This is a genomic window from Bacillus inaquosorum (assembly GCF_023238325.1).
Taxonomy (GTDB): domain Bacteria; phylum Bacillota; class Bacilli; order Bacillales; family Bacillaceae; genus Bacillus; species Bacillus inaquosorum.
In genome coordinates, this window is sequence record NZ_CP096592.1 from 1329566 (window position 1) to 1442685 (window position 113120).

Annotated in this window: 130 protein-coding genes, 1 tRNA gene, 3 pseudogenes, 2 riboswitches and 1 other annotated feature (2 of these 137 running past the window's edge); of the genes and pseudogenes, 90 read left to right on the forward strand and 44 right to left on the reverse strand. The window is 44.2% G+C overall.

Annotated features, from left to right (window positions below; all coding sequences use genetic code 11):
* The 3 genes from M1M80_RS06400 to M1M80_RS06410 all read left to right on the forward strand — a co-directional run.
* On the forward strand, window positions 1–489 hold the 3' portion of the coding sequence (locus tag M1M80_RS06400) for an ABC transporter permease (protein ID WP_014113363.1). The gene continues 462 nt to the left of window position 1, outside the view; 489 of the gene's 951 nt are visible here — the last part of the coding sequence; its start codon lies beyond the left edge, outside the window; it ends in the stop codon at window positions 487–489.
* A gap of 15 nt (window positions 490–504) precedes the next feature.
* A complete protein-coding gene (gene opp4C / locus M1M80_RS06405; protein ID WP_019258053.1) occupies window positions 505–1419 on the forward strand; it encodes an oligopeptide ABC transporter permease in 915 nt (304 codons plus the stop codon).
* A gap of 203 nt (window positions 1420–1622) precedes the next feature.
* Window positions 1623–2375 carry a YjbA family protein gene (locus M1M80_RS06410; RefSeq protein WP_003239298.1) on the forward strand — a complete coding sequence of 251 codons (753 nt, stop codon included), beginning with the start codon at window positions 1623–1625 and terminating at the stop codon, window positions 2373–2375.
* Window positions 2376–2411: 36 nt separating this feature from the next.
* Here the strand turns inward: M1M80_RS06410 and trpS are convergent, their stop codons facing one another.
* Window positions 2412–3404 (reverse strand): tryptophan--tRNA ligase, encoded by a 993-nt coding sequence (gene trpS / locus M1M80_RS06415; protein ID WP_060398374.1) that lies wholly within the window; start codon window positions 3402–3404, stop codon window positions 2412–2414.
* Window positions 3405–3461: 57 nt separating this feature from the next.
* Window positions 3462–3674, reverse strand: a binding site (T-box leader).
* A 471-nt stretch (window positions 3675–4145) separates the two neighbouring features.
* Here trpS and oppA point away from each other — a divergent pair.
* From oppA to spx, 8 genes are all read left to right on the forward strand, one after another.
* Window positions 4146–5783: an oligopeptide ABC transporter substrate-binding protein OppA gene (gene oppA / locus M1M80_RS06420; protein ID WP_060398375.1), complete on the forward strand. Its 1638-nt coding sequence runs from the start codon at window positions 4146–4148 to the stop codon at window positions 5781–5783.
* A 107-nt stretch (window positions 5784–5890) separates the two neighbouring features.
* The gene (gene oppB / locus M1M80_RS06425) at window positions 5891–6826 is read left to right on the forward strand and encodes an oligopeptide ABC transporter permease OppB (protein WP_003239289.1); all 936 of its coding nucleotides are present in this window, start codon (window positions 5891–5893) and stop codon (window positions 6824–6826) included.
* A gap of 3 nt (window positions 6827–6829) precedes the next feature.
* Complete coding sequence (oppC, locus tag M1M80_RS06430) at window positions 6830–7747, forward strand: oligopeptide ABC transporter permease OppC (RefSeq protein ID WP_003232954.1); 918 nt, start codon at window positions 6830–6832, stop codon at window positions 7745–7747.
* Window positions 7748–7751: 4 nt separating this feature from the next.
* A complete protein-coding gene (oppD, locus tag M1M80_RS06435; protein WP_080428988.1) occupies window positions 7752–8828 on the forward strand; it encodes an oligopeptide ABC transporter ATP-binding protein OppD in 1077 nt (358 codons plus the stop codon).
* 1 nt (window position 8829) lies between these two features.
* Entirely contained in the window at window positions 8830–9747 is a 918-nt protein-coding gene (oppF, locus tag M1M80_RS06440) for an oligopeptide ABC transporter ATP-binding protein OppF (protein ID WP_003239287.1), read from the forward strand.
* Between the two features lie 106 nt (window positions 9748–9853).
* On the forward strand, window positions 9854–11071 hold the full coding sequence (locus tag M1M80_RS06445; protein ID WP_080428989.1) for an MFS transporter: 1218 nt from the start codon (window positions 9854–9856) through the stop codon (window positions 11069–11071).
* A gap of 174 nt (window positions 11072–11245) precedes the next feature.
* Window positions 11246–11824: a GNAT family N-acetyltransferase gene (locus tag M1M80_RS06450; RefSeq protein WP_003239283.1), complete on the forward strand. Its 579-nt coding sequence runs from the start codon at window positions 11246–11248 to the stop codon at window positions 11822–11824.
* A 180-nt stretch (window positions 11825–12004) separates the two neighbouring features.
* A complete protein-coding gene (gene spx / locus M1M80_RS06455) occupies window positions 12005–12400 on the forward strand; it encodes a transcriptional regulator Spx (RefSeq protein ID WP_003239281.1) in 396 nt (131 codons plus the stop codon).
* Between the two features lie 42 nt (window positions 12401–12442).
* On the opposite strand, the gene M1M80_RS06460 is transcribed toward spx, so the two are convergent.
* Window positions 12443–13099: a TerC family protein gene (locus tag M1M80_RS06460; RefSeq protein ID WP_019258060.1), complete on the reverse strand. Its 657-nt coding sequence runs from the start codon at window positions 13097–13099 to the stop codon at window positions 12443–12445.
* A 184-nt stretch (window positions 13100–13283) separates the two neighbouring features.
* Here M1M80_RS06460 and M1M80_RS06465 point away from each other — a divergent pair, with 184 nt between their 5' ends.
* On the forward strand, window positions 13284–13409 hold the full coding sequence (locus M1M80_RS06465; protein WP_119913679.1) for a hypothetical protein: 126 nt from the start codon (window positions 13284–13286) through the stop codon (window positions 13407–13409).
* Window positions 13376–14032, forward strand: coding sequence for an adaptor protein MecA (gene mecA / locus M1M80_RS06470; protein ID WP_060398378.1), 657 nt, complete (start codon window positions 13376–13378; stop codon window positions 14030–14032). Before M1M80_RS06465 ends, mecA begins: the two co-directional genes overlap by 34 nt.
* 4 nt (window positions 14033–14036) lie before the next feature.
* Here the strand turns inward: mecA and M1M80_RS21670 are convergent.
* Window positions 14037–14100 (reverse strand): annotated as a pseudogene (locus tag M1M80_RS21670) (hypothetical protein); the annotation flags it as partial.
* A 122-nt stretch (window positions 14101–14222) separates the two neighbouring features.
* Between M1M80_RS21670 and M1M80_RS06475 the strand changes: the two are divergent.
* Both M1M80_RS06475 and pepF read left to right on the forward strand, forming a co-directional pair.
* Window positions 14223–15344 (forward strand): competence protein CoiA family protein, encoded by a 1122-nt coding sequence (locus M1M80_RS06475; RefSeq protein ID WP_248596975.1) that lies wholly within the window; start codon window positions 14223–14225, stop codon window positions 15342–15344.
* A gap of 229 nt (window positions 15345–15573) precedes the next feature.
* The gene (gene pepF, locus M1M80_RS06480; protein WP_166638382.1) at window positions 15574–17403 is read left to right on the forward strand and encodes an oligoendopeptidase F; all 1830 of its coding nucleotides are present in this window, start codon (window positions 15574–15576) and stop codon (window positions 17401–17403) included.
* Between the two features lie 38 nt (window positions 17404–17441).
* On the opposite strand, the gene M1M80_RS06485 is transcribed toward pepF, so the two are convergent.
* The 5 genes from M1M80_RS06485 to M1M80_RS06505 all read right to left on the reverse strand — a co-directional run bounded on the left by M1M80_RS06485 (window position 17442) and on the right by M1M80_RS06505 (window position 20797).
* Window positions 17442–17609, reverse strand: a complete 168-nt coding sequence (locus M1M80_RS06485; RefSeq protein WP_032732134.1) for a hypothetical protein — start codon at window positions 17607–17609, stop codon at window positions 17442–17444.
* 313 nt (window positions 17610–17922) lie between these two features.
* Window positions 17923–18822 carry a protease adaptor protein SpxH gene (gene spxH, locus M1M80_RS06490; RefSeq protein ID WP_060398380.1) on the reverse strand — a complete coding sequence of 300 codons (900 nt, stop codon included), beginning with the start codon at window positions 18820–18822 and terminating at the stop codon, window positions 17923–17925.
* Window positions 18819–19217 carry a globin domain-containing protein gene (locus M1M80_RS06495; RefSeq protein WP_003239269.1) on the reverse strand — a complete coding sequence of 133 codons (399 nt, stop codon included), beginning with the start codon at window positions 19215–19217 and terminating at the stop codon, window positions 18819–18821. The genes spxH and M1M80_RS06495 overlap by 4 nt, the downstream gene beginning before the upstream one ends.
* A 255-nt stretch (window positions 19218–19472) precedes the next feature.
* Window positions 19473–20210 (reverse strand): lytic transglycosylase domain-containing protein, encoded by a 738-nt coding sequence (locus M1M80_RS06500; RefSeq protein ID WP_060398381.1) that lies wholly within the window; start codon window positions 20208–20210, stop codon window positions 19473–19475.
* Between the two features lie 14 nt (window positions 20211–20224).
* The gene (locus M1M80_RS06505; RefSeq protein ID WP_060398382.1) at window positions 20225–20797 is read right to left on the reverse strand and encodes a CYTH domain-containing protein; all 573 of its coding nucleotides are present in this window, start codon (window positions 20795–20797) and stop codon (window positions 20225–20227) included.
* Window positions 20798–20920: 123 nt separating this feature from the next.
* Here M1M80_RS06505 and M1M80_RS06510 point away from each other — a divergent pair, with 123 nt between their 5' ends.
* The 4 genes from M1M80_RS06510 to M1M80_RS06525 are packed head-to-tail and all read left to right on the forward strand — an operon-like array spanning window position 20921 to window position 23674.
* A complete protein-coding gene (locus tag M1M80_RS06510) occupies window positions 20921–21289 on the forward strand; it encodes a UPF0738 family protein (RefSeq protein WP_060398383.1) in 369 nt (122 codons plus the stop codon).
* 28 nt (window positions 21290–21317) lie between these two features.
* Entirely contained in the window at window positions 21318–21953 is a 636-nt protein-coding gene (gene yjbM / locus M1M80_RS06515) for a GTP diphosphokinase (protein WP_019258066.1), read from the forward strand.
* An 18-nt stretch (window positions 21954–21971) separates the two neighbouring features.
* Window positions 21972–22772, forward strand: a complete 801-nt coding sequence (locus M1M80_RS06520) for an NAD kinase (RefSeq protein WP_003224622.1) — start codon at window positions 21972–21974, stop codon at window positions 22770–22772.
* Between the two features lie 14 nt (window positions 22773–22786).
* Window positions 22787–23674: an RluA family pseudouridine synthase gene (locus M1M80_RS06525; protein WP_060398384.1), complete on the forward strand. Its 888-nt coding sequence runs from the start codon at window positions 22787–22789 to the stop codon at window positions 23672–23674.
* Between the two features lie 237 nt (window positions 23675–23911).
* On the opposite strand, the gene prpE is transcribed toward M1M80_RS06525, so the two are convergent.
* Window positions 23912–24646, reverse strand: coding sequence for a bis(5'-nucleosyl)-tetraphosphatase PrpE (gene prpE, locus M1M80_RS06530; RefSeq protein ID WP_060398385.1), 735 nt, complete (start codon window positions 24644–24646; stop codon window positions 23912–23914).
* 231 nt (window positions 24647–24877) lie between these two features.
* Between prpE and M1M80_RS06535 the strand changes: the two genes are divergently transcribed.
* From M1M80_RS06535 to cotO, 10 genes are all read left to right on the forward strand, one after another.
* Complete coding sequence (locus M1M80_RS06535) at window positions 24878–26722, forward strand: monovalent cation:proton antiporter family protein (protein ID WP_060398386.1); 1845 nt, start codon at window positions 24878–24880, stop codon at window positions 26720–26722.
* 61 nt (window positions 26723–26783) lie between these two features.
* Window positions 26784–26892, forward strand: a riboswitch (TPP riboswitch).
* 81 nt (window positions 26893–26973) lie between these two features.
* A complete protein-coding gene (gene tenA, locus M1M80_RS06540) occupies window positions 26974–27681 on the forward strand; it encodes a thiaminase II (RefSeq protein WP_003239257.1) in 708 nt (235 codons plus the stop codon).
* A complete protein-coding gene (tenI, locus tag M1M80_RS06545; protein ID WP_060400014.1) occupies window positions 27659–28276 on the forward strand; it encodes a thiazole tautomerase TenI in 618 nt (205 codons plus the stop codon). The genes tenA and tenI overlap by 23 nt, the downstream gene beginning before the upstream one ends.
* On the forward strand, window positions 28260–29369 hold the full coding sequence (thiO, locus tag M1M80_RS06550) for a glycine oxidase ThiO (protein ID WP_060398387.1): 1110 nt from the start codon (window positions 28260–28262) through the stop codon (window positions 29367–29369). Before tenI ends, thiO begins: the two co-directional genes overlap by 17 nt.
* A complete protein-coding gene (thiS, locus tag M1M80_RS06555) occupies window positions 29369–29569 on the forward strand; it encodes a sulfur carrier protein ThiS (protein WP_080429094.1) in 201 nt (66 codons plus the stop codon). Before thiO ends, thiS begins: the two co-directional genes overlap by 1 nt.
* Window positions 29566–30336, forward strand: coding sequence for a thiazole synthase (gene thiG, locus M1M80_RS06560; protein WP_072566102.1), 771 nt, complete (start codon window positions 29566–29568; stop codon window positions 30334–30336). The genes thiS and thiG overlap by 4 nt, the downstream gene beginning before the upstream one ends.
* Window positions 30333–31343 (forward strand): thiazole biosynthesis adenylyltransferase ThiF, encoded by a 1011-nt coding sequence (gene thiF / locus M1M80_RS06565; protein ID WP_060398389.1) that lies wholly within the window; start codon window positions 30333–30335, stop codon window positions 31341–31343. Before thiG ends, thiF begins: the two co-directional genes overlap by 4 nt.
* Before the next feature lie 18 nt (window positions 31344–31361).
* Window positions 31362–32177 carry a bifunctional hydroxymethylpyrimidine kinase/phosphomethylpyrimidine kinase gene (gene thiD, locus M1M80_RS06570; RefSeq protein ID WP_060398390.1) on the forward strand — a complete coding sequence of 272 codons (816 nt, stop codon included), beginning with the start codon at window positions 31362–31364 and terminating at the stop codon, window positions 32175–32177.
* 135 nt (window positions 32178–32312) lie between these two features.
* On the forward strand, window positions 32313–33089 hold the full coding sequence (fabI, locus tag M1M80_RS06575; protein WP_060398391.1) for an enoyl-ACP reductase FabI: 777 nt from the start codon (window positions 32313–32315) through the stop codon (window positions 33087–33089).
* 101 nt (window positions 33090–33190) lie between these two features.
* Window positions 33191–33874, forward strand: a complete 684-nt coding sequence (gene cotO / locus M1M80_RS06580) for a spore coat protein CotO (protein WP_080428990.1) — start codon at window positions 33191–33193, stop codon at window positions 33872–33874.
* Between the two features lie 91 nt (window positions 33875–33965).
* On the opposite strand, the gene cotZ is transcribed toward cotO, so the two are convergent.
* From cotZ to cotV, 5 genes are all read right to left on the reverse strand, one after another.
* Entirely contained in the window at window positions 33966–34415 is a 450-nt protein-coding gene (gene cotZ / locus M1M80_RS06585) for a spore coat protein CotZ (protein ID WP_003239244.1), read from the reverse strand.
* A gap of 127 nt (window positions 34416–34542) precedes the next feature.
* Window positions 34543–35031 (reverse strand): spore coat protein CotY, encoded by a 489-nt coding sequence (cotY, locus tag M1M80_RS06590; protein WP_003239243.1) that lies wholly within the window; start codon window positions 35029–35031, stop codon window positions 34543–34545.
* Between the two features lie 150 nt (window positions 35032–35181).
* A complete protein-coding gene (gene cotX, locus M1M80_RS06595; RefSeq protein ID WP_003239242.1) occupies window positions 35182–35697 on the reverse strand; it encodes a spore coat protein CotX in 516 nt (171 codons plus the stop codon).
* Window positions 35698–35790: 93 nt separating this feature from the next.
* Window positions 35791–36114 carry a spore coat protein CotW gene (gene cotW / locus M1M80_RS06600; RefSeq protein ID WP_003239241.1) on the reverse strand — a complete coding sequence of 108 codons (324 nt, stop codon included), beginning with the start codon at window positions 36112–36114 and terminating at the stop codon, window positions 35791–35793.
* A gap of 40 nt (window positions 36115–36154) precedes the next feature.
* Window positions 36155–36541 carry a spore coat protein CotV gene (gene cotV / locus M1M80_RS06605; RefSeq protein WP_003239240.1) on the reverse strand — a complete coding sequence of 129 codons (387 nt, stop codon included), beginning with the start codon at window positions 36539–36541 and terminating at the stop codon, window positions 36155–36157.
* 159 nt (window positions 36542–36700) lie between these two features.
* On the opposite strand from cotV, the gene yjcA reads away from it, so the two are divergent.
* From yjcA to spoVIF, 4 genes are all read left to right on the forward strand, one after another.
* Entirely contained in the window at window positions 36701–37057 is a 357-nt protein-coding gene (gene yjcA, locus M1M80_RS06610) for a sporulation protein YjcA (RefSeq protein ID WP_003239239.1), read from the forward strand.
* A 283-nt stretch (window positions 37058–37340) separates the two neighbouring features.
* A complete protein-coding gene (locus M1M80_RS06615; RefSeq protein WP_060398393.1) occupies window positions 37341–37547 on the forward strand; it encodes a hypothetical protein in 207 nt (68 codons plus the stop codon).
* 81 nt (window positions 37548–37628) lie between these two features.
* Window positions 37629–37784: a sporulation protein YjcZ gene (gene yjcZ, locus M1M80_RS06620; protein WP_003239234.1), complete on the forward strand. Its 156-nt coding sequence runs from the start codon at window positions 37629–37631 to the stop codon at window positions 37782–37784.
* Between the two features lie 132 nt (window positions 37785–37916).
* Entirely contained in the window at window positions 37917–38171 is a 255-nt protein-coding gene (spoVIF, locus tag M1M80_RS06625; protein WP_003239233.1) for a sporulation-specific transcription regulator SpoVIF, read from the forward strand.
* Window positions 38172–38249: 78 nt separating this feature from the next.
* Here spoVIF and M1M80_RS06630 read toward each other — a convergent pair whose 3' ends face one another.
* Window positions 38250–40526: an ATP-dependent helicase gene (locus tag M1M80_RS06630; protein ID WP_003239232.1), complete on the reverse strand. Its 2277-nt coding sequence runs from the start codon at window positions 40524–40526 to the stop codon at window positions 38250–38252.
* Between the two features lie 118 nt (window positions 40527–40644).
* On the opposite strand from M1M80_RS06630, the gene M1M80_RS06635 reads away from it, so the two are divergent.
* The gene (locus M1M80_RS06635) at window positions 40645–40899 is read left to right on the forward strand and encodes a hypothetical protein (RefSeq protein WP_060398394.1); all 255 of its coding nucleotides are present in this window, start codon (window positions 40645–40647) and stop codon (window positions 40897–40899) included.
* Between the two features lie 73 nt (window positions 40900–40972).
* Here M1M80_RS06635 and M1M80_RS06640 read toward each other — a convergent pair whose 3' ends face one another.
* The 3 genes from M1M80_RS06640 to M1M80_RS06650 are packed head-to-tail and all read right to left on the reverse strand — an operon-like array spanning window position 40973 to window position 42675.
* Complete coding sequence (locus M1M80_RS06640; protein ID WP_003239229.1) at window positions 40973–41395, reverse strand: GNAT family N-acetyltransferase; 423 nt, start codon at window positions 41393–41395, stop codon at window positions 40973–40975.
* Window positions 41396–41400: 5 nt separating this feature from the next.
* On the reverse strand, window positions 41401–41916 hold the full coding sequence (locus tag M1M80_RS06645; protein WP_003239227.1) for a YjcG family protein: 516 nt from the start codon (window positions 41914–41916) through the stop codon (window positions 41401–41403).
* A 36-nt stretch (window positions 41917–41952) separates the two neighbouring features.
* Window positions 41953–42675 (reverse strand): esterase family protein, encoded by a 723-nt coding sequence (locus M1M80_RS06650; RefSeq protein ID WP_060398395.1) that lies wholly within the window; start codon window positions 42673–42675, stop codon window positions 41953–41955.
* A 167-nt stretch (window positions 42676–42842) separates the two neighbouring features.
* Window positions 42843–42963, forward strand: a riboswitch (SAM riboswitch).
* A gap of 68 nt (window positions 42964–43031) precedes the next feature.
* Here M1M80_RS06650 and metI point away from each other — a divergent pair.
* Both metI and metC read left to right on the forward strand, forming a co-directional pair.
* Window positions 43032–44153 (forward strand): cystathionine gamma-synthase/O-acetylhomoserine thiolyase, encoded by a 1122-nt coding sequence (gene metI, locus M1M80_RS06655; RefSeq protein ID WP_060400015.1) that lies wholly within the window; start codon window positions 43032–43034, stop codon window positions 44151–44153.
* Complete coding sequence (gene metC / locus M1M80_RS06660) at window positions 44146–45318, forward strand: cystathionine beta-lyase (protein WP_060398396.1); 1173 nt, start codon at window positions 44146–44148, stop codon at window positions 45316–45318. Before metI ends, metC begins: the two co-directional genes overlap by 8 nt.
* A gap of 32 nt (window positions 45319–45350) precedes the next feature.
* On the opposite strand, the gene M1M80_RS06665 is transcribed toward metC, so the two are convergent.
* Window positions 45351–45893: a GNAT family N-acetyltransferase gene (locus M1M80_RS06665; RefSeq protein ID WP_003239217.1), complete on the reverse strand. Its 543-nt coding sequence runs from the start codon at window positions 45891–45893 to the stop codon at window positions 45351–45353.
* 69 nt (window positions 45894–45962) lie between these two features.
* Window positions 45963–47153, reverse strand: coding sequence for a DUF819 family protein (locus M1M80_RS06670; protein WP_060398397.1), 1191 nt, complete (start codon window positions 47151–47153; stop codon window positions 45963–45965).
* A 173-nt stretch (window positions 47154–47326) separates the two neighbouring features.
* Here M1M80_RS06670 and M1M80_RS06675 point away from each other — a divergent pair.
* Together M1M80_RS06675 and M1M80_RS06680 are read left to right on the forward strand one after the other, a co-directional pair.
* Window positions 47327–47399, forward strand: a tRNA-Val gene (locus M1M80_RS06675).
* A 291-nt stretch (window positions 47400–47690) separates the two neighbouring features.
* On the forward strand, window positions 47691–48011 hold the full coding sequence (locus tag M1M80_RS06680) for a putative quinol monooxygenase (RefSeq protein WP_080428991.1): 321 nt from the start codon (window positions 47691–47693) through the stop codon (window positions 48009–48011).
* A gap of 555 nt (window positions 48012–48566) precedes the next feature.
* On the opposite strand, the pseudogene M1M80_RS06690 reads toward M1M80_RS06680, so the two are convergent.
* Window positions 48567–48899, reverse strand: a pseudogene (locus M1M80_RS06690) (tRNA-Val4).
* 225 nt (window positions 48900–49124) lie between these two features.
* Here M1M80_RS06690 and M1M80_RS06695 point away from each other — a divergent pair.
* Window positions 49125–49880 (forward strand): SDR family oxidoreductase, encoded by a 756-nt coding sequence (locus tag M1M80_RS06695; RefSeq protein WP_060398399.1) that lies wholly within the window; start codon window positions 49125–49127, stop codon window positions 49878–49880.
* Window positions 49881–50024: 144 nt separating this feature from the next.
* On the opposite strand, the gene M1M80_RS06700 is transcribed toward M1M80_RS06695, so the two are convergent.
* Complete coding sequence (locus M1M80_RS06700; protein ID WP_060398400.1) at window positions 50025–50294, reverse strand: hypothetical protein; 270 nt, start codon at window positions 50292–50294, stop codon at window positions 50025–50027.
* 572 nt (window positions 50295–50866) lie between these two features.
* On the opposite strand from M1M80_RS06700, the gene manR reads away from it, so the two are divergent.
* The 3 genes from manR (at window position 50867) to manA (ending at window position 55882) form a co-directional block, all read left to right on the forward strand.
* Window positions 50867–52819, forward strand: coding sequence for a mannose transport/utilization transcriptional regulator ManR (gene manR / locus M1M80_RS06705; RefSeq protein WP_060398401.1), 1953 nt, complete (start codon window positions 50867–50869; stop codon window positions 52817–52819).
* A gap of 150 nt (window positions 52820–52969) precedes the next feature.
* Complete coding sequence (locus tag M1M80_RS06710; RefSeq protein WP_060398402.1) at window positions 52970–54919, forward strand: fructose-specific PTS transporter subunit EIIC; 1950 nt, start codon at window positions 52970–52972, stop codon at window positions 54917–54919.
* Window positions 54920–54934: 15 nt separating this feature from the next.
* Window positions 54935–55882, forward strand: a complete 948-nt coding sequence (gene manA / locus M1M80_RS06715; protein ID WP_060398403.1) for a mannose-6-phosphate isomerase, class I — start codon at window positions 54935–54937, stop codon at window positions 55880–55882.
* A 218-nt stretch (window positions 55883–56100) separates the two neighbouring features.
* On the opposite strand, the gene M1M80_RS06720 is transcribed toward manA, so the two are convergent.
* Complete coding sequence (locus M1M80_RS06720) at window positions 56101–56319, reverse strand: hypothetical protein (protein WP_060398404.1); 219 nt, start codon at window positions 56317–56319, stop codon at window positions 56101–56103.
* 177 nt (window positions 56320–56496) lie between these two features.
* On the opposite strand from M1M80_RS06720, the gene M1M80_RS06725 reads away from it, so the two are divergent.
* Window positions 56497–56781 (forward strand): hypothetical protein, encoded by a 285-nt coding sequence (locus M1M80_RS06725; protein ID WP_032732176.1) that lies wholly within the window; start codon window positions 56497–56499, stop codon window positions 56779–56781.
* A 113-nt stretch (window positions 56782–56894) separates the two neighbouring features.
* Here the strand turns inward: M1M80_RS06725 and M1M80_RS06730 are convergent, their stop codons facing one another.
* Entirely contained in the window at window positions 56895–57401 is a 507-nt protein-coding gene (locus M1M80_RS06730) for a GNAT family N-acetyltransferase (protein WP_060398405.1), read from the reverse strand.
* A gap of 294 nt (window positions 57402–57695) precedes the next feature.
* The gene (locus tag M1M80_RS06735; protein ID WP_060398406.1) at window positions 57696–58091 is read right to left on the reverse strand and encodes a hypothetical protein; all 396 of its coding nucleotides are present in this window, start codon (window positions 58089–58091) and stop codon (window positions 57696–57698) included.
* Window positions 58092–58353: 262 nt separating this feature from the next.
* Here M1M80_RS06735 and ybaK point away from each other — a divergent pair, with 262 nt between their 5' ends.
* Window positions 58354–58836 (forward strand): Cys-tRNA(Pro) deacylase, encoded by a 483-nt coding sequence (gene ybaK / locus M1M80_RS06740; protein ID WP_060398407.1) that lies wholly within the window; start codon window positions 58354–58356, stop codon window positions 58834–58836.
* A 30-nt stretch (window positions 58837–58866) separates the two neighbouring features.
* On the opposite strand, the gene M1M80_RS06745 is transcribed toward ybaK, so the two are convergent.
* Together M1M80_RS06745 and M1M80_RS06750 are read right to left on the reverse strand one after the other, a co-directional pair.
* Window positions 58867–59061: a DUF4177 domain-containing protein gene (locus M1M80_RS06745; protein WP_003239199.1), complete on the reverse strand. Its 195-nt coding sequence runs from the start codon at window positions 59059–59061 to the stop codon at window positions 58867–58869.
* 307 nt (window positions 59062–59368) lie between these two features.
* Window positions 59369–59698, reverse strand: coding sequence for a YjdJ family protein (locus M1M80_RS06750; RefSeq protein WP_060398408.1), 330 nt, complete (start codon window positions 59696–59698; stop codon window positions 59369–59371).
* Between the two features lie 442 nt (window positions 59699–60140).
* Here M1M80_RS06750 and M1M80_RS21530 point away from each other — a divergent pair, with 442 nt between their 5' ends.
* Window positions 60141–60263 (forward strand): hypothetical protein, encoded by a 123-nt coding sequence (locus M1M80_RS21530; RefSeq protein ID WP_003239197.1) that lies wholly within the window; start codon window positions 60141–60143, stop codon window positions 60261–60263.
* A gap of 23 nt (window positions 60264–60286) precedes the next feature.
* On the opposite strand, the gene cyoE is transcribed toward M1M80_RS21530, so the two are convergent.
* Together cyoE and cotT are read right to left on the reverse strand one after the other, a co-directional pair.
* On the reverse strand, window positions 60287–61276 hold the full coding sequence (gene cyoE, locus M1M80_RS06755) for a heme o synthase (protein WP_080428993.1): 990 nt from the start codon (window positions 61274–61276) through the stop codon (window positions 60287–60289).
* A 122-nt stretch (window positions 61277–61398) separates the two neighbouring features.
* A complete protein-coding gene (gene cotT, locus M1M80_RS06760) occupies window positions 61399–61647 on the reverse strand; it encodes a spore coat protein CotT (RefSeq protein WP_060398410.1) in 249 nt (82 codons plus the stop codon).
* Window positions 61648–61901: 254 nt separating this feature from the next.
* Here cotT and pdaC point away from each other — a divergent pair, with 254 nt between their 5' ends.
* Entirely contained in the window at window positions 61902–63302 is a 1401-nt protein-coding gene (gene pdaC, locus M1M80_RS06765; protein WP_060398411.1) for a peptidoglycan-N-acetylmuramic acid deacetylase PdaC, read from the forward strand.
* A gap of 49 nt (window positions 63303–63351) precedes the next feature.
* On the opposite strand, the gene M1M80_RS06770 is transcribed toward pdaC, so the two are convergent.
* Entirely contained in the window at window positions 63352–63825 is a 474-nt protein-coding gene (locus tag M1M80_RS06770) for a YjfA family protein (protein WP_060398412.1), read from the reverse strand.
* 128 nt (window positions 63826–63953) lie between these two features.
* Window positions 63954–64120: pseudogene (locus M1M80_RS06775) on the reverse strand (YjfB family protein).
* 126 nt (window positions 64121–64246) lie between these two features.
* Here M1M80_RS06775 and M1M80_RS06780 point away from each other — a divergent pair.
* Complete coding sequence (locus M1M80_RS06780; RefSeq protein ID WP_060398413.1) at window positions 64247–65146, forward strand: DUF2268 domain-containing putative Zn-dependent protease; 900 nt, start codon at window positions 64247–64249, stop codon at window positions 65144–65146.
* An 8-nt stretch (window positions 65147–65154) separates the two neighbouring features.
* Here M1M80_RS06780 and M1M80_RS06785 read toward each other — a convergent pair whose 3' ends face one another.
* Window positions 65155–65553 carry a ribosomal maturation YjgA family protein gene (locus M1M80_RS06785; protein ID WP_032732175.1) on the reverse strand — a complete coding sequence of 133 codons (399 nt, stop codon included), beginning with the start codon at window positions 65551–65553 and terminating at the stop codon, window positions 65155–65157.
* A gap of 101 nt (window positions 65554–65654) precedes the next feature.
* On the reverse strand, window positions 65655–66230 hold the full coding sequence (locus M1M80_RS06790) for a YjgB family protein (RefSeq protein ID WP_060398414.1): 576 nt from the start codon (window positions 66228–66230) through the stop codon (window positions 65655–65657).
* 146 nt (window positions 66231–66376) lie between these two features.
* Here M1M80_RS06790 and fdhF point away from each other — a divergent pair, with 146 nt between their 5' ends.
* From fdhF to M1M80_RS06810, 4 genes are all read left to right on the forward strand, one after another.
* Window positions 66377–69334: a formate dehydrogenase subunit alpha gene (gene fdhF / locus M1M80_RS06795; RefSeq protein WP_060398415.1), complete on the forward strand. Its 2958-nt coding sequence runs from the start codon at window positions 66377–66379 to the stop codon at window positions 69332–69334.
* Window positions 69327–69887: a helical membrane plugin domain-containing protein gene (locus tag M1M80_RS06800; RefSeq protein WP_060398416.1), complete on the forward strand. Its 561-nt coding sequence runs from the start codon at window positions 69327–69329 to the stop codon at window positions 69885–69887. Before fdhF ends, M1M80_RS06800 begins: the two co-directional genes overlap by 8 nt.
* 291 nt (window positions 69888–70178) lie before the next feature.
* The gene (locus M1M80_RS06805; protein WP_060398417.1) at window positions 70179–70766 is read left to right on the forward strand and encodes a DUF4352 domain-containing protein; all 588 of its coding nucleotides are present in this window, start codon (window positions 70179–70181) and stop codon (window positions 70764–70766) included.
* Between the two features lie 93 nt (window positions 70767–70859).
* Window positions 70860–71477 carry an NUDIX hydrolase gene (locus M1M80_RS06810; protein WP_060398418.1) on the forward strand — a complete coding sequence of 206 codons (618 nt, stop codon included), beginning with the start codon at window positions 70860–70862 and terminating at the stop codon, window positions 71475–71477.
* 31 nt (window positions 71478–71508) lie between these two features.
* Here the strand turns inward: M1M80_RS06810 and M1M80_RS06815 are convergent, their stop codons facing one another.
* Complete coding sequence (locus M1M80_RS06815) at window positions 71509–71787, reverse strand: hypothetical protein (protein ID WP_019258109.1); 279 nt, start codon at window positions 71785–71787, stop codon at window positions 71509–71511.
* A gap of 392 nt (window positions 71788–72179) precedes the next feature.
* On the opposite strand from M1M80_RS06815, the gene yjiB reads away from it, so the two are divergent.
* Window positions 72180–73370: a monooxygenase YjiB gene (gene yjiB / locus M1M80_RS06820; RefSeq protein WP_060398419.1), complete on the forward strand. Its 1191-nt coding sequence runs from the start codon at window positions 72180–72182 to the stop codon at window positions 73368–73370.
* Window positions 73371–73390: 20 nt separating this feature from the next.
* Entirely contained in the window at window positions 73391–74569 is a 1179-nt protein-coding gene (locus M1M80_RS06825) for a macrolide family glycosyltransferase (protein ID WP_060398420.1), read from the forward strand.
* A 41-nt stretch (window positions 74570–74610) separates the two neighbouring features.
* On the opposite strand, the gene M1M80_RS06830 is transcribed toward M1M80_RS06825, so the two are convergent.
* Window positions 74611–74799 (reverse strand): DUF8096 family protein, encoded by a 189-nt coding sequence (locus M1M80_RS06830; RefSeq protein ID WP_019258112.1) that lies wholly within the window; start codon window positions 74797–74799, stop codon window positions 74611–74613.
* Between the two features lie 174 nt (window positions 74800–74973).
* Between M1M80_RS06830 and M1M80_RS06835 the strand changes: the two genes are divergently transcribed.
* Window positions 74974–75786 carry a uroporphyrinogen-III synthase gene (locus tag M1M80_RS06835; RefSeq protein WP_060398421.1) on the forward strand — a complete coding sequence of 271 codons (813 nt, stop codon included), beginning with the start codon at window positions 74974–74976 and terminating at the stop codon, window positions 75784–75786.
* 44 nt (window positions 75787–75830) lie between these two features.
* Here the strand turns inward: M1M80_RS06835 and M1M80_RS06840 are convergent, their stop codons facing one another.
* From M1M80_RS06840 to M1M80_RS06850, 3 genes are all read right to left on the reverse strand, one after another.
* Window positions 75831–76583 carry an ABC transporter permease gene (locus tag M1M80_RS06840; RefSeq protein WP_019258114.1) on the reverse strand — a complete coding sequence of 251 codons (753 nt, stop codon included), beginning with the start codon at window positions 76581–76583 and terminating at the stop codon, window positions 75831–75833.
* The gene (locus tag M1M80_RS06845) at window positions 76583–77335 is read right to left on the reverse strand and encodes an ABC transporter ATP-binding protein (protein ID WP_003239169.1); all 753 of its coding nucleotides are present in this window, start codon (window positions 77333–77335) and stop codon (window positions 76583–76585) included. The genes M1M80_RS06840 and M1M80_RS06845 overlap by 1 nt, the downstream gene beginning before the upstream one ends.
* 119 nt (window positions 77336–77454) lie before the next feature.
* A complete protein-coding gene (locus M1M80_RS06850; RefSeq protein ID WP_060398422.1) occupies window positions 77455–78429 on the reverse strand; it encodes a DMT family transporter in 975 nt (324 codons plus the stop codon).
* A gap of 131 nt (window positions 78430–78560) precedes the next feature.
* Here M1M80_RS06850 and M1M80_RS06855 point away from each other — a divergent pair, with 131 nt between their 5' ends.
* The 13 genes from M1M80_RS06855 (at window position 78561) to M1M80_RS06915 (ending at window position 93666) form a co-directional block, all read left to right on the forward strand.
* Window positions 78561–79058 carry a cupin domain-containing protein gene (locus tag M1M80_RS06855; protein WP_060398423.1) on the forward strand — a complete coding sequence of 166 codons (498 nt, stop codon included), beginning with the start codon at window positions 78561–78563 and terminating at the stop codon, window positions 79056–79058.
* Window positions 79059–79448: 390 nt separating this feature from the next.
* The gene (locus tag M1M80_RS06860; RefSeq protein ID WP_003239166.1) at window positions 79449–79871 is read left to right on the forward strand and encodes a DUF1641 domain-containing protein; all 423 of its coding nucleotides are present in this window, start codon (window positions 79449–79451) and stop codon (window positions 79869–79871) included.
* Window positions 79872–79910: 39 nt separating this feature from the next.
* Window positions 79911–81089, forward strand: coding sequence for an NAD(P)/FAD-dependent oxidoreductase (locus tag M1M80_RS06865; RefSeq protein ID WP_003239165.1), 1179 nt, complete (start codon window positions 79911–79913; stop codon window positions 81087–81089).
* A 198-nt stretch (window positions 81090–81287) separates the two neighbouring features.
* Window positions 81288–82709, forward strand: coding sequence for a glucuronate isomerase (gene uxaC / locus M1M80_RS06870; protein ID WP_060398424.1), 1422 nt, complete (start codon window positions 81288–81290; stop codon window positions 82707–82709).
* Window positions 82710–82791: 82 nt separating this feature from the next.
* On the forward strand, window positions 82792–84171 hold the full coding sequence (locus M1M80_RS06875; RefSeq protein ID WP_060398425.1) for an MFS transporter: 1380 nt from the start codon (window positions 82792–82794) through the stop codon (window positions 84169–84171).
* 104 nt (window positions 84172–84275) lie between these two features.
* Window positions 84276–85289 carry an ureidoglycolate dehydrogenase gene (gene allD, locus M1M80_RS06880; RefSeq protein ID WP_060398426.1) on the forward strand — a complete coding sequence of 338 codons (1014 nt, stop codon included), beginning with the start codon at window positions 84276–84278 and terminating at the stop codon, window positions 85287–85289.
* Between the two features lie 5 nt (window positions 85290–85294).
* On the forward strand, window positions 85295–86314 hold the full coding sequence (locus tag M1M80_RS06885) for a zinc-binding alcohol dehydrogenase family protein (protein WP_003239157.1): 1020 nt from the start codon (window positions 85295–85297) through the stop codon (window positions 86312–86314).
* Between the two features lie 24 nt (window positions 86315–86338).
* Window positions 86339–87418 (forward strand): mannonate dehydratase, encoded by a 1080-nt coding sequence (uxuA, locus tag M1M80_RS06890; RefSeq protein ID WP_060398427.1) that lies wholly within the window; start codon window positions 86339–86341, stop codon window positions 87416–87418.
* Window positions 87415–88251 carry an SDR family oxidoreductase gene (locus M1M80_RS06895; RefSeq protein ID WP_060398428.1) on the forward strand — a complete coding sequence of 279 codons (837 nt, stop codon included), beginning with the start codon at window positions 87415–87417 and terminating at the stop codon, window positions 88249–88251. Before uxuA ends, M1M80_RS06895 begins: the two co-directional genes overlap by 4 nt.
* 47 nt (window positions 88252–88298) lie before the next feature.
* Window positions 88299–89567, forward strand: coding sequence for an MFS transporter (locus M1M80_RS06900; RefSeq protein ID WP_060398429.1), 1269 nt, complete (start codon window positions 88299–88301; stop codon window positions 89565–89567).
* 87 nt (window positions 89568–89654) lie between these two features.
* A complete protein-coding gene (locus M1M80_RS06905; RefSeq protein WP_060398430.1) occupies window positions 89655–90656 on the forward strand; it encodes a LacI family DNA-binding transcriptional regulator in 1002 nt (333 codons plus the stop codon).
* 77 nt (window positions 90657–90733) lie between these two features.
* Window positions 90734–92176 carry a tagaturonate reductase gene (locus tag M1M80_RS06910; RefSeq protein WP_060400016.1) on the forward strand — a complete coding sequence of 481 codons (1443 nt, stop codon included), beginning with the start codon at window positions 90734–90736 and terminating at the stop codon, window positions 92174–92176.
* Window positions 92173–93666, forward strand: coding sequence for a UxaA family hydrolase (locus M1M80_RS06915; RefSeq protein WP_060398431.1), 1494 nt, complete (start codon window positions 92173–92175; stop codon window positions 93664–93666). Before M1M80_RS06910 ends, M1M80_RS06915 begins: the two co-directional genes overlap by 4 nt.
* 37 nt (window positions 93667–93703) lie before the next feature.
* On the opposite strand, the gene M1M80_RS06920 is transcribed toward M1M80_RS06915, so the two are convergent.
* Complete coding sequence (locus tag M1M80_RS06920; protein WP_003239147.1) at window positions 93704–94468, reverse strand: sulfite exporter TauE/SafE family protein; 765 nt, start codon at window positions 94466–94468, stop codon at window positions 93704–93706.
* Between the two features lie 224 nt (window positions 94469–94692).
* The gene (locus M1M80_RS06925; RefSeq protein WP_060398432.1) at window positions 94693–95157 is read right to left on the reverse strand and encodes a DinB family protein; all 465 of its coding nucleotides are present in this window, start codon (window positions 95155–95157) and stop codon (window positions 94693–94695) included.
* Window positions 95158–95381: 224 nt separating this feature from the next.
* Between M1M80_RS06925 and rapA the strand changes: the two genes are divergently transcribed.
* Both rapA and phrA read left to right on the forward strand, forming a co-directional pair.
* On the forward strand, window positions 95382–96518 hold the full coding sequence (rapA, locus tag M1M80_RS06930; protein ID WP_080010777.1) for a response regulator aspartate phosphatase RapA: 1137 nt from the start codon (window positions 95382–95384) through the stop codon (window positions 96516–96518).
* Entirely contained in the window at window positions 96508–96642 is a 135-nt protein-coding gene (gene phrA, locus M1M80_RS06935; protein ID WP_003239143.1) for a phosphatase RapA inhibitor PhrA, read from the forward strand. The genes rapA and phrA overlap by 11 nt, the downstream gene beginning before the upstream one ends.
* Before the next feature lie 28 nt (window positions 96643–96670).
* Here phrA and M1M80_RS06940 read toward each other — a convergent pair whose 3' ends face one another.
* Window positions 96671–96925: a YciI family protein gene (locus M1M80_RS06940; RefSeq protein WP_060398433.1), complete on the reverse strand. Its 255-nt coding sequence runs from the start codon at window positions 96923–96925 to the stop codon at window positions 96671–96673.
* Between the two features lie 122 nt (window positions 96926–97047).
* Here M1M80_RS06940 and M1M80_RS06945 point away from each other — a divergent pair, with 122 nt between their 5' ends.
* Window positions 97048–98001, forward strand: a complete 954-nt coding sequence (locus tag M1M80_RS06945; protein ID WP_060398434.1) for an N-acetylmuramoyl-L-alanine amidase — start codon at window positions 97048–97050, stop codon at window positions 97999–98001.
* A gap of 44 nt (window positions 98002–98045) precedes the next feature.
* Here M1M80_RS06945 and M1M80_RS06950 read toward each other — a convergent pair whose 3' ends face one another.
* Window positions 98046–98423, reverse strand: a complete 378-nt coding sequence (locus M1M80_RS06950) for a PH domain-containing protein (RefSeq protein ID WP_003239140.1) — start codon at window positions 98421–98423, stop codon at window positions 98046–98048.
* A 105-nt stretch (window positions 98424–98528) separates the two neighbouring features.
* On the opposite strand from M1M80_RS06950, the gene M1M80_RS06955 reads away from it, so the two are divergent.
* Complete coding sequence (locus M1M80_RS06955) at window positions 98529–99131, forward strand: poly-gamma-glutamate hydrolase family protein (RefSeq protein WP_003239139.1); 603 nt, start codon at window positions 98529–98531, stop codon at window positions 99129–99131.
* A gap of 73 nt (window positions 99132–99204) precedes the next feature.
* On the forward strand, window positions 99205–100041 hold the full coding sequence (locus M1M80_RS06960; RefSeq protein ID WP_019258134.1) for a manganese catalase: 837 nt from the start codon (window positions 99205–99207) through the stop codon (window positions 100039–100041).
* Window positions 100042–100085: 44 nt separating this feature from the next.
* Here M1M80_RS06960 and M1M80_RS06965 read toward each other — a convergent pair whose 3' ends face one another.
* Together M1M80_RS06965 and xre are read right to left on the reverse strand one after the other, a co-directional pair.
* A complete protein-coding gene (locus tag M1M80_RS06965; protein ID WP_003239137.1) occupies window positions 100086–100682 on the reverse strand; it encodes an ImmA/IrrE family metallo-endopeptidase in 597 nt (198 codons plus the stop codon).
* A gap of 164 nt (window positions 100683–100846) precedes the next feature.
* Window positions 100847–101185 carry an HTH-type transcriptional regulator Xre gene (gene xre, locus M1M80_RS06970; protein ID WP_003239136.1) on the reverse strand — a complete coding sequence of 113 codons (339 nt, stop codon included), beginning with the start codon at window positions 101183–101185 and terminating at the stop codon, window positions 100847–100849.
* Window positions 101186–101362: 177 nt separating this feature from the next.
* Here xre and M1M80_RS06975 point away from each other — a divergent pair, with 177 nt between their 5' ends.
* The 18 genes from M1M80_RS06975 to M1M80_RS07060 form a co-directional block, all read left to right on the forward strand.
* Complete coding sequence (locus M1M80_RS06975; RefSeq protein WP_003239135.1) at window positions 101363–101542, forward strand: hypothetical protein; 180 nt, start codon at window positions 101363–101365, stop codon at window positions 101540–101542.
* A complete protein-coding gene (locus M1M80_RS06980; protein ID WP_060398435.1) occupies window positions 101529–102365 on the forward strand; it encodes a hypothetical protein in 837 nt (278 codons plus the stop codon). Before M1M80_RS06975 ends, M1M80_RS06980 begins: the two co-directional genes overlap by 14 nt.
* Complete coding sequence (locus M1M80_RS06985) at window positions 102265–103065, forward strand: ATP-binding protein (protein WP_080428994.1); 801 nt, start codon at window positions 102265–102267, stop codon at window positions 103063–103065. The genes M1M80_RS06980 and M1M80_RS06985 overlap by 101 nt, the downstream gene beginning before the upstream one ends.
* Window positions 103065–103232, forward strand: coding sequence for a hypothetical protein (locus M1M80_RS06990; RefSeq protein ID WP_019258140.1), 168 nt, complete (start codon window positions 103065–103067; stop codon window positions 103230–103232). Before M1M80_RS06985 ends, M1M80_RS06990 begins: the two co-directional genes overlap by 1 nt.
* An 84-nt stretch (window positions 103233–103316) precedes the next feature.
* Window positions 103317–103673 carry a hypothetical protein gene (locus M1M80_RS06995; RefSeq protein ID WP_019258141.1) on the forward strand — a complete coding sequence of 119 codons (357 nt, stop codon included), beginning with the start codon at window positions 103317–103319 and terminating at the stop codon, window positions 103671–103673.
* The gene (gene xtrA, locus M1M80_RS07000) at window positions 103660–103866 is read left to right on the forward strand and encodes a phage-like element PBSX protein XtrA (RefSeq protein ID WP_003239129.1); all 207 of its coding nucleotides are present in this window, start codon (window positions 103660–103662) and stop codon (window positions 103864–103866) included. The genes M1M80_RS06995 and xtrA overlap by 14 nt, the downstream gene beginning before the upstream one ends.
* Window positions 103867–103980: 114 nt before the next feature.
* On the forward strand, window positions 103981–104490 hold the full coding sequence (locus M1M80_RS07005) for a sigma-70 family RNA polymerase sigma factor (protein ID WP_003239128.1): 510 nt from the start codon (window positions 103981–103983) through the stop codon (window positions 104488–104490).
* A 117-nt stretch (window positions 104491–104607) separates the two neighbouring features.
* Entirely contained in the window at window positions 104608–105405 is a 798-nt protein-coding gene (xtmA, locus tag M1M80_RS07010; protein WP_003239127.1) for a phage terminase small subunit, read from the forward strand.
* Window positions 105402–106703: a PBSX family phage terminase large subunit gene (locus M1M80_RS07015; protein ID WP_060398436.1), complete on the forward strand. Its 1302-nt coding sequence runs from the start codon at window positions 105402–105404 to the stop codon at window positions 106701–106703. Before xtmA ends, M1M80_RS07015 begins: the two co-directional genes overlap by 4 nt.
* 3 nt (window positions 106704–106706) lie before the next feature.
* Entirely contained in the window at window positions 106707–108194 is a 1488-nt protein-coding gene (locus M1M80_RS07020; RefSeq protein WP_080030851.1) for a phage portal protein, read from the forward strand.
* A gap of 19 nt (window positions 108195–108213) precedes the next feature.
* Window positions 108214–109041, forward strand: a complete 828-nt coding sequence (locus M1M80_RS07025; protein ID WP_003239124.1) for an XkdF-like putative serine protease domain-containing protein — start codon at window positions 108214–108216, stop codon at window positions 109039–109041.
* Between the two features lie 25 nt (window positions 109042–109066).
* Window positions 109067–110002 (forward strand): phage major capsid protein, encoded by a 936-nt coding sequence (locus tag M1M80_RS07030; RefSeq protein ID WP_060398437.1) that lies wholly within the window; start codon window positions 109067–109069, stop codon window positions 110000–110002.
* Window positions 110003–110023: 21 nt separating this feature from the next.
* Window positions 110024–110407, forward strand: a complete 384-nt coding sequence (yqbG, locus tag M1M80_RS07035) for a protein YqbG (RefSeq protein ID WP_003239123.1) — start codon at window positions 110024–110026, stop codon at window positions 110405–110407.
* Window positions 110404–110760 carry a YqbH/XkdH family protein gene (locus tag M1M80_RS07040; RefSeq protein WP_003239122.1) on the forward strand — a complete coding sequence of 119 codons (357 nt, stop codon included), beginning with the start codon at window positions 110404–110406 and terminating at the stop codon, window positions 110758–110760. Before yqbG ends, M1M80_RS07040 begins: the two co-directional genes overlap by 4 nt.
* Entirely contained in the window at window positions 110757–111242 is a 486-nt protein-coding gene (locus M1M80_RS07045; RefSeq protein ID WP_003239120.1) for an HK97 gp10 family phage protein, read from the forward strand. The genes M1M80_RS07040 and M1M80_RS07045 overlap by 4 nt, the downstream gene beginning before the upstream one ends.
* Window positions 111243–111255: 13 nt before the next feature.
* Window positions 111256–111696 carry a hypothetical protein gene (locus tag M1M80_RS07050; RefSeq protein WP_060398438.1) on the forward strand — a complete coding sequence of 147 codons (441 nt, stop codon included), beginning with the start codon at window positions 111256–111258 and terminating at the stop codon, window positions 111694–111696.
* A gap of 3 nt (window positions 111697–111699) precedes the next feature.
* The gene (locus M1M80_RS07055; RefSeq protein ID WP_003239117.1) at window positions 111700–111918 is read left to right on the forward strand and encodes a YqzN/YkzM domain-containing protein; all 219 of its coding nucleotides are present in this window, start codon (window positions 111700–111702) and stop codon (window positions 111916–111918) included.
* A protein-coding gene (locus tag M1M80_RS07060; protein WP_003239116.1) for a phage tail sheath family protein crosses the window boundary here: on the forward strand, window positions 111915–113120 show its 5' portion. It continues 195 nt past the right edge of the window; 1206 of the gene's 1401 nt are visible here — the first part of the coding sequence; its start codon is at window positions 111915–111917; its stop codon lies off the right edge, out of view. The genes M1M80_RS07055 and M1M80_RS07060 overlap by 4 nt, the downstream gene beginning before the upstream one ends.

Sequence of the window (113120 nt, forward strand, 5' to 3'; positions counted from 1 at the left end):
GTTCTTTCCGTAAATCTCGGCTGGTTTCCTACGGGGGGTGTCAGCACTTTAAACGCTGACTTTAGCATTTTTGACAGGCTCCATCATTTAATTCTGCCTGCATTTGTTTTAGCAACTGCTGATATGGCCGGTATTACTCGATATACACGTTCAAGTATGCTCGATGTATTGAAGCAGGATTATATAAGAACAGCCCGGGCAAAGGGATTTAAAGAAAATAAAGTTATTTTCAAACATGGTTTGAGAAATGGACTTCTGCCTGTTATTACAATTTTCGGATTAATGATTCCATCATTTATTGGTGGTGCTGTCGTAGTTGAACAGATTTTTACTTGGCCGGGATTAGGGAAATTATTTATTGATTCGGCATTCTCTAGAGATTATCCGGTTATTATGGCCATGACTGTTATTTCTGCTGTTTTGGTTGTACTGGGAAACTTGATTGCGGATATTTTGTATGCATTAGTTGATCCGCGAATTGAATATTAAAAGGGGGAGGCACATATGGCACATCCAAACACTGCGGCTCCCTCTAATGAGGTAAAGCTAAAAGAAAATATTAGAAAAAAACCAGAAACAATGACTAGGATCTTTTTTGAGAAGTTTTTCAAAAATAAGCTTGCTGTTATAGGTGGTATCATTTTAACAGTTATCATTTTAATGGCGGTCTTTGCCCCTTTTATTGCGCCTTACTCGCCTGAGAGTCAATCTCTTTTAAATAAATTGAAGCCGCCAAGCCCTAAAAATCTAATGGGGACAGATAAGTTTGGGCGCGATATATTTACAAGGGTGTTATATGGGGCTCGTGTGTCTTTATTGGTCGGCTTTGTCTCAGTAGTTGGTGCGATTACTATAGGCACCGTTGTTGGCGCCTTAGCAGGGTACTTTAAAGGAATAGTAGATGCTGTATTGATGAGGGCTGTCGATGTAGTCTTATCTATTCCGGATATTTTTCTGCTTATTACCTTAGTGACAATTTTTCAACCGGGAATGGATAAGTTAATTTTAATTTTTTCTCTGACGGGTTGGACTACAACAGCGAGGCTTGTCAGAGGTGAGTTTCTATCTCTTAGGTCAAGAGAATTTGTATTGGCTGCTAAAACAATAGGCACCAAAAATTACAAAATTATTTTTTCGCATATCTTACCGAATTGTATTGGGCCAATAATTGTCTCCGCTACTTTAAAAGTGGGCAGTGTCATTTTAGCTGAATCAACTTTAAGCTACTTGGGCTTCGGAATCCAGCCGCCAATCGCAAGCTGGGGAAATATGCTTCAGGATGCTCAAAACTTTACATTAATGATTCAAGCATGGTGGTACCCATTATTTCCCGGGCTATTTATTTTAATTACCGTTTTGTGCTTCAACTTTGTCGGTGATGGCCTTCGGGATGCACTGGACCCGAAAAATATTAAATAAAATGAAAACAATATTGGTTACAAAATATAACGAAACCGAAGAAAAGCAGATCTCTTTTTGTCAGAAAATATACAAAGAGATCTGCTTTTTGTGATTCTTACATAAACCCAGAGATTCCAGATTTCCTCAATCTCTTTGGAATAATTTCTCTGTCCCTTGCCTATACTGTGGACAACAGTTTTTATAAAAGTGAGGGGTTAGAGATGTTATTTCTTCATGATGTGTGGGTCAATTGGTTTGAAGGGGAAGAAAATGGCTACAATGTATGCCACTTTCACGAATGGCGCAAGGAAGATACGGTTGAGCTTTTGGATCAGGTGCCGCTGTTAAGGGTGCCGTCGGTACTGTTTCATTACATAGAAAACGATCTGTCTGAGCTTCCGAAAGGTTTGCTTGAAGACGTACATCAGAAATCGTACATTCGGAAAAATCACGAGCGGACAAAGCTGGAGTATTGTTTTGTCGTAACAGACGGAATTGGCATTTTGGCTGTCGACACGATCGGCTACACGATCCCTGTCAGAAAAAGCCGTCTGATCCCAAGACAGGAGCAGCTCGTTTATGAAATGGTAAAAGATGTGGAGCCTGAAACATATGAATTTGAGCCAAAGAAGCTGGAATCCTCCAAAGAATATCACATTTTATCATTAGCGCCAGAGCACGTCAGAGGACTAACAAGAAAAGAGCGGCAAATCAAGCAGCTGATGTTTATGGCGCTTGACCAATTAAAAGGGCTGAAAAACCGCGCTGAAATCGGCTACTGGTACACAGAGTGGAACCCGCATATGTATGAACAAATCAAACGGATGAGCTTTGAAGAGATTTGGGACATGCTGTATAACGAAACAATTGAAGGCTGGTCGGACAAGCATCTGGCTTTTTGCGAAAATCTGATAAAAGGACAGCCTTTTTTCGAAAAGCTATGGGAAATGGAAAACGAATCGAAGGTAAACTGAAAAAAACCGCTCTTTGCATAGAGCGGTTTTTTTTGATCAGCGTCTTTTTCGGCCAAGACCCATGGCGTTCTCCATTTTTTTCAGCATTTTGTTCGCTGTCCGGTTCGCCCGTTCCGCGCCTTCATCAAGAATCCGGTCTAATTCATCAGATTCAATCAGTTCATGATAGCGGTCCTGGATCGGTTTTAATGCGTTAACCACGACTTCTGCCAAATCACCTTTAAACTCGCCGTAGCCTTTCCCTTCGTACTTTGCTTCAAGCTCCTCAATTGTCGTATTGCCGAGGATTGAATAAATCGTAAGAAGGTTGGAAACGCCCGGTTTGTTTTCTTTATCAAATTTTACAATGCCTTCAGAATCTGTTACAGCACTTTTGATTTTCTTTTCAAGGAGCTTCGGTTCATCCAGCAATGTAATATAAGCTTTCTGGTTCGGATCGGATTTGCTCATTTTCTTCAGCGGATCATTCAGAGACATGATGCGTGCGCCGACTTTTGGAATTTTCACTTCCGGAATGGTAAAGATGTCGTTATATTTTTTGTTGAAGCGTTCCGCGAGATTCCGCGTCAGCTCAAGGTGCTGCTTTTGATCCTCGCCGACAGGCACAAGATCCGTTCCGTACAGCAGAATATCAGCGGCCATCAGCGGCGGATACGTTAACAGGCCGGAAACAACGGCTTCATTGCCTTTGGATTTATCCTTAAATTGGGTCATCCGTTCAAGCTCGCCGATATATGCGACACACTGCATCATCCATCCGGCCTGCGCATGCGCGGGAACCTCTGACTGAATAAACAATGTTGCTTTTTCTGGATCAAGTCCGACAGCTAAGTAAAGCGCCGCCAGATTGCGGATATTCTTTCTTAGCCGAAGCCGGTCTTGAGGCACGGTAATCGCATGCTGATCCACGATGCAAAAATAGCTGTTATAATCATGCTGCAGTTCGACAAACTGCTTCATTGCACCGATATAGTTGCCGAGCGTAACGGAGCCGCTTGGCTGAATGCCTGAAAAAATCGTTTGTTTCATAAAAAATCAACCTCATTTCTTAAAACGTAATAAAAAAGGCTCATTCTTCCCCTGTAAAAAAGGGACGAATGAACCGTGGTACCACCCTGATTATTCCATTAAAATGGAATCACTCTGACGTTTGTAACGGAGTCTGCTCCGGCTGAGCCTACTTTTCGGGTTCGGTCAGCTGCTCCAAAGTCCATTCCACATTGCCCGTTATCTGCTCCCAGCACCGCAGACTCTCTTCAAACGGGTGAAATGTGTACTACTCTTTTTCATAGCACGCTTTTCTTTTGATTGCTTCATTATAAATCAATTATAACCAATTGTCATCATGAAAAAACATTCTTTTTTCCAGTAACATTGTAATGATATAAATACCAGGGGAGCTGTAAAACCCCTAAATGATAACTGCTATCAGCGTGAAAATAACAAGATATTATATGTAAAAAGCAATATGAGCAAAAAACCCATAAAATAGTTTTTAATCAATTTATGCTTTAAATGGTAGAAGGATATTATGTTCGTGGAAGAAAAACTAACGAAGTTTAAATATTTTAAATTGATAAAATAATATTGCAATAAATTATTTGTTTCATTATAATGAACTTGTTCACTCTATTGTTACAGCTTTTTTACAAAAATAATCAGAAAAGACGGAACAGAATAAAAGTTATGGAAACTCAGGTTCATTTGTCTGATATTTCTGAGGATTTAGCCGTAAGGAGCTGAAAAAATTATTATTAGGGGGTTTGCGAATTGAAAAAACGTTGGTCGATTGTCACGTTGATGCTCATTTTCACACTCGTGCTGAGCGCTTGCGGCTTTGGCGGCAGCGGGTCAAACGGTGAAGGGAAAAAGGACAGCAAAGGAAAGACGACACTTAACATTAATATTAAAACTGAGCCGTTCTCATTACATCCGGGATTGGCAAATGATTCAGTATCAGGCGGTGTCATCCGTCAGACTTTTGAAGGATTGACACGTATCAATGCAGATGGTGAGCCTGAAGAAGGCGCGGCTTCTAAAATTGAAACGAGCAAAGATGGAAAGACATATACATTTACAATTCGTGATGGTGCAAAATGGTCAAACGGCGACCCTGTAACAGCACAAGACTTTGAATATGCTTGGAAATGGGCGCTTGATCCTAATAACGAATCACAATACGCTTACCAGCTCTACTACATAAAAGGTGCTGAAGCGGCGAATACCGGCAAAGGCAGCCTTGATGATGTGGCAGTAAAAGCTGAAAATGACAAAACGCTGAAGGTTGAATTAAATAACCCGACTCCATATTTCACTGAATTAACTGCGTTCTACACGTATATGCCGATCAACAAGAAAATTGCAGAGAAAAATAAAAAGTGGAACACAAATGCCGGAGATGATTACGTATCAAACGGACCGTTCAAAATGACGGCATGGAAACACAGCGGATCTATCAAACTTGAAAAAAATGACCAGTATTGGGATAAAGACAAAGTCAAACTGAAGAACATTAATATGGTTATGATCAACAATAACAATACTGAACTGAAAAAATTCCAAGCTGGAGAACTTGATTGGGCCGGTATGCCGCTCGGACAGCTTCCGACAGAATCTCTGCCTACCTTGAAAAAAGACGGTTCTTTACATGTTGAGCCGATTGCAGGTGTCTATTGGTACAAATTCAACACTGAGGCTAAGCCGTTAGACAACGTAAATATCCGTAAAGCTTTAACATATTCGCTTGACCGTCAATCGATTGTTAAAAACGTTACACAGGGAGAGCAAATCCCGGCAATGGCTGCGGTGCCGCCGACAATGAAGGGATTTGAAGATAACAAAGAAGGCTACTTCAAAGACAACGATATCAAAACGGCAAAAGAATACCTTGAAAAAGGCCTGAAAGAAATGGGCTTGAGCAAGGCATCTGACCTGCCGAAAATCAAATTGTCTTATAACACTGATGAAGCACATGCGAAAATCGCTCAAGCTGTACAAGAAATGTGGAAGAAAAATTTAGGCGTGAATGTTGAGCTTGATAACTCAGAATGGAATGTATATATTGATAAACTCCACAGCCAAGATTATCAAATCGGCCGTATGGGCTGGCTCGGCGACTTCAATGACCCTATCAACTTCCTAGAATTGTTCCGTGACAAGGACGGAGGAAATAACGATACTGGCTGGGAAAATCCAGAGTTCAAAAAGCTTCTGAACCAGTCACAAACTGAAACAGATAAAACAAAACGTGCAGCGCTGCTGAAAAAAGCAGAAGGTATTTTCATTGATGAAATGCCAGTTGCCCCAATCTATTTCTATACAGATACTTGGGTACAGGATGAAAACTTAAATGGTGTTATCATGCCAGGTACTGGTGAGGTTTATTTCAGAAACGCATATTTTAAATAAGGCTTCGTCTGAAAATAAAAGACCTCAAGGTATATGGGGAGAAAAACCCCATATACCTTTCTTACTGATGGAGTATAAAAATGTAAAAACCATGGAGGTGTTCCCCCTTGCTAAAATATATCGGAAGACGCTTAGTCTATATGATTATCACACTATTTGTGATTGTAACTGTGACATTCTTCTTAATGCAAGCAGCACCGGGCGGGCCATTTTCAGGTGAGAAAAAGCTTCCGCCTGAAATTGAAGCAAACTTAAATGCGCATTATGGCTTGGACAAGCCGCTGTTTGTACAATATGTCAGTTATTTGAAATCAGTTGCAATGTGGGATTTCGGACCGTCATTTAAATATAAAGGTCAGAGTGTTAACGACCTGATCAGTTCAGGTTTCCCCGTTTCATTCACTCTTGGAGCAGAAGCTATTCTCCTCGCTTTAGCGTTAGGTGTATTGTTTGGGGTCATTGCAGCCCTTTACCATAATAAGTGGCAGGATTATACCGTCGCGATTTTAACGATATTTGGTATTTCAGTTCCGAGCTTTATCATGGCGGCTGTTCTGCAATATGTGTTCTCCATGAAGCTTGGGCTGTTTCCGGTCGCGGGGTGGGAGTCCTGGGCATACACCTTTTTGCCTTCAATCGCACTTGCTTCCATGCCGATGGCGTTCATTGCCAGACTTTCCCGTTCAAGCATGATCGAAGTGTTAAACAGTGATTATATTCGCACAGCGAAAGCAAAGGGGCTGTCCCGTCCAGCAGTTACAGTGCGGCATGCCATTCGAAACGCGCTTTTGCCAGTTGTTACATACATGGGCCCGATGGCCGCGCAGGTCTTAACGGGAAGCTTCATTATTGAAACCATTTTTGGTATTCCGGGGCTTGGTGCACATTTCGTAAACAGTATTACAAACCGTGATTATACAGTCATTATGGGTGTAACCGTGTTCTTTAGTGTCATCCTGCTATTGTGTGTATTAATTGTAGACGTGTTATACGGCATTATTGATCCAAGAATCAAGCTTTCCAAAGCAAAGAAAGGAGCCTAGGCCATGCAGAACATTCCAAAAAACATGTTTGAACCAGCCGCAGCGAATGCCGGCGATGCAGAAAAAATAAGTAAAAAGAGCCTTTCCCTCTGGAAAGATGCGATGCTTCGCTTCCGCAGCAATAAGCTTGCAATGGTCGGGCTTATCATTATCGTGCTCATTATCCTTATGGCGATTTTTGCGCCGATGTTCTCAAGGTATGATTATTCAACTACTAATCTCTTAAATGCGGATAAGCCGCCTTCAAAAGATCATTGGTTTGGCACAGATGATCTTGGACGGGACATTTTCGTCCGTACATGGGTAGGAGCTCGAATCTCAATCTTTATCGGTGTTGCAGCCGCTGTTCTTGATTTGCTGATCGGCGTCATTTGGGGAAGCATTTCAGGATTCCGCGGAGGCAGAACCGATGAAATTATGATGCGTATCGCTGATATCCTTTGGGCAGTTCCTTCATTATTAATGGTTATCTTACTGATGGTTGTTCTTCCGAAAGGGCTATTTACAATTATTATTGCCATGACGATTACGGGCTGGATTAATATGGCCAGAATTGTACGCGGACAAGTGCTGCAGCTGAAGAATCAGGAGTATGTGCTTGCTTCACAGACACTTGGTGCAAAAACATCCCGTCTTCTGTTTAAACATATCGTGCCAAACGCAATGGGTTCTATTTTGGTCACGATGACATTGACAGTTCCTACTGCGATTTTCACAGAAGCCTTTTTAAGCTATTTGGGACTTGGTGTTCCGGCTCCGCTGGCAAGCTGGGGAACGATGGCTTCTGACGGATTGCCTGCATTGACCTATTATCCGTGGCGTTTATTCTTCCCTGCCGGATTTATCTGCATTACAATGTTTGGTTTTAACGTTGTCGGCGACGGATTAAGAGACGCATTGGATCCTAAGTTACGTAAATAAGGGAGTGATACGGGTGACACGCCTATTAGAAGTAAAAGATTTAGCAATATCATTTAAAACATATGGCGGAGAGGTTCAGGCGATCCGCGGAGTGAATTTCCATCTGAATAAAGGAGAGACGCTGGCCATCGTCGGAGAATCAGGTTCCGGAAAAAGTGTGACCTCTCAAGCGATCATGAAGCTGATTCCAATGCCTCCGGGTTATTTTAAGCGCGGTGAGATCTTGTTTGACGGCAAGGATCTGGTGCCGCTGTCCGAAAAAGAGATGCAAAATGTCCGGGGGAAAGAGATCGGGATGATATTCCAGGATCCGATGACCTCTTTAAACCCGACGATGAAAGTCGGCAAACAAATTACGGAAGTGCTTTTTAAACATGAGAAGGTTTCAAAGGAAGCGGCGAAAAAACGCGCCGTTGAGCTGCTGGATTTAGTCGGTATCCCGATGCCGGAAAAACGGGTCAACCAATTTCCGCACGAATTTTCAGGCGGGATGAGACAGCGGGTTGTCATTGCCATGGCGCTTGCGGCGAATCCGAAGCTTCTGATCGCCGATGAGCCGACAACTGCTCTTGATGTAACGATCCAAGCGCAAATTCTGGAATTGATGAAGGATTTGCAAAAGAAAATTGACACGTCCATTATCTTTATCACACACGATCTTGGTGTTGTGGCTAACGTTGCTGACCGGGTCGCTGTCATGTACGCGGGACAAATTGTAGAAACCGGTACGGTAGACGAAATCTTCTACGATCCGAGACATCCGTATACTTGGGGGCTGCTTGCATCCATGCCGACACTGGAAAGTTCGGGAGAGGAAGAGCTGACTGCAATTCCGGGCACGCCGCCTGATTTGACAAACCCGCCAAAAGGAGATGCTTTTGCCCTGCGGAGCTCTTACGCGATGAAAATCGATTTTGAACAGGAGCCGCCAATGTTTAAGGTGTCTGATACTCATTATGTCAAATCGTGGCTGCTTCATCCTGACGCGCCAAAGGTAGAGCCGCCTGAAGCAGTAAAAGCGAAAATGCGGAAACTGGCAAACACGTATGAAAAACCTGTCTTAGTGAGAGAAGGTGAATAAATTGACTGAGAAACTATTAGAAATCAAACATTTAAAACAGCACTTTGTCACGCCGAGAGGAACGGTTAAGGCTGTAGACGATTTATCATTTGATATCTATAAAGGTGAAACATTAGGGCTGGTTGGTGAATCTGGCTGCGGTAAATCAACAACAGGCCGAAGCATTATTCGGCTTTACGAAGCGACCGATGGAGAGGTGCTGTTCAACGGCGAAAATGTGCACGGGAAAAAATCGCGGAAAAAGCTGCTGGAATTCAACCGCAAAATGCAGATGATTTTCCAAGACCCATACGCATCACTGAATCCGAGAATGACAGTTGCAGATATTATTGCTGAGGGTCTCGATATTCATAAGCTGGCGAAAACGAAAAAAGAGCGGATGCAGCGGGTCCACGAGCTCTTGGAAACAGTCGGTTTAAACAAGGAACACGCGAACCGCTATCCGCATGAATTTTCCGGCGGCCAGCGTCAAAGAATCGGGATTGCCAGAGCTCTCGCCGTTGATCCGGAATTCATTATTGCGGATGAACCGATTTCGGCTTTGGATGTATCCATTCAGGCGCAGGTCGTGAATTTAATGAAAGAACTGCAAAAAGAAAAAGGGCTCACTTACCTGTTTATTGCCCACGATTTATCGATGGTCAAATACATCAGCGACCGCATCGGAGTCATGTATTTCGGGAAACTGGTTGAGCTTGCGCCGGCAGATGAGCTTTATGAAAACCCGCTTCACCCATATACAAAGTCACTGCTTTCAGCGATTCCGCTTCCTGATCCGGACTATGAGAGAAATCGTGTCCGCCAGAAATACGATCCGTCCGTCCATCAATTAAAGGATGGGGAAACGATGGAATTCCGTGAAGTCAAACCGGGACATTTTGTGATGTGTACGGAAGCAGAATTTAAAGCTTTTTCATGATTCATCAATCCTTCAAGATAAATGTCTTGAAGGATTTTTTTGCGCCTACATAGAAAGTGAGAATGATAACATTTACAAGTAGAGGAAAAAGCGGAGGCGAAATACGATTCAATTTCTGCATAACAAAAATGTTTTTGCACTGCTACTGTCTCAATCTCTTCAATCTTTAGCAGGAGTCCTTGTCACAATCGTTTTAATGGTCCGGGTCTATCAAATGACAGACTCTGTCTTTTTGGCTGGTCTTGTTTTATCGTTCATGTCGTTTGCGAGTATAGCGGCAAGCTTTTGCATCTCTCCGGTGCTTCGCAATCTTGGTTTTAAAAAGGTGCTTGTATTCGCAAATCTGCTGAGGGCGGTCTTTACAATACTAATGGCATACAGCGTCAGTCATCACGGACAGGTTTTCTTTTGGATAACGTTGCTGTTTGTCTTCTGTTTTTCCTTTGCGGGCGCCTTTTTTCAGCCGGTAAGATTCGCGCTGCTGCCGATTATTGTTCCAAAAGAGCAATATGTGAAAGCGAACGGTGTGATCTCCCTCTCGAATCAATTGTTTTTAACAGCAGGCTGGGGCCTAGGCGGCCTTCTGACGTATGCCGTACCGTTTGAACTCGTTGTCGGTGCAGCCATTTGCCTGTTTGTTCTTTCGGGGGGTTCCATCAGTTTGCTCCATATAAATGAAGAAGAGACTGGTGGAAAAGCTGAAACAGCATCTGCCAGGAGTATATGGAAGGATTTAATGATCATCCCGGTTGTAAGAGATATTACTGTAATGGACATGATAGAAGCTTTGGCGGGTTCAGTTTGGTCGTCTGCTATTCTTCTCGCATTCACTGCGGCTGTTTTGCATGAAACAGAGGTGTGGTGGGGAATGTTTAACGCTTCTTATTTTATAGGTGCAATTGTCGGCAGTATAATTGCCATTCGTTTTTCTGTTTTTTTTGAGCAGAACATGGGCTATGCGATTATGTTCAGCTCGCTTGTGATGTCGGTGCTGACCCTTTTGTTTTCATTTTCTCCAATTCCGCTTTTATGCGCTCTGGCTTGTGCTGCAATGGGGCCTTTTTATCAGGTGCGTGATATTTGCCAGGAAACCGTGCTGCAGGAGGCCATTCCGGAACAGAAGCGTATCGGGATCATGGCTGCCAAAAATGCGATTTTGACTCCTTGGTCTGGCATCACCTACTCCATCATGGGGCTCGTGGCTGATGCGGCTGGTGCGAAAATGGCTTTTATCACGGCTGGAGTATTGTATGGCATGACGTTTCTTATTGCACTGGCACAGCCCCGCTTGCTTCATTACAAGCGGGAAAGCCGCGCTCAATGAGAGCTTTTTGCATACGCTTCAAAATGAACGAAGCATCCGGCTCCGGTTTTTGCTGAAAAAAAATGAAACCATGGCGGAAGTTCGTACGTCTTTATAGATGTAAAGCTGTTTAAACAAGAAGAAATGGGGTATATCTAAAAGTATGAAGACAATGAACTCATAAGGAGCAAATCAATGAACTGGTACGAAAAGCTTAGCGAGTACTTTCCAATTGAAGAAATGAAATCAAAAGCGCATATGGAAGCTCTTCTGAAAGAGCGGAGCGATATTTATCATAAAGACGAAGGCAAACATCATATACTAATGTTTGCGGAATTCGATTCTTTTATCTTTGTTGATTATCTGTATGTGTCTAAGGATGCAAGAGGGCAGGGGCTTGGCGGCAAATTGATCGCAAAGCTCAAAAAGAAAAATAAGCCGATCTTGCTCGAGGTGGAGCCTGTGGATGAAGATGATGCTGATACAGAAAAACGCCTGAGGTTTTATCAAAGAGAGCATTTCAAGCATGCTCAGTCAATTGGGTACCGGCGCCGGTCATTGGCTACGAATGAAGTAAACAAGATGGAGATTCTGTACTGGTCACCGAAAACAGAATCAGAAGAAGAAATTCTTGAAGCCATGAAACAGACATATGAAAACATTCATACTTATAAAGATGAGAAATGGTACGGGGAATCGTACGAAAAAACAGATGAGGTCTTGAAACTCATTGATGAAGAAAAACAAAAAAACATTTTCGATCAGTTAAGCTAATTGAGAATCAGAACATATCATTAAAATTAAAAATTTGCTGGATTGACACATTTTTTTCTTAGGATACTGTTCACACTTACTTTTTTATAGTATAATACCTATAAAGATTCCTTTTTTAGAGTAATTTCAATTTAAGAATAAAATAGATGTTCATCCTACTAATTAGAGGAGTGAAGATGAATGGTTACATTATACACATCACCAAGCTGTACTTCATGCAGAAAAGCGAGAGCGTGGCTCGAGGAGCACGATATTCCATTTGAAGAAAGAAACATTTTCTCTGAACCTTTATCTATTGATGAAATAAAACAAATTCTTCGAATGACTGAGGACGGAACAGATGAAATCATCTCAACCCGTTCAAAAGTATTCCAAAAACTGAATGTGAACGTTGAATCTATGCCGCTGCAAGATTTGTACCGCTTGATCAACGAGCACCCAGGTTTGCTTCGCCGTCCGATCATCATCGACGAAAAACGTTTGCAAGTTGGATACAACGAAGACGAAATTAGACGTTTCCTGCCAAGAAAAGTCCGCTCTTTCCAATTAAGAGAAGCACAGCGTTTGGCAAACTAATAGATCGTATCATCAAAAGAAGGCTGAGTCATCAGCCTTCTTTTATTTTTCAACCTGCTGATAATAAATACTCGCAAGGATGACAAACGCGACCGTTAAAATGGGGAGGAGCGTTTCGACTACGCCGTGCTGCGCCATAAAAAAAGACAGCTTTTTGTCCCTGACAATCATTTCTCCGCCGGTATAAGCAAGCAGCCCGCTTCCCGCGTAAATCAGGAGGGGTATTTTCTCAAGTGCAATGTGGATGAGTTTGCTGCCCCAAATAATAACCGGCACCGATACACATAAACCTATAATAACGAGAGAAAACTCACCGTGTGACGCACCCGCAACCGCTATGACGTTATCCAGCGACATAAAGAGATCTGCAAGCACAATCGTTCGTATTGCTCTCCAAAGGGAGGTGCTGCTTTTGATGTGCTGCGTGTCTTTTTTTTCAATCAGCAGCTGATAGCCTAAATACAGCAGGAAAATTCCGCCGGCGCATTGCAAGAAAGGAATGTTCAAAAGATATACGGCTGCGCTTGTTAATCCGATTCTCATGGCAACGGCGATAAATGTTCCGATAATAATGGCTTGCTGTCTTTGCTTGTCCGGCAAATTTCTGCTGGCCATGGCAATGACGACCGCATTATCTCCGCCAAGGATCAGATCGATTCCAACAATGACAAGCAGAGAAATCAGATAGTCATGCTCCATGAATCGGCACCTCTCTTTCGTTCCATCGCTTGTACTACTACTATATGAGACAGGTCGTATTTTATGATATCAGCCGCAGATCTGCCGTTTTTTAGGCAAAGGTGCATTTTTATTTCTTTTGTGACTGTTTTATCATAAAATAGAAATACAAAGGAATTCACACTGGCCTTGCTTCAAGGTTAAGATGTGGACGGAATGGGTAAAGTGTAGTAAAGTACAATTAATCGGGAGCTTAGATGTCCCTTCAACATCTTATATAGAAGGGAAGGTTGGCAAATGGAAATTGAAAGAATTAACGAGCATACAGTAAAATTTTATATGTCTTACGGAGATATTGAAGATCGCGGTTTTGACAGAGAAGAAATTTGGTATAACCGTGAGCGCAGTGAAGAACTGTTCTGGGAAGTCATGGATGAAGTTCATGAGGAAGAGGAATTCGCTGTGGAAGGCCCTCTTTGGATCCAAGTTCAGGCTCTGGACAAAGGATTAGAAATCATCGTCACAAAAGCCCAGCTTTCCAAAGACGGACAAAAGCTCGAACTGCCGATTCCTGAGGATAAAAAGCAAGAACCAGCATCTGAGGATCTTGACGCCTTGCTGGATGATTTCCAGAAAGAAGAGCAAGCCGTCAATCAGGAAGAGAAGGAGCAAAAGCTTCAATTTGTCTTGCGGTTTGGCGATTTTGAGGATGTTATTTCTCTATCTAAATTGAACGTTAACGGAAGCAAAACGACTTTATATTCGTTTGAGAACCGATATTATTTATATGTAGATTTTTGCAATATAACTGATGAAGAGGTTGAAAATCAGCTAAGCATCCTGTTGGAGTACGCAAATGAATCCTCAATCAGCATACACCGTCTTGAAGAGTACGGCAAGCTGATTATTTCAGAGCATGCTCTAGAAACGATAAAAAAACACTTTGCATCATAGCAAAACCGATTTCTTTCCGGAAATCGGTTTTTTTTTATGCGCTGAAATGCCATTTTTGAGAACTGAAATCAACATCATACATCCAGGCGAAAAATACAGCTAACAGGAGTTGATCATCTTTTCCAGAAAGTATACCTCATCTGGAAAGGAGAGATGACAAGTGTTTAGTGCTGTGACTAAAGACGGCCAAATGGTTCACCTTCTAGGCGCTCAGCGAAGCCAGAAATTAAAGCAGAGACGATTCTTCTGTCCGGCGTGCGGGGGAGAGCTTGATGTGAAGCTCGGACTTCAAAAAGCGCCGCATTTCGCCCATAAACAGAACAAGTGCTGCTCGATAGACATAGAACCGGAAAGCGCCTATCACTTAGAAGGAAAAAGACAGCTGTATGTATGGCTGAAAACGCAACAGGCTTCTCCACTATTAGAACCGTATATCAAGAAAATCAATCAAAGACCCGACATCATGGCGAAGATCAAGAGACACATGCTTGCTGTTGAGTATCAATGTGCCAATCTTGCTCCCGATGTCTTTCAAAAGCGGACAGAGGGCTTCAAACAAGAAGGAATCATCCCACAGTGGATTGTGGGAAACAGCCGCTTAAAACGAACTGCTCCATCCTTTTATCAGCTTTCTGCTTTCCATTGGCAGTTTATCAATGCGAGCCCATACAGGGAACTGATCTGTTATTGCCCGGAAACGCGTTCTTTCCGCCGGCTAAGCCATATCATCCCGTTTTACACAAACCATTCTTATTCCTTCGTTCAAACGATCCCTATCCATCGGGCAGGTGTAAAAGATCTTTTTTTCACTGAACCGATGCCCTCATTTCAATACTCCGGCTGGACAAAAGCGATTCACCGTTTTCGCCATAAACCCCACCGGTTCATCTCCAAGGAAACAAATCGCCTCAGGCTGCTGTTTTATGAAAAGCGGCAGACGCCCCTTTCTTTTCTTCCGACTGAAGTGTTTGTTCCTGTTATAAAAGGGGCTGTTTTTCATAGTCCGGTTTTTGTGTGGCAGGGGTTTCTATATCTGTTTATTACGGATCTTGGATATAAAGGCGCGCCAATTCGCTTTTCCGCCGTTTTACAGCAGTGCAAACTGCACATTTATAAAAAGAACATTTCGCTCAGATACGAATGCAGCGAAGATTGTCTTTCAGAAGCGGTGAAACAGTACATTGATTTTTTGTGCAAGAAGGGATTTTTAAGGGAGACTCAGAAAGAAATATATGTGCTGAATCAGCCTAAAGAGGGTATACACTCAATACAGGATCTCATGGAAAGAGACCGCAGCTGTTTTATAGAATGAGTTTGACTCATTTGGCTCACCCTAAGACAAAGGTGGTGGGCTGGCTGTGAGAGGCACAAAAGGAAAGGTTTTTCGTGTTTTTACTGCCTTTTTGGCATTCGTTCTCTTCATTACTGCATATGATTTGACAAAAGGCAGTGAAAAACCGGAAGATATTCACAACACAAGTTTATTGAGAAACAGCGGTTTTTTCAATTGGCTTGAATCAAAGAAAACGAGGGGGATCACCATGGCTGAGGAAAAAAAAGCAAATCAACTGCCTGACAGAAGTGAGGTAAAGGCAGAAGACACATGGAGACTTGAGGATATTTTTCCTAATGATGAGGCCTGGAATAAAGAATTTCAAGCTGTAAAAGAATTAATTCCTAATTTATCTAAGTATAAAGGAAAGCTGGCAGATTCAGCCGATTATTTGTACGAGGCTCTTACGTATCAAGATAAAGTGATGGAGCGGCTGGGCAGGCTTTACACATATGCGCATATGCGCTCTGACCAAGATACCGGGAACTCTTTTTATCAGGGGCTGAATGACAAGGCGGGAAACCTGTATACACAGGCCGCAAGCGCGACAGCTTATTTGGTTCCTGAAATTTTATCCATAGAAGAAGACAAACTGCAGCAGTTTATTCTTGAAAAAGAAGAACTGAAACTGTACTCCCATGCGATTGAGGAGATTACAAAAGAACGCCCGCACGTGCTGAGTGAGAAGGAAGAGGCACTGCTTGCTGAAGCTTCTGAAGTGCTGGGTTCATCTTCCAATACGTTTAGCGTGTTAAATAATGCCGAAATTACATTCCCTTCCATAAAAGATGAAGAGGGAAATGAAAAACAGATCACTCACGGGAACTTTATTAATTTCTTAGAAAGTGAAAACCGTGAAGTCCGCAAAAATGCCTTTGATGCAGTATATAAAACATACGGTCAATATAAAAACACAATGGCCACTACTCTAAGCGGCACAGTGAAAAAGGACAACTTCTATGCGAGAGTGAAAAAATACAAGTCAGCGCGTGAAGCTGCGCTTTCTAACAACAGTATTCCTGAGGAAGTATACGACAATCTCGTCAAAACGATTAATAAGCATTTGCCGCTCCTGCACCGCTACATCGCGCTGAGAAAGAAAGTGCTTGAACTTGATGAAGTGCATATCTATGATCTGTATACACCGCTTGTAAAGGATGCGGGGATGAAGGTCACGTACGATGAAGCCAAAGATTACATGCTGAAAGGCCTTGCACCTTTAGGGGAAGAGTACGCCTCCATCTTAAAAGAAGGGCTGGAAAACCGATGGGTCGACGTTTACGAAAATAAAGGCAAACGCAATGGCGCTTATTCATCAGGATCTTACGGCACGAATCCGTATATTTTGATGAACTGGCATGATAACGTCAATAATCTCTTTACGCTCGTGCATGAGTTTGGACATTCCGTACACAGCTACTATACGAGAAAGCACCAGCCATATCCATACGGAAATTACAGCATCTTTGTCGCGGAAGTTGCGTCAACGACTAACGAAGCGCTCCTTGGCGAATACCTGCTGAACAATTTAGAGGATGAAAAACAGCGTTTATATATTCTCAACCATATGCTTGAAGGCTTCAGAGGAACAGTTTTCAGACAAACGATGTTTGCTGAATTTGAACATCTGATCCATACAAAGGCGCAAGAAGGGGAGCCGCTTACACCTGAGCTTCTGACAAATGTCTATTACGATCTGAATAAAAAGTATTTCGGAGACGGCATGGTCATTGATAAGGAAATCGGCCTTGAATGGTCGCGGATTCCTCACTTCTATTACAATTACTATGTGTATCAGTATGCGACAGGGTACAGCGCTGCCCAAGCATTAAGTAGCCAGATTTTGAAAGAAGGAAAGCCTGCGGTTGACCGTTATATTGACTTCCTGAAAGCGGGAAGCTCTCAATACCCGATTGATGTCCTGAAAAAAGCGGGCGTTGATATGACGTCTCCAGAGCCGATCGAAGCTGCGTGCAAAATGTTTGAAGAAAAACTGGATGAAATGGAAGAGCTGCTGATAAAAGTCAAGCAGTCTTAAAAAAAGAAAGCCTGTGCAGAAATGATGCACAGGCTTTTTTAAAACCCTTTAAAGGTTTTCCGGTGGTTCAGGCGGTAGAGGGTAAACAAAATAGACAGAAACAGCAGAGGAGAGGTAATATAAAGCGGCAGCATATGCATCATGCCTAATACATTCAAAAAGAAAAAAACGGCAATGCACACAATTGAAATCACAGTATACATCATGGCGGTCCCCCTCGTCCTTTTTCCTTATTAGGATATGAATGAATGTACTTCGTTATGTTTTGTGACAAAAATATGAACATTAAGCATATAGGTTGTCAAAAGTCGACACCTTTTGTTATCATAAGGATGTGAAATTGATCACAAACAAACATTACCCCTTTGTTTGACCGTGAAAAATTTCTCCCATCCCCTTTGTTGTCGTTAAGACATATGAAACCGCGCTTATCCCGGCGCGGTTTCTTTAGTGTTACGAACAGAACATATGTTTGATATCGGCGCAAAAAAACAGCCTCAAGCATATACACGCCTGCGGCTATTTTTCACATGATTGATATTCATCAGAATAAGTGCTGAGAGACTTCCAAAACATTCCATGTTTGGCTTCCACTTTGGCAACCTTTTTAGCAAACGCCAATTTTTTCATTTCTTTTTCTACCTCTTCTAGGCTCAGGTCGTATACAAGAGCAATTTCCTTCGAGGCAACGAAGCGGAAATATTCAATAAAACATTCCAGAGGCGGTGTTTCCGACGGCTTCGGCTCGTCGCCCAGCATCTCAAATAAGATTTCTTCATATACATCATATGAATAGCTGCCGGGTACTTTAAGTCCTTCGTCCTCATGCTGTGTATTGAAAAACGTCAGCGTCGGATTGACGGAAACATCCATTTCAGCGGCAATTTTCATGTCGCATTGAAGCGCCTTGACTGCGCTTTGAGAATGCAGATCTTTTTTGAATTCTTCAAGATCAAGACTCGTTTTTTCCGCAATTTCCAAAAGCACGTTTTCATCCGTAATATTTTTCTTTGAAACAAACAGGCTCTCCTGCATATTCCTGAGAAATTGCATGCCTGCTTTTCTTCCTTGCAGTTCGGCTGCTTTAAAAGCGAGAGCAGCCATATAAGGCGATGAAAGCGGCTGATCTTGCTCGAGCCAGACATTGCCGTCACACGACATGCCGGAGCGGCTCGCGATCTTTTCCCATGCCTCTGCAAGAAGATGCTTTTTCCGTTTCTTATTTAACGCGGTAAGGCTTGCGGAAGCTATGAGGCGCAAGGTGAAAAAGCGTCCGTATCTGATTTTCAGCTTTTTGATGACGGGCTCTAAGGACCAGCATTCAGGGCATAAAGGGTCTACAAACATGTAAATTTCAAGCGGTTTTTTTGGATGACCGTGGCAATGGGCGAAGTATTGCTCATGCTGATAGTTTGTCAAGATGATCGATCCTCCGCTTCCGTTTGATTCACCATATGCCTTGCTGTCAATTCCAGCCGGCCAAACAAAAACTCACGAATATCGCCCTCCAGCCCTACATGGTCCATTGCGTCGTTCATACAGCTGAGCCACGCATCAGCTCTCTCGTTTGTAATTGGAAAGGGAAGATGCCTTGCTCTGAGCATGGGGTGGCCGTGTTCCTCCGTATAAAGCGGAGGACCGCCTAAATACTGAGTCAGAAATTGCTTCTGTTTCCTGGCGGTTTCTGTTAAATCGCTCGGAAAAATTGGCTTCAGCAAAGGATGAGACGCGACACGCTCATAAAAAGTATCAACAAGTTGCGATAGAAGTTCCTCTCCAATCGCTTCATAAGGTGCGTTAAACGATTGTCCCATGTTGACTACTCCTTTAAATATGGCTAATAGGAATCATAAATCCTATTGCAAAAAGTAATTTTCTGTATTTCATCATTTCATCTATGATTTATTTTAGCAACAAGGCATCATTTCTACAAACAAACTGCCTTTTATGCGTTTGATCACAAGTTTCGGCTGACAGCCGGGGTTTGTATTTCATATCATATCACATAAAAATCAGGAATGCGTAAGATTTCACTTCGCAAAAAAACCAGAGGGCAAGAGCCGCTCTGGTTACGCGTAATAAGCTGAGGTTATTTTTTTTACATAGTTTTGTGTTTCTTGGAAAGGAGGAATGCCTCCATATCGGTCAACATTTCCCGGTCCGGCGTTGTAAGCCGCTAATGCCATAGACACATTGCCGTCGTATTTATCCAGCATTTGTTTTAAATATTTCGTTCCGCCCTCCACATTTTGCTGCGGATCCAGCGGATTAGAAACCCCAAGTGAGCTTGCGGTTGACGGCATCAGCTGCATTAAGCCCATCGCACCTGCTCCGCTTACGGCTTTTGCATTAAAGCCTGATTCCTGCTTGATGACGGCACGGATTAGTTTTTCATCGACGCCATATTTATCAGCGGCTTTTTTAATCGCGCTGTCAATGGAGAAGTCTCCTGAACTGATCTGTTTTGCTTCTTGTTTGTGAGAAGATGAATCTATAGCAGCTGTTTCGGTGCTGTCTGCCGCTTTTGTGAGATAACCTGAATTGCTATTTGTATATGAGTTAAGCCCGTATGCTGAAAGCAGTGACGGCGCTGTAGAATAAGCGCTGTTCAGCAGGCTGAGCGGGCTTGACGATGCAGAAGATGCTGTTGGTTGCTGCTGAGATGTCAGGCCGTTTGTATATTGGCTGAGCAAAGAGCTGAAGCTTGAGAGCGGGCTTTCCGCATTCTGAGTGCCCGTGCTGTTTGCGTTAGATATGGACTGTAAAGCCTGAAGCTGAAGTAAAGCTGCCCAATTCGTTACATTCACGATGTCATTCCACCTTATATAGACTTTCGTTTTTCTTCATAAAAACGCAGAATTTTATTTTTGGTTTCGCGCTGAGGAATGCTGAATTTCTGAAGCAGCTTCTCGAATGCTTGTTTGCCCTCATGCCAGTCTGCCGCTTCAAATTCGATTTCATAGTCCTCTTTATTTAAATATCGGCTGTGGTCTAAAACTATTAAGCCTTTTTCTGTTTCTTTTTCAGCGCGGTTTGTAGCTAAAGATCCAAAATATTGAATGGCGTCTGAATCGATCTGAAGCTTGTGCAGCTGGTCCTTCACAGGGCCTTCGGGAACTGTAAAGCCGGCAAGATCTGATACCTCTGAAAGCCGCTGGTGCGTTTCCAGCAGCCCCACTTCTGCCGGTTCTTTTAACGTCAGGATATACTCACCGTTCTTTCTTCGAATTCGAAGCGCAGCGTGTTTTTGTTTCAGCGCAAAGCTGTCTGTGTCAAAGTAGTGATTCTTTTGATCTGTAAAATCTTTTTCTGTCAGCTGAAGTGCCATTGTTAATTTTTCAAATTCATGTTTGGTCAGCATGTTTTTAAATTCTATTTCAATTTCTTGGCTCATGTTGCTCTTCCTTTCCGCCCTGAAAATCTTATTTTTACTATTATCTCTTGAGATGTTAGGTTTATCAATATCGAGCTTGATATGGTAAAATGAATCTGTACTTTGTTTAAAAAGGAGAGCATTATGCAAAACAGAATCGAAATTTTGAACGCAACATTATCGGATGATCAGCTTCGTCTTGCCTGTGAGACAGAAGGAAACGAAGCGGAACGCAAGCCGTCAGGTCAAATGCTTGTTGATTCTGACCACTTTGCTTTTGTATACATACTTGAATTAGCTGATTCTTTTGAATATGTCATTATAAAGGAACATGTATGGCCGGAACTGAAGCAGGCCCATGCACAAAGAATTCCGGTCGTTTTAGAGGCAGGCGACGAAACCATTGAGCTGGCAGGCCTGCATGAGGAGCTGGAGTATCTCTTAGAAAATATTAGAGATAATGCGAACTACGGAGAAGAAATGGAAGAAAAAGTGAAACGCGTGTTTTTATAGAAACTGGTTCGGAATTGGGGGATGTATGATGGATGACAAACAATGGGAGCGTTTTTTAGTGCCGTACCGCCAGGCTGTCGAAGAATTGAAAGTGAAGCTCAAGGGAGTCCGCACGCTTTATGAATACGAGGATGACCATTCACCGGTTGAGTTTGTGACAGGACGCGTCAAGCCTGTGGCGAGCATACTCGAAAAAGCCAGGCGGAAAGGCATACCGATGCATGAAATTGAAACCATGCAGGATATCGCAGGCCTTAGAATCATGTGCCAATTTGTCGATGACATCCAAATCGTAAAAGAGATGCTGTTTGCCAGAAAAGATTTCACCGTTGTGGATCAGAGGGATTATATTGCGGAACATAAAGAGAGCGGATACCGATCATATCATCTTGTCGTGCTGTATCCTTTACAGACAGTGTCCGGAGAAAAGCATGTTCTCGTAGAAATACAGATCCGTACGCTGGCGATGAATTTTTGGGCGACCATTGAGCATTCATTAAATTATAAATACAGCGGAAACATTCCTGAAAAAGTAAAACTAAGGCTTCAGCGTGCTTCTGAAGCGGCTTCCCGGCTTGATGAAGAGATGTCGGAGATCAGGGGTGAAATACAGGAGGCTCAAGCTGCCTTTTCAAGAAAGAAAAAAGGAAGCGAGCAACAATAGGTAAAGGGGAAGAAAAGCATGAAATTTGCCGTATCATCAAAAGGAGATCAAGTTTCTGATACGCTGAAAAGCAAAATACAGGCGTATTTATTGGATTTTGATATGGAACTGGATGAAAATGAACCGGAAATCGTCATTTCAGTCGGAGGCGACGGAACGCTTTTGTATGCTTTTCACAGATACAGCGACCGCTTGGACAAAACAGCATTTGTCGGCGTTCATACGGGTCATCTGGGGTTTTATGCCGACTGGGTTCCTCATGAAATTGAAAAACTTGTTCTTGCGATTGCGAAAACGCCGTACCATACAGTCGAATATCCGCTTCTCGAAGTGATTGTGACTTATCACGAAAACGAGCGGGAAGAAAGATATTTAGCCTTGAATGAATGTACGATTAAAAGCATAGAAGGAAGTCTTGTGGCTGATGTGGAAATCAAGGGACAGCTCTTTGAAACCTTCCGAGGCGACGGCCTCTGCCTGTCAACGCCATCCGGCAGCACAGCCTACAATAAGGCGCTGGGCGGAGCGATTATTCATCCATCTATCAGAGCGATCCAGCTTGCGGAAATGGCTTCTATTAATAACCGCGTATTCCGGACGGTCGGATCGCCGCTGCTTCTCCCTTCCCATCATGATTGCATGATTAAACCGAGAAACGAAGTTGACTTTCAAGTGACGATTGACCATTTAACCCTTCTTCATAAGGATGTAAAGTCGATCCGCTGCCAGGTTGCATCCGAAAATGTGAGGTTTGCGAGATTCCGTCCGTTTCCATTTTGGAAAAGAGTCCAGGATTCGTTTATCGGGAAAGGTGAATAGAAAGAGGACGTATCGTGGAGCATTTTTTTATCAGAAAGAACATCACTTCCGCTGAAGAGGGGATGACTGTAAAAGAATATGTCGGAGAACTGGGAATTTCGAAACGGCTGCTGACTGATATCAAGTTTGGCGAGGGAGACCTGCTTATCAACGGTGAGCATGTGACGGTCAAATACGTTTTGAGAGAAGGGGACCTTTTTGTCGTGAAGTTTCCTGAGGAACAGGTGAGCGAGACGTTATTGGCAGAGCCTGTTCCGCTCGATATTCTGTATGAGGATGAACATGTGCTTGTGATAAACAAACAGCCGTATGTGTCATCAATTCCTTCGAGAGAGCACCCATCCGGCAGCATTGCCAATGGAATTATCCATCATTATCAAAAAAACGGAGTGCGGGCGACAGTTCATCTTGTCACCCGGCTGGACCGGGATACATCAGGTGTGATGCTTGTTGCTAAGCATCGCTTTGCCCACTCCATTTTATCGTCAGCGCAAAAAAACGGACTTGTGAAACGCCGGTATGTGGCAGTGGTCCACGGGCGGATGACAGGGGAGGGAACAGTCGATGCCCCGATTGGCAGACATCCTGACAGTATTATTGAACGGAGGGTCACACCGGACGGCCAGAAGGCTGTTACTCATTTTTATGTCACACGCGCAACTGACGATATCACCTCGGTGACATTGCAGCTTGAGACTGGACGGACCCACCAAATTCGTGTTCATATGAGCTACCTCGGACACCCGCTGTGCGGCGATACACTGTATGGCGGAACGAGACAGAAAATTGGCCGGCAGGCCCTGCACAGCGAGCATCTTTCGTTTATCCATCCGCTGACGCAGGAGAACATGACGTTCCATGCTGCACTGCCTCAAGATATGAAAGAACTGACAAAATCCTAAAACGGTTTACGTTTTAGGATTTTGTCATCTTTTCAGCATGATTGAAAACCCTTGAAGTCTAGGAAGGACGAGCATTGGAGCAGACTTTCACAGGATGTGATGACGGCGGTGTTTAGGCAGGACGCCTGAGAATTTAGCCGCCGTTCCACTCCGTATTGAGCGCCAACGCGCAGGACTGACAACGGATGCGAGGGTTTGTCGACACGCTAAAAGGAGAGGATCAATGATTCTCTCCTTTTATATGGTGCGAAATCTTGATTCGTCATAAGGCAGGGAGCTTGGAACAGAGACGGTCTCTATTTCTGGAAAGCGAAAGCCTGTCAGTTTATTTCCGAACACGCAGCCTGTATCGATGTTGATAGTGCGATTGATTTTCCGAGGCTCCTTCACAGGTGTATGGCCGTAAACCACCCAAGCCTTTCCGTTATAGGATGCCGCCCAATCACGTCTGACGGGTCTGCCGTCTGGATACGTTTCACCCGTCACATCGCCGTAAAGCACGAAGTCTTTCACTCTGCGGGTATTTTTGCCGATATCGTCAGCCTTTATTCCAGCATGAGCGACAACTAATTCTCCGTTATGTAAGATGTCGTAAAGCGGCGCTTTTTCGTACAGCTTCATAAACTGTTCGCTGACTGCTTTTCTTTCTTCTTTAGAAAGTTCTTCAAGCTCCGCCGCTGTTGTTTCGAGACCATGCATTACTTTCACCGGATTTCCTTTTAAGTAGCGGTACAGTTTATTGCAATGATTTCCCGGGACATAACGCACAGCGCCTTTTTCGTAAGCGCCGGCTACAAAGCGGATCACCTCTATCGATTTGGGCCCTCTGTCAGTCAAATCTCCGGCAAAAACAAGCACCCTGCCTTCCTCGTGGACAGGTACTCCATTTTTAATTGTATAGCCAAGCTTTTGGATTAATTCAGTCATTTCGTCATAGCAGCCATGAATATCGCTGATTATATCGTAAGCCATGCGGTATCCTCCTTGCCGATTGTTTTATTTATTATGAAGCAAAGTGCTGTGAGTCATCACAAGCTTTTATGTGCAAATTATAGAAGAATCATTTTCTAAACAGGATTAAGACCTTATTACTTTATTTTTTGTCTTGACCCTTGTTAAAATCGCGTTATGTTTTTTAAAAATGAGGTTCTGTTCTTTGATTGAGAACTGGCATAACCCTGATCTAAAAAGGAGGTTTTGATTATGGCGCATACATCTGTCGCATCTTTAGTTGTTGTACTTATCGTTGCATTTTTGACACCCATCCTTTTGCATCGATTTAAACTCAGCATCCCGGTTGTTGTTGCTGAAATCATTATGGGGCTGATTATTGGAAAAAGCGGTCTTAATTTAGTTGTGGAGGGTGATACATGGCTCCAGACGCTCTCTATGCTCGGATTTATCTTTTTAATGTTTTTAAGCGGGCTTGAAATTGATTTTTCATCGTTTGAGAAAGGAAAGAAAAAGCAGCTCCTGCCGAACGGAAAGGAAGCGCCTAATACGTTTGCTGCGGCATCTATAATTTTTGCCGGTATTTTTATTTTATCATTGCTGCTGTCCTATGGGTTCGTCTTGGCAGGATTTATCCAAAATGCTTTTTTAATGACGCTTATTATTTCAACGATTTCTTTGGGCGTTGTCGTTCCAACGTTGAAAGAAGAACGGATCATGAATTCAAATATCGGGCAGATTATTTTGCTCGTTGCTGTTATTGCGGATTTGGCCACGATGATTCTTCTTGCTGTTTTTTCTTCTTTATACGGAGAGGACAGCGGAAACATGTGGCTCCTGATGATCCTATTCGCAGCCGGAGTGGTGCTTTACTTTTTCGGCCGGGTCTTTAAACATCGCTCTTTTGTTCAGACCATGTCAAAAGGGACGATCCAGATCGGAACGCGTGCCATTTTTACGTTAATTATCGTACTCGTTGCCCTGTCTGAATCACTAGGGGCAGAAAATATTCTCGGCGCTTTCTTAGCGGGGGTTCTTGTTTCCCTTCTTTCACCAAACAAAGAACTTGTTCAGCAACTGGATTCATTCGGTTACGGGTTCTTAATACCGATTTTCTTTGTGATGGTCGGCGTGAAGCTGGATATTTGGACTCTTTTCCAAGATCGAACCATTTTAATCATGATTCCGCTCCTGCTGTTGGCGCTGTTAATAAGCAAAATCATTCCTGTCATGTACTTGAAGAAGTGGTATGATAATCGAACAGTTTTGGCGTCTGGTTTCCTGCTGACATCAACCCTTTCGCTCGTGATTGCCGCTGCGACAATCGGCCAGCAGCTTCACGTGATCAGCGCAAATATGTCAGGAGCACTGATTTTAGTAGCAGTTATTGCCAGTATTTTTACGCCGATCTGTTTTAAAAAATTGTACAAACGGGAGGAGCAGCCGGAGGAGAAAAAGACGATTGCGTTTATCGGCGCCAACCAAATGACTCTGCCTGTTACACTTGAATTGCCAGAGAACGAGTATGACGTGCGTGTTGTGCACGTCTACCAAGAGAATGCAGAGGAAAAGCTGTCAGAATCAGTGTTTACGGTTGAAACGATTTCTGATTATGAGCCTGAAACCCTAGACTCACTCGGTATTTTTGATGCGGATATTCTTGTTGTTGCGACAGGGAATGAAGACATGAATGCCGACATTGCATTACTTGCAAAAGAAAAAGGCACAGAAAGAGTCATTGCCAGCGTCGGATCACCCGAGAATGAAGCAGCTTTGAAGGAGCAGGAGATCAGCATCTTTTCTATTCTGTTGTCGACAAAAACGCTGCTTCGCGCGCTGATAGAAGCGCCTGGCGTCATGAAGCTGCTCACGAACCAGGAGTCTTCGCTGTATCAAATTAATATGGAAAACAGCAAATACGACGGTGTCATTTTGCGGGAATTCCCTTTAACAGGCGACGTCATCTTTGTCAGGATTTTCAGAGGTGTGGACAGCATCGTTCCTCATGGGGATACAAGGCTGAAACTGGGAGACCGCTTAATTGTCACCGGATCTCGGGCGTACGTAACGGATCTTAAGAAAACATTGGAAGGTTAAACCTTGACCAAATAGGGATTCGTGTTAATATAGAGGTGCAGAACAATTCAATATGTATTCGTATAACCACTAGGGGTGTCCTTCATAAGGGCTGAGATAAAAGTGTGACTTTTAGACCCTCATAACTTGAACAGGTTCAGACCTGCGTAGGGAAGTGGAGCGGTATTTGTGTTATTTTACTATGCCAATTCCAAACCACTTTTCCTTGCGGGAAAGTGGTTTTTTTATTTTTCAGACAGGGGGAATGACGTGTGAAGTTTTCAGAAGAATGCCGCAGTGCAGCCGCAGAATGGTGGGAGGGGAGCTTTGTCCATCCGTTCGTTCAGGGAATCGGTGACGGAACGCTTCCGATTGACCGTTTTAAATACTACGTGCTTCAGGATTCATATTATTTAACGCATTTTGCGAAGGTGCAATCGTTCGGCGCCGCTTATGCGAAGGACCTTTATACAACGGGACGGATGGCAAGCCACGCCCAAGGTACATATGAGGCGGAAATGGCGCTTCATCGCGAATTTGCGGAGCTGTTGGAAATCAGTGAAGAAGAGCGTAAGGCGTTTAAGCCGTCTCCTACGGCGTACTCTTATACATCCCATATGTACCGTTCGGTTTTGAGCGGGAATTTTGCTGAGATATTAGCGGCCCTGCTGCCATGCTACTGGCTGTATTACGAGGTTGGCGAGAAATTGCTGACATGTGATCCGGGGCATCCGATTTATCAGAAGTGGATCAGCACATACGGCGGTGACTGGTTCAAACAGCAGGTTGAAGAGCAAATCAATCGCTTTGATGAGCTGGCGGAAAACAGCACGGAGGAAGTGCGTGCCAAAATGAAAGAGAATTTTGTTATTTCCAGCTTCTATGAATATCAATTTTGGGGAATGGCCTATCGAAAAGAAGGCTGGTCCGACCGCGGCATAAAAGAGGTGGAGGAATTTGGAGCTTCACGCCATAACTGATGACTGCAAGCCGGTTGAAGAGTTAGCAAGAGCAATTATAGCTATTCAGAATGAAGTTGATTATATTCACATTCGGGAACGGTCAAAATCGGCCGCCGACATTTTGAAACTGCTCGGGCTTATGTCCGAAGGCGGTGTTGATAAGAGAAAACTGGTCATGAACGGGCGGGTGGATATTGCGCTTTTTTCTACGATTCATCGCGTGCAGCTGCCAAGCAGCAGCTTTTCACCAAAGCAGGTCAGAGCCAGATTTCCTCACCTTCATATCGGACGGTCCGTGCATTCACTGGAGGAAGCGGTTCAAGCAGAAAAGGAAGACGCAGACTACGTGTTGTTCGGCCATGTGTTTGAAACAGATTGCAAAAAGGGTCTTGAAGGCAGAGGTGTGTCTTTGCTGTCAGATATTAAACAGCGGATTTCCATCCCGGTTATTGCCATCGGCGGTATGACGCCAGACAGATTAAGAGACGTAAAACTAGCAGGAGCAGACGGCATCGCTGTCATGTCGGGAATTTTTTCTGATGCTGACCCTTTGGAAGCTGCTAGACGATATTCCCGCAAGCTAAAGGAGATGCGCTATGAAAAGGCATTATGATGCAGTTGTCATTGGAGGCGGAATTATCGGTTCCGCTATTGCTTATCATTTGGCAAAGGAAAACAAAAGCACCGCATTGTTTGAAAGCGGAACAATGGGCAGCAGAACGACAAGTGCCGCTGCCGGGATGCTGGGCGCCCATGCTGAGTGCGAGGAACGTGACGCGTTTTTTGACTTCGCCATGCACAGCCAGCGTCTGTATAAAGGCCTTGGTGAGGAGCTTTATACATTATCCGGTATTGATATCAGGCAGCATAACGGTGGTATGTTTAAGCTTGCGTTTTCTGAAGAAGACGTGCTGCGGCTGAGGAAGATGGATGACTTGGATTCAGTCAGCTGGCATACAAAAGAAGAGGTGTTAGAAAAAGAGCCGTATACGTCTGGTGACATTTTCGGGGCATCCTTGATTCAGGATGATGTGCATGTTGAGCCTTATTTTGTTTGCAAGGCATATGCGAAAGCAGCGAAAGCGCTTGGTACAGAGATTTTTGAACATACTCCTGTTCTGCATGTTGAACGTGACGGTGAAGCTCTGTCCATCGAGACGCCGGGTGGTAACGTATGGGCGGATCATGTCGCGGTTGCCAGCGGGGTGTGGAGCGGAATGTTTTTTAAACAGCTCGGGCTGAATCATTCATTTTTCCCTGTAAAAGGGGAATGCCTGTCTGTTTGGAATGATGATATACCGCTGACAAAAACACTTTACCATGACCATTGCTATATCGTACCGAGAAAAAGCGGCAGACTGGTTGTCGGCGCGACGATGAAGCCGGGTGACTGGAGTGAAACACCGGATCTTGGCGGCCTGGAATCTGTTATGAAAAAAGCAAAAACGATGATGCCGGCTATTCAGAATATGAAGGTGGATCGTTTTTGGGCGGGACTGCGGCCGGGAACAAAGGATGGGAAACCGTACATCGGCAGACACCCTGAGGACAGCCGTATTTTATTTGCGGCGGGCCATTTCAGAAATGGGATTCTGCTTGCTCCAGCAACGGGCGCTTTGATTGGTGATCTCATCATGAATAAAGAGGTCAATCAAGACTGGCTGCACGCATTCCGAATTGATCGCAAGGAGGCGGTTCAGATATGATGCTACAGCTGAACGGTAAAGACGTGAAGTGGGAAAAAGACACAGGTACAATTCAAGACCTGCTGGCGTCTTATCAGCTTGATAATAAAATCGTAATCGTTGAAAGAAATAAAGAAATTATAGGCAAAGAACATTATCACGAGGTAGAGCTTTGTGATCGCGATGTCATCGAAATTGTCCATTTTGTAGGAGGCGGATGAGCATGTTAACAATTGGCGGGAAATCATTTCAATCAAGGTTGCTGCTGGGCACGGGGAAATACCCATCGTTTGAAATCCAAAAGGAAGCGGTGGCTGTTTCCGAGTCTGATATTTTAACATTTGCTGTGCGGAGAATGAACATCTTTGAAGCGTCTCAGCCTAATTTTCTGGAACAGCTTGATTTATCCAAATATACGCTTCTGCCGAATACAGCAGGCGCCAGTACCGCTGAAGAAGCGGTCCGGATTGCAAGGCTGGCAAAAGCGTCAGGTCTTTGTGACATGATTAAAGTCGAAGTCATCGGATGCAGCCGTTCCTTGCTGCCTGATCCTGTAGAGACATTAAAAGCGTCTGAACAGCTTCTAGAAGAAGGCTTTATTGTGCTCCCGTACACATCAGATGATGTTGTGCTGGCAAGAAAACTCGAAGAGCTCGGTGTTCATGCTATCATGCCGGGTGCATCACCGATCGGATCGGGCCAAGGAATCTTAAATCCTTTGAATTTGTCATTTATTATTGAACAGGCAAAAGTGCCGGTCATCGTGGATGCCGGAATCGGATCGCCGAAAGATGCGGCATACGCAATGGAGCTTGGTGCGGACGGCGTACTCCTCAATACGGCTGTATCAGGCGCGAATGATCCTGTGAAAATGGCTCGTGCCATGAAGCTCGCGGTGGAAGCAGGACGCCTGTCTTATGAAGCGGGCCGCATTCCGTTGAAGCAATACGGAACGGCAAGCAGTCCGGGAGAAGGTCTTCCTGTATGACGGACAGGTACTCCAGGCAGGAGCTGTTTGCTCCGATCGGCCCAGCCGGCCAGAAGAAACTGAGAGAAGCGCGCGCCGTAATTATCGGCGCAGGCGCGCTTGGAACAGCCAGTGCAGAAATGCTGGTCAGAGCGGGAGTCGGTTCTGTGAAGATTGCCGACAGAGATTACGTTGAATGGAGCAACCTGCAGCGCCAGCAGCTGTATACAGAAGATGATGTCAAAAAAGAAATGCCGAAAGCGGCCGCTGCTGAGCAGCGTCTCCGTTCGATTAACAGCGATGTTGATGTGACGGGCCTTGTCATGGATGTGACAGCGGAAAATATCTTCGAGCTGATTAGGGGCGCTTCGATCATTGTGGATGCGGCCGATAATTTTGAAACCCGCCTGATCGTAAATGATGCTGCGGTAAAAGAAGGGATTCCTTTTCTTTACGGTGCCTGTGTAGGAAGCTACGGTCTGACCTTTACTGTAGTGCCGGGATCGACCCCCTGCCTGCATTGCTTGCTCGATACACTTCCGATTGGCGGCGCGACATGTGACACAGCCGGCATCATCAGTCCGGCTGTTTTGCAGGTAGCAGTCTTTCAGGTGACAGACGCGCTGAAGCTGCTGACGGGAGAAGAATGCGAGCCGGTGCTGCGCTCTTTTGACTTATGGAAAAATGAGCGGTCAGAGGTGAGAGCAGCGGGTCTCAAACATGACACATGCCCAAGCTGCGGCACAAATGATTTTCCGTTTTTGTCATATGAAAACCAAACAAAAGCGGCTGTATTGTGCGGCAGGAACACGGTGCAAATCAGATCATCCTTTACAAAAGAAGCTGATCTTGAAGTGCTTGCCGGTCAGCTGAGACAGGCCGGGCTTGAAGTAGCCGCGAATCCGTATTTAATTTCCTGTCGCTCGGATGATATGAAAATGGTGCTGTTCCAGGACGGCAGAGCGTTGATCCATGGAACGAATGATATTGCCCGGGCAAAATCCATTTATCATAAATGGATCGGGTAATAAAAGGAGTGTAGTGTAATGAGTATATGTAAAGCATTGACAATCGCCGGCTCTGATTCAGGCGGCGGCGCAGGGATACAGGCAGATATTAAAACCTTTCAGGAGCTTGATGTTTTCGGTATGTCTGCGATTACGGCGGTAACCGCTCAAAATACGCTTGGTGTGCATGGGGTGTATCCGCTGACTGTAGAGGCGCTGAGACAGCAAATTGATGCTGTTGCCGAGGATTTGAGACCTGACGCCGTAAAAACGGGAATGCTCTGGAATGCCGAAATGATTGAAGAAGTGGCAAGAAAAATTGACGAGTATGAGTTTAACCGAGTGATTGTTGATCCAGTTATGATCGCAAAGGGCGGTGCATCCCTGCTGCGCGATGAATCAGTTGCAACCTTAGAGGAGCTGCTCATTCCAAGAAGCTACGCGATTACGCCGAATGTTCCGGAAGCAGAAACGCTGACAGGAATGACTATCCGCTCGCTGGATGACCGAAAAAAAGCAGCGGAGCAGCTCGTAAAGATGGGTGCACAGAATGTGATTATCAAAGGCGGGCACCAGCCTGAGGACAATAACATTACTGATCTACTTTTTGATGGGAACATGTTTATGCAAATCAGCCATCCCTATATTGATACGAAGCATACGCATGGCACAGGCTGCACCTTTGCTGCGGCTTTAACAGCCCAAACCGCTAAAGGAGACAGCATCCATCAGGCATTCGAGGTAGCGGCCAACTTTGTCCGCGAAGCGGTGGAAAATACGCTTGGGATCGGATCAGGACACGGGCCGACAAACCATTTTGCCTTTAAACGAAACAGCTTAAATACAAGCCGATGAGATCACCAGCTGATGGTGATCTCTTTCGCGTTTGCTACGGTATGCGCTTTTCATCTGAACAAGGTTATGATATGATAGGAATTAAGATCAGGTACTAATACTATGTCTTTATTAAATATAGGAGGCTTTATACATATGAATTTTTCACTTGAAGGCCGCAACATTGTTGTGATGGGGGTAGCCAACAAACGCAGTATCGCATGGGGAATTGCGCGCTCTTTACATGAAGCGGGAGCACGTTTGATTTTTACATACGCAGGAGAACGCCTGGAGAAATCTGTTCGCGAGCTTGCCGGAACGTTAGAACGCAACGATTCCATCATCCTTCCTTGCGACGTAACAAACGACGCGGAAATTGAAACTTGCTTCGCAAGCATTAAGGAGCAGGTCGGTGTGATCCACGGTATCGCGCATTGTATCGCGTTTGCCAATAAAGAAGAGCTTGTCGGCGAATACTTAAACACAAATCGTGACGGCTTCCTTTTGGCTCATAACATCAGCTCATACTCTCTGACAGCTGTTGTGAAAGCTGCCCGTCCGATGATGACTGAAGGCGGAAGCATTGTCACTTTGACTTACCTTGGCGGAGAGCTTGTTATGCCGAACTACAACGTCATGGGTGTAGCGAAAGCTTCTCTTGATGCAAGTGTGAAATACTTAGCTGCTGACTTAGGAAAAGAAAATATCCGCGTCAACAGCATTTCTGCCGGCCCGATCAGAACATTATCTGCTAAAGGCATCAGCGATTTCAACTCCATCTTAAAAGACATTGAAGAGCGTGCGCCGCTTCGCCGCACGACAACACCTGAAGAAGTGGGCGATACAGCTGCGTTCTTATTCAGCGATATGTCCCGAGGCATTACAGGTGAAAATCTTCACGTTGATTCAGGTTTCCATATCACTGCCCGCTAAGCAGGATCTATGCCAAGCAATCCCGAAACAGGGATTGCTTTTTTATTTCTTCTGATTTTCAGCTTTCTGTCATATAGATAGAATATGACACAATCGGAGGGATGAAGATGTCTAATAAGAAAAGAAACGCGGATAAAAAACCGCTCATGTATATTGTTCAGCCGGATTATGCAGAAACAACAAGGTCATCCATGCAGGAGATTGTCATCAAAAAAAAGGCCAACAAACCCGCTCCGCCAAAAGCAGAGGAAAAGCCGGTTTACGATGAGAAACAGCAGGAGGAAGCTGCGGCAAAGGATGTCCAGAAAGCAGAACAAAAGCCTGCAGCTGAACCAGTGAGTCAGCAAACACAAGAGGTAAGAGAGCCAGAGCACATAAAGAATCAGCAGGAACAAAAAGCAGAGCCGCAGGCCGTTGAAGAAACCGTTGAACAAGAGCCCCCGAAAGCAGAAAAAAAGGAAGAGCCTGCACTTGAGGCTCGGAAGCCTGAAAAAGAACCGGAAGCTGTCCATAGTGCCGCTAAAGCGGAGGAAAAAGCACCGCCGGCAAGAAAAGTGAAAAAACCGATGAGCAAGATGTCTATTCATGAAAAAATTGATTTTTTAACAAAGCTGCCGCATAACATGCCGAGAGCGCTTTGTTTAATTGAAGCCAATGGAAGAACGTACAGGGGTGTGATTGTCGGAAGAAGAAATGATTCCGTTCTGCTTCGAACAACCGGCAACGGAGCCCCGACTGAGCTGGCAATCGACGATATTACCTCTCTGCACCCGCTCGGTTTTTAATGAAAATGAAAAAGCTGCCCGGCAGATGTACCCGGACAGCTTTTTTACATAGAGAAAAGCCTGCAGGCCTGCAAGCTTTTCAGCATTATCATTAATGATGATGGTGCGTGCGATTGATTAATCGAGGATTTAAGCAGTTGATTGCGCAGAAGCAGTCTAAGTCCACTTCAATACAGTAGTTCGTTTTTTCAAGTCGGAAGACTTCACACACCGTATCTTTATCGGTGAAGTCCAAAATGTGTTTGTGTTCGTCAAATGCGATTAATAATGACAGTGTTGCGCAGCTTCCATGCACTCTTTCGACCCTGAAAAATACAGTATTAAAGCAAGGGCCGTTATCGAGTTCGCCGACATTTCCGAAGGCGACTAATGGCGTTGATTTTGATGTAAATATTGCAAAAGGCACTGTGTCGCCTAACGAATGGCTTACAGATAAAAGCTTAGAGTGGCAGCCGGTCGGGCAGTCCTCTTCAACAGCGTTTTGCAGTTCTTCAATATTTTCTACAGCTTCACGCACGCAGCTTGATGTTTTCTGGCTCATATTATCCCTCCTGCCTTATAAATTTGAGACTGGCGAAATGATGGAGAGTCAGCTGCCTCACGCTGGAAGCAGCTGAATGATTTGCACCTGTAATAGAGTTTGGAAGGGGATTCCTCTTTACAAGTGTTTATCCATTGTGATGATGCTTTTTATCTTTATGAGGCGATGTTCTGTCAACTAACTCTGGTGATAGGCATTGAATCGCGCAGAAGCATCCGAGATCTACTTCAATGCAGAAATCTGTTTTTTCTAGCCCGAAGAAATCCGGGTCGCAAGGGTGGCAAACACTTAAGGTATCGCCTTTGACATCGACCGGGCGTAAAATAGAAAGTGTTGCACAGCAATCGCATAATTTTTCGACGCGGAAGAAAATGGATTCAAAGCATTGCATATCATCCACAAATCCCCCCACGTTTCCGAATGTGGAGAACAATCCGCCTTTTTTATCAAAAACGAGAAACGGAATTGTGTCTTTTCCAGCAATCGTAGGGTTTAAAAGGTTGGTATAGCAGCCAGTCGGACACTGTTCTTCAACTGCCTCCTGCTCTGCTAAAATCTTTTCCACTGCATCGCATACACAGTTCTCATGCCGGCCATGGGTTTTTCCGCAGCTCATTGATTTCAGCTCCTTCTTTATAGGGTATTTGACTTTAGTCCTTAACAACATATGTACCCGTGCCCCACTTGGTGTGGGTGAACGTCTATATATTCATCATATGCTTGGAAAATAAGAAAAAGCAGAGCGTTTTTAGCTCTGCTTTTAGATTTAGAGGACGAGTGTGATTGCTAAGAGTGCCACAAGTGTGTTAGTAGCTGTGGAAACCAATGTTGCTATATCAGCATCTACTGTTGTGATATTTACGCCGCGGGAGCATTCGATGAGAAGTTTTTGACGGTTTACTTGTTTGTTAGCTGACAGCTGCAATAAATCTTGTGCGACTAATTCGGCAATTACTCCATCTGCAATGGATGTGAGAGCTACTGTTAGGACAGCTGCATTAACCGCCGTTACAACTGATGTTACGGCTTGAACGTCTGTAGATGAAACGTTGATATCACAAGAGTCTCTAATAATAATCGTCTCATCGGAGACTTGTTTATTGAGGTTTGCCTGAGCTAGATTTTGGTCAATGAAGGCATTGTCGTTGCCAAAAAACCCATTGCCATTACAGCAAACATCGCAATGACATTTTCTATCTTCTTTTTTTTCTTTTTCTTTTTCGTCTAACGGATGGTCGCAGTCAGGATCAAGTGCAACCCAAGAATATGGTCTGCTTTCCATATCTATTCCTCCTTTTCTTTTACTGTTATTAAATGAGCGAGCCTCTTACTTTGACTGAGTCATATATCTTGATGAAGCGCCCTATTTTTATGATTAATTTGAATTGTTATTGTTTTGCCGTCTTTGTCTGAGCTGTTCGATTAATTGCTCTCTGCGGCTTAGCGGTTTTGCGTTCTTTTGCTCTTGCGCGGCTGTTTCTTCTTTTTTCTTCTTTTGGTTTTCTATTAACGCTTGTGATTTAGCTTGCAAGTCTTTTACCAGATTCAAGAGCATTTCTTTTTCTTCGTCTGATACTTTTTTCATTTTGTCTTTTGTGACGCCATGTTTAGAAAATATATTTTGTACCAGCATTTTCGTCATCGGATCAGCTTCCGGAAGCTTTGCAAGCTCTTCTTTGATTTTATCGTTATCTGACATTTGTTTTCACCTCGGCTTTTAAGTTTGTGAAAAGAAAGGGTTAAAGGACGTCAAGTTCATTGAGAATGCTGTTTAGCACCTGAAGCAAAATTTGTACAAAGGTTATTATTTCGTCGGCAGACAAAGTGATCTTGATATTTCGGCTGTTGATAATTTTAATGATTGTTCTTTTTTTGATTTGGGAGTTATCGAGAATGAGTATTTCGCTTGCTACTGTGTCAGCCAAGTCCTCGTCGGCGATGACGAGCTGTGTCACCAGGATAATCAATGTTGTGACCAAGGCTTGTATAGAAAGGGCAGATGTTATATGTGATGTATCTATTGTGATATTTTCGCAATCAATCACTTCGATCTGCTGTTCGAATTCGCTTGATAATTGCTCAAATATTGCAGGATGCAGGGATTCAACTTTTTCTTCAAATGACATAACCTTCACTCCTTTCTTATCCATACTCTATATAATGCAAATGGGGTGCAGAGCGGAATAATAAAAATAACCAATTTTGCAACGGACAAGATACAATTCATGAAGAATAGGGTTTTGGCATATATGTGAAGGGATCATGATTGGCAAAGGAGTGAACAAGTGGTTATTAATGGGATGACAATTGCTCTTCTTTCGCTTGCGGTCTTTCGGCTCGCCCGCCTGCTGGTGTTTGACACGATTATGGCACCGCTTCGCAGCCTGTTTCATGAAGAGAAGGAGGAAAAGGATGCGGACGGGAACATTGAAACGTATATCGTCATTAAGGGAACAGGTGTCAGGGCGTTTATTGGTGAATTGCTGAGCTGCTACTGGTGCACAGGTGTGTGGTGCGCCGGCTTTTTGATATTGTGTCAGGCTTTCATTCCAGAGGCAGCACAGTGGCTGATTTTACTGCTGGCGATCGCCGGTCTTGCCGGCATTATAGAAACGCTCGTATCAAAATGGCTGCAAGAATGAGGCATTCCCACCAGCAACTTTTCACTAGCATCAGCATAAAGTAGCATATATGACATAAGGAAAGGAAGGGATCAAAGTGAATCAATTCAATAAACCTTCCCAAAAAACTCCATATACAGATTCATCATATCAAACTAAAAAGATCAAAAAGAAAGGCTGCGGGTGCGGAAATAAAAAGAAAAAGCCTCAATAGCCTGGCAAAGAAACCGGAGACCTCCGGTTTTTTGTTTTTTTAACGGAGCGCCTTGCTCAGCATATATTATGAGTGGGGGGATGGATACCAGTGAATAAGTTTGAAAAATGGATAGAAGGAAGATATGAAACTCACGAACAAAAGCAAAAAGAGCATGAAGACATCTTGAGCAGTATCAGAAAAGACTTGGATGCATTTGATAAAGCCGGTATGGCGTTTGAAGAGGAGATTGAAGAGCTGGCTGAAAAAACCGAAGCCTTACTCAAAAAACGCCAGGCTCAGTACGAACAATCATAAATCCGCAATCGCCCTATGCGTTTATCCAAGCCGAATAAAACGGCTCACATAGTGTATAGAGAGTAAAGGAGGTGCTTATCTATGGGCTTTGGATACGGATTCGGAGGAGGCTACGGCGGCGGCTGTTATGGCGGTTATGCTGGCGGTTACGGCGGCGGCTATGGTTCAACATTTGTTCTTTTAGTCGTATTGTTCATTCTCCTTATCATCGTGGGTGCATCTTTTTATAACTTCTAAGGTTTATTGAGGGAAGTACGGGTGATGTCCCGTACTTCCTTGCCTTGTGTTCATTTTTTATTTTTGGAAAAAGCACATTGAACAATGGGTGTTCATACAATACCGTATCACTCCGCCAAAAGGAGGCGTATTATGGATAATCAATTTTTTAAGAACGTCGAAAAGAAAACAGGTGTCAATATGCAGGATGTCATGAATCTTGCCGGCTCCCTTCAAAACGCCAATTTTAAAGACGAAAACACAGTGCGCAGCGTCATTAAGCGCGTAGCGCAGCTGGCAAACAGACGCGTGCCGAAAGAATTAGAAGATAAGATTGTTCATTCCATTACAAGCGGAAAAGAAAAGCTTGATTTTGGTACGATTTCGAAAATGATGGACAATAAATAAGCAGAGGGCCTGGCTGACTCAATGCAGCAGGCCTTTTTTTACTTTATAGAAAAGACCCGGCAGATCACTGCCGGGCTGTTAGTTATGCAAGGGCTGTCTTTGCTGTAAGAGAGGATACAAAAATCTTGAACGGTGGGCCGTTTTGCCGCGCCTGTTTGCGGGACAAGACAAATATAAATGCTGTTTGGCCCGTGTCATGGCTACATATAACAGGCGTCTTTCTTCCTCCAAAGGAGCTTCATCACCTTTTCTCGCTGTTTCTAATGAGAAATCGTGTGGAATCGAGCCGTCTACCGTGCCTAACACGTAGACGGTTTTGAACTCAAGGCCTTTTGACCGGTGAATGGTCATCAGCTGAATGCCATTTTCATCCATTTTGTTTTTCTCAGCGGCCCTCATATGGTCCACGTGGGCGAGAAAGTCAGGTATCGTTTTGAACTTCTTGGCGACGACCTTGATGTCGCGCAGGTCATCGGAGCCTTTTTCCAGCTTGTTGCCCTCATTGCCCCGTTTTTTTAAATACTCGGAGAAGCCCATTTTTCCTTCTGCAAAGGTGATCGCTTCCACCGGCTTCATCGTGCGGAGGCTTGCGAAAAACGGCACGATCTTCTTGATTTTATTCAGCTGGAAAGGCTTCAGATCAGGAAGTTTGGCTAGCGCTTTAATCATGGAGCAGTCCTCGGTAATCGAGAGTGCCTTCAGCGTGTTCAATGCGGACTGTTTTAAGAATAAGGCGGGCAGCAAGTGCTTAATCGCCTCAGTATCATCCTCGTTTTGGCTGGCGTACAAGTAAGCGAGAATCTGGCGGACAATCCGTCTGCTGTAAAACGATTGGACGCCGCGGTCAGCTGTATAAGGAATTGACGAATGATGAAGCCTTTCGTAAATGGCGCGGCCTCCGCTGTTTGTGCGGTAGAGAACTGCAAAGTCTTCAGGGTTTGCCCCGTTTTGAATTTTTTCTTTGATATCGGAAACGACCATTGTGGCTTCTTCCTCTTCGTCATAAGGATAAAACAGCACAGGAGCCTGGATGTCATCACGGGCCGCTTCAAGCGTTTTGGCATACCTGTTTTTATTCTTTTTCACGACGATATCAGCACTTGAGACGATCGGGTGCGTGGATCTGTAGTTCGCGGTTAAATAGATCGTCTTCGCTCCGGGATAATCCTTTTGAAAATCAAGAATAAAAGACGGATTGCTTCCGCGAAACGCGTAGATGGACTGGTCATCGTCCCCGACACAGCACAGGTTTTGCTCCGGGCTGGCCAGCATTTGCATGATTTTATATTGCACCGGGTTAATGTCCTGAAACTCGTCAATTAAGATATACGTAAACCGAGATTGATATTGTTCCAGAAGGTCCGGCCGATCGATAAACAATTCATAGCAGGCGGAAGCCATATCATCAAAATCAAATTGATTGTGTTCTTTTTTCTGGCGCTCATAATGTTCATATAATCGGTAGACTTGTTTTTCCCACTCATCCTGTAAAGGAATGCGTTCATTCGGAACATAAGTGTTTTTCCAGAAACCGATCTGCTGCAGGGCCTGATCAACGGGGAACTCTTTCTCATCTATGCCTTCTTCATAGAGTGCTTTTTTGACATATTGTTCCCGCTGCCACTCCATTTTCAGCAGATGGTCGCCGTTCCATTTAGCAGAATCATAGTGATACAAAATCTTATAAAACAAGCTGTGGAATGTTCCGGTGACAAGTCTTCTGACTTTTGCAGGCTGTAATCCGTACTGCTTCGCCATACGATCTTTCATTTCGGAGACAGCTTTTGTCGTGAAGGTGACAAGCAGCATGTGTTCCGGCGGTATGCCTAAGTGTTCGATCATGTGGGCGGCGCGCGCTGTCAGCACGCGTGTTTTTCCGCTTCCCGCACCTGCAAGCACAAGCAGCGGGCCTTCGGTTTCCGTGACAGCTTTCAGCTGATCTGTGTTCAAGCCGACAGACGGAAAAAGGCTTGTATCAGGTTCTATTGTTTTTTGTATAAATGGTGTTCCGGGTTTAATGCTTCTCGGCCGCTTCCATTCCGTGACAGCCGGAGACGAGTCAGCAACGATCGCTTTTCCCTTGGGCAAACGAAAGACACCGGATTCCTGATAGTCTTCTTTTTTCTCCTCTTTAGCGGGTTTCGTTTCGCAGGCCTCCTCACATGCCGGAAAATGGCCTGGCTGGCGGTGAATAAACTCCGGCGGATCGGTGATGTTAAGCCTTAACAAAACGGGCTTTCCGCAATGAGAACAAAATAAATGTCCTTTTATTCCTTCTTCAAAAAGGAATTGATAATGTTCTCTAGAATATGTATGTAAATGTATGGTTCGATCATTCAGTCGGGCGCATTTCAAAAAGGGGTCCTCCCAATCAAAAAAGGTGTTCATTACAGACAAAGAATATCATATCAAAAGAAACGTGTTTCAAAAAGTAAGTTTAAGGGAATAGAGACAGCAGAAGGGTGGGTATCGCATGATATATGCAGGTCAAATTCAGAACCAGCAATACGCTCAATATGCAAATAGATCGATTGGACATAAGCAGGATTATGCCGGAACCGAAAAAATCAGCTATGTCCCGTTTCAGCGGGTATACAAAGAACTGGAAAAGCAGCAGGAGAATCAAACAGTTGCTGAAAGAAAGGTAAACGAGACAAAACGTAAGCGCTCTCTTTATAAGAGATTTCGAGAAAAAGGAATGGGCACGTACATTAACCGATATGTATAAAAAACCGTTCACATCCAGAGAACGGTTTTTTATATGCGGAAAAAATCCGGATCTCAATAGACCCGGATGCTGTTTAGTCCTTAATCATTTGTAAGTGGGGAATGCCGGCATCAAGGAATTCTTTTTCAGAAAGCACACGATACCCATGTTTCTTGTAAAACGGCACAGCCTGTGTTTGTGCGTTTAAAATGAAACCGGAAGCGCCGCCGTCTGCGGCCGCTTTTTCTAGCGCTTTCATAATGATGCCGCCGACACCGGCTGAACGGTGGCTTTTTAATACACAAATCCGCTCTAACTTGCCGTAGCCGTCCTTCATACGCCATCTTCCGGCGCCGACAGGCTTTTCACCGTCATACACGACGATATGCTCCGACTCATTTTCTAGTTCGTCAATTTCTTCTTCAGCAGGCACGTTTTGTTCTTTGACAAAGACTTCTTCTCTTACATAAAATGCATCTTTCATTTGTTCTTCATTTTTTGCAATAACTGCTTCCAAGTCGATTATTCTCCTCCGCCTAGCAAGAAGGTTTCATACACTGTCCATGATCCGTTTTCCAGCTGATAAAGCAAGTGGAAGCGATCAACGATTTCTTCATGTGACACTTCCTGCATTTTTAATTGTCCCAGCACATCCGAATGCTCATCGTCGGAAAGATTTTGCCCGACCGTCACATGCGGAACGAAATTGTATTCCTGTTCACCAGCCAACACGCCGGTGTATAACTTTTCATTGAGTGTTTTTAATTCTTCCGTCGGCTCTGCTTTGATGTAAATGACATTATTAACAGGCGCAAATGAGCTGTATTTTGTCATTTTGAGAACGACCGGATGGGACTCCTTCGCGATGTTTCTTAGATGTGATACAAGCTGATCCGCTTTCTCCTCCGCACATTCAAACGATGCTCTCAATGTCAAATGGGGCGGGATCAGGGAATAGCTCGGGTCATAGCGCTTTCTGTAAGAGTTCGCAAGGTCTTGGAGTTTTTTTGATGGAAATAAAACGATTCCGTATTTCATATTATGTCCCTCCTGGAAATAAAGTATGATAGAGTATCAAAGCATTTTTTTCAGCGCCGGCGTGATGAGCGGCTGCCAGTATGTCCATTTGTGATCTCCGTCAAATGGCTCAAAATAATAATCGGAAAGCTTCTTCTCCAGCAGCTGTTTCAGCTCCTGATTCGGTCCTGTAAAGTCCAGAATGTTTCCGTCTGTTGTGTGGACGTCAGTTTCTTTTGTGCCGATTTGGTGATAAATAGAAAGGTGTTTGATATCGTCTGACTGTTTTACAGCTTCCAATACATGTTTGTCAACATAAGGAGACTGCATGATGATGTTTCCGAACATATTCGGATAATCAAGCGCTGTCATAAGAGATATGGTAGCCCCGAGCGAATCGCCTATCAGCGTGCGTCCGTAGCCGACCTGATAGGTTGGATACTCGTCATCCGCAAACGGAACGAGCTCATGGGCGATAAACCGTTTATACCCCGGAAATTTTGAACCTTCCGGATGATAGGTTTTTCTGCGCTCTTTTACATCCTTATAAGGAACACCGATAATAATGCTCCGGTCTATTTCCCGTTTGGACAGCAATTCCTCGACCTGTCTGCCGATTCTCCCCAGCCTGAAATAATCGTGGCCGTCCTGCGCGATAATGACATGGTATTTATAAAGAGGGGAGTAGTTGGACGGCAGATAAACGAGCAATGTCATTTCTTCGTTAAGCTCTTTTGAAAAGAATTTCTTTTCTTGCACTGTGCCGTTTTTCGGTGCCATAATACATTCCTCCAGGACATCACTAGACTTTCTTGCTGTTTTCCATTATTGTACCATGAATTATTAGAAATTTCTCTCTTTAAACCGTTCGGAACTCGAAGAAAAAAGTGTTGAAATAAACTGCAAATTGCGCTAATATAAAACAATCAGAAAATTGAAATCGATATTTCTTATCGTGAGAGGTGGAGGGACTGGCCCTTAGAAACCTCAGCAACCGGCTTGTTTTGCATATGCAAAACGCCAAGGTGCTAAATCCAGCAAGCGTTTTTTATGCTTGGAAGATAAGAAGAAGCGTTAAACCCCTTCTTCTTATGAAGAAGGGGTTTTTTATTATGAAAAGGGAAGGTGTCAGCTATATGTCACAGCACGTTGAAACGAAATTAGCCCAAATCGGGAACCGAAGCGACGAAGTAACGGGAACAGTGAGTCCTCCTATTTATTTATCAACAGCATACCGCCACAGAGGGATCGGAGAATCAACCGGATTTGATTATGTCCGCACGAAAAATCCGACACGCCAGCTTGTTGAGGACGCGATCGCCAGCTTAGAAAACGGAGCGAGAGGGCTTGCCTTCAGTTCGGGAATGGCAGCCATCCAAACGATTATGGCGCTGTTTAAAAGCGGAGATGAACTGATTGTTTCATCGGACCTATATGGCGGCACGTACCGTCTGTTTGAAAATGAATGGAAAAAATACGGATTGACCTTTCATTATGATGATTTCAGCGATGAGGACTGTTTACGCTCTAAGATTACGTCAAATACAAAAGCAGTGTTTGTGGAAACACCGACAAATCCGCTCATGCAGGAGGCGGACATTGAAAGGATCGCCCGGATTACAAAAGAGCACGGTCTTCTGCTGATCGTTGATAATACATTTTATACACCGGTCTTGCAGCGTCCGCTTGAGCTGGGAGCTGACATTGTGATTCACAGCGCAACCAAGTATTTAGGCGGGCATAACGACTTGCTTGCGGGACTTGTCGTTGTAAAGGATGAGCAGCTTGGTGAGGAAATGTTTCAACACCAAAATGCGATCGGCGCCGTCCTGCCTCCGTTCGATTCGTGGCTTCTGATGAGAGGAATGAAGACGCTGAGCCTCAGAATGCGCCAGCATCAGGCAAACGCGCAGGAGCTTGCGGCCTTTTTAGAAGAGCAGGATGAAATTGCCGATGTACTGTATCCCGGAAAAGGCGGCATGCTGTCCTTCCGTCTTCAAAAAGAAGAGTGGGTCAACCCATTTTTAAAAGCGCTGAAGACCATTTGTTTTGCAGAAAGCCTCGGCGGGGTGGAGAGCTTTATTACATACCCTGCCACACAGACGCACATGGATATTCCTGAAGAGATCCGCATCGCAAACGGGGTCTGCAATCGTTTGCTGCGTTTTTCGGTCGGAATTGAACATGCGGAAGATTTAAAAGAGGACCTAAAACAGGCGTTATGTCAGGTCAAAGAGGGAGCTGTTTCATTTGAGTAATCACAATTGGACGCTGGAAACCCAGCTCGTGCACAATCCATTTAAAACAGACGGCGCAACAGGGGCGGTCAGTGTACCGATTCAGCACGCATCGACCTTTCACCAATCTTCATTTGAAGAGTTTGGCGCATATGATTACAGCCGCTCAGGCACGCCGACCAGAACGGCTCTTGAAGAAACAATTGCCGCACTGGAAGGGGGAACGAGAGGATTTGCTTTCAGTTCAGGCATGGCTGCCATCTCAACAGCATTTTTACTTCTGTCACAGGGCGATCACGTTCTTGTGACAGAAGATGTATACGGCGGAACCTTCCGCATGGTGACAGAGGTGCTGACCCGGTTTGGCATTGAGCATACATTTGTCGACATGACGGATACAAACGAAGTAGCACGGAATATCAAGCCGAACACAAAAGTTATTTATATGGAGACACCGTCAAATCCGACACTTGGGATCACTGATATTAAAGCGGTTGTTCAGCTTGCAAAAGAAAACGGCTGTCTGACCTTTCTGGACAATACATTCATGACACCGGCACTGCAGCGTCCGCTTGATCTCGGCGTGGATATTGTGCTTCACAGTGCAACAAAATTTCTGAGCGGACACAGCGATGTGCTGTCAGGCCTGGCTGCTGTCAAGGATGAAGAGCTTGGGAAGCAGCTGTATAAGCTGCAAAACTCGTTCGGCGCCGTCCTTGGCGTGCAAGATTGCTGGCTCGTGCTGCGCGGATTAAAAACATTGCAGGTCCGTTTAGAAAAAGCGAGCCAAACAGCGCAGCGGCTTGCGGAATTTTTCCAGAAGCATCCGGCGGTGAAACGCGTGTATTATCCGGGACTGTCTGATCATCCGGGTGCTGAAACCCATAAGAGCCAGTCAACGGGAGCGGGCGCCGTGCTATCTTTTGAGCTTGAAAGCAAAGAGGCCGTTAAGAAATTAGTAGAGAATGTATCACTTCCGGTCTTCGCTGTCAGCCTTGGTGCAGTGGAATCGATTTTGTCCTATCCGGCTACGATGTCTCACGCCGCAATGCCTAAGCAAGAACGTGAAAAACGAGGAATCACAGACGGCCTTCTCCGTCTTAGTGTGGGTGTCGAACATGCAGATGATTTAGAACGTGATTTCAAACAAGCGCTGAAAGAAATTGCGCCAGTGGCGGTCCGTTAAAAAAGAAGCCGGCGATAGCCCGGCTTCTTTTGTTATTCATCATCAGGATTCAGAATCGCGAGAACTTGATGATCCTCCCAAACGCCATTGATTTTTACATTTTTTCGGGCAATGCCCTCTTTATGAAATCCAGCTTTTTCCAATACGCGCATGGACCCGAGGTTACGGGGCATCACACCGGCTTCAATGCGATGCAGTTTCAATTCGTGGAACGCATAATCAACAATCAATCTGACCGCCTCTGTCATGAGTCCCTTTCCATTGTGGGATTTGTCTAAAAAATACCCGATGAACGCAGTTTGCAGCGCCCCGCGGATGATTTGAAAGAGCGAAACCGTCCCGATTAATGTATCGTCCGAGACTGTAAAAATGCCAAAATAATATTCTTCATCTTTCTCCAGTCTTTGCTGGTACTCGGTTATTCGTTTTCTTTGCCCCTCAATCGTATAATAATCGTCTGCGCGAATCATGGAAAACTGTTCGAAAAAATCTTGGTTTTCGCTTTGCAGCCGCAGATTTTCTTCCGCATCCTTTACTTCTAAAGGTCTTACATAAATGGTATTTCCTTTTAACATACATTGATCTCTCCGTTCTCATGTCGGCATTCCTCTTACATTATTCTCAGGAAACTGCAAATATCCTTTTTATAAAAAGGAAGAAAACCAATTTCCCATAAAGGTGCCGACATAGTTACCAATTAAGTAGCCAAGCGTACCGACAAGCATGATCGGGGCGACAAGCTCCCGCCATCCCTTGGCAATTGCCATCGCAGCCGCGGTCGTGGGCCCTCCGACAGTAGCGTTAACGGCGAGCAGAATTTCTTCAAGCCGCACGCGGAACAATTTTCCGACGGCTAAGGAAACCGCTAAATTGCTGATCGCAATGATAAAGACAAATAAGAGAATAAGAGGCGCATTGGTGACGATTAAGCGCAGATCTGCGGGAATGCCGATCACCACAAAAAATAAATAAATCAAAAAGGTTCCAAGCTCCTGAGATCCATTGAGCCTTTCAAAAAAACGCGGGAAAAGAAAAATGATAAGAACCGTTAAAGACGTAAGCATCAGGTACTGATCGCCAAGCGTTCCGATCAAAAGAGGATGAGAAAAAATGTTTTTAAAATAGCCGGAAATCTTCACACTAACTGCAACAAGCGCAAAAGCAGCGCCAGCATTAAAAGCGATATCCTTTAAGGAAATGTCCTTCCGTTTCCAATAGCTTTCTGCACTGTTTCTGCTGTTTCCATCGGCTTTCACTTTCTCTTCAAACGGCATGGCATAGTGCCGCTGAAACCATTTAAGTGCAGGAATGCTGATTAATATAAAAAACAAAAGCGCCATCATAAAATTATCAGCCACAACGGTAGCCGACACATATTCCCCCGGTGTCTCAAATTTTGCCGCCATCGCCGCAAAATTTATCCCGCCGCCGATATAAGAGGCGCTGATCATCCCGCCGATTTTATCTAAATAAGGAATATGCTGTTTGAGAAGAAAAAAAGCAAGGGTGCTGCCAAGCACAGTTCCAGCGGAGCTAATCAGAAAAATAAACAGCAAACGCCTGCTTTCCTTAAAAATCTGCCGCACATTGATCTGAAACAGCAAAAGGGGTATCGCCAGCGGCACCACATAAGACCATACGGTATCGTATACAGGCGATTCAACAGGAAGCACTCCTATATTTGTAAACACCATTGCACCTGCCAGCGCGATAATAGCGCCAGACACAGCGGACGCCCACTTAAAGCGCTGCTCCAGCCCGATGCTCACTGCCGTCCACACCGCAATAAACCCCCATAATACCCAAACATCATCAGAAGAAATCAAAGAATGCAAAACCCCATCACCCCTATTATTAGAAAATTAAGACATATTATAATGGCCGAGGAACAGAACAGCAAGTCCGAAAAAAAGTTTTTCTAAAAAAGCAGTTGACGAATAGGAGGGAAGGTTATATAATAGAACTTGTCAGAAAGACAACAACATACCCAGCAACACATACATATCATGATTCCGTAGCTCAGCTGGGAGAGCGCTACCTTGACAGGGTAGAGGTCGCTGGTTCGAGCCCAGTCGGAATCATAGCTTAAACCCTTGCGCAGCAAGGGTTTTTTACTTTGTTTTAATAAAGTCGGTTTATCAAATTGGCAAGTTGTTGGCAAACTGTTGGCGAACTTGATTTTTTGGGCGAAGTAAAAAGGTCACTTGAAAATTCAAGGGACCTAAAGTAATTAAAAGTTTCAATCACTCTTATTCCTTTGTGGGATTTTGTCCCTCCAAACCGTATCGTTAAGTCCATCATTAACTCCATCGATGAAATCAATTGCTGTCTTAATTTTCGTAGTTGTTTTTATTTTTTGAGAAAATGTTATAATGAAAAGCCATGAAATGATGGAAAGAGGGGGAATTTCGATGCATTACATAACTGCATGCTTAAAAATCATCAGTGATAAAGACCTTAATGAAATAATGAAGGAATTTAAAAAACTTGAGGAAGAAACGAATAAAGAAGAAGGGTGTATTAAATTCCATGCTTATCCGCTTGAACCATCGGAACGCAAAATAATGCTTTGGGAGATTTGGGAAAATGAAGAAGCTGTTAAAACCCATTTCACGAAAAAACACACAATAGACGTTCAAAAACAAGAATTAACGGAAGTAGAATGGTTAATGAAAAGCAATGTGAATGATTGAAAGGCTCTTTAAAAAGAGACATTCAATGACTAAGAATCTGCCATTTGTGATTAAGTGGTAAATTGTTGTCCAACTCTGCCAACAATCATTACTTTCATTCAGAAGTCATCAGATTCAAAAGGCACAACTACCTTGACAGAGAGGTCGCTGGTTTGAGCCCAATCGGAATCATAGCTTAAACCCTTGCGTAGCAAGGGTTTCTTACATTTCTATTTTTAATGGATTATAAAGTTTCAATATTCTTTTCTATATTTGGATAACTTGTTCCAGCCATAATAATGGAGATACTCCGTAACTAAGAATGTCTACTCCTTCAGCAGCTTCATCGATAAAATCATTCTTTTCTTCATCTGCATATTCGCTGTTAATAAATTCTTTTAATGCTACTAAATCAGATTTTTGCTCTTCTTTTGGGATATCTTTAAGTATTCGTCCAGTGCTGATTCTGAAGTTTCTATATCTTGATGAAAAATACCTCCTGGAAATTGAAATGCTGGTTCAGCAACTATAACTACTATCAAAACATTCACTACCGGGAAAGGTTTAAAATTATATTCAACCTATAAATATTTCTGGAATTTTATATCGCCATATTAATAGCAACTCTCTTAATGGATCGGTTTCTATTGAGTTTTCATAAGGTTCCTCATTCAAAAAAGGGTTTTGAACCTTTGTAAAATTTTTTTTATGAACACACTTATACCATTTAACTCAATTTCAAAATCTTGATGTGTTCCTTTTAAAACTTTCTCAATATATTCTATATACTCATTAGCTTGTTCTTCTGTTGCAATATTTCAATGAAATCGGAGAAAAGTGGATTTCTTCTGATAAAACTATGCTTAAATCACCAAATAGACTTTCTTCGAATTTGTATGAATTTTTCATGGGTTGAAATCACCTTCTTAATTTAAGTACATATCTATTTTTATACCCGATGAAGTTATACCCCTGTATTTATTGAAACCGATTTTTTATCGAATGATAATCATTTCAAGGATGCGGTTGTGGAGTTGTAAAATAACCATTGACTAGACAGACACGATTTCCTTTCATTTTTTATAAATTTACATCTCTATTATAATAATGTCCCTATAAATTGGAGGTAAAATAATGAGTCATTCTCAAGAAAAAATTTCACTAATCACAGGAGCAAGCAGTCAAGGGGATATTGGTACGGCTATATGTCGTAAGTTAGCCTCACAGGGTATACATATCTTCTTTACTCACTGGAATTCTGATGCGGCCTGGATAGAGGAATTTCAACAAGAAATTTTACATATGGGTGTCCGTTGTGAGGCAATGAAAATTGATTTATCAGATGCACATGCTGCATTCACAATACTTGAAAAAATTTCAGATAAATTAGGATATCCTTCCATCCTTATTAATAATGCCGCTCATTCCGCAAGTGATAATTATGTATCGTTAGATGCTAAATCACTTGATGATCATTATGCGGTTAATATGAGGTCAAATTTTCTTCTTTGTGTTGAATTTGCCCGTCGTTTTAAGAAATCTAATTTAAAATCAGGAAGAATCATCAATATGACATCAGGGCAGGATTTAGGTCCTTTGCCTGGGGAGTTAGCGTATGCAGCTACTAAAGGAGCAATTTCTGCCTTTACTAGGTCATTATCACAAGAACTTGCACCGTTGGGGATTACTGTTAACGCTGTAAACCCAGGTCCAACAGATTCTACATGGATGACAGATGAAATAAGAAATTTTCTTTCACCTAAATTTCCAATGGGGCGTATTGGCACACCAGATGATGCGGCACGAATGATTGTTTTTCTTGCAAGTGATGAGGCTGAATGGATAACTGGACAAATTATTCATTCAGAGGGTGGATTTATTAGGGGATAAGCTAATGAAACAAAATATCAAATTACAATATGTTGCCAAAACCCGCCAAAAATCATTATTTTATTCAGAAAAGATCAGATTTCATAGGGAGCGAGTTGGTCTCAAAAAAGAGATAAGAGAAAAAATCTCTTATCTCTCATATTTTTAATACCATCCTTGATATTTACCTGTCCATGTACCATCACTATTTTGCCAGGCATCTTTTAAATAGTATTTAACACCAGTAAATACTGTTACATTAGGAAGTTCACCACGTGTATTGGCTGTGAGATAGATCGTTTTGAGCTCAGCCTGAGGAGTTACAGTTTTCTGGCTCGGACCATCTACAGCAGGGCTTGCAGCAAAAGCGGGAGCTGCGGAAACAAGTAAAGCAAGGGACAATGCAGTACCAGTTAAAACTTTTTTCAATTTCATTTAAAACACTCCTTTAGTTTTTTTGTTACATTAAAAGGATTCGCCTTTTGTTAAAAATATCCTTGTAAATAATTGTTAATTATTTGTGAACGATTAGGGGACGGCTCTCAGGGTTTTGTTTCTGATGTGAATTGGATACACGGTTGCCAAGGCATAACACAATTGAATTAAAACATGGCCGGTAATATCAATATCAAAAGCAGCATATTTTTTTATGCTTCTTTTGATACCTCTCTTTAATTTTTTCATGTACTTTTCTATCTCTACACTTATTTTACAGGACATTGTTCTAGATCTCGCTAGTGAGAGCTATCTCTTAGTACTCATCAGAGACTCCACACCAGACATTCTCTATTTAATGCCCTTCACTATTCGAATAGATCTCCAAAATTCGTAAAATCGTTTAACATATAGGATTAATAACATAAAAATCCCTTTTTTCCGGAACCTTCGGTAAAAAACGAAACTTTTAACTCTATAATTTTACGTTATAGTGTAAACGGTTACACCCGTAGTATACTTATACTATGAATTTGCTCAAATGGATACTGACAGGAAGGATAGAAAAACAGATGGAATACATAAATACAAGACAAAAAGAGATTTTGTATCTGTTGTTATCTGAGCCTGATGACTATTTAGTTGTGCAAGATTTCGCAGACAGGGTACAGTGTTCTGAAAAAACGATCAGGAATGATTTGAAAGCGATCGAGGATTATCTTAATGAACATTCTCATGCTCAGCTCATTCGGAAACCGGGATTAGGCGTTTATTTACATATAGAAGATCAGGAAAGGGCCTGGCTAAGCCAACAATTACATACTGAACATTTTCATTCTAGGCAGCGGACCGATGAAGAAAGAATGCTGCAAATTGCTTATGACTTATTAATGAATGTAAAGCCTGTTTCCGCAAAAGAAATAGCTGCTCAGCATTTTGTGAATCGATCCGCCATTAAAAAGGATTTGTGTGCGGTAGAGGAGTGGCTGAAGCGATATGACCTCACGCTGGTTTCGAAGCAGCGGCTTGGTTTAAAGGTTGAAGGGAACGAAAAAAGTAAAAGAAAAGCATTGGCAAGAATATCTGATTTGATAGATAACACGGAGTTTACTAGCCAATTTATTAAAAGTAAGTTCTTAAGTCATGAAGTAGATTTTGTGACGAAAGAAATCAAATCATTACAAAAAAAGCATTCTATCTATTTCACAGATGAAACGTTTGAGAATTTGCTGCTGCATACGTTGTTAATGATCCGCCGAATCAAAATGAAGCAGCCGATCTCGATTTCTCCAAGAGAATTGGCGGCAGTAAAAAAGAAGAAAGAATATCAATGGACATTTGCTTGCTTACAACGGCTTGAACCGGTTTTTGCAATCCGCTTTCCTGAAGAAGAAGCTGTGTATTTAACATTACATATATTGGGCGGGAAAGTTCGTTATCCATTACAGAAAGAACTGACAAATGACCTTGAACATGCTGTACTTCCCAAGGTTGTAAGGCACTTAATCAATCGTGTTTCAGAGCTGAAAATGCTGGATTTTCATAACGATCAGGATTTGATCAACGGCTTGAACATTCATCTCAATACAGTGTTACAGCGGCTGAGCTACGATCTTTCTGTATCAAACCCTATGCTTAATGACATCAAAAAGATGTACCCTTATTTGTTTCATCTTGTCATTGACGTTCTGGAAGACATCAATCAAACGTTCGATCTTTATATACCTGAGGAAGAGGCAGCATATTTGACGCTGCATTTTCAGGCAGCGATCGAACGGCTGCGGCGCAGCAGCGAGACACATAAAAAGGCGATCATCGTCTGCCACATGGGCATCGGAATGTCACAATTGCTGCGAACAAAAATTGAACGGAAATGTCATCAAATCGCTGTAATGGCCTGTATCGCTAAAGCTGATTTGGCGGACTATACAAAAAAGCATGAGGATATAGATCTTGTCATTTCCACCATTGCGCTGGAACGTGTAACGATTCCCCATATTGTTGTATCACCGCTTTTGGAGCCTGGTGATGAGAAGAAATTGAGTGCATTTATACGTCAGCTCGACGAATTGCACCGCCAAAAACAAAAAACTTTTCAGATGCTGAACAATACAACTCCTTTTTTGGTTTTTTTACAGCAAGAGGCAGAGCACCGCTACAAGTTAATTGAACAGCTGGCGACAGCTTTGTATGAGAAAGGCTATGTTGAAAAGGAATATGCGGTTCATGCGGTTATAAGGGAAAAAATGGCAGCGACAAACATTGGGGCAGGCATAGCCATTCCTCATGCAAACGCTAAATATATTAAACAATCAGCAATTGCAATTGCCACATTAAAAGAGCCGCTTGATTGGGGAAATGAGAAAGTATCGCTTGTTTTTATGCTGGCTGTCAAACATGAGGATCAAAATATGACAAAGCAGCTGTTTAGTGAGCTTTCATACCTGAGTGAGCAGCCGGCCTTTGTACAGAAGCTGACGAAAGAAACAAACGTCATGACATTTTTATCTTATTTGGATTATTAAAAGCAGGGATTCATTCCTTGCTTTTTTTGTTTATAGGGAAAAATGCCGTTATTTCCGGAACTTATGGTAAAAAAAAGCGATTTTAACGGCATGATTTCGGTATACAGTTGAGACAAGATCTTGTTATTCACACTTTAAAGGAGGTTTCGTATGAAACTGTTAGCGATTACATCTTGTCCGAACGGAATTGCCCATACGTATATGGCAGCGGAAAATCTGCAAAAAGCTGCTGACAGATTAGGCGTTAGCATCAAGGTTGAGACCCAGGGCGGAATCGGGGTAGAAAATGAGCTGACCAAAGAGGAGATTCGGGAAGCGGACGCGATCATTATTGCGGCAGACCGCTCGGTAAACAAAGACCGGTTTAAAGGCAAAAAACTGCTGTCTGTCGGGGTTCAGGACGGCATCCGCAAACCGGAAGAATTGATTCAAAAGGCACTTAGCGGGGACATATCGGTCTATTCCGCTTCTAAATCGGAATCAAGCAATCAACAGGAGAAGAAACAAAATCCGATTTACCGTCATTTAATGAACGGCGTTTCGTTTATGGTTCCTTTCATTGTCGTCGGCGGATTACTGATAGCGGTTGCATTAACGCTTGGGGGCGAGAAAACACCTAAAGGCTTAGTCATTCCGGATGATTCTTTTTGGAAAACGATTGAACAGATCGGCAGTGCTTCATTTTCATTCATGATCCCGATATTAGCCGGATATATCGCATATAGCATCGCTGATAAGCCGGGGCTTGTGCCAGGGATGATCGGCGGATTTATTGCAGCGACTGGAAGTTTTTATGACAGCGCAAGCGGCGCCGGTTTCCTCGGCGGAATCATTGCCGGATTTTTGGCTGGATACGCGGCACTTGGGATCAAAAAATTAAAAGTTCCAAAAGCAATCCAGCCGATTATGCCGATTATTATTATTCCGGTGTTTGCATCACTGATTGTAGGTTTAGCGTTTGTGTTTTTGATCGGCGCACCTGTAGCTCAAATTTTCACATCTTTAACGGTTTGGCTGGCGGGGATGAAAGGGTCGAGCTCGATCCTTCTGGCATTGATTTTAGGCGCGATGATCTCATTTGATATGGGCGGTCCCGTAAACAAGGTGGCATTTCTGTTTGGATCGGCAATGATTGGAGAAGGAAATTATGAAATTATGGGGCCAATTGCCGTTTCCATTTGTATACCGCCGATTGGCCTCGGAATTGCAACGTTTTTTGGAAAAAGAAAATTTGAGGCATCGCAAAGAGAAATGGGGAAAGCGGCATTTACTATGGGACTCTTCGGTATCACTGAAGGAGCTATTCCATTCGCGGCGCAGGATCCTCTTCGAGTCATTCCCAGTATTATGGCAGGTTCTATGACGGGTTCTGTGATAGCGATGATTGGAAATGTGGGAGACAGAGTGGCGCACGGCGGACCTATCGTTGCAGTGCTCGGTGCAGTTGATCATGTATTGATGTTTTTTATTGCTGTATTGGCGGGATCTCTTGTCACTGCTCTGTTCGTCAATGTACTAAAAAAGGATATTACGGAGGCGCCCCCTGTGCTCAGCGAAACTGCACCGCCAAGTGAAGCTGCTGCAGCAAAAGAAATACCGCAGCCAACTCAAGCTGAAAGCCGAGAAGCTGAGATGACGGAATTCAAAAAACTGACAGACATTATCAGCCCAGAGCTGATTGAACCACATTTATCCGGGGAAACCAGGGATGACATTATTGATGAAATGATTCAAACATTGTCCGACAAAGGTGTGCTGCATTCAGAGAGCGGGTTTAAACAAGCCATTTTGAATCGTGAACAACAGGGAACAACGGCGATTGGCATGAATATCGCGATTCCGCACGGGAAGTCTGAGGCCGTCAGGAAGCCGAGTGTTGCCTTTGGGATCAAACGATCAGGTGTTGACTGGAACAGCCTGGATGGATCAGATGCAAAATTAATCTTTATGATTGCGGTACCGAAAGAGAGCGGAGGGAACCAGCATCTGAAAATATTGCAGATGTTATCTCGAAAACTAATGGATGACAGCTATAGAAAGCAACTGCTCTCCGTACAAACAACAGAAGAAGCATACAAGCTGCTGGATGAAATCGTATAATGCGGGGGAATTTTTATGATGACTGAACCGTTATTTTTTAAGCCTGTTTTCAAAGAGAGAATTTGGGGCGGCACCGCTTTAGCTGCTTTCGGCTATAACATTCCGTCAGAACGAACAGGGGAGTGCTGGGCTTTTGCCGCACATAAAAATGGACAAAGCGTTGTTCAAAACGGAATGTATAAAGGGTTAACGCTCTGCGAATTATGGGAACAGCACAGACATTTATTCGGATATCTTGAAGGGGACCGGTTCCCTCTTCTAACAAAAATATTAGATGCAGACCAAGACTTATCCGTTCAGGTGCATCCGAATGATGATTTTGCCAAAACCCGTGAAAACGGGGAGTTCGGGAAAACCGAATGCTGGTACATCATTGATTGCGAAAAAGATGCAGAGATCATTTACGGTCACAACGCAAAAACAAAGGAAGAACTGATCTCGATGATAGAGCTTGGAGAATGGGATGAGCTCTTGCGCCGCGTAAAGGTAAAGCCGGGGGATTTTTTCTATGTGCCGAGCGGTACGGTTCATGCAATTGGAAAAGGCATTCTCGTTTTAGAGACGCAGCAGAATTCAGATACAACCTATAGATTATATGATTATGAGCGAAAAGATCCAGAAGGCAATATGCGCGAGCTTCATCTGGAAAAGAGCATAGAAGTCATAGCGGTTCCATCCATTCCAGATCGTCAAACTGTTCAATATGAACAAACAGATGATTTGCATATAGCCACATTGATTGAATGCGCTTACTTTTCAGTAAAGAAGTGGAGTTTATCAGGATCAGCAAGATTAAAGCAGCAAAAACCATTCCTTCTTGTCAGTGTTATTGAAGGGGAAGGCCGGATGATCTCCGGTGATAATGTTAATACCTTTCAAAAAGGAGATCATATGTTGCTGCCTTTCGGTTTTGGACAATTTAAACTGGAGGGGCAGGCAGAGTGTATCGTCTCTCATCTATGAAACGATAAAGGGAGCAAGTACGCCAATTCATGCTGGACCAGACTGTTTCATGTAGCGGACTAAAGTGTTGCTGAATATGGAAAAACCCTTCTCAGATTGGAGGGTTTTTTTGATTGAAAAAGGAGTTTAGTCCCTTTGATAAAAAGAAGACTATACGCATGCTGTGGAAGGAACTTTTGATCCCTTACCCGCATTCACGATTCAAAGCCTGACGTTCTTTAAGTGCGGGGTTTTACATTATTTTGTCTAACATTACTAACTAAACCTTGAATAGGCTGTAACACATTTTTGCTGTTATTTTTTCTTATAACAATTGCAGCTATACTAGCTCCTAAACCTAAGAGAGACATCCACATCATCCCTCTGTTTCTTTTACCAGATAAAAGGGGTTGTTTTCTTGCGTTTAAAAGGGCGGTTATCCACCGGACATTATTCATCTTAAAGCCACTTCCCATCAAAATTTTTGTTTCGATACTTAGTTTTCGCAAAAGAGGAATTGATATGCTGGAATTATAATGATGGAAGTCAAAAAAGAATATATAAGAATGCAACGAATTAAACTACACATGCTGGACAAACTTATAGGGATTAAAAAAGAAGAAAGGAGGATGGAAATGAAAAAATGGCTGCAAATTATAAGTGCGTTGTTTCTATCCAGTTTTGTATTAATGGGCTGTAATACTGGTCAAGATAATAATGATAATGATAACAATGCTCCAGATGTTGAGGAGAACAATCAAGATAATAACGGCAACAACCAAGATACTAACGATAACAACGTTCCAGGTGTCGATGAGGATGATACCATCAATAAAGATGATGAAAAAGATAATGATCCTGACCCTGAAGATCCAGTTGAGGATCCTGAAGATACCGATAAAGATAGAAAAGACGAGTAAGGAAACTGCACAAATATTTTTTGAAGAAAAACCCGCTCTCAGTTTAGAGGGAGGGTTTTATCATTTGCACGTGCTTAAAAAAAAGCAGGCATAGAGCCTGCTTTTTTATTGTTTTACATTGTAACGTATCTCCAATGCATAAAGTCTTCTGATTTATGCTCCAATTTAAACCCTAACTTCTCTAAAATACGTTGTGAACCAAAATTGTTATGTTCACATCTTGCTGTGATATGGTTCACCGTATCTTGGCTTAATGCCCAGTTTATGATTTTTTGGGCAGCTTCAACACAATACCCTTTGCGACGATGGCTTTTATTTGTTGCAAAACCGATTTCGATCATACCATACGAATCCGGATCACCTAAAAATCCGGTTCCTCCAACAATTTCATTATTGTCCTTCTTTAAAATAATCCATGAATCAAATCCTTTTGTTCCATTGTTTTCAACTAATTTCTCACGGAAATAAGGGATGGCTTCAAAAAAATCAGAATTTGGCCATTCACCATTTGTTTCATAACCTAGGTCTTTAATGGCCTGATGATCTCGTTTAGATGCAGCGTTAAGAAGGGGAATATCAATCGTTTTTAATCGTAACCGATTCGTTTCAAGAAGAACCATATGTCTAATCCTCTTTTCTTTTTACTGGTAATAATGATAACATATAGAAATTTTGATCGGGAATAAAAATTCTTGGGGACCAGAGAATGGTGAAGAGCATGTGGTGTATTTGAAATGAACCGTAGACAAAGTGCGATAATGCCATTTGGGGACCAATGTCCTCTCGTATTAGAAGATAATCACTGCCTTGACAGTATAGAGACCGCCCGGTATCATAGATCCAAAACGGGTAGGAAAACGCTTGGTAATAAAGCGTTCCTACCCGTTTTTCTGTTTCTGCTGAAACATTTTGTGTTACCTTTTTGCAATCAGATAAAGCGATATGGCTCTTTGGGTTTGAACAGGATTATGAAGCGTAATGACCCATTGGTTTCTTCTCCTCGGATAGCTTGCTATTGCATACAATGGAGCATAATCGCGTGGAGCAAACCCGCCATTCACCACTTTTATATCCCTTCCTTCAAGATAACAAACAAGGTATTCACCGGGATCTATTACCTGTTGGCCAGTCCATGCGTAAGAATAAAAGCCGTCTCCGAGATCCTCAGAGGAAGATGGCGGAATAAAGCCATCAATATTCAATGTGATTTCTCTTCTTCGCTGTCTTTCTGAAAAGTCTGGATTTCTTTGAGTGTTAGGAGTATGTGTAAAGTAAGGAATTAACGCAGGACCATAAAAGTAATGATACAAAGCAACCACTCCTTAGTTTTACATTCATACAAATTGTATGTGTGTGTATGTCGTTAATTCCTGTTTTGTTTCAAGTTGACTAAGAATGGAACTTAAGGAGTGAGATCCTTTAATTGGCTTAATGTCTTTTTTTGCACGTTTTTATTTGCTGCGGAGGCGGTGTTTTGACAATGCAGGTCAGTAGAATATGGCTGTCTCTGATGATAGAATTTACTTATTAACTGCAATTAAGAAGACATACATTCGATCGTGGGGGAAAAGGATGGCGAAAAAAATGACAAAAACAAATGCGGTTCGTTTGATAGAACAGCAGAACATCTCCTATGAGTTATTAGGCTACAAAACAGAAGGCGGCCAGCCGCTAGATGGCATCTCTGTTTCGGAAAAAATTGGTTACCCTTTGCAGTATGTATATAAAACATTGGTGGCAACAGCAGGAACAAATCATTATTACGTGTTTGTTGTACCCGTTGCAGAGGAATTAGATGTAAAAAAGGCAGCAAAAGTAGTAGGAGAAAAGAAAATAGAAATGATTGCAATGAAGGAACTATTAGGGGTAACTGGCTATCTTCGTGGCGGCTGCTCACCAATCGGCATGAAAAAATTGTTCCCGACTTATATTGATGCAGCAGCTGAAACACTTGATTTTATCATTGTCAGTGCAGGGAAAATCGGTATGCAGCTAAAGGCAGCGCCACAAGATTTAGCCAAAGCATGCGATGCAACATTTGCAGAAATTGTATAGATAGTAAATAAAAAAGCTTAGACACCTAGACTAAGCTTTTTCCGCATCTCTTTCAAATATGATTTCAAAATAAGCAGCTGCTCCATACCCATCGATACTAGGAGCGAAAATCTGAACGAATGTCCAGCCACTTTTCGCATAGTCATGGATGATTTGCTGGTAGTCTTCTTTAGGCCTTCTTCTCATAGTGCTCAGTTCTACTCTTACGAATTCATATTCTTTCATCGTTTGATACCTCCTATTAAGGTATACGTAAGAATAAGAAGGAAGTAACAAAAAACTGGTAAAAATTGAACCGTAATAAATAATGCCTTTCTTAAAGGGAGAGGCTTTTTTTATTTTTGAGAAAAAGATTCCGTAATATTTTGTTTATTTTCATACAACAACAAATACGTTTCCATCTGGCGCTTGAATACTTGCCTGTGCGTATCCATTGAACTTCAGGAACATCGTCTAAAAAAGAACTAATGATTTACAACGAGTAATTAATCAAGGTGATTGAAAATGGCACTTGTTTATAAGAAGATCCGGGTCAGCAATCCAGATGAATCTCTTGCTTATTGAATTTGACTGAATATATGAGTAAAAAAAGCGCGGCCAAAACATATAAAAATGAGAAGATCATTAACGCACTCATAACTGGATAATGTTTAGCAGAGTAGATAAAAAAATCGAGCTGCGAAATTTGCTTGGGGCTGGTGATGGTATCAATTCCATTTAGGAGTTTTGAAAATGTAGCGGTATAGTTCCAATCAAATCGATCTGAAACAAGCTCGCTTCCTTGATACCAATTGACGGCGGTTAAAAACAGAAAAACCATGAAAGATAATCCAAGCTGTACAACTAAAAGCATCCCTTTCAATGTTGTCGACCTCCAAATCTATGAACATGGAAAAAACTAAATAATATATTACCATAATATGGGGTATTCGGACAATTTCTCTTTCTTTTCTTGCATGTAAGATAAAGGCAAAAGTCTATTTTTTTGTTTGTTTTTGGCTTATAATACCTGATGATGGAAAAAAAGTTCGAGCTTATAGATTGGAGAACTACAAGTATTTGCCATTTTACTTTTGTACTTTGGCGAACACCCGGTAGTAAGCTGGGGGACGTACTTTCTTTTCTTTCAATCGAAACATGCAAAGATGCGGACATGTTTAATATCCGGCTGGGCTTTATCTCATTATGTATTTTGCCTTTAAGTAATCATTTCAAGAAAGTGATGATATTCAATGAACAAAGAAACCCTAAAATACATACTCACTATTTTCTCAATATGTGCAACCCTTCAGGAAACCGATGATATGAGTATTGCTCATAGCTGGATTTTGACTGAAATCGTACGATTTTTGATTTGCACGGCTGTGTTTTTAATCCTGACATTTCTATTAGATGCTGTTTTTCCAAACAAAAAAGAGTCACATTAATGTGTGGCTCTTTTTGCATAACATCATCTGATCAAAAACATCACAAATGAATCAATCATCATGATTAAAAACAGCAAGCAAAAATAAATGAGCGAGTAGACAAACATATCCTTTGCCCACTTCACGTCATCATCCGTTTTGAATCCTTGGATGCTTTTTTTGATCCATATGCCTCCGAGAACCAAGGCAGCTAAGAAATAAAATGGACTGATATGACCAGCGGCGAGAGTAAAAGGAAATAACAGCGTCACTGGCACTAGGACTGCAATATATTGAATCATTTTTACTTTCGTTACATGATTTCCTTTTACAACAGGCAAGAGCGGAACGCCCGCTGCCCGATATTCCTCTTTCCGTCTTATCCCAATCGCCCAAAAATGCGGGGGCTGCCACAGAAACATAATCGCGTACAATAGCACTGCCGTCATACTTATGTCTCCGGTTACGGCACAATACCCTATCAATGGCGGCGCAGCTCCCGGAAAGCTCCCGACAAATGTACTCCACACAGAGGTTCGTTTCACCCATACCGTATAGATGATCGCATAAAAGATAAAGGCGGCCAGTCCGAGAAGGGCAGTTAATGGATTGAGGGAATACAGCATCACAAGACCGGTGATTCCTAATACGGAGCCATACGTTAAGATCATGGCTGGCGGCATTTTCCCTGTGACTGAGGCCCTGCTGCGGGTGCGCGCCATTTTTGCGTCCATATGGCGGTCAAAATAATTGTTATAGACAGTCCCGGAAGCCATAACAAACGCGGTTCCAAACATTGCTGTCACCATTGTCATCAAAAAAGCCATTCCTGTTAATGGTTTTTCTGCGCTGGCAAAAGCAATCCAAAATCCGCCGAAGGCAGCTATCGAGTTTGATATGATAATGCCGGGTTTTGCAAGTTTGATAAAATCGTAAGCTGTTACCCGGTTAGAAGGTTTTATGTATGTCGTTTCAGATATAGCTGCAGAATCTCTTGTATTCTCCAAAAATAGACGCCTCCCCCAAAACTGCATGCTTTTGTTATCGTAACAAGAGGGCTGTGAAAGCGCAATTATTTCCTATATTTGTCATGATATTGTCATTTTTAAAACAAAAAAATGGGGAGCTGGACTGCCCCCATTTCGGTAAACGAAGCCTAGTATCCTCCGCCGTATCCTCCGCCGTATCCTCCGCCATATCCGCCGCCGTACCAAGGGTAGTAAGGTGGACGCGGGCGCGGGTAGTAGTAAGGCGGACGCGGATAAAACGGGTAGAACGGATAAAACGGTCTTGGATAATAATAAGGCGGATAAAATGGCGGTCTCGGGCGCGGATAATAATAAGGCTGTCTTTCATCATAAGGTGTAATTTGTTCAAACGACTGTTCATTCAAAGGATAATCCAAGAGGAAAACCTCCCTAACTTTTTTATTCTGTTTACCATATTCTAGATGTTTGAGTTGGGTGTATGTACATTTGTGAAATCGTTTATTTTTTTATAATGAAATTCCTGAAAAAGGATTGACAAGAACTTTTAAATCTCATAGTATTACAAATGTGAAATAAATGTTACTTTAATGTTACAAAAATATTTCTAAAAAGATACGATTCTAACATTGATGCAAGATAAATCGAAACGGTTACGAAAGAAGGAATTGGGTTGTTGGCAAAAAGAATCAAGTGGTTTCATGTATTAATTGCAGTTGTATGTGTGGCGGGCCTTATCGGCTTTTTCCATAATTCATTACAAAAAGAAACGGTTATGAATAAAGTAAAAACTGATTCTCAGTATGGGAATGTGGAAATCGCAACGCTTGTGAATGACGGGAAAACTTTCAATTACGCGGTCAACTATCCTGTTTTCAAAAATAAAAAAATGGATGGGGTATTAAAGAGTTTCGCAGAGAAAGAGGTTCGCCAATTTCAGAAGGAAACAAAAGACGTCGATCAGGAGCATACGAAAAAACGCAACGAATTAAATGTTGATTATAAAATTGTCCATTATGCCAAGCAGACAGTAGCAATTGTATTTAATGAATATAAATATATCGGCGGTGCACACGGGCAAACCGTGAAAAAAACGTTTAACTATGATTTTAGTAAGCAAGCTTTTCTTTCAATTGATGATATTTTCAATGAGGATGCTGACTATTTACATAAGCTTTCGTTAATCGCTTATCATGAGCTGAAAAAAGATAAGGACATTGCTGCCGACGATGCGTTGTTAAGAGAAGGAACGGCACCGAAAAAAGAAAATTTCAGCCGCTTTGCCATCAAGGAAGATTATATCGAATTTTATTTTGATACATATCAGGTCGCAGCAGGCTATCTTGGAGGGCAATCGATTGCCATTAAAAAAAGCCTTTTGAAAGACAGCTTGAAAGAACAATATATGGATAAAGCAAAAAACAAAAATAAAATCAAAGAACAAAAGCCGAAGCATGAAGTGATTTCATTGCCCAAAGAGGAAACAATTGATCCAAATCAAAAAGTCATTGCGCTTACTTTCGATGACGGCCCGAATCCTGCGACAACAAATCAGATTTTGGACTCCTTGAAGAAATATAAGGGGCATGCCACGTTTTTTGTTCTGGGGAGCAGGGTGCAATATTATCCGGAAACACTTAAAAGAATGCTGAAAGAAGGAAATGAGGTGGGGAACCATTCATGGAGCCATCCGCTTCTCACAAGGCTTTCAGTGAAAGAAGCGTTAAAGCAGATCAATGACACGCAGGATATCATTGAAAAAATAAGCGGATACCGCCCGACGCTTGTAAGACCTCCATACGGCGGCATTAATGATGAGCTGCGGAGTCAATTGAAAATGGATGTCGCGTTATGGGATGTTGATCCGGAAGATTGGAAAGACCGTAACAAAAAAACAATCGTTGACCGTGTCATGAGTCAGGCGGGAGATGGAAGAACCATCTTGATTCACGACATCTACCGCACCTCTGCTGATGCGGCTGATGAAATTATCAAAAAGCTCACCGATCAAGGCTATCAATTGGTGACGGCCTCTCAGCTTGAAGAGGTTAAAAAACAAAGAGAAGCGAATTAATACGAAAAGGCTGCCGCGGATATTGCCCGTTTGGCAGCCTTTTTTCTTTTTAATAAGATCCTGTCGTAGCCCAAACATTCAGGTTCGGTCCTGAATACTTGCCGAATGCGTAAGAAGTTCTTGGGTCTAAATCATATACCATCGGTGTATAACAAGATTTTTGGCCGGCTACAGCTTTTCCGTTTCCGCCTGCAGAATCACAGTTATATCTCTTTCCGTCCGTGTTTCGGGTAATCTCCGCGTTTGCTTCAAAGCCTGTCGTCAATGTGTTATTCATCGTGATTTTTGCCCAAGCCGTTTTACATGTACTGCTGAATTTGAGCTCGACCACCCCGATGACTTGATTGTTGGCATTCACTAAATTTGAGGATTTTTTTGTGGAGCCGCTGGACGCACAATCATTGTAATAAGGGCTTTTTCCATCGTAGGCATGGGTTTCTGCATTGGCGGGTGCTCCTTTGACAGCAAAAACAAATACTACTGCGAATAACACCAATGAAGCTTTCGTAAACAGTCTTTTCATGTTCTTTATTACCTCCTTAATATGGCAAACAATAAATCATACGGAGGAACAATCAAAACATGCATGCTTTTTTGTGAACAATAAAGGCTGCCTGGAGGATGGAGTTCTTGACCGCCTTTGGTGAGATATTAAGCTTTTACATCAATGGTTTGTCCGAGCGTCGGATGCTGAATCATCTTTAAAGTTTGATCGGCATTTTGCTTGCGGTATCCATCATTTTTTTCGTTAAAGCGATATCAACATTTTGGGCAAGGGATGCTTGATGCATCGCAACTGATAAAGCAGGAATATCCATCGTTCCACCTCCTATGCCTTACCTATCGGCGGCTTTGTATCATTTTACAGTGAAAAATGGCTTAATTTTCGCTGTTGACCCTTACGCTGCGGCATACCGTATGTTTTTGACAAGGAGGGAATCAGGATGAATCTTGTAATGGAAAAGACTATTGAGCAATACGAAAAACTGTTCTCAATGGATGAACAGAAAAGAGAGGATGAATTTCGGTATACGATGATGAGGCCGTTTGAAAAGATGTGGGGCGCCATCCAAGTTCCGCTGAAAGCAAAGGAGCCAAACGGCTATGATGTAATGATGGCTGTGAAAATGCTTGGTTATTTGGATATCCGTGATGCTGAAACCGGGCAGAAAGCACTGCAAATACTGAAAGAATCACATGCTGCAGAGACAGCTGAAACTGCGCTTCGGCAATGTATACTTTTTGCTGAGCGCAAGCAGCTGCGGGTGAATGCCGGCGAGATCAAATTCGGTCTTTATATCGCTGATCCCAATAAGCTTCAGCTGCAAAAAGGCTACTGCGGGTTTGGCGGAATACCGGGCTTTATTCAAGTATGGATTGATCCGAACAGTTATAACCTGCCGAGGCTCCCCTCTATCATTGCTCATGAGTTTCATCATAATTTGCGGTTTTCGTATGTTGATTTTCATCACGGCTCTGTGAGTGTCGGGGATTATCTCGTGATTGAAGGATTGGCTGAGTCATTTGCCAGAGAGCTGTTTGGCGAGGAGCAATTGGGTCCTTGGGTAACACGTTTTGATCAAGAAGATTTGCAGTATTCCATTGAAGTGATCAATGAGGTGCTGGATGTGAAAGGTTTTTCGGAAGTCAGCCGTTATATGTTTGGTGATCCAATTGCTAAAGAGCAAGGCTTTGAGCCTGCTGGTTTATCGGCTTTTGCGGGTTATGCGGTTGGATATCATGCCGTTCAGTCATTTATGGATAAACAGCAAGTCACGATAAACGAGGCCACACTCCTGGATGCGGAGATCATTCTTTCACAGTGCGGGCTGTTTTCCAAATGAAAAAAGCGTCACATATTGCGGCGCTTTTTGATTTCCAGAACCAGCAGTTCTATGGCGGCACAGGCGGTAATTCCGACTGTATACGCTCCGATATCGCTCCATAAAAATCCGTATCCCAGAACAAGACCGCCAAGAGAAGTGTCTCTGATCCGATCGATCCATTCGGCGTGATACAGCTGGCTGATTTCAATGATAAAACAGAAAATAAGACTGATAATGCCCGTCATCATTGTCTTCAGTTTTTGAAATAGAAACCCGCATCCCGTAAAGATCATGGCGGCCCACAGCGAGTCTCCGAGATAAGGATTGACGGCATCAGGAAGAACACTGGAGAATGCTCTTGATCCCAGCCCCAGCCCGATGATCAGTAAGGTGAAAGCTGCATATATCCATCGATTTCGCTTCATTGAAAATTGATACCCCGTCTCCAATTGATCTCCCATGTATTGTAAGGAATATATCTTTTATTTGTCCAATAAAAAAGCGGCCGAGCAGCCGCATGATGGTTTTATTTTGCTTTTAGGTTTACATGGTCAGCGGTCTGGTCCGTGCCTATTACAAAATGGAGTTCATATCGGCCTGTGTCATATACATAATCGATTTCATCAGTAAACGGGACGGTTAATACTCGATTCGCGGGGCCTATTTCATTTTGCAGCACTTCCGGCGTAACCCCGCCTAAATTCAGCTGCCGTTCGACCCCTGTCCCAAAGTAGCGGATTTCTGAAATCGTCATGTCTTTATGATAGGAAAATCCGTAGCCCGGCTGGCCCATATTCCAGTGATATAAATCAAACCGATTGTCTCCTCCAGATGGTCGTTCCGGTTCCCCTAGTGCAGCGTGGACATCGCCTTTCGTGCTTTTGTTAACGGTAAGGCCTTGCACCTGCTGAGGCATTTCTCCTGTGTAGGCGGTGCTGTAGAGATTTTTGACAAGCTCGGCGGCTGATTGGTTTGTGTTTTCAGAGAGCGTGTTTGTTTGAGTTACGCCCTTTGCCGGTGTTGAAAAGGACGCCGCTCCAAAGCTGGAAAGTGTGCCTGTCAGTACGGCTGCCGAGGTTAGAACAGACATTGTTTTTTTCATGTTGATCCCTCCTTAATCATCTACCATCTCGTTTCCCGGTGTTTATGCAATAAAACATGTGGGTGCGCTTTGTATGTTTTGCTGAGTCCTTGTAGGGGAACTGAAATGGGTAATTCGGTATATACAAGCAAGAAAGGGGAATGGAGATGGCTGACAAGAAAAACATCACAATAAACGGCGTTGAAATGGAGGCGTCCGAGGAACAGACGGTGCTGCAGCTTTTGAATAACAGTTCAATTGAAGTGCCGCAAGTTTGCTATCATCCAAGCTTAGGGCCGATTGAAACATGCGATACGTGCATTGTCAGCATCAATGGTGAGCTGAAAAGATCGTGCTCAGCTGAATTAAAGGATGGGGACGTCATTGATACGCTTTCACCTGATGTGAAAAAAGCGCAGGTCATCGGGATGGACAAGATTTTATATAATCATGAGCTTTATTGTACTGTTTGCGATTACAACAACGGGGGATGCGAAATACATAATACGGTGAAGGAAATGAAAATCAATCACCAAAGCATCCCGTTTGATCAGAAGCCTTACCATAAGGATGAATCTCATCCGTTTTACCGGTACGATCCAGATCAATGTATTTTGTGCGGACGCTGTGTCGAAGCGTGCCAGGACGTTCAGGTAACTGAAACATTGACCATTGATTGGGAACGGAAGCGCCCGCGCGTCATTTGGGATAATGATGTGCCGATCAATGAGTCGTCGTGTGTATCATGCGGCCACTGTTCAACTGTCTGTCCGTGTAACGCGATGATGGAAAAAGGAATGGAAGGGGAAGCCGGATATTTAACAGGCATTGATAACGAAACGCTCCGTCCGATGATCGAGATTACAAAAGGCGTAGAGACAGGGTACGGCTCGATTCTCGCCATTTCTGATATGGAATCCGCCATGCGTGATGAACGAATCAAGAAAACGAAAACCGTCTGCACCTATTGCGGTGTTGGCTGCAGCTTTGATGTCTGGACAAAGGGCAGAGACATTCTGAAAGTCGAGCCGCAGGAGGAAGCGCCAGCCAACGGCATTTCTACCTGTGTTAAAGGGAAGTTCGGCTGGGATTTCGTGAACAGCGAGGAACGCCTGACAAAGCCGCTGATCCGCGAAGGCGACCGTTTCCGTGAAGCGGAGTGGGAGGAAGCGTTATCGCTGATCGCCAGTAAGTTCACGGATTTAAAAGAAGAGTTTGGCCCGGATTCACTCGCTTTTATTACATCTTCTAAATGTACAAATGAAGAATCCTATCTCATGCAAAAGCTGGCCAGGGGGATCATCGGCACAAATAATGTGGACAACTGCTCGCGCTATTGTCAATCTCCTGCGACTGCCGGCCTGTTCCGGACGGTCGGCTATGGCGGTGACTCAGGGTCAATTACAGATATCGCGCAAGCGGATCTTGTGTTGATTATCGGTTCGAACACGTCAGAGTCACATCCGGTCTTGTCCACTCGCATTAAACGGGCTCATAAGCTGAGAGGGCAGAAAGTGATCGTAGCGGATATCAGAAAACACGAAATGGCAGAGCGCTCTGATTTATTTGTTCAGCCGCGTGCCGGATCAGATATCGTCTGGCTGAATGCCATCGCCAAATATTTAATTGAAAACGGCAAGGCCGATGAAATCTTTTTGCGGGAAAAAGTGAACGGACGGGATGAATATGTAAGAAGCCTGGCACCATATACCCTTGAATATGCCGAGGAGAAAACCGGAATTGATCAAGAAACGCTTATCCAAATGGCGGAGATGATTGGCCAAGCTGACAGTGTGTGCGCATTGTGGGCAATGGGCGTGACACAGCATATTGGCGGAAGCGACACGAGCACCGCAATCTCTAATCTGCTGCTTGTGACAGGAAACTACGGGAAACCGGGAGCAGGTTCTTACCCATTGCGCGGCCATAACAACGTGCAGGGAGCAAGTGACTTCGGAAGCATGCCTGACAAACTGCCGGGCTATGAAAAAGTAACGGACGAACAAGTCCGCCAAAAATACGAGCGGGCGTGGGGTGTGCCGCTGCCGAAGGAGCCGGGCATGACCAACCACGAAATGATCGAAAAAATCCATTCCGGACAGCTGAAAGCGATGTATGTAAAAGGTGAAGAAATGGGCCTGGTCGATTCCAATATCAATCATGTACACGCCGCATATGAAAAGCTTGATTTCTTTGTGGTGCAGGATATTTTCCTTTCACGTACAGCCGAGTTTGCTGATGTTGTTCTTCCTGCGAGCCCGAGCCTTGAAAAAGAGGGCACCTTTACTAATACAGAACGCCGTATTCAGCGGCTGTATCAGGTGTTTGAACCGCTGGGCGAATCAAAGCCTGACTGGCAGATTATTATGGAGGTTGCCAATAAGCTTGGCGCTGACTGGCACTATGGGCACCCTGGAGACATTATGGAGGAAGCAGCCATGCTGTCGCCGATTTATGCCGGCGTCACCTATGAACGCCTTGAAGGCTACAATTCCCTTCAATGGCCTGTAAACGCTGATGGAAAAGATTCGCCTTTACTCTTTACAGAGCGCTTTCCTTTCCCGGACGGCAAAGCCATTCTCTATCCTGTTCAGAGGACAGAGCCTGAAGAATTCGGTGAGGAATATGATATCCATGTCAACAATGGGCGGCTCTTGGAGCATTTCCACGAAGGAAACCTGACCTACAAATCAAAAGGCATTTCGAAGAAAACACCGGAAGTGTTCTTAGAAATTTCTCCTGAGCTTGCGGCGGAACGGGGAATTCAGGACGGAACCCTTGTCAGACTCACATCGCCTTTCGGAAATGTCAAAGTGAAGTGCCTGATAACGGATCGTGTCAAAGGGAAGGAAGTATACCTGCCAATGAACGATTCAGGGGAAGCGGCGATTAATCTGTTAACAGGCAGCCATGCCGATAAGGATACCGATACGCCTGCATACAAAGAAACATCAGCCAAAATGGAAATTTTGAAACACGACGGAACCAATCCGCTTCCTAACATCAATCACCGAAACGGCAATCCGCAGCCGCAAATCGGTGTGCAGGTACAAAAGAAATGGGCGCGGAAGGATTATATTTTTCCTGGCGACGCAGTGAAAAGGGGGATCGGACATAATGGCTAAAGCGATTAAACGAATTCAAAAAATCGAGGTAACCGAAGAGGATCAGCGAAAGCGTGATATGAAAGAAATTGAAGATGCATTAGTCGAAAATAAGGAAGCCATTCTTGAAACGATGCAAATGCTCGGCCACATGAACGAGCGCGGCGTCCTTCCATTGCTCCGCGGCCTTTTTGGCCAAGGAGATAAAGTCCTTGATATCCTAGTGAAAAAGGCAGATACAGAGGAAACGGCCAATACGCTGAAAAATCTGCTTCTTCTGTTTGGAACGCTCGGCATGCTGGACGTAAAACAGCTGGAGCCTCTCATTTTGAAAGTGAATGCGGGTGTGGCAAACGCGGTGGAACAGAAGAACAGCGAAGAGAAAACAGGTTATTTTGATATCATCCGTTCGCTCAAAGACCCGGAAATCAACAAAGCAGTTACGCTGCTCTTCTCCTTTTTGAAAGGAATGGGACAAGATACAAAGGAGCTGGAACGCACGACGCAGCCTCCGGAGCACCAAAAACATCATCAGGAGCCCAGAGAGAAAAGGGAAATGAATAAGCGAGATTGATTACCTGCCCGAGCCGGCTGCTGCCAGCTTGGGTTTTTGTGTGAAATGAGCCTTAGGAACCAGGAAGAAATATCTAAAATAGAAACAAGACAAAGAAGTTTTTGTTTTGGAAAATGATATGCCATCACCGGCCTGTCCAGTATTTTTTCCAGTAAAGGATAAATCTCTATGTCATTGGCTGACCTATACTATGAATGGATATGATAGAGTAATTTGTTACTTTGTTCCCTGTTAAGAAAAGGAAAAGCGTGATTATAATAGAAAACGATTACTTTAGATGGAGGAACAGCAATGAAAAAAGTATTATTCATTTTGTTTGTGCTAACGATTGGATTTGCGCTTTCTGCGTGCAGCCAGTCCAGTGATGCGTCAGCTGAGCAAAAGACAGAAAAGAAAGAAGCAACAGCAACGGAAAAGAAAACAGAGGAAAAAGAAACCAAAACGGATGAAAAGGTGCATAAAGTAGGCGAAACTTTTAAAGCTTCCAGCACAAATTTCTCGGTCAATAAAGTATATACGACGGCAGAACAAGGCGAGTATAAGACAAAAATTGGCGAGAAAGAAAAAACAATAAATAATAATGAAGAATTTTTAATAGCTGAGGTAACGATCGAAAATACAAGCGACAAGTCTTTCAATTATACGAGTGGCGGTTTTGAATTGAAAGACGGCAAAGATCAATCGATCAGAGCAAACATAGTATCTACAGCTGACCTGAAAACAAGCCTTAAATCAGGGAAGTTAGCCTCGGGTAAAAAGGTAACAGGCACAGTTAGTTTCGTGATTCCAAAAGGAGAAAAAAACCTTAATCTGTCATATAATCCATCATTTTTAAATTTTGAAACAGAGGATATTACATATTTCGTAAAACTGAATTAAGGTATCTTTTGAGCATGTCACCGGAAAATCGGAGCATGCTTTTTTTATTTTAAAAGAGATTGATAGTATAAAATGGGAGTGAGGTGATCAATTATGCAAACCAAATGGCTGGAACGGGCACAGCGGATTCAGGCGATCGCACAGGCAGGGCTTGCTTTTTCCAAGGATGTATATGACAGGGAAAGATACGAAGAGCTGATGAAGCTCAGCGTAGAGATGATGGCGGATTACTCGCAGACGGAAATTGAAGTCATCACTGATTTATGGAAGGGCGAGAAAGGCTATCCGACACCGAAAGCGGATGTTCGCGGAGCAGTATTTCGAGAGAATCAGATTTTGCTTGTCCGGGAGAAGCACGATGAGCTGTGGTCGCTGCCGGGCGGGTTTTGCGAGATTGGTTTATCACCGGCAGAAAACGTGATCAAGGAAATCAAAGAAGAGTCGGGGTACGATACAGAACCGTCTCGATTGCTGGCCGTGCTAGACAGCCATAAGCATCCTCATCCGCCTCAGCCTTATCATTACTATAAAATCTTCATTGAATGCAGTATAACGGGCGGGCAGGGGGAAATAGGAATTGAGACGAATCACGCCGCTTTTTTTCCGGAAGACAGGCTCCCGCCGCTTTCTCCAAAACGAAACACACCTTCACAGCTCAGCATGCTATTTGACTTTTTGCGCCATCCGGACAAGAAAACGATATTTGACTAACAAAGAAAGAGCCTGGAAGGCTCTTTCTTTGTTATAGCGCAATATGTTTTTCACTGGAGAGTTTCAGAAGAGTCAAAATAGAATCGGCTTGTTTATGGCCGAGTTTTTGCTTTAATTTGTTTTCTTCAACTAATCGGCTGCCGTAAATCTCGACAGAGGCTTTGTCAACGACAGTATGCCAGTTTTCCTGCTTTTTTCCCTCAACAAGCGGTTTTTCATGTCTCTCAGAAAAAGAGAACACAAACAATACAAATGCAAGTGAAAGTAGGATGCCGACAACTTGTTTTTTGAAATTGGTCTGTGCTGCCATGTTGTTCTCTCCTTCACCTTTTACCTTCTATTTAATCATAGAATCAGCTTGGTTTATATAATGGAAAAGTCATTTTTGGGGTTAGTGCTATTGATTGAGAATAGGGGGTGTTTTCTGTCGGAGTGTGTGCAATTGAATGCATAGTGAATTTACATGCTTATGTCTAAGGTCACGTTGTGAGCCAAAGCGGCAGTGCTGAATAGAAAAAAATTGAAAGATTATGGTAAGATGAACGAAATTCGAGGGGGAATATATGATGCCTGCATCGGACATCATGATCGCCTGCCTGCTGTTATCCAATCTGTCTATACTTGATTGTCCCTCTCTTTTTCGAAAGCGGGAGGTGAAGAAGAGCGTCAATTGCTGAATTCTTTCAAGGGGAGTGACAATACGTGAATGTGTTAAACCGCCGGCAAGCCTTGCAGCGAGCGCTGCTCAATGGAAAAAACAAACAGGATGCGTATCATCCGTTTCCGTGGTACGAATCGATGAGAAAGGATGCGCCTGTTTCCTTTGATGAAGAAAACCAAGTGTGGAGCGTTTTTCTTTATGATGATGTCAAAAAAGTCATTGGGGATAAAGAGGTGTTTTCCAGTTATATGCCGCAGCAGTCAAGCTCTATCGGGAATTCCATTATTAATATGGACCCGCCAAGGCATACGCAAATCCGTTCTGTAGTGAATAAAGCCTTCACACCGCGTGTAATGAAGCAATGGGAACCGAGAATTCAGGAAATCACAGATGAACTGATTCAAAAATTTCAAGGGCGAAGTGAGTTTGACCTTGTTCACGATTTTTCATACCCGCTTCCGGTTATCGTGATATCTGAGCTGCTGGGAGTGCCTTCGGAGCATATGGATCAGTTTAAAGCATGGTCTGATCTTCTGGTCAGCACACCGAAGGATAAAAGTGAAGAAGCTGAAAAAGCCTTTTTGGAAGAACGAAACAAGTGCGAGGAAGAACTGGCCGCGTTTTTTGCCGGCATCATAGAAGAAAAGCGAAACAGACCGGCACAGGACATCATTTCAATTTTAGTAAAAGCGGAAGAAACAGGCGAGAAGCTGTCCGGAGAAGGGCTGATTCCGTTTTGCACGCTGCTGCTGGTAGCTGGAAATGAAACCACCACAAACCTGATTTCAAATGCGATGTACAGCATATTAGAAACGCCGGATATATACGCTGAACTGCGCAGCCATCCTGAACTGATGCCTCAGGCAGTCGAGGAGGTCCTGCGTTTCAGGGCGCCTGCACCGGTTTTAAGGCGCATTGCCAAACGGGATACGGAGATCGGGGGGCACCTGATTAAAGAAGGAGATATGGTTCTGGCTTTTGTGGCATCAGCAAATCGTGATGAAGCGAAGTTTGACAGGCCGCACATGTTTGATATCCGCCGCCATCCCAATCCGCATATCGCGTTTGGCCACGGCATCCATTTTTGTCTTGGGGCACCGCTTGCCCGTCTTGAAGCAAATATCGCGTTAACGTCTTTGATTTCTGCGTTTTCTCATATGGAATGCGTCAGTATCACTCCGATTGAAAACAGCGTGATATACGGATTAAAGAGCTTCCGTGTCAAAATTTAATCAATAAGGGGACTGGTTTCATGAAAAAGTACCATATTTCGCTCATCAACATCCCGAGGTACGGGCATGTCAATCCTACGCTTGCATTAGTAAAGAAGCTTTGTGAGAGAGGGCATCGTGTCACGTATGCCACGACTGAGGAGTTCGCGCCTGCTGTGCAGCAAGCCGGTGGTGAAGCATTCGTTTATCATTCATCCTTGACTATTGACCCCAAGGAGATCAAGGAGATGATGGAAAAGAATGAGACGACGCTCAGTCTCTTGGAAGAATCTTTTAGCATTCTGCCGCAACTTGAGGATTTATATCAGGATGATCGCCCTGATCTGATCCTCTATGATTTTATTGCGCTGTCGGGAAAATTGTTAGCTGACAAGTTACATGTGCCGGTCATCAAGCTCTGTTCATCATACGCCCAAAATGAATCCTTTTGGCTCGGGAATAAAGACATGCTGAAAAGAATAAAAGAAGCGGAGGCTGAATTCAAAGCCTATTTGGAGCAAGCACAATTGCCGGCTGTTTCATTTGAACAATTAGCTGTGCCGGAAGCATTAAATATTGTCTTTATGCCGAAGTCCTTTCAGATTCAGCATGAGACGTTTGATGACCGTTTCTGTTTTGTCGGCCCATCCCTTGGAAAACGGACGGAACAAGAAAGCCTGTTGATTGAAAAGGATGATCGCCCGCTTATGCTGATTTCATTGGGAACAGCGTTTAATGCATGGCCGGAATTTTACAAGATGTGCATTGAGGCATTTCGGAATTCTTCATGGCAAGTGATCATGTCGGTCGGGAAAACGATTGATCCTGAAAGCCTGAATGATATTCCTGCTAATTTTATCATTCGCCAAAGTGTGCCGCAGCTTGAGGTGTTGGCGAAAGCCGATATGTTTATTTCACATGGCGGAATGAACAGTACGATGGAAGCGATGAATGCAGGTGTGCCGCTTGTCGTCATTCCGCAAATGTATGAGCAGGAGCTCACCGCAAAGCGTGTCGATGATTTAGGGCTCGGCGTTTATTTGCCGAAAGAAGAAGTAACGGTTTCCAGACTGCAGGAAGCGGTGCAGGCGGTAGCAGGTGATCAGGAGGTGCTCAGCCGCGTCAAGAATATGCAAAAGGATGTAAAAGAAGCAGGCGGGGCGGAGCGTGCGGCAGCTGAGATTGAAGCGTTTATGAAAAAATCCGGTGTACCGCAATAAGTCAAAAAAACCGAAATCAAGATTGATTTCGGTTTTTTTGACTAAATATTTTTTTTCATCCCGCATCTCCGGCATTCTCTGAGAAATTTTCCGCCTTTTACAGAGCTTTTGAACAGTGTGTAATCACAATTGTCGCAGCGCCCGCTGTGGACGTCCGGATATTCATTAAACTCGTAAATGATCGATGTATCGTAACCCTTTGTTTCATATTCTTCTTTTTTTGTTTCCATGATCGATCCTCCGTTCGTAAACGTGTCTGCTGTATATCTTACAGCAAGCTTCCGGCGTATTCAATGGATAGTAGAGGTTTGGATTTATCTTGATTTCTCCCTTTGTATGCGCCACAATAGCTTTATTAAGCTTGTATACATAAAAAGCCTATGCAAAGAGGAGAGGAAACGGGTATGGGAAAAGGGTTACTTGGAAAACGCGTGGCGATCGGGGGCTCCCGAAAAACAGAAGAAATCAGCACGATCATTGAAAAACAGGGCGGAACTCCTGTCATCCGGCCTCTCCAAGGAACGGTTTACTTGGCAGAGAAGCAGGTAGAGCCGGATTTGCGGACGTTTGCGGAGAGAAAAGCTGACTGGGTTATTTTCACGACAGGCATTGGCACGGAGACTCTTGTCGATATGGCAGAGAAAATCGGTCTGAAAGACGAGTTTCTGCAGGCGATTCGCCAGGCGAAAGCGGCATGCCGGGGATACAAAACGCTGGCTGTGCTAAAAAAGCTAGGGATCACACCGGAAGCTTTGGATGAAGACGGGACAACAAGAGGCTTAATCCGGTCCTTGGAGCGTCACGACTTTTCAGGAAAAACAGTCATGGTGCAGCTTCATGGAGAAAAAGCACCGGCCCTCATGGCATTTCTTGAAGAAAAGGGCGCATCTGTCTTGCCGATTCTGCCTTATCAGCACATCCCGCCAGAGGAGGAAACGGTGGAGCGGTTATGCCGGGAGCTGATGAACGGTGAGATCGATGCCGTTTGTTTTACAACGGCAATTCAGATTCGTTCTCTGTTTGAGTTTGCCAAGGAGCGCGGCTATATCGATGAAGTGAAGACCGTATTCGAAGAGCGCGCCATTGCCGCGGCTGTCGGAAAAGTGACTGCTGAAGCACTGCGGGAAGAAGGCATCACAAGACTGCTTGCTCCGGAGATTGAGCGGATGGGCGCGATGATTATTGAGCTGTCCAAGTATTATGAAGAAAAGGAATAACCCGTACAAAAAGCCGCTCTCCAAGGGAAAGCGGCTTTTGTCTGTCATCCATTCTGCTTCAGCTGCTGATGCGCGGTGAATAATGACGGGTATGTCAGCACGCTTAAGATCACACATGTCAGCGCGGCTGACGCCATCGTTGTAAATACGATTAAGAGCTGAAAGCGTACCGCCTGAATCGGGTCCGCACCGGCTAGAATCTGGCCTGTCATCATGCCAGGAAGCTGGACAAGCCCAAGTGTTTTCTGGCTTTCCAGCGTTGGGATCATACTCATTTTCATCGCAGAAGTAAGAATACGCTGTATAGATTGCTTCGGTGTGCCTCCAAGAGACAATATTAACTGAATTTCTTCTTTACGCACGCCGACTTCAGAGCTGAGCCGGTTTAAAAACAAACTTGCGAGCACCATCGAATTTCCGATGACCATTCCGCTGATCGGAATGACATATCGGGCCGTAAGCGGGATGATATGAAGAGACAGCAGAATTCCCTGCGTCACAATTTCTACAATCGCTAACGCGGCGAACACCCTCCAAAACGAACCGATTGTATTTTTCTTTCGTTTGATGACATTTTGCGCTGCCACCGCCAGCATTAACAGCACCATCAGCAAGATAAAAACAGGATGGTCTCCGCGGAAAATCAGCGACAGTACATAACCGATGATAAGCAGCTGTACCGCGGCCCGGATGGTGGCAATGATCATGTCTTTTTCTACGCCGGCTTTAAATGATTTTGATAAAAACAAGGCGATCAAAACAAAGATCATCGTTAAAGAGAGGGAAAGGTAATCCATTACCGGGTACCTCCCTTCAAAAACTCTTTGGCTGTTTCATGCTGCGGATTAGAGAAAAATGTTTCAGTTTCTGCGATTTCCAGCAGCCGGCCATCCGCCATAAACCAAATGGTATCGGCTACTCGTTTTGCCTGCTCCATATTATGAGTCACCCACATGACCGTCAGCTTTTTCTCTTGATGCTGCTTTTTGATCAGCTCTTCAACCTCAAGAGCAGAAACCGGGTCCAGGGCCGACGTAATTTCGTCCAACAATAGAATAGAGGAAGGATTTGCGAGTGTTCTGGCTAGTGACAGTCTTTGACGCTGTCCGCCCGATAAATCCTTGGCGCTTCTGTCTAACAGATCTGATGACAGTCCTGTTAGAGAAGCAAGCTCTTCAGGGGAGTACAGCTGGGATTGGTGCAGCCTTTGGACCAGACCTAGATTGTCACGCACTGTCCCATCGAGGACGGGAGCCGATTGAAACGCGAGTGCTGCCGTTCGCCTCAGCTTATTGACATTCCATTCCCTGACTTCCTTTCCGTATATTTTTACTTCGCCGTTGTCAGGCGTTCTCATTAAATTGCACATGGAAAGGAGGGTGCTTTTGCCTGATCCGGAAGGGCCTAAAACGGCCACGATTGCGCCCTGTTGAATGTCTCCGGTGATGTCTTGCAATACATCATAAGTTTGTCCATCTTGTTCATAGCTTTTTCTGACTGATTTGAAGGAGATGGCTGGTATGTTTTGTGTTTGATCGTTTGCTTCCATTACATTAATCACCTTTCAGTATAAGTAGGCTGAACCTATATTTAAATATAACGTGAAACAGATGGCTTTTGGTAGCAAAAATAAAGGAGAACAGGCTTTCACCCATTCTCCGGCAGATGCTACGCGGTCAGATTTGACTGTGTTTTCTTTTTCGGTTTTCTCGGCTGTGAAGCGAAGGTATGTAACACCATCCCCGCAATAATAATGAATAAACCGGCAAATGATAAAAGAGATGGGAACACGCCTGACAGCAGAACAATTTCACCAAGCAACGCGAAAATCACTTCACCTGATTGAGTTGCTTCAACGGCTGCGAGTTTTTGCGGATTGTCTCTTACCATATCAGTGGCCCAGAAAAATAAAACGGTCGCAATGATGCCTGAGCTGACGGCAACGATAAAGGATTGAACAGTTTGTCCCGCTGTCGGAAGGCCATCTGACCACCAGCCGTACGCTGCTACTATAAGCCAGAACGGAAGGCTTGCCAAGGTCATTCCCAGCACACGCTGAAATGTATCAAGCCGGCCTCCGTATTCTTCGAGCATTCTCCGGTTTCCTAACGGATAGGCAAAAGCCGCAATAACAACCGGCAGCACACTGAAAAGCAGCATCTTCCCGGAAAGCGATTCTGCATGCTGAAGCTGAATCAGCGCCGCTCCGATCAGGATGATCATGGAAGTGCCAAGTGATACAAGGGGAATCTTTTGACGAACGAGCAGCGGCCCGCCCGGCATGTCTTTTTTGACATAGAACAAAGGAGATAAGAGCACACCGGCTACAATGGTAATTTGCCAAGTTCCGGCTACAAGCCACCCGGGACCGTATGCAGCCGCAAATGTGATCGGCGCGTAAAAAAGCACGAAGCCGACAAAGCTCCATTTGATCCAAAAAAACGGCTTTTTCCGCATCTCTTGTAAGAGAGGAGCGAATGCCCCTCTCATAATGACAATCAAACATAAAAACGGCACCATAAAAATAAAGCGCAACGATGAGCTCCATAGCCAGCTGCCTCCGGATAACTCCATCGCTCTGTTTAAAATAAAGGTAACGGCGAAAAAGAGTGAGGCTAATATTCCGATAATGATTGCTTTCATGATATCCTTCATTTTGGCATTATTTTTTATACTATACTATTCGGTATTATTCAGATCAATGGAATCGTGAGAAAAACATCATGTTTTGCAAACCGCTATGTGTGGAAGACAGAAAATAGGAGGTGACATTGATGGAAGCAAAGATACAGACGTACTTCTTTCAGGATGACGGCAGGATTCCGAATCACCCTGATTTTCCGCTCGTTGTGTATCAAAACGTGTTCAAGGACACCGGTCAGGCAGAGCTGATCGTCAACCGGCATGGCTGGTCAAACAGCTGGTCAGGAAGTGTTTTTCCATACCATCATTATCACAGCAATACGCATGAAGTGCTGATTGCAGTTCGGGGAGAGGCTGTGATTCAGTTTGGGGGAGAAAAAGGGGCTGCCATTCCTTTCAAATCTGGCGACGCAGTCGTGATTCCAGCCGGAGTCGGCCATAAAAAGCTAAGCGCAAGCTCCGATTTTACCGTCATTGGCGCTTATCCGGGAGGCGTTCAGTATGATTTGAAGACGGGAGAACCGAATGAACGGGAGGAAGCGGTGAAACAGATCAAGCAGGTCTCATTGCCGGCGAATGACCCGATCACAGGAAAAAGGGCTCCTCTTTTGGAAATATGGGTAAAGTGAAGGGGAGAAATTGATGGATTGTCAATAACTAGTGCCGCAGAAATGTTATGACACGGGCTCCAAATAAATTAATTTCATAATCGAAGCAATTCACGTTCAAATTTTGTTCAAAAAGTGTTATCATATAGAAGGTAATCGAATTGGAGTTTTTTGTGTTTGCTATTTTCAGAGAGAGTAAAGGATTTTTGACTTATTCAATTGTTTATTTTTGAGATAAAAATAATACTGAATATGGCAAGATGAAAAACTGGGTAGTAAACATTTATTTTTGTAAATGATTGTGCATGAATTCACAATCCTTATTCTTATGCCTTCAAGCATGAGACCAGGGAGAGGCACTACCCTTTCCAAAAAAATCAGCAAACTGCTTATAGTAAAGGAGAATTGGATATGCCAGAAACAATCGATCAAACAAATGCGTCTGTCAGCCAAAGCCAGCAAGATCTTATTGATCAGCTGTTAAAGCCAGAAGTTCAAGAATCACTGACCGTTTTAGTTGACCAGCTTCCAAAGCTGACTGAGTTAGTGAATATTTTAACGAAGTCTTATGATTTCGCTCAATCTGTAGCAACTGACGAAGTGTTAAAAAGCGACACAGTCGGTGCGATCACTGAAATTCTTGAGCCTGTAAAAGAAACAGCGAAAGAAGTAGCTGCGACTGCAATCGAAGCGAAAGACCGCGCGGATGCAAGCAACGAAACAATTGGTCTTTTCGGCCTGTTGCGTATGCTGAAAGATCCTCAAGCTCAAAAGCTGTTCCGTTTTGCTAACAGCTACCTTGAAGTCATGAACGAACGCGAAAACCAAAAATAATCTCAGATTCAAATTGATATAAAGGACGGAGGATATACGATGTCAAAACATATTGTCATTCTAGGCGCTGGTTATGGCGGAGTTCTTTCTGCTCTAACAGTTCGCAAACATTACACAAAAGAACAAGCACGCGTGACAGTGGTAAACAAATACCCAACTCACCAAATCATTACGGAATTACACCGTCTTGCAGCAGGCAACGTGTCTGAAAAAGCGGTTGCAATGCCACTAGAAAAACTTTTCAAAGGTAAAGACATTGACCTTAAAATCGCGGAAGTAAGCTCTTTCTCTGTTGATAAAAAAGAAGTTGCGCTTGCTGACGGTTCTACATTATCTTACGATGCGCTTGTTGTAGGTCTTGGTTCAGTAACAGCGTACTTCGGCATCCCAGGTCTTGAAGAAAACAGCATGGTATTGAAATCTGCTGCTGATGCAAACAAAGTCTTCCAACATGTTGAAGATCGTGTGCGCGAGTACTCTCAAACGAAAAACGAAGCAGATGCAACAATCCTTATCGGAGGAGGCGGCTTAACAGGTGTTGAGCTTGTCGGTGAGCTTGCTGACATCATGCCGAACCTTGCGAAAAAATACGGCGTAGACCATAAAGAAATCAAATTGAAACTGGTTGAAGCAGGTCCGAAAATCCTTCCTGTTCTTCCGGATGATCTTATCGAACGTGCGACTGCAAGCCTTGAAAAACGTGGCGTTGAGTTCTTAACAGGTCTTCCTGTTACAAATGTAGAAGGAAACGTAATTGATCTGAAAGACGGATCAAAAGTTGTTGCCAACACATTTGTTTGGACTGGCGGCGTTCAAGGTAACCCATTAGTCGGTGAATCAGGTCTTGAAGTGAACCGCGGACGTGCGACAGTAAATGACTTCCTGCAATCTACATCTCATGAAGATGTATTCGTTGCCGGTGACAGCGCAGTTTACTTCGCTCCAGACGGCCGTCCATATCCGCCAACTGCACAAATCGCATGGCAAATGGGTGAGCTGATCGGTTACAACCTATTCGCTTATTTAGAAGGCAAAACGCTTGAAACATTCAAGCCAGTAAACTCTGGTACACTTGCAAGTCTTGGACGCAAAGACGCAGTTGCCATTATTGGTGCAAATTCTACACCGCTTAAAGGTCTTCCTGCTTCCTTGATGAAAGAAGCAAGTAACGTACGCTACTTAACACACATCAAAGGACTTTTCAGCTTAGCTTACTAATCCTTTTTTGGACTCGGACATTGCCAAAAGCGTTCCTTTCGGGATGCTTTCCGGCAATGTCTTTTTTTCGTTTGTTTGCTAACGTTAACATTTCATTTTCAAAAAAGAGATTGATCCCAGAGGAATATAAAGGTAAAATAAAACCAAATCAAAATGTTAACGTTAACATTTTGAAATAGAATGAAAGACGGTGAGGAGATGGAACCCTTTATGGGCGAAAATTTTTTGTTGAAAAATGAAACCGCTGTCAGCCTCTATCACAATTATGCGAAAGGCATGCCGATTATTGATTACCACTGCCACTTAAGTCCGAAAGAAATCTATGAAAATAAGACATTTCAAAACATCACGGAAGCCTGGCTGTATGGAGACCATTACAAATGGCGCATCATGAGAGCCAATGGGATTGAAGAGACATACATTACAGGCGATGGGACTGATGAAGAGAAATTTATGGCTTGGGCGAAAACCGTGCCGATGGCGATCGGCAATCCGCTCTACAATTGGACTCACTTAGAACTGCAGCGTTTTTTTGGAATTTATGAGATTTTGAATGAGCAATCCGCGCCGGCTATATGGGAACGGGCGAATGAACTGCTTCAAGGAGATGGCTTCGGCGCAAGGGATTTGATCGTGAAATCAAATGTAAAGGTCGTTTGCACAACTGATGACCCTGTCGATTCTCTTGAATACCATCTATTATTAAAAGAAGAGAAAGATTTTCCTGTCAGCGTGCTGCCTGGATTTCGGCCGGATAAGGGACTTGAGATCAATCGTGAAGGTTTTCCTCATTGGGTGCAGGCACTTGAAGATGCAGCAGCCATTTCGATCACAACTTATGACGAGTTTCTAAAGGCGTTAGAAAAACGGGTGCGATTCTTCCACTCAGTCGGCGGCAGAGTGTCTGATCATGCGATAGATTCAATGGTATTTGCCGAAACGACAAAAGAGGAAGCGGGACGGATTTTTTCTGACAGATTACAAGGAACAGGTGTTTCTTATGAAGATGAGAAGAAATTTAAGACGTATACGCTTCAGTTTCTTTGCGGTTTGTATGCGGAGCTCGATTGGGCGATGCAGTTTCATATCAACGCTTTAAGAAACACGAATACAAAAATGATGAAGAGGCTCGGACCTGATACAGGCTATGATTCTATGAATGATGAAGAAATTGCCAAGCCTTTATACAAGCTGCTGAACTCAGTTGAGTTGAAGAACCATCTGCCGAAAACGATTTTATATTCACTTAATCCAAACGATAACTATGTCATCGCCAGCATGATCAACAGTTTTCAGGACGGTGTTACCCCGGGAAAAATACAATTCGGCACAGCCTGGTGGTTTAACGATACAAAAGACGGGATGCTGGATCAAATGAAAGCGTTGTCAAATGTCGGGCTTTTCAGCCGCTTTATCGGTATGCTCACCGATTCCAGAAGCTTTCTATCCTATACGCGCCACGAATATTTCAGGCGTATCGTCTGCAATTTGATCGGGGAATGGGTGGAAAACGGCGAAGTGCCGTATGATATGGAGCTTTTGGGAAACATTGTTCAGGGAATTTGCTATGACAATGCGAAACACTACTTTCAATTTCAAGAAGAGAAAGCAAACGTGTAACCAAATGTCCGCTCAGCATCACAATCATGTGTCATCCTGAGCGGACCACTACCCGAAAATTCTTAAGACACAGAGGTGGAAGATGCGAACTGAACTGGCAAATAAGGTTGTGTCGATCGAAACGGAGAAAAGGCTTTCATTGAAAGAGAAAATTTCCTATGGATTTGGTGATTTTGGCAACGGTTTTATGTTTGATCTCGGCCAGATTTATTTATTGAAGTATTTTACTGATGTAGCGGGAATCCCGGCTGCGATGGCCGGCGGCATTTTTTTAGTCAGCAAGCTGTTTGCGGCGATAACAGATCCGATTGTCGGCTCATCAATTGATTATCGCAAAAATATCGGCAAACGGGGGAAATTCAGGCCTTATCTATTAATCGGCAGCATCGTGCTTGCGGTGCTTACTGTTCTTATTTTTCTGTCTCCTAATGTATCAACGACCGGAAAACTGATTTATGCATATGCATCCTACATGATTTGGGGCATCGGCTATTCATTTGTGAATATTCCGTACGGCTCATTAGGGGCAGCGATGACTCAAACATCTGAGGATCGTACCTCCATTTCGACTTTCCGCCAAATCGGATCACTTGGAGCCTTGTTTATCACAAGTGTGGCTGTGATGCCGCTGCTCGTCAAATTTGATAATCCGAAGGTCGGCTACCCGGTGGTCATGGGCTTGTTCGCCGCACTCGGTGTGATTTGGTTCTATATTTGCTACCGCAACTGCAAAGAGCGCATTGTCATATCAGAAGCGCCAAAAGAAAAATTAACACTCTCTTCTGTCGTCAAAACATTTATCACGAATAAACCGCTGTTAACCCTTGTCCTGATGACGATTTTTTCAATTTCCGCATACAACATTAAATCCGCCATGCTAGTCTATTTCGCACAATATAATCTGGGCAATGTTGAATTAATGGCTTATATGAACTTTATTATTATCGGTTCTTCCTTTTTGGGCGTCGTATTCCTGCCAAAGCTCGTCAAGATGTTTGGAAAGAAACGAACAGCAATGATCGGCTTCGGCATCAGTGTAGCCGCCGATCTGATCAACTTTATGCTGCCATCAAACGTTTATGTGTTTACGATTCTTGCCAGCATCGCCTTTATCGGAATCAGTATCCCAAACGGCATCACGTGGGCGCTTGTTTCCGATATTATTGACTATGGCGAATGGAAATCCGGTGAACGGAAAGAAGCAACGACATATTCACTTTTTAATTTCTCCAGAAAGCTTGCTCAGTCATTGTCCGGTTTTCTCTCGGGCATCGGTTTGGGGCTTATCGGCTATGTGCCGAATGCAGTCCAGACAGCAAAGGCGCTGATCGGCATCAAAGCGCTTTTGCTTCTGTATCCGGCCATTGCTTTGGCATTAGCGATGATCATTATCGGTTTTCTTTATAAGCTCACAGACCAGCAGCATGCACAGATCGTTCAGGATCTTCATCAAAAGGGCTGACAGTATAATATAAAGAATATTTAAAATAATTTGTAAATAATATGTATATGTAAGGGTTTTCTCTAGGAGGTGCCCAAAGAACTAGAAAGGAAGGAGGCACTTGATTGAAAACGGTAACGATACCGGCTGAAGAAGCAAAGGAACTCGTCCGGCAAAAGCTGACCGGTGCCGGTTTGAATGAACGAGACGCTGAAAAAGTAGCAGATGTCCTCGTGCACGCTGATTTACGCAGCGTACATTCACATGGCGTGCTGCGAACAGAGCACTATGTGAACAGGCTAAGGGCGGGAGGGATCAATCCCGAAGCACATCCTGTTTTTAAAGAAACGGGTCCCGTGTCCGGGGTGCTCGATGGTGATGACGGTTTCGGCCACGTGATTTGTGATATGGCAATGGACCGTGCAATTGACATGGCGAAGAAAAACGGTGTCGGCATGGTCACGGCCGTAAACAGCAGCCATTGCGGAGCGCTAAGCTATTTTGTGCAAAAAGCGGCTGACGAAAAGCTGATCGGAATAGCAATGACACATACGGACAGTATCGTTGTCCCGTTTGGCGGGAGAACTCCCTTTTTAGGGACAAATCCAATTGCTTACGGTGTCCCGTCTAAGCATAAAAAACCGTTTATTCTGGATATGGCGACCTCCAAAGTCGCTTTTGGGAAGATTCTGCAAGCACGTGAAGAGGGCAAAGACATTCCTGAAGGATGGGGAGTCGATGAAAACGGAGAAGCAGTAACTGATCCTGACAAGGTCGTTTCACTTTCAACATTCGGCGGCCCGAAAGGCTATGGACTCTCAATTGTCGTTGATGTGTTTTCCGGATTGCTGGCGGGCGCGGCTTTTGGGCCTCATATAGCAAAAATGTACAGCGGCCTTGATCAAAAAAGAAAGCTGGGGCATTATGTTTGTGCGATCAATCCGTCCTTTTTTACCGACTGGGATACGTTTTTAGGGCAGATGGATGCCATGCTCGATGAACTGCAGCAGTCACCGCCGGCTGCTGGAGTCGAGAGAGTGTATGTGCCCGGCGAGATCGAGCAGCTGCATGAAGAAAGAAATAAGATACACGGAATATCAATCGCTCGGAGCGTGTATGAATTCTTAAAAAGCAGGTGAGAAAAATGAAAGCGGTTCAAGTGCGAAAAGCGAATGATCTGGTGACAGCGGAGATGAAGAAGCCGGTTCTTTCAAAGGATGATGAAGTGCTCGTAAAAGTCAAGCGAGTCGGGATTTGCGGTTCAGACATGCACATTTATCATGGCACGAATCCGCTCGCCACCCTCCCGAGAGTCATCGGACACGAGGTAACGGGACAAGTCGAGGAAGTTGGTGCGAATGTGCAGAGCCTAAAAGTCGGTGACCACGTTGTGATTGAGCCGATTTCTTATTGCGGAACATGTTACGCCTGCCGCAAAGGGCGCCCGAATGTTTGCGCCAAGCTTTCTGTGTTTGGCGTACATGAGGACGGCGGCATGCGGGAATATATTGTGCTTCCGGAAAGGCAGCTTCACGCGGTCTCAAAGGACTTGCCTTGGGAGGAGGCAGTCATGGCCGAGCCTTACACGATAGGCGCACAGGCAGTGTGGAGAGGCCAGGTGGAAAAAGGAGATACCGTTCTGATCCAGGGAGCGGGGCCCATCGGGATCTGTGTGTTAAAAATGGCAAAGCTGGCGGGCGCTGCCGTCATGATGACTGACTTGAACAACGAGCGGCTGGCATTTGCGAAAGAAAACGGTGCCGACGCTGTCGTGAATGCCCAAGCAGAAAATGTTGCCGAGCGGGTCCGGGAATGGACTGGGAATGAAGGAGCCAATGTGGTCATTGATGCTGTTTGCCTGCCGGCGACTTTTGAGCTTTCAGTTGAGGCCGTTTCTCCGGCGGGACATGTGGTTGTGCTTGGATTTGACGAAAGAGCGGCACAGATTTCTCAGCTGCCGATTACAAAAAAAGAAGTCACGATAACCGGATCGAGATTGCAGACCAATCAGTTTCCAAAAGTGGTAGAGCTTTTGAATAAAGGACGGTTAGCGCATAACGGGCTGGTGACCCATACATTTTCAGTAGATGACGTCCATCACGCATTTCAGTTTATCAAGGAGCATCCAGATCAAGTACGGAAAGCTGTCATCACGTTTGATTAATCGACTGAATCCGGAGGTGTAAACATGAATATAACATTCCGATGGTATGGCCGAGGCAACGATACAGTCACACTTGGACACGTGAAGCAAATTCCCGGAGTCAAAGGCATCGTCTGGGCTCTCCATCAAAAACCTGTCGGCGACGTGTGGGAAAAAGAAGAAATTAGAGCTGAGACTGAATATATTCAATCCTATGGTTTTCATGCTGAAGTGGTAGAAAGCGTGAATGTTCATGAAACGATTAAACTCGGAAACGAAGAACGCGGCCGGTATATTGAAAACTACAAACAAACGATACGCAACCTTGCTGAATACGGCGTGAAAGTCATCTGCTACAATTTTATGCCGGTTTTTGACTGGACACGCACGGATATGTTCCGTCCTCTGGAAGATGGGTCAACCGCTCTGTTTTTTGAAAAGGCCAAGGTGGAAAGCCTTGAGCCCCAAGAGCTGATTCGGACGGTGGAGCAAGCATCTGACATGACACTGCCGGGATGGGAGCCCGAAAAATTAGCTCGGATCAAAGAGCTGTTTGCAGCCTACAGAACGGTTGATGAAGAACAGCTATGGGACAATCTATCATTCTTTTTGCAGGAAATTCTTCCGGTTGCAGAAAGTCACGGTGTTCAAATGGCCATTCATCCGGATGACCCGCCATGGCCGATCTTCGGACTGCCACGCATTATCACAGGGGAGGCAAGCTATAAGAAGCTGCGGGCGATATCAGATTCACCGTCTAATTGCATCACCCTTTGTACAGGTTCAATGGGAGCCAATCCCGCTAACGACATGGTGGAGATCGCTAAGACGTATGCCGGTATTGCTCCATTTTCACATATTCGGAATGTGAAAATTTTTGAGAATGGCGATTTTATTGAAACATCTCATCTGACGAAAGACGGTTCGATCAACATTCAAGGCGTGATGGAAGAACTGCATAAGCAGGATTACAAAGGATATGTCAGACCGGATCACGGGCGCCATCTTTGGGGCGAGAAATGCCGACCGGGTTATGGCTTATACGATCGGGCTCTTGGCATCATGTACTTGAACGGACTGTGGGACGCATATGAAGCAATGGCAAAAAAAGAGGTGGAAGTATGATTTCGGTGCATGAGAACTTGGCTGGTAAAACGGCTGTCATCACTGGCGGCAGCGGCGTGCTTTGCTCTGCAATGGCCCAGGAGCTTGCCCGTCATGGCATGAAGGTGGCGATATTGAATCGGACGGCTGAAAAAGGCCAAGCGGTCGTAAAGGAGATTAAGGAGGCTGGGGGCACAGCATGCTCTGTTTCTGGGGATGTGCTGGACAGGGGGGCACTGGTGCAGGCAAAGGACGACATCCTCGACCGGTTCGGTTCTGTCGATCTGTTAATTAACGGAGCTGGCGGCAATCATCCTGACGCGATAACCGATGTGGAGACATATGAAGAAGCGGGAGAAGGCCAATCCTTTTTTGATATGGATGAGGGGGGCTTTTCAACTGTATTCTCCACCAACTTCACCGGTGCGTTTCTGGCCTCTCAAGTATTTGGAAAAGAGCTTCTGAAGGCCGATTCACCGGCGATTATCAATCTTTCTTCCATGAGTGCTTATTCACCCATGACGAAGGTTCCGGCATACAGTGCCGCCAAAGCATCGATCAATAATTTTACGATGTGGATGGCCGTTCATTTTGCCGAAACCGGACTGCGGGTGAATGCGATTGCCCCAGGCTTTTTTCTGACAAAACAAAATCATGATCTGCTGATTAACCAAGACGGAACCTTAACCGACCGTTCTCACAAAATCATTGCGGGAACACCGATGAAGCGCTTTGGAAAACCGGAGGACTTGCTCGGCACGCTTCTTTGGCTGGCGGATGAATCCTATTCCGGTTTTGTCACCGGGATCACCGTTCCTGTCGATGGAGGATTTATGGCTTATTCAGGCGTGTAACGAAAGCAGCGCAACAGAAACTGAACCAACATAGGGGTGAGGTTGAGATGTTCTCAAAAGATAAGCTTCCCGTTATCCTTTTTTTGTTCCTGGCAGGGGTGATTAATTACCTGGATCGCTCGGCGCTTTCCATTGCAGCTCCTTTTATTCAGGATGATCTCACATTGTCTGCCACGCAAATGGGCTTGATTTTCAGCAGTTTTTCGATTGGTTATGCCATTTTTAACTTTCTTGGGGGCGTGGCATCTGATCGCTACGGGGCAAAGCTGACCTTGTTTGTCGCCATGGTCGTTTGGTCGCTGTTCAGCGGAGCAGTCGCCCTTGCCTTTGGTTTTGTCAGCCTGCTGATTATACGCATCCTCTTCGGAATGGGAGAAGGCCCGCTTTCGGCGACCATCAACAAGATGGTGAATAACTGGTTCCCGCCGGCTCAGCGGGCGTCCGTTATCGGTGTGACCAACAGCGGAACGCCGCTCGGGGGAGCCATTTCCGGCCCGATTGTCGGCATGATCGCAGTCGCGTTCAGCTGGAAGGTATCCTTCGTTCTCATTATGATTATTGGCTTGATATGGGCAGTGCTCTGGTTCAAGTTTGTCAAAGAAAAGCCGCCAGCGGCGATGGGTGATGCACCGGCAATCAAAGCAGAAACGTCTCCAGGGGAAAAAATTCCGCTCACCTTTTACCTGAAGCAAAAAACCGTCCTGTTCACGGCGTTTGCTTTTTTCGCTTACAACTACATTCTCTTCTTCTTTTTGACGTGGTTTCCGAGCTACCTTGTCGAAGAGCGGGGATTAAGTGTTGAATCGATGAGCGTCATTACGGTCATTCCATGGATTTTAGGCTTTATCGGCCTGGCAGCGGGAGGATTTGTTTCTGACTATGTGTACAAAAAAACAGCTCGAAAAGGTGTGCTGTTCTCGCGCAAGGTAGTGCTTGTCACGTGTTTGTTTTCATCGGCGGTCCTGATTGGTTTTGCAGGGCTTGTGGCTACTACTGCGGGCGCTGTCACACTTGTCGCTTTGTCAGTGTTCTTTCTCTATTTGACAGGCGCTATCTATTGGGCTGTCATTCAAGATGTGGTTGATCAAAACAATGTCGGTTCTGTAGGCGGCTTCATGCATTTCCTCGCCAACACGGCAGGAATTATCGGCCCGGCTTTAACCGGTTTTATTGTTGACCGGACGGGCACGTTTTCTGGAGCATTTTTGCTTGCCGGAGGGTTAGCTGTCTTCGCTTCACTTGCTGTTATTCGTTTTGTCCGTCCGATCATCGGCAAACCAGCAGGAACAGAAGCGGAGGATTCTGTGTCTTATTAATCTGGAAATATAGTGGGAGAGGCGGTATGTTTGATGATACAATATACAGTAAATAATCGCAGCCGGCATGATAAGGAAGGGAAATAGATGGTAACCATAAAAGATATCGCAAAACTTGCAAACGTATCCCACACAACCGTTTCCAGAGCACTCAACAACAGCCCTTACATCAAAGAACATACGAAGAAAAAAATACTGGAGCTCGCAGAACAGCTCAATTATACACCAAATGTAAACGCGAAAAGCCTGGCGATGCAAAAGTCACATACGATCGGGCTTTTCTTCACAAGCATCACAAACGGAACCTCACACAGCTTCTTTGCTGACACAATCAAAGGCGTAAATCAAGCCATAAGCGAGGATTACAATCTCTATGTGCGCGGCATCGATGATCTGAAAAACTATGACTCTGTTACGCCGATGAGATATGATGGCATCATTTTAATGAGCCAAAGTGACATTGATAATTCTTTTATTTATCATATTCGGGAAAAAAACATCCCGCTCGTCGTGCTGAATCGCGATATTGATGACCGCAGCATCACGAATATTTTGTCCAATGATAAGGAAGGCTCTCAGGAAGCCGTAGAATACTTCATTAAGAACGGACATCAAGACATCGCCATCATCGAGGGGATCGAAGGCTTTAAATCCTCGCAGCAGCGAAAGGAAGGCTACGTAGCCGCATTGATTCATCATCATATTCCGATCAAACATGAATACTGTGTCAAAGGGCAATACGATATGGAAAGCGGCTTTCAAGCGATGGAGCGGCTGCTGGCGCTGCCAAATCCCCCAACCGCTGTCTTTTGCTCGAATGATGACATGGCAATCGGAGCGATGAATGCGATATTCGCAAAGGGCCTGCGCGTCCCTGATGATATTTCAGTGATCGGATTTGATGATATTGGGTTTTCGCAATATATCACGCCAAGGCTTTCAACAGTGAAGCGGCCAGTGGAGAAAATCAGCGTGCTCGGCGCGCAAAAACTATTGTCGCTGATCAGCGAGCCGGAAACAAAAGCGGAAAAAATCTTGGAAAATACAGTGTTTATGGTACGTGATTCAGTTAGACAATTGACGCCGTGATGCCCCGTTTTTCAGCGGGCATTCTTTATACAGAAAAATGTTAACGTGTGCATAAATAAAAGAGGGAGGCAATGAAGGTGCAGAAGCTGAATAAAAACCTATACAATCACTATACTGAGTATCCGGAAAAAATACTCCAATTCGGAGAAGGAAACTTTCTTCGAGGGTTTGTCGATTGGCAGATTGATCAACTGAATCAACACACTGATTTTAATGGGAGCGTCGCAGTTGTACAGCCAAGAGGGTCGGAAAAAATCAAAAGGTTAAATCAGCAAGATGGTTTATACACGCTTTTTTTACAGGGAATGAAAGACGGAGAAGCGGTAAACGAGCATATGATTATCAATTCAATCAGCCGGGGAATTGATTTGTTTTCTGATTATGAAGCTTACAAAGAATTGGCTTCAAGTGAAGAGCTGAGGTTTATCATTTCCAACACCACTGAGGCCGGTATCGTATGTGATGAAAAAGATCGTTTAGAGGATAGGCCGCAAAGAACATTCCCTGGGAAATTAACTGCATTTCTTTACTTTCGCTATCAGGCTTTTAAAGGAGATCGGACAAAAGGGTGTGTTTTGATCCCATGTGAGCTGATCGAAAATAACGGCGAAAAGCTAAAGGAAACGATTCTTCATTATGCAGATCTATGGAAGCTGGAAGAAGGGTTTACACAGTGGATTCATGAGGCCAATACGTTTTGTAATAGTTTAGTAGACCGCATTGTCCCAGGATTTCCTGTCGACAGCATTGATGAGATTACTGCTGATCTGGGCTATCAAGATGAACTGATTGTTGTGGGAGAGCAATATTATTTATGGGTTATCGAGGGACCGGATTGGATTGGAGAGGAACTTCCCTTTGCGGCTGCCGGGCTCCATACAAAGATCGTCAGCGACCTGACGCCTTACCAGACTAAAAAAGTGAGAATTTTAAATGGCGCTCATACAGCAATGACATCAGTGGCTTTATTATACGGCTTAAAAACTGTTAGGGATGCTGTCGAGCATCCGGAAGTTGGGCGATTTATAAGAGAGCTGATTGACGACGAAATTCTTCCTGTTTTAAAAATGGAAGGTCTTTCTCAGTATGCTGACGATGTGCTGAACCGTTTTAAAAACCCGTATATTAAGCATTACCTGGAAAGCATTGCATTGAACTCCGTTTCCAAATTCAAAACGAGAAACCTGCCGACTCTTAAGGAATATGCTGAACAAAAGGGACAGCTTCCTGAACGCTTGGTGTTTTCTTTCAGCGCTCTTCTGTATTTTTATCATGATAACGAGACATTGCAGGATGATCCGGCAGTTCTTCAATTTTTCAAAGAGGTTTGGTGTCAGGAGGATGGCGACATGCTTCGGATTGCATCAAGATTGTTAGGCGAACAGCGGCTGTGGGGGGCAGATCTCAATGAGATACCGAAGCTGACTGATAGAGTCGCTGATTATTTGGATCATATTCATGAGCTGGGCATGCAGCTGGCTTTTGAACAATGCTGTACTCAAGGGGGAGAAGTACGATGAAGTCATTTATAAAGATTCATATACAAGATAATGTCCTTCTTGCGCTGCGGGATATCCAGAAGGGAGAGCCGCTGAATGCGGACGGCGTGTCTATTGAAGTGAAGGATGATATAAAAAGAGGCCACAAGATTGCGCTGCAGCCTATCAAAGAAAACGATAGCATCATCAAATACGGGTTTCCAATCGGGCATGCGTCACAAGATATCTCGATCGGAGAGCATATTCATGTCCATAATACGAAAACAAATCTGTCTGATATCCAAGCATACAGCTATACTCCGAGATTTGATGAGAATCCGTATTCAAATGAGAACCGGACGTTTAAAGGATTTAGAAGAGAGAACGGAAATGCCGGTGTACGAAATGAGTTGTGGATTGTGCCAACTGTCGGCTGCGTCAATGGAATAGCTGAAAAAATGCTCCAGCGTTTTGTCAGAGAAACGGGGGATATCGCTCCATTTGATAACGTGCTCGTGTTAAAACACCAATACGGATGCTCGCAGCTTGGCGACGATCACGAAAATACGAAGCAAATCCTGCTGAATGCCATTCGCCATCCAAATGCCGGCGGCGTCTTGGTGTTAGGGCTTGGCTGTGAAAACAACGAGCTGGCAGGAATGAAGGAAGCACTGCAGGATGTGAACCTGAATCGGGTGAAGTTTCTCGAATCCCAGTCGGTGACCGACGAAATGGAGGCGGGCGTTGCTTTGCTGAAGGAGATTCATGAAGCGGCCAAAGGGGATAGGCGAGAAGACATTCCGCTGTCCGAACTGAAGATCGGACTGAAATGCGGAGGTTCAGACGGTTTTTCCGGCATAACAGCAAACCCGCTGCTTGGCCGTTTTTCAGATTATATCATTGCACAGGGAGGGAGCACGGTGCTGACGGAAGTCCCGGAAATGTTCGGTGCGGAAACCATCCTGATGCAGCGGGCTGCCAATGAAGAAGTGTTTCATAAGATTGTCCATTTAATCAATGATTTCAAACAATATTTTATCAAACATGATCAGCCGGTGTACGAAAATCCTTCGCCGGGCAACAAAGCAGGCGGCATTTCAACACTTGAGGATAAATCGCTGGGCTGCACGCAAAAAGCGGGGATTTCTCCTATCGCGGATGTCTTGAAATACGGCGAAGTGCTCAAAACAAACGGACTGACACTATTGAGCGCGCCGGGCAATGACTTGATCGCTTCCTCCGCATTGGCGGCTGCCGGCTGTCAAATTGTCCTGTTTACAACGGGGAGAGGCACGCCGTTCGGCACCTTCGTCCCGACAGTGAAGGTAGCCACAAACACCCAGCTGTACGAGGCGAAGCCGCATTGGATTGATTTTAACGCAGGTCTTTTAGCAGAGGATGATGTTCATGAGGAATATGTGCTGCGAGAGTTTATCCACTATATGATTGAGGTGGCAAGCGGTCAACTTGTGAATCATGAAAAAAATGATTTCAGAGAACTCGCCATTTTTAAATCAGGTGTGACGTTATAATGAAGAAGGCTATCCTCCGAGGGGATAGCCTTCTTCATTAAATCAGCTTCAAGCCGCTGATCAAAATGATGGACGCCATAATAAATTGCAGCGGGCGCGGGGAGAATCGAGGCGAGAGATGGCTCCCGATCAGCACGCCGGGAATCGAACCGATCAGCAGATTAGCTGCCAGCATGTAATCCACGCTTCCGAAGCTTGCGTTCAAAATGCCTGCTGCCGTAACGAGAAGAAAAGCATGCGCGATATCTGTTCCGACAATCTGTGACGCTTTCATGTTAAATAAGTAGATCATGGCGATTGCAAATAGTGAGCCGGAACCGATTGATGTTAATCCGACAATAAATCCAAACACAACACCAATGAGAATCGTCAGCGCCCGCTTGTTTTCAAGCGGCATCAGCTGCCAGCGGTTTGGGCGAAGTTTTCGATCCAAAAACAAACGAACGATGATTGAAATGGCAACTAGCGTTAACACATAGCCAAGAGCGTGCTTTATAATTTCTTCCTGATGCTGATGAAAGGCGGGGAACAAATGCAGTATGCCAATGGCTAGCGAAGCACTCGGAATACTGCCGATGGCTAAGTATTTTACCAATTTAAAGTTAATCGTTTTCTGCCGCCAATGGGAGGCAACGCCAAACAGCTTTGTGATCGAGTTATATACAAGATCCGTCCCGACCGCGATGGAAGGATTAATTCCAAGCACAATTAAAAGAGGAGTTAATAAGGCGGCTCCGCCCACTCCCGTCAATCCGACTAAGGCTCCGACAAACAAACCCATCAATATGATGCTTACACTCATGATAAAGGCCTCCTGAAAACCCGACTATTTTTATCAGATTATATATGATTAGGTCATGTTAATCAATTAAATTTTTTGAATTTTTGTACGTTAGCTGCTTGAAATTTTGGTTTGCTCAATATCTTTATTCATTTGCCCTATAATGAGTGTCTGGACGAGATCCGGAAGTGAGCTGGAGGCACAAAAAAAGATACCCTAAACAGGTATCCTTTTTCTCGTTTCCTTTACATGCGCTGCTGATAGAAAGGAAGCTCCGTATGGCCCATTTCCCGCACATAAACGAACAGGTTGCCTTTATGGTGAATTTCATGCTCCATTGCAAGCTGAAGCAGTGCGCTGCCTGTGATTTTTCTGCCAAAAGTTGCTGTCAGATCAATTTCTCTGTCCAGCTGCTCTTCTGTCAGCTGTTCAAGGATTGCGACCGTTTTTTCTGTATATGTTCTTGCCAGAACATTGAGATCTGTTTCTGTTTCTTCCTGCTTGTTTTGAAATGGTGAGGCATTGCCTTCTTTAATGACATTTGCAAATAAGTGGAAAGACGTAAGAATGTGTTTGACCAGCTCTTCCGCTGACATTGACGTTTCAGCCGGTTTGTAGCCGTAATGGTCTTTGCTGATTTTTTCAGCAAGCTCATTGGTCACGTTTCGATGGGATAAAAAATGGCTGACAATTTGATTGGATTGGCTCAAAATGATCTCCTCCGTAAAAATAAATGGTGCAATGAAATCCTATATCAACGGTTATCAATTCACAAGTAATATGCTGTAGGAAGTGCTATGTGATGCAGTTCTGAAATTATTCATTTTGTTGCGGTTAGCCGAAATTCGACAATTGCGGTCTTTTTGCGTTCTTCTTTTTCTTGTAAATATGATAAAATATGACATATCTCGGGTTACTCAAAAGGGGGGATTAATTGAGGATGAAGCAAACGATTCCGTCCTCTTATGTCGGGCTTAAAATTAATGAATGGTATACCCATATCCGGCAGTTCCACGTCGGTGAGGCCGAAAGGGTCAAGCTCGAAGTAGAAAGAGAAATCGAGGATATGGAAGAAGACCAAGACTTGCTGCTGTATTATTCTTTAATGGAGTTCAGGCATCGTGTCATGCTGGATTACATTAAGCCTTTTGGAGAGGACACTTCGCAGCTAGAGTTTTCAGAATTATTAGAAGACATCGAGGGGAATCAGTACAAGCTGACAGGGCTTCTCGATTATTACTTTAATTTTTTTCGAGGAATGTATGAATTTAAGCAGAAAATGTTTGTCAGCGCCATGATGTATTATAAACGGGCAGAAAAGAATCTTGCCCTCGTCTCGGATGATATTGAGAAGGCCGAGTTTGCATTTAAAATGGCCGAGATTTTTTACAATTTAAAACAAACCTATGTTTCGATGAGCTACGCCGTTCAGGCATTAGAAACGTACCAAATGTATGAAACGTACACCGTCCGCAGAATCCAATGTGAATTCGTTATTGCAGGAAATTATGATGATATGCAGTATCCAGAAAGAGCATTGCCCCACTTAGAACTGGCTTTAGATCTTGCAAAGAAAGAAGGCAATCCCCGCCTGATCAGTTCTGCCCTGTACAATCTCGGAAACTGTTATGAAAAAATGGGTGAGCTGCAAAAGGCAGCCGAATACTTTGAGAAATCCGTTTCTATTTGCAAGTCGGAAAAGTTCGATAATCTTCCGCATTCTATCTACTCTTTAACACAGGTTCTGTATAAACAAAAAAATGATGCCGAAGCGCAAAAAAAGTATCGTGAAGGATTGGAAATCGCCCGTCAATACAGTGATGAATTATTTGTGGAGCTTTTTCAATTTTTACATGCGTTATACGGAAAAAACATTGACACAGAATCAGTCTCACACACCTTTCAATTTCTAGAAGAACATATGCTGTATCCTTATATTGAAGAGCTGGCGCATGATGCTGCCCAATTCTATATAGAAAACGGACAGCCCGAAAAAGCACTTTCATTTTATGAGAAAATGGTGCACGCACAAAAACAAATCCAGAGAGGAGATTGTTTATATGAAATCTAAATGGATGTCAGGTTTGTTGCTCGTTGCGGTCGGGTTTAGCTTTACTCAGGTGATGGTCCATTCAGGAGAAACAGCAGACACAGAGGGCAAAACATTTCATATTGCGGCCCGCAATCAAACATAAAGAGAAAAAAGACCCTCCGGGGTCTTTTTTATTTCAGCTTCCATTCTTTTATGGTCAGCTCAGAAGATCCGCTTGCCACCAGAGGATCTGCATGTCCGATTTCCGCCGCCTCTTCCAGCGAATCTGCTAGGATGACGTAGGCTCCGCCTGTGGCATCGCTGAATGGTCCGAACATTTTTAAGCGCTTTTCTGCCTGTAGACGGTCCAAAAATTCATAGTGTCCGGCTACATGCTCCTGATTGAAATGATCTGTTCTCGTTGTCAGCATTAAATATGTATTCATGACCTACCCCTCCTATTGAACTTCAGTTTAACACAATTATCCATATAGCGGTGACGGATGTTATGAGCTTTTCGTCCTACGAATGCCACCTATTGGTGAAAAAGAAAAAGGAGAGATGATAGGTGAGCGTTCAAGTGAAGAAAAATTTGGTTTCTGAAGCGAAATACGCGCTGAAGTGCCCTAATGCGATGTCCGCTGAATACATTACCATTCACAACACGGCAAACGATGCGTCAGCGGCTAATGAAATCAGCTATATGATTGGGAATACCAGCTCGACAAGCTTTCATTTTGCAGTGGATGATAAGGAGGTGATTCAAGGTCTGCCGCTTAACCGAAACGCCTGGCATACTGGTGACGGCACAAACGGTACAGGAAACCGCAAATCAATCGGCGTTGAGATTTGCTACAGCAAATCGGGAGGTCCAAAGTACGAGGCGGCCGAAGCCTTGGCGATTTCATTTGTCGCGCAGCTTTTGAAAGAGCGCGGCTGGGGAATCGATCGGGTGAGAAAGCATCAGGACTGGAGCGGAAAGTACTGCCCGCACCGCATTTTATCAGAGGGACGCTGGGATCAAGTGAAGGCGGCAATTGAAAAGGAATTAAACGGAGGCGTATCAGCGAAAAAGGCTTCAGTCTCTTCTTCGGCGTCTGAATACCATGTGAAAAAAGGCGACACACTGTCGGGTATTGCCGCATCACACGGTGTCAGTGTGAAAACGCTGCAAAGCATAAATCATATCACTGACCCGAATCACATCAAAGTCGGACAGGTAATAAAACTGCCTCAGACGGCATCTGCTTCTAAAAGCCATGCCGCGTCTTCCTATCCGCTCCCATCCGGAGTGATCAAAGTGACAAGCCCGCTGACGAAAGGGACAAATGTAAAGCAGGTGCAGAACGCTTTAGCTGCCCTTTATTTTTATCCTGATAAAGGAGCGAAAAATCACGGCATTGATGGCGTTTATGGCCCGAAAACAGCAAATGCCGTGAAACGTTTTCAGTCTGTCAGCGGAATAACGGCAGATGGGATTTACGGTCCGAAAACAAAAGTGAAAATCGAGGAAAAGCTGTAATCAATAAAACGGAAGCTGCCCAGCTTCCGTTTTCATCTTACATATTACATACAAACTGCAGCAAGCACTTTTTGAATATCATAAATGCTTTCATCTTTTTTAAACTGCTTTGAGACAGCGGGAAGTTCCGCGCCGGAAATCCAAATTTTCAGCTCTGAATCAAGGTCAAAGCGGCCGGCGGTTTCCACACTGAATCTGGAAATGCTTTTGTACGGAATCGATTGAAATTCCGTTTTCTTGCCTGTGATGCCCTGCTTATCTACAAGAATAAGCCGCTTCTCAGTAAAGACAATTAAATCGCGAACCAGCTTAAACGCGGCATCAACATTCTCACCCTCCAGTAAAATATGAGCCACCTCTTCTTTCGCCGCAGCCGTTGACAGTGTTGACGCATTGCCAAGTAATCCATCAATAAATCCCATGATATACCTCCTGATACGTATTCTATCAAATCATACTATAAAAAGGTTTTCATTCATAGATGAGTAGAGTACACTGGTGCTGACTGGTAAAGGAGAGCGTTCAAAATGAAAGATATGTATGACAGCTTTGCAGCCCTTTCTGCTTCTGAATCAGAGTACCGGATTATTTATGAAGAAAAAAACGGAAGTGAACATATCGTCCTCGGTCCTCACGGCGGCAGAATTGAACCTGGCGTCAGTGAGCTGGTGCGGGCATTTTCCGAACAATGTTCCATTTATTTGTTTGAAGGTGTAAAGAAGCGAAACAACCGTTCCTTGCACCTGACAAGCACTCGTTTTGACGAGCCGCTGGCTTTAGAAAAAGTGAACGCCCACCATTATGCATTAGCATTTCATGGGTATCATGATCCAAAAACACCGCATACATTGGTCGGAGGCGCGGATCGTAAAAAAGCCAAGCTCATTTGTGAGCGGCTGATTGAAGCGGGCTTCAGTGCCGAGCTCACGAGTGAGAAAGACCGGCTGGCAGGTGTGCATCCGAAAAATATTGTCAATCGGACGAAAAGGGAAATGGGACTGCAATTGGAAGTAAGTACGGCACAGCGAAAAGCATTGTTCCGCAATTTTGGCTGCCGTGATGAAAGTTACACACAAAACGATTTGTTTTGTCGATATGTGGAAGCTGTTAAGCTTGGTTTTTATGATTGAATGAAACGGACCTGCACGATCGGCCTATTCCTTCATACGCTGGGGTTGTGCGATAGTGCAGGGAGGAATGAATATGTTTTATCATATTAAAGAGCTTCAATATCAGGCAAAGCCAGCTCATCCCGATCCGGTTTATGCGAAAAAACTTCAAGAGGTGCTGGGCGGCCAATTTGGCGAGATCAGTGTCATGATGCAATATTTGTTTCAGGGGTTTAACTGCAGGGCGGACGCCAAGTATAAAGATTTGTTATGTGATGTGGGAACGGAAGAGATCGGGCACGTGGAAATGCTGGCTACGATGATTTCCAGGCTTCTGGATAATGCACCCGCTGATGTACAGGAGGATGCTTATAAAAGCAATCCCGCTATTGCAGCAGTAATGTCAGGGATGAATCCTCAGCACGCTATTGTGTCCGGCTTGGGTGCGATGGCATCAGATAGTGAGGGCTATCCGTGGAATGCAAAATACATTATATCGAGCGGAAATCTGTTGGCTGATTTTCGCGCAAACTTAAATGCGGAAGCCCAAGGGCGCCTTCAGGTGACACGGCTTTATGCCATGACTGATGATCCCGGGGTAAGAGATATGCTGTCATTTTTGATTGCAAGGGATACTTATCATCAAAATATGTGGTATGCAGCCATTAAAGAGCTGGAAGAAAGAGAACGCGATATTGTCGTTCCAACGACGTTCCCGCGTGAGCTCGAAAAGCGGGAAGTGGCCTATGACCTGTTTAACTTTTCCAGAGGGGATGAGAGCTCACAAGGAAGATGGGCTCATGGCGAAGCCTTTGACGGCCGGGGTGAGTTCAGGTATATCCCGGCTCCGATTGCGTTCGCATCTGCGCCTCATCTTAAACCGGCGCCAATGTGGCTGCAGAATACCATGCCTCCGATGTCGAAATATTAATATCTATGCCGGGCTGAGGGCAAATGTCCCCAGCCCGTTTTTGATCAGCTGTATTTGCCGATTTGATATAACGCTTTTTCTTCAGCGACCTGCAAGTGCTGCTGATCGACTTCCTCGTACGCATTTGGCCGCTTATGTGATAATAAGTAAGCGAGCCGCTTCTGAAATTGAATACCTGCTTTACGCCGTTCAAACATTTCAAGCCTTTTTTCAGCAAATTCCTTTGTTACCCGGAATACCGTCGCGATTGTGGCAAGCGCCTGGCTTCTCCATTGCGGCAGTTCCATCTGCAACAGCATAAAGGTTGGCACACAGAAGTGGTACATAAATTGATTCGCTTGAAATTCCTGCAGTTCCCTGAAGAGCTTGTTCATCTGAAAATGGTTGCCTGCATGCTTTAACACGTGGCACAGTTCATGGCCAAAATCTTCCCATTGCTCTTCCCGTGATTTTTTTTGGTTCAATACGATACTGTACATGCCGTCGTATTTGACCATCATGCTTCCCATATCCTCAAAATGAACCCAAATATCCAGGTCCTGTGCGATTTTCAGCATGTCAATGTGATGGGGAGAGGTGATGCCCAGCCGGCTGTATAAATTTTTAACGTATTCCTCCAAATGTGATAAGTAATCGCCCAATTGAATACTCCCTTTCGAACGTGTGTTCTGTTTTTAGTGAGAAAGAAAAGCCCGTATAGGACTGGAAAGTGTGTTGAAATCTTTCCCTTTTCTTTAAAAAATAAACACTTTTTTCTTTATATCGGTCTATTTTTTATATGTTTTAGAGAACAGAGAAATGTTTATTAATTTTTCGGTTTGCGGTTCTTCTCTTTTTCTTTTAAATAGTTGATAAATTCGATGGCCTGCTGTTTGCTTTCTGGGGAAAAATCCTGCATATCACGGTATGCAAGCTGCAAGTCCGGATCTGAGAACATATCGTCCTCGGATTTTTTGTCTTTCCCTGTTAATAAGTAATCAGTCGTTACTTGAAAGTATTCAGCCAGCTTTTGGAGTGTGTCGTAATCAGGTTCGCTTCGCCCGTTTTCATAGTGGGAATATCGTGCCCGTGACACACCGATGTGAGATGCGATTTCTTCCTGTGTCCTTTTCCCTCTGAGACTCTTCAATCTGCTGCCTATCATACTATGACCTCTCTTTTTTAAACTCCCTAAGTTACTTATGATTATAGATACAATATGTATCAAAATAAAGTTATGATAAAAAAAGTATCAAAAATAACTTGATGATACAGATTGTATCGTTTATACTTGGTAACAGTTGATACGAAATGTATCAAAAAAGATTAGGAGAGTGATTACATGTATCCGATCCAAATTGTTTTTAGTAAAAATCCCATAGATCAGCGCCATCTCGGACAATCCGGCGGCACCATCTCGTTTACGGCATGCGGCCTTCCGGTGTTCCACTTTGAAACGCAAGAACAGTTTCTAACATACATGAAGTTAAAAGGAGAAGCGGCATACAATGAAAGTCGATAAAAGCTATCCTTTTCCTACCTATTCAGGATTATTGAATTCAGAACATTATGACAAAATCGGTCCGGCGCTATGGCTGTTTCTCTGGTTCATCAGCTCTACAACAAAAGAAATTGAAAAAGACGGAGTAAGCTGGGGAATCGTGCTCGGCCATAAGCCATTAAAAGCGAGAGAAATGGCGGCTGTATTCGGTGTGAGTGAAAAAACCGTCAGAAGATGGCTGGAGCTTCTCGAAACTCATGAGTACATAAAGGCTGTCCGTGCGCCATACGGACTGATGATTTCAGTAAAGCATTCCAAAAAATTCAGCTTCAGATCGGACAAAACTGCACACCAGAGCATAAAGGAACGGCCATTTTCGCCGCAGGCACCGGACACAGACGTCCGTTCAGATAAAGATAAAACAAACACATATACTGCTGCTGATGATGCAGTGGATCACATTGCGAAGCGTTTTACACAATTACGGTCGGCTCAAGAAGGACGCACCGTGTATCCTTCCTCAAGAGATTATCAAGCCATCGCCCGTATTGTCGCCATCGGCGTTCCTGTGACGCAAACAATCAAATGGCTTGAGGAATGCTTTCAAGCCTTTGAAAACCGCCGAACCGCCGCTTCAGAAACAATCAAGGCCTTTCGCTACTGCTCGAAATTCATTGAAGACCGATTTTTCGCGCAGCAGGCCAAAAAGAATGCCGCAATTCAACATGAGAGGATGAAAAAAAATGACAAAACGAACAATCGAGCAAATTTTGGACGAGCTGAGAAAAGGGAGACGTCCATTACTGGCGGACAAACCGGCCGAATCAGACGCAAGCCGGTATGATTGCCCGCGATGCAAGGATCAGGGAGGCTATCTCATCCGCCAGAACGGCCTGGAAGTCTGGACGATGTGCAGCTGTATGGCAGAACGAAAAGTGAAGCGGCTGCTCGGTGCTAGTGAGATTACCCCCGCCTTCAGACAGCTGGGCTTCAAAGAATTCTGCATTGAGGGAAAACCGCAGGCCATAAAAGACGCGTTTGAATGCGCAAAAGAGTATGTGGCGGATTATGAACAAATCAAGGACGCCCGGAAAAACAGCATCGGCCTTTTAGGACAGCCCGGATCGGGGAAAACGCACCTTTTGACCGCTGCTGCCAATGAATTGATGAGAACACGCCATGTGCCGGTCATTTATTTTCCATTCGTGGAAGGCTTTACTGATCTTAAAAATGACTTTGATCTTTTGGAAGCGAAGCTGAACCGGATGAAGCAGGCAGATGTGCTGTTCATAGATGACCTGTTTAAACCGGTTAACGGCAAACCCCGCGCCACAGATTGGCAATTAGAGCAAATGTATTCGGTACTCAACTACCGCTACTTAAATCATAAACCGATTTTGCTTTCGAGCGAGCTGACGATTGAAACACTTGTACGGGTCGATGAAGCGCTCGGCACGAGAATCTACGAAATGTGCAGTGACTATTTAGTGATTATCAAAGGAGCAGCCTACGAGCTGAACCATAGATTGGAGGGCGTCAGATAATGTGCAAGCTTTGTCAGACGAAGAAAGTCATTGTGGAACATACCGGGATTGGAGCTGTTTTTCATCCATGTCCGAACTGCCGATCCGGCACTGACTTAACGCCGGTCATTCAAAAGCTGGAGCAAATGCTGACAGCGGGAAAAGCGAGGCTGAATGTCCGTGATTAAACAGCTGACAGCTTTAATTGCTTTGCTGTTTCGGGCAAAGCGAACAGAAAAAAACATTGAACAATGGTATAAGGATGACGGGAAGTGAAAGTAATGGCAAAAAAACAAGCAAAGAAAAGCCCTGCGCCGTGGCATGCTGTCCCGTGCGGGGATACGAAGCCGATCTATATTTATTCAGCATACAGTGAAGAAGAAAAAGAAAGATTCCCATATTCAAACGGCCGGCTGATCGCCGCTGTATTCGACCTCAGCTCTTATTCGCAAAAAAGCAATGCCGCTTTGATGGCGGCTGCGCCTGAACTGCTGGAAGCGTCTAAAGCAGCTCTTGATTTTCTGAAAGGGAATTCTGTTCATTCTAAGGAGCGCATCATTCAGGGATTAGAAAAGGCCAAAAAAAGCGCTGAATCAGAAAGGGAGGAAAAGAAACATGATCAGTCCTAAAAAACTGCTGCATATCAATTCCATCACGCTGGAAAGCCAGCTGGAGGACGGAAAAATCCGCGTGATTATTGTGGATGGCATCAAGCAGGAAGCATGGATCACAGAAGCGCCGGAGCACGGAAAAACGCTCGTCGAAACGAGAAAGGGAGACCTTGCCCGCGTGGAATTTGAGATCGGCTACAAATTAAATTAAAGCGAAAACAGAATACGTCCAAGACGGAAAGCCTGCGGACACTGATCAACTGCACAGCATTTGTGCGTTGATTGGTGTCCGTTTTTTATTGCCGAAAATGAGGAGGATCATAGAATGCAAGACTTACTATTCGAATATAAACGCACGCTAAAACAAACAAAAACACAATATAAACCGCTCGCTGAAGCAGATGAATCCATGCTCTCAGCTGAAGAGATGAAGGATAAAAAAATCATCAGAAATATCATCACGGATCTTGAATATGTAACAGAATGGCTTGAAAAAGGAAGACAACCCGGCATCAGACGGGCGATTGACCGTCGTGATGCCTACCAGCGGCTGATGATCAAGGATCCGAGAATTATCGAATCATTTTCCAGCACGATGATGGTCGAGCCGGACGGACAGGTATCAGAAGAAGACAGAGAGAGAATCCGAGAAGCGTTAGCCTTGTTAACAGACAGAGAAAAAGAAATGTTTTTATTGCATAAGGTAGAATGCTTTTCTTATGAACGGATCGCTGATCTTCTCGGCGTGAAAAAATCGACTGTGCAAACAACTATCAAACGGGCAATCGTAAAAATGCAAAGGCAGCAGGAGGAAATGAATCGATCGCTTGCCTGAAAGCTTGTCATACGTTTGCCACCTATAAGTGAATAGAGCATGACACATAAGCGGCTGGCAAGATCAGCCGCTTTTATGAATAGACATCCATGCTGGAGGTGGCGGTGATGCCGTAGCATGAAAACACAACAGCGCGAACAAGCATTAGCAATCTATCAACAACATCAGGGAAACATCACAAATCGGGCGATTGCGGATATAATCGGCGTTTCTGCGAAAACAATCGGCATCTGGAAAAAACAAGACAAATGGAAACAGGCCTTGTTTTCTGAAACCAGAAACGAACAAAAACAGCGCCGTATAGACAATGATGAATTAAATGAACGCCAGCGGCTGTTTTGCCTGTATTATGTCAAAAGCTTCAATGCCACACAGTCAGCAATCAAAGCGGGCTATTCTCCGGACAGCGCCCATGTGACGGGCAGCCGGCTGTTAAAGAATGAAAAGGTCGCTGCTGAAATCAGACGCATTAAAAAAGAAATGGTCAATGAAATGTTTATTGAAGCGATGGATGTGCTGCAGGTTTATATCAAGATCGCGTTTGCGGATATTACGGACTATGTGACCTTCGGAAAAAAAGAGGTCCAGGCTGTCGGGAAATCGGGGCCGCTGTTTGATGAAGATGATAATCCGATTATGAAGGAAATCAGCTTTGTCGATGTCAAAGATTCCGGGCTCGTTGACGGCACCATTGTGACGGAAGCGAAGCTCGGCAAAGAAGGCATCGCCATCAAGCTGGCCGATAAAATGAAGGCGCTCGAGAAGCTGTCCTTATATTTCGATTTGTTTCCGGATCAATTTAAACAAAAAATTGAAAACGAGAAATTAAAGCTTGCCAAACAAAAAGCGGAGAAAACAGATGACAGCCAGGAGCCGATTGAAATCATGATCAAACGAAAAGAGGACAAGCCATGATTGTAAAAGAAATCAACCCTCATTTCGAAGATTACGTATTCAATTGGGAGCAGACGTACCAGTTTCTCGTAGGCGGCTACGGCTCATCCAAAAGCTATCATACCGCATTGAAAATCGTGTTAAAGCTGCTGAAGGAAAAACGGACGGCTCTTGTTATCCGCGAGGTGTTCGATACCCATCGGGATTCGACCTTCGCCTTGTTTCAAGAGGTGATTGAAGAGCTCGGCCTTACAAAGGCTGTGGCAGCCCTTTCTTCCCCGCTGCAGCTGCGTTTTCAAAACGGCAGCCGGATCATGTTCAAAGGTATGGATAATCCGGCAAAATTAAAATCGGTTCATAACATTTCATTAATATGGATTGAAGAATGCTCAGAGGTGAAGTATGAAGGCTTTAAGGAATTAATCGGCCGACTTCGCCACCCCGAGCTGAAGCTTCATATGATCTGCACCACCAATCCCGTCGGCACCTCCAATTGGACGTACCGGCATTTTTTTCGGGATGAACGCAATAAACGGTTTGTGCTGGATGACAGCGAGCTGTACGAAAAGCGGACGATTGTCAAGGGAGATACGTATTATCATCATTCCACAGCAAACGACAATCTCTTTCTCCCGAAAAGCTATGTGAATCAGCTTGACGGACTCAAGGCGTATGATCCTGACCTGTACCGGATTGCCCGCAAAGGCCGATTCGGCGTCAACGGGATCAGGGTCCTGCCGCAGTTTGAGGTGCTTCCGCATGACCAAGTAAAAGAACGTATCGCAGCCATCAGCAAGCCGATTTTTCGCACAGGCATGGATTTTGGGTTCGAGGAATCCTATAATGCCGTCGTCCGGCTCGCTGTCGATCCTGAGAAAAAATACCTCTACATTTATTGGGAGTATTATCAAAACAAAATGACAGATGACAGGACGGCTGAGGAGCTGCGTGAGTTTATTGACACACAGGAATTGATCAAAGCCGACTCCGCTGAGCCTAAAAGCATTCAATATTTCCGCCAGCAGGGCTTTCGGATGGTCGGAGCCAGAAAGTTTCCCGGCTCCAGGCTTCAATATACCAAAAAGGTGAAACGATTCAAAAAGATCTTCTGTTCGGACCGCTGTGAAAATGTCATCTATGAGCTCAAGTCGCTAACGTATGCTAAAGATAAAAACGGCGCGCTGATAGAGGATGAATTCACGATTGACCCGCATACGCTTTCTGCCATTTGGTATGCGCTTGATGATTATGAGGTTGCTGATATGAAAGAGACAGCAAACAAACGTATCCGGCCGAACCGGGAAAGGAGGAGGTCATAAATGATGCACAATCAAACAGTCAGAGCAACTGTATTCAAAGCCAATTCCGCCGCTCCTCAGACAAAGCAAATCTATGAAGATGACTTTTCTGAGCTGTACGGAGAGGATATTATCGCACCGCCCTACAATATCATCGAGCTCAAAACCATTGCTGAATACTCGACCATTCTTCAGCAATGCATAGATGCGTACAGAGTTAATATTACAGGTTTTGGCTTTGATGTTGAGTATACGTTTGATGTTAACGCCACTGACGTTGATCAGGCGAAAAAGAAAAGGGCGGAAAAAGACTGGGCCAGACTTGAAGCCTTTTATAAATGTCTTCATTTTGACGAATCAGCCGAAATGATTTTAGGCTATGCCATCGAAGACAGAGAAAAAACAGGCAACGGCTTTATGGAAGTGCTTCGGGACGGGATGGGAAAACCGGCTGGCATCGAATATTTAGATGTGAAAAATATGCGTGTATGCGGAGCCGGCGAGCCTGTTGAAGTATCTTTTATGTATGAAGAAAACGGAAAAGTGAAGAGAATCAAAAGGCAAAAACGTTTCCGAAAATATGTGCAGATGATCAATGGAAAAAAAGTATTTTTTAAAGAATACGGTGATCCGAGAAAAATGGACATGCGCACGGGTGAATATGTGAGCACATTGGCAGAGAAATATCAAGCGAATGAAGCCATTCACCTCAAAATCGGAAGCGGCGTATACGGCGTGCCTCGCTGGGTAGGGAATATCGTCAATCTATACGGAGCGCGAAAAGCGGAAGAACTCAATTTTATGTATTTTAAGCAGGGCCGTCACGTCCCCGCTGCGATTACAGTTGAAAACGGGATGCTGTCGGAAGCTTCTTATCGGGAGCTGCAAGAGTACATGAATGATCTTGAAGGCGTGGAAAACGCCCATAAATTTCTCCTGATTGAAGCGGAAGGAATCGCAAAAGAGAAGGATCTTCATGGGGGCGAGGATATTACGCCGGTTTCCGTGGAAATCAAGTCCTTGGCGGAAATTCTCCAGAACGACGCCTTGTTTCTTGAGTACGATGAAAAAAGCAGAAATAAGCTGCGCTCGGCGTTCCGCCTCCCGCCTCTGTATACAGGCGAGGCGCAGGAATACAACCGGGCGACAGCTGATACCGCTAGAAAAATTACGGAGGAGCAGGTCTTTCAGCCGGAGCGAAAAACGCTCGTGAATAAACTGAACACGCTGCTTTTGCCGGAGCTGAATATCCATGACGTCAGGCTGACATTAAAAGGACCGGACTTTCGTGATCCGCTTGAGATTGCGAAAGTGCTCGGTCCTTTTATTACAGCCGGTGCGGTCTCGCCGAATGATTTACGCGATCTTGCAGGGCGGGTGCTTGGCAAAACGCTGGAGGAGTGGCCTGAGGAAATCTATAAACGGCCTGCAGGACAGGATGCGGAAAAGGCAAACCTGGCTGCGCTCATGCAGGAGCTGAAAGAAAGCATCGAAGCGATCAAAACGTCCTGAAGGGAGGTGAATCAAGCAGGTGGCGCGGGAATTAAGAAATGCCAAAATCAGCTTTGTCAGTTATGTAGACAAGGCGGCTAATCAGACAGAATTTTTCTTTACGAAGTCAGACGGACCTCCGTCATTTGAAAAAAAGGTTCGGCTGTTTACAAAAAGTGAGCAGGATGAACAAAAGCTCGTGTACGGAATCGTGTATGAGCCTGATGTTCCTGATGCCCACGGCGATTATATGACCGCTGAGGAAATTGAAAAAGCGGCGCACGGCTTTCTCGCGGAGGCAAGGGAGATTGATATCAATCACAGCTTTGAGGGCGGAACCGGCGTCGTGGTCGAGTCATATGTGGCGCCCGATGATTTTATGATCGGGTCAAAACGGATTACAAAGGGGTCGTGGGTGCTTGTGACAAGAGCGTCTGACGAGGTGTGGGAGCAGATCAAGGCTGGAATCATCACCGGCTACAGCATGGCGGGCACTGCTGATGTGTATGAAGAAGAACCGGTTGAAAAAGCGGGATTCTTCAGTGTATTCAAGCAGATGCTGACTGACAAAACAGGGAAGGAGACTGAAGAAATGAGAAAAGAAGACATGAAAGAATCATTCGAGCATGCGCTTTACCCTCTGCTCAAACGGCTTGAGCGGATTGAAAAAAACACAGACACGGAGGAAAAGCCGGAGCAGACGGGTGATGACGAGCGTCTGAAAAAGCTCGTTGAGGACATGCTTGCCCCGCTGATCGAACGAATCGAAGCTTTGGAAAAAGCGCGAGGCGCGTCTAAGCAGACAGCGGACGATGCGGGCAACAATACAGAGCAAGTCAAAAAATCAATCTGGAGCGGACTGCTGTAAAACCAGTCAAAGAGGAGGAAATCAATTGAGAAATCAAGAGATCATTCGGAAAGCGGAAATGTCGCTTTCTGCTTTAAAAAGCGGCGGACTTATGAACCCTGCGCAAGCATCGGCTTTTATCCGCATGGTGCAAAACACGCCGACCATTTTCAGTGAATCCCGCGTGATTCAAATGGAAAACGACTCGCAAAAATTTGAGAAAATCGGCTTCGGCCAGCGTATTCTGCGGGCTGCACAAGAAGGAAAAGCACTGTCAAATGACGAGCTGACAGTTCCAACGACAAGCACTGTCCAGCTGAACACGAAGGAAGTCATTGCGGAAATCAACATTACGTATGACACACTCGAAAACAATATTGAAAAAGACGGCCTTCAGCAGACGATCATGCAGATTTTAGCAGAGCGTGCAGCCGTTGATATTGAGGAGCTAATTGTAAACGGTGATACAGCATCAGATGATCCGTATCTGGCGCAGCTGGACGGCATCCGCAAACAAGCGGTGTCCCACATCGTTGACATGAACGGTGAAGAACTGTCCAGAGCGACATTCAAGAAAGGCTTAAAGGCTGTTCCGCCGAAATATTTGCGCATCCCTCAGGAATTCAGATTTTATACGTCGCACGGCTTAGAAGTTGAATGGAAGGACCGCGTGGCAGACCGCCAGACAAACCTTGGGGACCAGGCTGTTCAGGGCGGCTTGTCAACAGCATTCGGCGTACCGGTCAAAGGGGTATCCAATATTCAGCCGTACACAGTCGGAGAGGGAGACGCGCAATATGACGCTTCCGATATCATTCTCACACATCCGAAAAATATCATTCTCGGTTTCTCCCGCAATATCCGAATTGAAGTCGACAAAGACATTCGCTCCCGTAAATTCATTATTGTCTTAACGGCCAAGCTGGACAGCAAGTTCGAGGAAGAGGATGCCTGCGCTAAATTAATTAACGTAAAAGAATAATAGAAACGGGGTGGTCAGCTCATGCTCATTGAACCGACTGACGTAGCCTCCTATTCGGTCTATGATCGAGTAAAAAACAGACCGGAAGAACTGCTGGCGCAGGATATCATCGAGGCGGAAGCGGAAGCGGCTCTCATCACGGGCCACCGCTTTGAAGACAGCGTTTATGACCCGCTGCCCGACAAGGCGAAATTGGCTTTGCTGAAGTTAGCCCAGTATTTTGCGCTTGTGAACAGCGATGAATCAGCCTCATCAAGCTATCAGTCTGAAAAAATGGGGGATTATTCCTACACGGTTTCCGGAGAAGGCGGCATTCAGCGGCCAGTGGTGTATCATTTGCTCGAAGAGTTTATTACGCCGGGCTACGTCCCTGAGTCCTCCAGACTGAAGGTGAGGTCCTTATGAGCTATCAGCGGATGCTCATCCATCGCTGCGACATTTATCATGAAGCAGCTCAAGCGCCGTCTGCAGGCCGATTTGGGATTCCGGCGGACAAGCTGCAGCCGGTGACTTCATATCCGGATACACCCGATGAACAAGATGTCCCTTGCTATTTTACTGAAAAAACGCAGCAGCTGATCCAGGAGGAGCCTGATCAAACTGTATATCACAGCTTTCTCGTCCATTTTCCGTTGTCAGCGGACATCCGCGTGAACGATAAAATCATTTGGGAGAATCATAAATATATACTAAAGCTGCCGAAAAGGATCAGGCATCATCATTGGGAAGTCATCGCGGTCAGGGATGAAAGCCTATGAAAATAGCGGGGCTGAAACAGCTAAACACGTCATTAAAAAAGGCGGCATCAGGCGGATTTTCGCGTCAGGCGTCCCAGTGGCTTGAAGAGTGCGGGCAAGATTTTCTGGAGATCGTCCAATCTGAACTCATCAGCACACAAACGATTGATACAGAAAAACTGCTCAGTTCCTTTGAGAAAGGCGCAGAGGACAATCTCTGGATTGTGCAAAGCGGCGGGCTTTCGCTTGTGGTGGGTACACAGCTTGATCACGCCTCATTTCTTAATGACGGCCATTGGACTTCAAAAGAAGACGTGAGATGGGTGCCGGGGCATTTCCAAGGCTCGCGGTTTATTTATGATCCCGCGGCTTCAACGGGAATGGCGCTCAAGAGAAAATGGATCCCGGGCACGAGCTACTGGGATCATGCACTTCTTTTATATGAACAGCTGTTTGAAAAATCGCTGGAAAACAAATTGCGCCAGTGGCTGAAGAAGCTATAAAGGAGGGAACAGGATGAACAGCGAAACAGGATCGATCATGGCATTTTTGTACAGCCGGTGGTCTGTTCCCATTTATGAACGTGAGCTGCCTGATCAGTTTCAGGTGCCGTCGTTATACGTCCCATCGCCATCTGTTTTCGAGGAAACAGATACGGTCTCCACATTTAAAAAAACCTATAGTCTCAATGTGAAGCTGTTTCATGTTGACTCCGTTCAGGCGCTTGATGAAGCGGACAGGCTAGCGGATGCCGTCAGAGAAGTGAGAAGTATGGTTCCGCTGCTGAGTGAATCAGGTGAGAAAACGGGGGATATGGTCCGCATCACCCGAATTGAGACAAGGGTAGGAGACAGGGGCGAGGCGGTCATGGTGATCAGGTGGAGCAGCCGGTATTATTATCACAAAACAGAACATCCTGTCTTACAGGATATCGACATGAACAGCGGGGTGAAATAAGCGGTGGCAAAGGACAAACAACAGAAGAAGGCTGTACATACAAAGAGCCGGGAAACTCTTTTTGATACAGCGGATTTGATTAAGCACGCGAAGGAGCTGTTCGGCGTTAAGCCGGATATCCTTCAGGGGGCTTTATTTGGCGTGGATCAAACACGTATGACGAAATCAGAAGCCAATCAATTGATTCAAACATTTCTAACCAAGGAGGTCATGTCATCATGAATGGCGGAACATTTACAACAGGAAAAGAAAAAGAACGTGCAGGCATTTATTTTAACTTTAAAACGACAGCGCAGGAGCGGGTGTCACTCGGAGAACGGGGAACAGTCGCACTCCCGGTTGCATCAAGCTGGGGGGAAGCGAAAACGTTTGTCTCCATTTCCAGCGTAGAAGATTTAAACAAAAAAGTGGGCCTTAGCATTGATGATCCATCATTATTGCTTTTGCGTGAAGCAAAGAAAAATGCGAAAACGGTATTAATGTACCGTCTAACCGAAGGTGTCCGTGCGTCTGCTGATATTGCTGAAGGTGTCAAAGCGACTGCTGTATATGGCGGATCAAAAGGAAATGACATTATCATCCGCATTAACCCCAATGTGCTGGATGCTGCTTCTTTCGATGTGACAACGTATATGGATGAGTCAGAGGTTGATAAACAGACCGTCAAAAAAGCTGAAGAATTAACAGCTAACGGCTATGTCACCTTTACCGGAACAGGCGATCTTTCTTCGACGATTCCGCTCACTGGATCAGAAGGGGAGACTGCAGCTGAATCTCTGAATGCATCTGCAGGAATCCGTTTATCCGGCGGTACGGATAAAGCCCCTGTCAACTCCGACTATACAGATTTCTTAGCCGCAGCTGAAACGGAGAATTTTGATGTGATTGCGCTGCCTGTTGCGGAAGGTGATCAGCTGAAGGCGACATTTGCTGCTTTCATTAAGCGTCTGCGCGACGGCCAAGGACAAAAAGTGCAAGGGGTCACAGCGAATTATGCGGGTGACTATGAAGGCATCATCAACGTAACAGAAGGTGTGCTTCTCGAAGATGGCACGGAAGTTACGCCGGACAAAGCAACGGCTTGGGTAGCTGGAGCGAGCGCAGGAGCAACCTTTAACCAATCACTGACGTTCGTTGAGTACGAAGGCGCCGTTGATGTGTTACACCGCCTTGACCACGATACGATTGTTGAACGTCTGGGCAAAGGCGAATTTTTATTCACATTCGACGCCCGCGATAAATCCGTCAGCGTAGAAAAAGACATTAACTCACTCGTCACGTTTACAGCCGAGAAAAACAAAAAATTTGCGAAAAACAAAATCGTCCGTGTCCTGGACGCCGTAAATAATGATTTAACACGCGAGCTGAAAGCCTTAATTAAATCAAGAAAAGGCAGCGGAAGCGATATTCCGGCGTCTGAAGAC

Coding starts and splice junctions, on each gene's coding strand:
- M1M80_RS07020 (WP_080030851.1), top strand. CDS start 106,707: ATGCACAATCAAACAGTCAGAGCAACTGTATTCAAAGCCAATTCCGCC.
- M1M80_RS06840 (WP_019258114.1), bottom strand. CDS start 76,583: ATGGATTACCTTTCCCTCTCTTTAACGATGATCTTTGTTTTGATCGCC.
- thiD (WP_060398390.1), top strand. CDS start 31,362: ATGAGTATATGTAAAGCATTGACAATCGCCGGCTCTGATTCAGGCGGC.
- M1M80_RS06790 (WP_060398414.1), bottom strand. CDS start 66,230: ATGAAAAAAACAATGTCTGTTCTAACCTCGGCAGCCGTACTGACAGGC.
- M1M80_RS06710 (WP_060398402.1), top strand. CDS start 52,970: ATGAAACTGTTAGCGATTACATCTTGTCCGAACGGAATTGCCCATACG.
- M1M80_RS06845 (WP_003239169.1), bottom strand. CDS start 77,335: ATGGAAGCAAACGATCAAACACAAAACATACCAGCCATCTCCTTCAAA.
- fdhF (WP_060398415.1), top strand. CDS start 66,377: ATGGCTGACAAGAAAAACATCACAATAAACGGCGTTGAAATGGAGGCG.
- cotO (WP_080428990.1), top strand. CDS start 33,191: ATGAAGATGTCTAATAAGAAAAGAAACGCGGATAAAAAACCGCTCATG.
- M1M80_RS07050 (WP_060398438.1), top strand. CDS start 111,256: ATGAACAGCGAAACAGGATCGATCATGGCATTTTTGTACAGCCGGTGG.
- M1M80_RS06850 (WP_060398422.1), bottom strand. CDS start 78,429: ATGAAAGCAATCATTATCGGAATATTAGCCTCACTCTTTTTCGCCGTT.
- M1M80_RS06855 (WP_060398423.1), top strand. CDS start 78,561: ATGGAAGCAAAGATACAGACGTACTTCTTTCAGGATGACGGCAGGATT.
- xtmA (WP_003239127.1), top strand. CDS start 104,608: ATGAAAACACAACAGCGCGAACAAGCATTAGCAATCTATCAACAACAT.
- M1M80_RS06505 (WP_060398382.1), bottom strand. CDS start 20,797: ATGAGCCAAGAAATTGAAATAGAATTTAAAAACATGCTGACCAAACAT.
- cyoE (WP_080428993.1), bottom strand. CDS start 61,276: ATGCAGTTTTGGGGGAGGCGTCTATTTTTGGAGAATACAAGAGATTCT.
- M1M80_RS07005 (WP_003239128.1), top strand. CDS start 103,981: ATGCAAGACTTACTATTCGAATATAAACGCACGCTAAAACAAACAAAA.
- M1M80_RS06680 (WP_080428991.1), top strand. CDS start 47,691: ATGAAAAGCCATGAAATGATGGAAAGAGGGGGAATTTCGATGCATTAC.
- M1M80_RS06895 (WP_060398428.1), top strand. CDS start 87,415: ATGATTTCGGTGCATGAGAACTTGGCTGGTAAAACGGCTGTCATCACT.
- M1M80_RS06665 (WP_003239217.1), bottom strand. CDS start 45,893: ATGTTAAAAGGAAATACCATTTATGTAAGACCTTTAGAAGTAAAGGAT.
- M1M80_RS07015 (WP_060398436.1), top strand. CDS start 105,402: ATGATTGTAAAAGAAATCAACCCTCATTTCGAAGATTACGTATTCAAT.
- cotW (WP_003239241.1), bottom strand. CDS start 36,114: ATGTCAGATAACGATAAAATCAAAGAAGAGCTTGCAAAGCTTCCGGAA.
- M1M80_RS06950 (WP_003239140.1), bottom strand. CDS start 98,423: ATGGGATTTATTGATGGATTACTTGGCAATGCGTCAACACTGTCAACG.
- yjcZ (WP_003239234.1), top strand. CDS start 37,629: ATGGGCTTTGGATACGGATTCGGAGGAGGCTACGGCGGCGGCTGTTAT.
- fabI (WP_060398391.1), top strand. CDS start 32,313: ATGAATTTTTCACTTGAAGGCCGCAACATTGTTGTGATGGGGGTAGCC.
- M1M80_RS06940 (WP_060398433.1), bottom strand. CDS start 96,925: ATGAATACATATTTAATGCTGACAACGAGAACAGATCATTTCAATCAG.
- M1M80_RS06700 (WP_060398400.1), bottom strand. CDS start 50,294: ATGAAATTGAAAAAAGTTTTAACTGGTACTGCATTGTCCCTTGCTTTA.
- M1M80_RS06770 (WP_060398412.1), bottom strand. CDS start 63,825: ATGAAAAGACTGTTTACGAAAGCTTCATTGGTGTTATTCGCAGTAGTA.
- manR (WP_060398401.1), top strand. CDS start 50,867: ATGGAATACATAAATACAAGACAAAAAGAGATTTTGTATCTGTTGTTA.
- M1M80_RS07040 (WP_003239122.1), top strand. CDS start 110,404: ATGAGCTATCAGCGGATGCTCATCCATCGCTGCGACATTTATCATGAA.
- M1M80_RS06830 (WP_019258112.1), bottom strand. CDS start 74,799: ATGGAAACAAAAAAAGAAGAATATGAAACAAAGGGTTACGATACATCG.
- M1M80_RS06975 (WP_003239135.1), top strand. CDS start 101,363: ATGTATCCGATCCAAATTGTTTTTAGTAAAAATCCCATAGATCAGCGC.
- M1M80_RS06635 (WP_060398394.1), top strand. CDS start 40,645: ATGATATATGCAGGTCAAATTCAGAACCAGCAATACGCTCAATATGCA.
- M1M80_RS06885 (WP_003239157.1), top strand. CDS start 85,295: ATGAAAGCGGTTCAAGTGCGAAAAGCGAATGATCTGGTGACAGCGGAG.
- M1M80_RS06785 (WP_032732175.1), bottom strand. CDS start 65,553: ATGAAGCGAAATCGATGGATATATGCAGCTTTCACCTTACTGATCATC.
- M1M80_RS06730 (WP_060398405.1), bottom strand. CDS start 57,401: ATGGTTCTTCTTGAAACGAATCGGTTACGATTAAAAACGATTGATATT.
- M1M80_RS06410 (WP_003239298.1), top strand. CDS start 1,623: ATGTTATTTCTTCATGATGTGTGGGTCAATTGGTTTGAAGGGGAAGAA.
- yqbG (WP_003239123.1), top strand. CDS start 110,024: ATGCTCATTGAACCGACTGACGTAGCCTCCTATTCGGTCTATGATCGA.
- M1M80_RS06955 (WP_003239139.1), top strand. CDS start 98,529: ATGAAAGATATGTATGACAGCTTTGCAGCCCTTTCTGCTTCTGAATCA.
- M1M80_RS06860 (WP_003239166.1), top strand. CDS start 79,449: ATGCCAGAAACAATCGATCAAACAAATGCGTCTGTCAGCCAAAGCCAG.
- M1M80_RS06980 (WP_060398435.1), top strand. CDS start 101,529: ATGAAAGTCGATAAAAGCTATCCTTTTCCTACCTATTCAGGATTATTG.
- M1M80_RS06450 (WP_003239283.1), top strand. CDS start 11,246: ATGAACTGGTACGAAAAGCTTAGCGAGTACTTTCCAATTGAAGAAATG.
- M1M80_RS06805 (WP_060398417.1), top strand. CDS start 70,179: ATGAAAAAAGTATTATTCATTTTGTTTGTGCTAACGATTGGATTTGCG.
- M1M80_RS06695 (WP_060398399.1), top strand. CDS start 49,125: ATGAGTCATTCTCAAGAAAAAATTTCACTAATCACAGGAGCAAGCAGT.
- metI (WP_060400015.1), top strand. CDS start 43,032: ATGTCACAGCACGTTGAAACGAAATTAGCCCAAATCGGGAACCGAAGC.
- M1M80_RS06990 (WP_019258140.1), top strand. CDS start 103,065: ATGTGCAAGCTTTGTCAGACGAAGAAAGTCATTGTGGAACATACCGGG.
- cotY (WP_003239243.1), bottom strand. CDS start 35,031: ATGAGCTGCGGAAAAACCCATGGCCGGCATGAGAACTGTGTATGCGAT.
- M1M80_RS06960 (WP_019258134.1), top strand. CDS start 99,205: ATGTTTTATCATATTAAAGAGCTTCAATATCAGGCAAAGCCAGCTCAT.
- spoVIF (WP_003239233.1), top strand. CDS start 37,917: ATGGATAATCAATTTTTTAAGAACGTCGAAAAGAAAACAGGTGTCAAT.
- cotX (WP_003239242.1), bottom strand. CDS start 35,697: ATGGAAAGCAGACCATATTCTTGGGTTGCACTTGATCCTGACTGCGAC.
- M1M80_RS06800 (WP_060398416.1), top strand. CDS start 69,327: ATGGCTAAAGCGATTAAACGAATTCAAAAAATCGAGGTAACCGAAGAG.
- thiF (WP_060398389.1), top strand. CDS start 30,333: ATGACGGACAGGTACTCCAGGCAGGAGCTGTTTGCTCCGATCGGCCCA.
- cotV (WP_003239240.1), bottom strand. CDS start 36,541: ATGTCATTTGAAGAAAAAGTTGAATCCCTGCATCCTGCAATATTTGAG.
- M1M80_RS06905 (WP_060398430.1), top strand. CDS start 89,655: ATGGTAACCATAAAAGATATCGCAAAACTTGCAAACGTATCCCACACA.
- M1M80_RS06535 (WP_060398386.1), top strand. CDS start 24,878: ATGGCGCATACATCTGTCGCATCTTTAGTTGTTGTACTTATCGTTGCA.
- M1M80_RS06915 (WP_060398431.1), top strand. CDS start 92,173: ATGAAGTCATTTATAAAGATTCATATACAAGATAATGTCCTTCTTGCG.
- M1M80_RS06465 (WP_119913679.1), top strand. CDS start 13,284: ATGTGGACGGAATGGGTAAAGTGTAGTAAAGTACAATTAATCGGGAGC.
- manA (WP_060398403.1), top strand. CDS start 54,935: ATGATGACTGAACCGTTATTTTTTAAGCCTGTTTTCAAAGAGAGAATT.
- trpS (WP_060398374.1), bottom strand. CDS start 3,404: ATGAAACAAACGATTTTTTCAGGCATTCAGCCAAGCGGCTCCGTTACG.
- M1M80_RS06745 (WP_003239199.1), bottom strand. CDS start 59,061: ATGAAAGAATATGAATTCGTAAGAGTAGAACTGAGCACTATGAGAAGA.
- M1M80_RS06835 (WP_060398421.1), top strand. CDS start 74,974: ATGGGAAAAGGGTTACTTGGAAAACGCGTGGCGATCGGGGGCTCCCGA.
- M1M80_RS06780 (WP_060398413.1), top strand. CDS start 64,247: ATGAATCTTGTAATGGAAAAGACTATTGAGCAATACGAAAAACTGTTC.
- opp4C (WP_019258053.1), top strand. CDS start 505: ATGGCACATCCAAACACTGCGGCTCCCTCTAATGAGGTAAAGCTAAAA.
- M1M80_RS06720 (WP_060398404.1), bottom strand. CDS start 56,319: ATGAATAATGTCCGGTGGATAACCGCCCTTTTAAACGCAAGAAAACAA.
- M1M80_RS06485 (WP_032732134.1), bottom strand. CDS start 17,609: ATGATGTATACTGTGATTTCAATTGTGTGCATTGCCGTTTTTTTCTTT.
- spx (WP_003239281.1), top strand. CDS start 12,005: ATGGTTACATTATACACATCACCAAGCTGTACTTCATGCAGAAAAGCG.
- M1M80_RS06810 (WP_060398418.1), top strand. CDS start 70,860: ATGCAAACCAAATGGCTGGAACGGGCACAGCGGATTCAGGCGATCGCA.
- M1M80_RS06475 (WP_248596975.1), top strand. CDS start 14,223: ATGGTTCACCTTCTAGGCGCTCAGCGAAGCCAGAAATTAAAGCAGAGA.
- xtrA (WP_003239129.1), top strand. CDS start 103,660: ATGATCAGTCCTAAAAAACTGCTGCATATCAATTCCATCACGCTGGAA.
- mecA (WP_060398378.1), top strand. CDS start 13,376: ATGGAAATTGAAAGAATTAACGAGCATACAGTAAAATTTTATATGTCT.
- M1M80_RS06865 (WP_003239165.1), top strand. CDS start 79,911: ATGTCAAAACATATTGTCATTCTAGGCGCTGGTTATGGCGGAGTTCTT.
- M1M80_RS06495 (WP_003239269.1), bottom strand. CDS start 19,217: ATGGGACAATCGTTTAACGCACCTTATGAAGCGATTGGAGAGGAACTT.
- M1M80_RS06920 (WP_003239147.1), bottom strand. CDS start 94,468: ATGAGTGTAAGCATCATATTGATGGGTTTGTTTGTCGGAGCCTTAGTC.
- prpE (WP_060398385.1), bottom strand. CDS start 24,646: ATGGCTTACGATATAATCAGCGATATTCATGGCTGCTATGACGAAATG.
- M1M80_RS06725 (WP_032732176.1), top strand. CDS start 56,497: ATGAAAAAATGGCTGCAAATTATAAGTGCGTTGTTTCTATCCAGTTTT.
- phrA (WP_003239143.1), top strand. CDS start 96,508: ATGAAATCTAAATGGATGTCAGGTTTGTTGCTCGTTGCGGTCGGGTTT.
- oppC (WP_003232954.1), top strand. CDS start 6,830: ATGCAGAACATTCCAAAAAACATGTTTGAACCAGCCGCAGCGAATGCC.
- thiO (WP_060398387.1), top strand. CDS start 28,260: ATGAAAAGGCATTATGATGCAGTTGTCATTGGAGGCGGAATTATCGGT.
- M1M80_RS06645 (WP_003239227.1), bottom strand. CDS start 41,916: ATGAAATACGGAATCGTTTTATTTCCATCAAAAAAACTCCAAGACCTT.
- xre (WP_003239136.1), bottom strand. CDS start 101,185: ATGATAGGCAGCAGATTGAAGAGTCTCAGAGGGAAAAGGACACAGGAA.
- pepF (WP_166638382.1), top strand. CDS start 15,574: ATGGCTGAGGAAAAAAAAGCAAATCAACTGCCTGACAGAAGTGAGGTA.
- uxaC (WP_060398424.1), top strand. CDS start 81,288: ATGGAACCCTTTATGGGCGAAAATTTTTTGTTGAAAAATGAAACCGCT.
- thiG (WP_072566102.1), top strand. CDS start 29,566: ATGAGCATGTTAACAATTGGCGGGAAATCATTTCAATCAAGGTTGCTG.
- M1M80_RS06815 (WP_019258109.1), bottom strand. CDS start 71,787: ATGGCAGCACAGACCAATTTCAAAAAACAAGTTGTCGGCATCCTACTT.
- M1M80_RS06875 (WP_060398425.1), top strand. CDS start 82,792: ATGCGAACTGAACTGGCAAATAAGGTTGTGTCGATCGAAACGGAGAAA.
- M1M80_RS06825 (WP_060398420.1), top strand. CDS start 73,391: ATGAAAAAGTACCATATTTCGCTCATCAACATCCCGAGGTACGGGCAT.
- uxuA (WP_060398427.1), top strand. CDS start 86,339: ATGAATATAACATTCCGATGGTATGGCCGAGGCAACGATACAGTCACA.
- M1M80_RS06460 (WP_019258060.1), bottom strand. CDS start 13,099: ATGGAGCATGACTATCTGATTTCTCTGCTTGTCATTGTTGGAATCGAT.
- M1M80_RS06650 (WP_060398395.1), bottom strand. CDS start 42,675: ATGGCACCGAAAAACGGCACAGTGCAAGAAAAGAAATTCTTTTCAAAA.
- M1M80_RS06520 (WP_003224622.1), top strand. CDS start 21,972: ATGAAATTTGCCGTATCATCAAAAGGAGATCAAGTTTCTGATACGCTG.
- cotZ (WP_003239244.1), bottom strand. CDS start 34,415: ATGAGCCAGAAAACATCAAGCTGCGTGCGTGAAGCTGTAGAAAATATT.
- M1M80_RS21530 (WP_003239197.1), top strand. CDS start 60,141: ATGAGTATTGCTCATAGCTGGATTTTGACTGAAATCGTACGATTTTTG.
- M1M80_RS06985 (WP_080428994.1), top strand. CDS start 102,265: ATGACAAAACGAACAATCGAGCAAATTTTGGACGAGCTGAGAAAAGGG.
- M1M80_RS07045 (WP_003239120.1), top strand. CDS start 110,757: ATGAAAATAGCGGGGCTGAAACAGCTAAACACGTCATTAAAAAAGGCG.
- yjbM (WP_019258066.1), top strand. CDS start 21,318: ATGGATGACAAACAATGGGAGCGTTTTTTAGTGCCGTACCGCCAGGCT.
- M1M80_RS06510 (WP_060398383.1), top strand. CDS start 20,921: ATGCAAAACAGAATCGAAATTTTGAACGCAACATTATCGGATGATCAG.
- thiS (WP_080429094.1), top strand. CDS start 29,369: ATGCTACAGCTGAACGGTAAAGACGTGAAGTGGGAAAAAGACACAGGT.
- M1M80_RS06900 (WP_060398429.1), top strand. CDS start 88,299: ATGTTCTCAAAAGATAAGCTTCCCGTTATCCTTTTTTTGTTCCTGGCA.
- ybaK (WP_060398407.1), top strand. CDS start 58,354: ATGGCGAAAAAAATGACAAAAACAAATGCGGTTCGTTTGATAGAACAG.